Genomic DNA, 115,343 nt, shown 5'->3' on the forward strand with positions numbered 1-115,343 from the left:
GGGGCCGCGGGAGCGTTCGGCTAGGTGCGGGAACGGCCTATTTGCTCAATGTGTTCGGCTGAGATCGGAAATCAACCAACGCTTGGCTTCGTGACGGGATCTAGGAGGCCAAAAACGGGCTCTGACCAGCATGGCAGCATGCAGCAAATTGTTCAAAATAGGTATTTATAAACGACGTGGCAGCAATTTTAAAAATCTTTGAACGGTGTTGTGAGCCACTGGTATGCATTTTGCGACCACAGCCTTGCAATTGCTGACCTGCAGTTTGATTTGGTTTGTCCCCGTGGCGCCGTATCTTGTCCACAGATCCGTCAAGCATTTGGTCAGCATTTGGTTGGAAGACGCATGAAGTGCCGTGTAAGCATGGACATATGTGGAGGTCATGAGGTTGTAGCTGCATATTCTTGCAGCCTGGGAGGTTGAAAGATATTATTACCAAGTCTTTTCCTGCTTCAGGCGCACCTTCACGACCTGAAGCCACATTTGCCCAGAGGAGGTGACAATATGAAGGCTTATGAACTGCTGTTCTTTGTTGACCCGTCGCTCGACCCCGAGACTCGTCTCGCTGTTATGAAGCGTATCGATACCACGATCGCTGAGGGCGCTGGCAAGGTCGACTCCGTTGACGAGTGGGGCAAGCGCAAGCTCGCCTACGAGATCAACGACCTCACCGATGGTGACTACACCCTCATCAACTTCCACGCAGATCCTACCCAGATCGCCGAGCTTGATCGCGTCCTGCGCATCACCGACGCTGTGGTCCGCCACATGATCGTCCGTCGCGACGACCAGGAGTAAGACTGTCGTTTTGGACTGGGCTTGTGCCCCAAGAGGAAGTAGTGAGTTATGAGCATCAATCGAGTGAACATCACCGGTAACCTCACCCGCGATCCCGAGCTGCGCGCCACCGCCGGCGGAACCCAGGTTCTGTCCTTTGGCGTCGCTGTGAACGATCGTCGCCGCAATGCGCAGACTGGCGAGTGGGAGGACTATCCCAACTTTGTCGACTGCACTATGTTCGGCACCCGCGCCGAGGCCGTGAGCCGTTTCCTGGCAAAGGGAAACAAGGTCGCGATCGAGGGCAAGCTGCGCTACAGCTCTTGGGAGCGCGACGGTCAGCGCAGGAGCAAGCTTGAGGTCATCGTTGATGAGATCGAGTTTATGAGCTCCCGTGGTGGCCAGGGTGGCTACGATCAGGGCGGTTACGCCCCCGCAGCTCCCGCGCCCGCAGCACGTCCTGCCGCACCGGTGGCTACGCCGCCCGCGGTCGACGTCTACGATGAGGACATCCCGTTCTAAGGGTTGTTCACCTATTTTTGAGTGAGAGGCGGCTTCGGCTCGCCGAAGTTGCCAAATGAAAGGTATTTTGACATGGCTAATGATTATTCTGCACGTCAGCCGCGTCGTAAGTACTGCCAGTTCTGCAAGGAGAACACTGAGTTCATCGACTATAAGGACACTCAGCTTCTCCGTAAGTACATGACCGACCGTGGCAAGATTAAGCCCCGTCGCGTCACTGGCGCTTGCACGCAGCATCAGCATGACATCGCCAACGCCATCAAGCGCGCCCGCGAGATGGCTCTCCTGCCGTACACCGTCCCCGTGGTTTCCTCTCGTGGCAACCGCGACCGCGGCTAAGAAGGGAGACGCATCATGAAGGTTATTCTTCTCGATGAGATCAAGGGCAAGGGCGGCGAGGGTGACGTCGTAGAGGTCGCTCAGGGTTACGCTGAGAACTTCCTGTTCCCCAAGAAGCTCGCTGTTGCCGCCACCAAGGGCAACCTCAAGCAGCTCGACGAGCGTCGCAACAACATCGCCAAGCGCGAGGCCGTCCGTCTGGCTACCGCCAACGAGACCAAGGCTGCCTTCGAGGGCAAGCAGGTCACCGTTGACGTCAAGGTTGGCGACGAGGGCATCCTCTTTGGCTCCGTTACCGCCGCTATGATCGCTGACGCCATCAAGGATCAGCTCGGTATGGACATCGACCGCAAGCGCGTCGAGCTCGGTAAGCCCATCAAGGTTGCCGGTGCCCACACCGTTGCTATCTCGCTGTACCGCGAGATCAAGGCCGAGGTTGTCGTTCTCGTCGGCGTTACCGCCGAGGAGCTCGCTGCCGAGGCTGAGGTTGAGGAGACCGCTGAGGTCGCCGAGGCCGAGACCGCCGAGGTCGAGACCGAGGCTGCTGCCGAGTAGCATTTGCTGCAACGCAACAATCTTGTTCTAAGAAGGGCGCTCTGGGAGACCAGGGTGCCCTTTTATTTTTTTTGCGCTGGGTGAGTGTCGTAGCAGTCATTGAGATGCAGTCTCGTGTATGGGACCGTTCATCCGTTTGGTTCGGTGGTGATTGCCGAGGCACGGCTCGATTTATAGCCGTGGCTGATACTATGGATGCTCGCAAGCGATATGAATGAGGATGCTCATGGCATATGACGACAGGGAGACGGGACTGACGGTCGAGGACCGTGGCTCCAAGTTGGGTCTCCCCCAAAACCAAGATGCAGAGGCCAACGTACTGGCCGCTATGCTGCTATCCCCCGAGGTGGTCGAAGAGGCCCAGGTCGAGCTGCAGCCCGATGACTTCTACCGCCCCATTCATAAGACCATCTATACCGCGATGGTCGATATGTATAACAGTCGCATCCCCATCGACTCTATCTCGCTGATCGATTACCTGCGAAGCATCAACAAGCTCGATGCCGTGGGCGGCGAGGCATACATTTTGGAGCTGATGGGTCAGACCCTGTCGCTCGTCAATTGGCAGCACCATGCCGCCATCGTTCGTCGCGACTCGATGCTGCGCGAGCTGATTGGCGCCACCAACGAGATCAACGCGCTGGCATACAACGCTCCCACAGACACCAAGGAGGTCGTGGAGCTGGCCGAGAGCAAACTGCTCAAGGTCACGGCGCGTGAGGTTAAGTCGAGCTACAAGACGCTGACCGAGTTTATGGTCGAGGCCTATAACGAGGCCGAGGAAGTGTGCAAGGCCGGCGGTCAGGCTGCAGGCGTGCCCACGGGCTTCCCGTCGCTCGACCGTATGCTCATGGGCTTCCGCGAGGGCCAGCTCATCATTATCGGCGCCCGTCCCGCCGTGGGTAAGACGTCGTTCGCTCTGAACTTGGCGCTCAATGCCGCCGCAGCGGGCTATACCGTCGGCTTCTTCTCGCTGGAGATGTCGGGCAAGGAAATTGCCCAGCGTCTGATTTGCGCCTATGCCATGATCTCGATCAGCGATTTCCGTACGGGCCGCATTAGTCCCGAGCAGTGGGCCAACATCAATGAGGCCACGCAGACGCTGTCCAAGCTCGATATTCTGATTGACGATACGCCCGGCACCACGGTGACCGAGATTCGCGCCAAGAGCCGCCGCATGCTCCATAACAAGGAGAAGGCCATCATCATCCTGGACTACTTGCAGCTGGTGAGTCCCCCGCCGGGACGTCGTTCCGAGAGCCGCACCGTCGAGGTCTCCGAGATGTCGCGTGGTCTGAAGATTATGGCCAAGGAGCTCAAGATCCCACTGATTGCGCTGTCGCAGCTGTCGCGTCAGGTCGAGTCGCGTACCGGCAAGCGCCCGCAGCTGTCCGACCTGCGTGAATCGGGCTCCATCGAGCAGGACGCCGATATCGTCATGTTCTTGGATCGATCCGCCGACGAGGCTGAGGCCTCGCGCGACGACCGACCCGACGAGGGTGTTACACGTATCGTCGTTGCTAAGAACCGTTCGGGCCCGATCGGCGACGTCGACCTGATGTTCCTGCCGGCATCTACCAAGTTCTATGAGCTTGATGGGGCGCATACCGAGGAGTAGGACAGGCACCCGTTGTACGGGTATACTGGGAATGTTTTGTGCTTCTGCCCGCCGCGTGGCGCGCAGACAGTCCATGTATGTAAGGAGTAAACATGCCGTCAACCGTTTTGGTCGGTGCCCAGTGGGGCGATGAGGGCAAGGGTAAGATCTGCGATCTGGTCGCCGGCGACTTCGATGCCGTCGTGCGCTATTCGGGCGGCAACAACGCCGGCCACACCATCGTCGTCAACGGCAAGAAGTACGGCCTGCACCAGGTGCCCTCCGGCATCATGTATTCCGACCACGTGTCGGTGATCGGTAACGGCTGCATCGTCAACCCCAAGGTTGTCCTTGAGGAGATCGACATGTTCGAGGCCGACGGCATCACCACCAAGAATCTCAAGATCAGTGGCAACGCGCACATCATCATGCCGTACCACATTGATCTGGATGGCGCCTTTGAGCAGAAGCTCGGTAAGAAGAACATCGGTACCACCAAGCGCGGCATCGGTCCGTGCTACCAGGACAAGATGGCCCGCATCGGCCTGCGCATGCAAGACATGCTGGACGAGGCACTGTTCCGCGATAAGCTGGAGACCGCTCTTGCCCGCGTGAACCCCGAGCTGGAGCTCATCTACAACCTGCCCACCTACACCGTGGATCAGATTTGCGATGAGTACCTGCCCATGGCCGAGCGTCTGCGCCCCTACATCACCGAGACGAGCCTGCTGCTCAACAACATGATCGATGAGGGCAAGGATTTGCTGTTTGAGGGCGCCCAGGCGACGTTGCTCGACATCGATCACGGCACCTATCCGTACGTGACGTCTTCTAATTGCACCGCTGGTGGCGCCATTACCGGTTCCGGCGTCGGCATGAAGAACGTCGACCGCGTGCTGGGCGTCATGAAGGCCTATATCACCCGCGTCGGTTCGGGCCCCATGCCCACCGAGCTTTCCTATGAGTCCGAGGCCGGCCACACGCTGACCGAGGAAGGCTATGAGTACGGCGTGACCACCGGCCGTCGCCGTCGCTGCGGTTGGTTCGATGGCCCCATCGCCAACTACGCCTCGCGTGTCAACGGTCTCACCGATATCGCCCTGACCAAGCTCGACGTGCTTTCGGCCTTCGACACCATCAAGGTGTGCGTGGCCTACGACGTCGACGGCGAACGTTACACGAGCGTGCCCGAGCATCAGGTGCGCTTTGAGCAGGCCAAGCCCATCTACGAGGAGCTCCCTGGCTGGAAGTGCGATATCACCGGTTGCCGCAGCTTTGACGAGCTGCCGCAGGAGGCTCAGGACTACGTGGCGTTTATCGAGGATCTGGCACACACCCGCGTGACGTTCATTGGCGTCGGCGCCGATCGCGAACAGATCATCAACCGATTCTGGAAGTAATCGGCACTATTCGGTTATTGCGATATACCCCTTTGCAGCCCAAGCGGGCGGCCGAGGGGTATATTTGCTTGCAAAGGGCTCGCGCGGAGCGAGCCATTCATCCATAGAGGAGGCACCCTTGAAGGCGGACACTCAAACCATCGACATCCTGTTGTTGGGCAGCGGCGGCCGCGAGCACGCTTTGGCAGCTAAGCTCGCAGCATCACCGCGCGCCGGCAAGCTCTACATTGCGCCGGGTAACGGCGGCACCGCGAGCTGCGGCGAGAACGTGGTTCTCGACGATTGCGATCCTGCGGCCGTGGCGGCGTTTGCCCAGAGCCATGGATGCGGACTCGTGGTGATTGGCCCCGAGGCTCCGCTCGTGGCGGGCGTGGCCGACGCCGTGCGCGCGGCGGGTATTCCCTGCTTTGGTCCGGGTGCCGAGGGTGCTCAGATGGAGGGCTCCAAGCTATTCTCCAAGCAGCTCATGGAGCGCGCCGGCATTCCGACGGCCGCCTACGGCTCGTTTACTGACGAGGCTTCGGCTCTTGCCTATGTGCGCGAGCAGGGTGCCCCGCTGGTCGTGAAGGCTGACGGCCTGGCCGCAGGCAAGGGCGTTATCGTGGCGACTGAGCTCGAGCAGGCCGAAGAGGCCGTGCGCGAGTGCTTTGGCGGTACCTTTGGTGATGCCGGCAACACCGTTGTCATTGAGGAGATGCTGGTTGGTCCCGAGTGTTCGCTGCTGGCCTTTACCGACGGCAAGACCGTGCGCCCCATGGCCACCTCGCAGGACCACAAGCGCGCCCTCGAGGGCGACAAGGGCCCCAACACCGGCGGCATGGGCGTCTACAGCCCGGTGCCCATCGTGACCGACGAGGAGCACGCCACCATGGTGAAGGTCATGGAGCAGACCGTTGCCGAGCTCGCTGCCGAGGGCATCGACTACCGCGGCTGCCTGTATGGCGGCTTTATGCTCACGCCTGCCGGCCCCAAGGTGCTGGAGTTCAATGCCCGCTTTGGCGACCCCGAGACGCAGGTCGTGCTGCCGCGCCTTAAGAACGACCTGGTTGAGGTCATGCTCGCCTGCGCCAACTGCGAGCTCGATCAGATTGAGCTCGACTGGCGTGACGAGTGGGCTGTGGCAGTTGTCCTGACGAGCGCGGGCTATCCCGGCAGCTACGAGAAGGGCAAGGTCATCACCGGTATCGCCGATGCCGAGGTCATGGAGAACGTGACCGTGTACCACGCGGGCACTGCCGTGGTGGACGGCCAGCTCGTGACCAATGGTGGCCGCGTGCTTGCCGTGACCGCTCTGGGTGACACGTTCGAGAACGCTCGCAACCTTGCCTACGAGGCCTGCGAGAAGATTGATTTTGAAGGCAAGACCCTGCGCCACGACATCGGCCTGCGCGCGCTGCGCGGCCGCGACGCCTGGGATGCCTAAAATCCGAGAGGAATGAGACGGATGGACGAGAAGAACGAAGAGCTCGTGGATGCGCAGATCGTTGAAGAGGACAGCCGCATGTATGGGCACGCCGAGGGCGAGCCTGGCGGCGAGGTCGCTGACGAGCCGGCGCTGGTGCTGGGCGACGACGACCCGCACGATGCCGAGCTGCACGAGAAGATTCTTTCGGAGGAGTGCGCCTGGAAGGGCAAGATCCTCGACGTCCACCGTCTTGAGGTTGAGCTGCCCAACGGTCGCCGCAGCGCCCGCGATATCGTTCGCCATCCGGGTGCGGCGGCCGTTGTGGCGCTGACCGAGAGCGGCAAGATCGTACTGGTGCGTCAGTACCGCACCGCTATCGACCGCGTGACGGTCGAGATTCCCGCCGGCAAGCTCGATCCAGGCGAGGACCCGCTCGATTGCGCCAAACGCGAGCTGCATGAGGAGACGGGCTTTAGGGCTGGTCGCATTCGCTTTTTGACGTCGATTGTCACGTCCTGCGGTTTTTGCGATGAGATCATCCACATCTACTTGGCTACCAAGCTCGAGTTTGATGCGCCCAACCCCGATGATGACGAGTTTGTCAACGTGGACCTGGTGCCGCTGCACGAGCTGATCGACGCCGTGCTCGACGGCAAGATCGAAGACGCCAAGACCGTCGTGGGCGCCTTGGCCTGCGATAGCATCGCGCATCGCCTTGGGGGTGCGGAGCTCTAGGTTACGCGGTTTTACCAAACCGCGTAACGAGTCGACGCTGCAAACGCCCCTAAGCGGCAATCTGCCTTTCAATCGTCGCTCGCGTACCGAAGTACGCGTCGCTCCTCTTTCAAGGCACCTTGCTCGCTTAGGGACGTTTTCGCTGACGCTGCCAGAACATCGGCGTTATGCTTGTTGGGACGCTTTGTTTTCAGCCTGACCGGTTCAACCGGATTTCTCACGCTATTTATTTCTCTTCGAGGATTGCATGTTTAAAAGGTTTCTCTCGTATTACGAGCCCCAGATGGGGCTTTTTGTTGCCGATACTGTTTGTGCTCTGGTGCTTGCCGCCATTGACCTGGCGTTCCCCATTATCCTGCGCAATTTGACCGGTGGGCTCTTTACTCAGGGTCAGGCTGTCATTATGCAGGCGCTCGGCATGATTGCGGTGGGCTTGGTGCTGATGTATGCCGTCCGCTGCGCCTGCCGCTATTTTGTGAGCTATTGGGGTCACGTGATGGGCGCGCGTATGGAGTCCAAAATGCGCGAGGACCTGTTTGACCAGTATGAGCGCTTTAGCTTTGCGTACTTTGACCGCAACAGCTCGGGCGATATGATGAGCCGCGTGGTCAACGACCTGTTCGATATCTGCGAGGCGGCACACCACGTGCCCGAGTGGATCATCATCTGCGGCATCGAGATTATCGGCTCGTTTGTGATCCTCTTTACCATCGCCCCGGTGCTGGCGCTCGCTATGGCCGTGGTGACGGCGGCGTTTGCGGTCATCATGTTTTGGCAGAACATGCGCATGCGCGAGGTCTTTAGCGACAACCGCAAAAAGATCAGCGGCATCAATGCGCAGCTGCAGGATTCGCTGGCGGGTATGCGCGTGGTCAAGAGCTTTGCCAATGAGGAGACCGAACGCTTCAAGTTCCGCGCCTCCAACAATCGCTATCTTTCGTCCAAGGAGAACATGTATCACGCCATGGGCGTCTATACTGCGACGTATGGCCTGCTCTCGGGTGTGCTCTATGTGATCGTGGTACTGCTGGGCGGCTGGCTGGTCGCCCAGGGACAGCTGCAGGCGGTCGATATGGCGACCTTTGCACTCTATATTTCGCTGTTCTGCACGCCGCTCGAGACACTCGTCAATTCGGCCGAAACGTATCAGAAGGCTATCGCCGGCTTTAAGCGTATGGACGAGGTGCTCTCGACCGCGCCGGATATCCAGGACAAGCCGGGCGCCACGGATCTGCAGGTGACTGCCGGCGCCGTGGATTATCACGACGTGTGCTTTAACTACGAGGACGTTGAGCTGGGCGAGGGTGATGCCGAAGAGCGTCCCGTTATCGACCATATGAATCTGTCCATCAAGCCCGGGCAGACCATCGCTTTGGTTGGCCCTTCGGGCGGCGGCAAGTCCACGACCTGTTCGCTGCTGCCGCGCTTTTATGACGTGGCTGCCGGATCCATTAGCATCGACGGCCAGGACGTGCGCGATGTGACGCAGCAGAGCCTGCGCCGCGCCATCGGCCTGGTGCAGCAGGATGTCTACCTGTTTGACGGAACAATCGGCGAGAACATCGCCTACGGCAAGCCGGGCGCTACGGCAGAAGAGATCGCCGAGGCCGCCCGTCGCGCCAACATCGATGCCTTTATCGAGTCGCTTCCACAGGGCTATGACACGGTCGTGGGCGAGCGCGGCAGCCGTCTTTCGGGCGGCCAAAAGCAGCGCGTTGCCATTGCGCGTGTGTTTCTCAAGAACCCCAAGATCCTGATTTTGGACGAGGCGACGAGTGCTTTGGATAACGAGAGCGAGGAAGCGGTGCAGGAGTCACTCGAAGAGCTGGCACGCGGCCGCACCACGATTATCATCGCCCATCGTCTTTCGACCATTAAGCATGCCGATGAGATTGCGACCGTTGAGCATGGTCGCGTTGTGGAGCGTGGCACGCACGAGGAGCTTCTCGCCCGTGGCGGCACCTATGCCCGTTACTATCGAATGCAGTTCGAAGGTGCGCGTGCGCACGAGCTCGACTGATTGATATGACAGGAAGTTTATGGCTGACAAGAACCCTTTGACTCCGGAAGAAGTGACGGAGTTATTCTCCGAAATCGATGCATCCGGTGTCTTGGATCCCACGCTTGCCAAAAAGCGAACCGAGCGCATGCGTGAGAAGGAGGCTGCGGCCAAGCGCGGTGACAAAGCGGCGCTAGCGCAGCTGCGCAGCGAGGACCGCGCGAGCCAGGCAAAACATATCGACCCGCTGTCCGAGGACGATCCTTCGGGCTCGCAGGTGAGCCATACCATTACGAAGACCGCGATGGCCGTGGTCATCGGTATTCTGGTGCTGATCGTGGGCATGCAGATTGGCTACGGCGTGATGCGTCGCCTGAACACCGCCAACCTGTCCGAGAGCGTTTCGGTCGATACCGTTTCGACGGCGCTCAAGGGTGGACTCGAATGGGGCAACGGCTTTACGCAGTTCCCGCTCGATTTTTCTGTCGACGAGGCCGATGAGCGCACGGGTACGGTTGAGGTGACGGTGCTGGACACGTCGTCTGCCAATGAGCTCGAGCTGCTGTCCAACGGGCAGGTCCAGGCCGCGGCGCTTGCGACCAACGCCCTGCTCAACGACAAAATTGACCGCGTGGTGTATAACGTTCACGCCTATATCGACGAGGACAGCAACATTCAGCACGATTCCTTTTTTGGCATGTTTCCCGCGCGGGGTCATCAGAGCGCCATTTTGACGTTCGTGTGGACCAAGAGCTCATCCAACGCCACGAGTATCGACTGGAAGATGCGTATCGTAAGCATGGACGACACCATTGCCGAGCGCATTCAAAAACAGGTGAACTCGGTTTCGTCGCTGATCGAGGACCCGGTGGTGAGCCAGACCAAGATTGACGAGGAAAAGGCCGAACGTGACCTGGAACATCGTCTGCATGGTCGCGAGATTTTCCGCGGCGGCAAGCCCGACCGAACGCCGTCCGATCTGCTGGAACAGGACAAGAAAAAGTAAGACGCCATCATCCCGCGTGAGCCACAAGCCCCGCGGGATGATTTTTTAATCCTCGTCCCAGAAAAATTATTATGCATAGAAAGTCATAATTATCATTTCGTAAACAATTTGATGAAATTAACGCCATGAGGCATGCTTGCGGTTACAATACCGCGAGGCCTAACTACACACCTTTAAGCCGGTCCTGTGAGACCGGGAAGGAGAATTATGGCGAACAACCATACCGCGGGCGCTGCCGCCCGCACCTTCGCGCCCAGCGAGCTTTGCCAGCGTATGCTGGCCAAAACCAGCAAGGGCACCTGCGGTCCCTGTATCCTGTATCTTGAGGATGGGACCATTTTTTATGGACGTGCATGCGGCGCCGAGGGCACCGCGACCGGCGAAGTCTGCTTCAACACCTCGCTTGAGGGCTACTTTGAGGTCATGACCGACCCGAGTTATGCCGGCCAAATTGCAACCATGACCTATCCGCAGATCGGCAATTACGGTATCGACGAGACCGATGTCCAGTCGGCCTTCCCCGGCGACGCCGTGCGCCCTGCGAGCGCTCCGGCTATGCGCGGCATGATCGTTCGCGACATGTGCGCCACGCCTTCTAACTGGCGCTCGGCCGTCAGCGTGCCGGAGTACCTGCGCGCTCACGGCATCGTCGCTATCGAGGGTGTCGACACCCGCGCTCTGGTGCGCCATCTGCGCGACAATGGTTCCAAGATGGGCATTATCTCGACAGAGATCTTCGACGTCGACGAGCTCGCCGAGCGTCTGGATGCAGCGCCCACGCTGGTGGGCGAGAACCTGGTCAAGACCGTGAGCTGTCCCGCGCCTCACGAGTTTGTGGCCGCCGACCTGCCTGCCACGCATGGCTTTGCGCTTGTGGCTGCCGCTCCTGCCCGTCACAAAGTGGTCGCCTACGACTGCGGTGTGAAGCGCGGTATTCTGGAGGGCCTGGTCCGTGCCGGCTGCGACCTCACCGTCGTGCCGTGGGATACGCTCGCCCAGCAGGTGCTCGACATGAATCCTGATGGCGTCTTTTTGTCCAACGGCCCCGGCGACCCCGATGCCGTGGTGGAGACCTACGAGCAGGTGCAGCAGCTGATCGGCAAGGTGCCGGTCTTTGGTATTTGCCTGGGTCACCAGATGATCAGCTTGGCCTGCGGCGCCCAAATGGAAAAGCTTAAATTCGGCCACCGTGGCGGTAACCAGCCGGTTATGAATCTGGTGAGCCGTCGCGTGGAGATCACCGCGCAAAACCACGGCTTTGGCCTGCTGTTCCCCAGTCTGGGCAAACTGATTCCGGAGCTTTCCGGCGGCGAAACCGAGCATGCGGCCGATGGCGACCTGCGCGCCTGGGTGCGTCGCGGCGTCGCGCCGGTCGTGATGAACGAGCGCTTTGGTCGCATTCGCCTGACACATGTGAACCTCAACGACGGCACCGCCGAGGGCATCCAGCTGCTCGACGCCCCGTGTTTCTCGGTCCAGTACCACCCCGAGGCTTCGCCCGGCCCCACCGATGCCCACTATCTCTTTACCGCCTTTACGCGACTCATGGACGGCGAGGAGAACTACCTGGACATCGACACCGCGAAGGACCGCCTCGCCGGCTGGAATTTCGCCGAGTCCGAGAACGCTGCGACCGAGGAGAACTAACATGCCTAAACGTACTGACATCAAGCGCATCCTCGTTATTGGTTCGGGCCCCATCGTTATTGGCCAGGCCTGCGAGTTCGACTACTCCGGCGCCCAGGCCTGCAAGGTGCTCAAGGAGGATGGCTTTGAGGTCATCCTGGTCAACTCCAATCCGGCGACCATCATGACCGACCCGGGCTTGGCCGACCGCACCTATGTTGAGCCTATCACCGCCGAGTTTATCGAGCGCGTGATCAAGAAAGAGCGCCCGGACGCGCTGCTGCCCACGCTGGGCGGCCAAACCGGTCTGAACGCCGCCGTCGAGCTGGCAAAGGACGGCACGCTCGACAAGTACGGCGTCGAGATGATCGGCTGCGACCTGGCCGCTATCGAGCGCGGCGAGGACCGCAAACTCTTTAACGAGGCCATGGCCGAGATCGGCCTGGAGGTCGCGCGCTCGGGCTATGCCTACAGCGTGGCCGACGCCGAGGCTATCGCCGAGCGCGTGGGATATCCCTGCGTACTGCGCCCGAGCTTTACCCTCGGTGGCGCCGGCGGCGGCATCGCGCATACCCACGAGGAGCTCGTCTCCATCGTGAGCCAGGGCCTTGAGCTCTCGCCTGCCCATGAGGTGCTGGTCGAGGAGTCCATCGAGGGTTGGAAAGAGTATGAGATGGAGGTCATGCGCGACCACGCCGGCAACGGCATCATCGTGTGCTCCATCGAGAACCTCGACCCCATGGGCGTGCACACCGGCGACTCCATCACCGTGGCGCCAGCGCAGACCCTCTCCGACCTTGAGTATCAGCGCATGCGTGTCGCGTCGCTCGCCATTCTGGAGAAGATCGGCGTCGAGACCGGCGGCTCCAACGTGCAGTTTGCCGTGAACCCCCAGACCGGCCGCCTGATCGTCATCGAGATGAACCCGCGCGTGAGCCGTTCGTCCGCACTGGCCTCCAAGGCCACGGGCTTCCCCATCGCCAAGGCCGCCGCTCGCCTGGCCGTGGGCTACACGCTCGACGAGATCGTCAACGACATCACCAAGGCAACGCCCGCCTGCTTTGAGCCCACGATCGACTACTGCGTGGTCAAGGTGCCGCGCTTTGCCTTCGAGAAGTTTAAGGGTACCGACCCCACGCTCACCACGCGCATGAAGGCCGTGGGCGAGATTATGGCGATCGGCCGCACCTTTGAGGAGGCCTTCGGCAAGGCCATGCGCTCACTGGAGGACGTTCACCAGGGCATCTGCGCCGGTGGCAAGGAGGGTGCCGACAAGCTGAGCGACGATGAGCTCGCTCAGGCCGTGGCAACCCCGACCGAGCACCGCATCTTCTTTGTGGTCGAGGCCCTGCGCCGTGGCTGGGACATCGCCCACATCCATGCCATCTGCGGTATCGATCCGTGGTACCTCAACCGTATCAACGACATGGTGCAGGTCCAGGAGAGCATCCGCGGCCTGCGCGTGGAGGATATCGACGCCGACGCGATGCGCCTGCTCAAGCAGTACGGCACGAGCGACGCCGAGATTGCCGCGCTGACCGGCTCGGACGAGCGCTTTGTGCGCGCCTATCGCAAGGGTCTGGGCGTGGTTCCCAGCATGAAGACGGTCGATACCTGCGCGGCCGAGTTCTCGAGCGCCACGGAGTACCACTACAAGACGTACGAGAACATCTACCGCACGAGCCCGGATGCCAAGAAGTGCGTGGCTCCCGACGAGACCACGCCGGCGGACAAGCCCAAGGCGATGATTCTGGGCGCCGGACCCAACCGTATCGGCCAGGGCATCGAGTTTGACTACTGCTGCGTGCATGCGAGCTATGCGCTGGCGGCCCGCGGCTTTGAGACCATCATGGTCAACTGCAACCCCGAGACCGTCTCGACCGACTACGACACGTCCGACCGCCTGTACTTTGAGCCGCTCACCTACGAGGACGTCATGGACGTCATTGACGTTGAGCGTCCCGACGGCGTCGTGGTGACGCTCGGCGGCCAGACCCCGCTTAAGCTGGCGCGCATGCTCGAGGAGAGCGGCGTGAACATTATGGGCACCAAGCCCGACGCCATCGATTTTGCCGAGGACCGCGAGCGCTTCGCCGCTCTGCTCGACAAGCTGGGCATCATGTACCCGCCGGCGGGCCAGGCAACCTCGTTTGAGGAGGCCGAGGCCGTGGCCGCGCATATTGGCTACCCGCTGCTGGTGCGTCCGAGCTACGTGCTGGGCGGCCGTGGCATGATGATCGCCTACGATGCCGAGCATCTGCGCGATTACATGGCCGAGGCTGCGCGCATTAGCCCCGACTACCCGGTGTATCTGGACCGCTTCCTGGAGGGTGCGATCGAGTCCGATGTCGATGCCCTGTGCGATGGCGAGGAGGTCTACATCGGCGGTATCCTGGAGCATATCGAGGAGGCCGGTATTCACTCCGGTGACTCCGCGACCTGCATCCCGCCGTTTAGCTTTAGCGAGAGCCTGCAGGCGAAGCTCCGTGAGACCACGCGCCGCATCGCGATGGCGCTGGGCGTGCGCGGCCTGGTCAACGTGCAGTACGCCATTAAGGGCGAGACCGTTTACGTGATCGAGGCCAACCCGCGCGCAAGCCGTACCGTGCCGTTTATCTCCAAGGCCACCGGTGTGCCGCTGGCCAAGTGCGCGGCGCGCATCATGGCGGGCGATTCTATCGCGAGCCTGGGCCTGCCGAGCGACGAGCGTCAGCTGGACTGGTTCTGCATGAAGGAAGCCGTTATGCCCTGGGGCCGTTTCCCGGGCGCCGACGTTATCCTGGGGCCCGAGATGAAGTCGACGGGCGAGGTCATGGGTATCGCCAAGAGCTATCCCGAGGCATACGCCAAGACGCAGCTGGCGATTGACTACAAGCTGCCCGACCCGAGCGCCGGCAAGGTATTCATCAGCGTGTGCGACCGCGACAAGCGTCACATCCTTTCGGTCGCGCGCATCCTGCGCTACCTGGGCTTTGATATCTGCTCTACCGAGGGCACGGCGCGCGTGCTGCGCGGCGGCAACGTGACGTGCGAGATCGTGGAGAAGATCAGCGGCCCGCACGACGGCGAGCGCCCCAACATCGGCGACCTCATCGCCGATGGTAAGATCGCGGTGATCATCAACACGCCGTACGGTCCGGGCTCGCGCGGCGACGGCTATCTGCTGCGCACCGAGGCAGTGCGCCGCGGTGTGACCTGCGTGACCGCGATGTCTGCCGCTAACACGTATGTGAGTGCCATCGAGGCGGTGCGCGAGGACCAGCAGGGTCACGGCAGCGCCAACGACATGGGCATGGACGTCATCGCCCTGCAGGACCTGCCACAGCACACGGTGTAATGTGACTTGGTCGGCCGGGGCGGCAGCCGGACACTTTCTCTCGGAAACTGGGCTTCGCGAAGTTTTCCGAGAGAAAGGTCCGCCTCCCGCCCCGGCCTGCGGTGACTTGGCCGCACCGTGTGCTGCCGAAGGGGCTTTGCGCGATGACTAGGGCTGAATAAAAAGTGAGCGTGGGCGCCGTCGTTCGTTTGAGCGACGGCGCCCACGTTTTGGATTTATTGGGCTGTGGCGGTGAAGGTTGTTTTGTCGGCGGCGATGTGCACGTGCAGCTTTGCCTGACCGTCGCAGCTGATGAGCACGCCTACCTCGAACGGGGTTCCCGTCTTGTCGTAGGTCGAACGCACGATGCGCATCGCCGCCTTACCGGTGTTCTGTCCCAAAAGGCGCGCCTCATGCTTGTCGAGGTTGACCGCCTCGTAGACGGCATCGACGCTTGCGGGCAGGATGCCGGTCTTTTCCGCGATGTAGGCGTAGAGCGAGCCATCCACGTCTTTGCGTGTGAGCTCGGGGCAAAGTGACACGGGGATATAGACGTAGTTGAGCTCCATGGGTTTGTCGTTGGCGAGACGCAGGCGGCGAATCTCCCAGACGGGTGTCCCTTCGGGCACTTTGAGCCCAGAGGCGATGCCGCGGACGGCCAGTATGCTTGAAAAGGCGAGAATCTGCGAGCTCGGAACCCGTCCCGCTTCGCGCATCCGCGCGCTGAAATTCAGGGCCAAGTCGATGCCGGGTGCTGAGGTTTGGGGCTTGATGAACGTGCCCTGGCCGCGCTTGCGCACCACGCGCCCCTCGATGACGAGATCCTGAAAGCAACGGCGCACGGTCGCGCGCGATAACTCCAGCCGCTCACAGATTTCGAGCTCACGTGGCAGCGGCGTCTTGGTGTCGAACGCCTGGCTGGCGATAAGCAGGGCGATTCGATGTTTAAGTTGGACATAGAGCGGCGTATCACCGCTGCGATCGAAGGGTTCGGCGGCGAGAAACGAGATCATGTCCATAGGGTACCTCCATGTCGTGAGCATACGTGACATGGTCTGACACTGCGGGACAAACCGGTGATGTCAAGCACGATTCTTGTTGGTATGTATGGTACATAAGGAACATAAAACATTTACCAGGCAATCTACCTGCGATTTTAAAAATAATTAGAAGAAAAAATAATTTAGGCACAAAAATAGTTGCTACCGTTAACCGATGAATAGTTGCCGTTCGCAATTATTTTCTTGTACCGAACATGCCCCAGCGCAACAATAATCTCGGCAAAAAGCAAAGCCGTGCGATACACGGCAGGTCGAGAGGAGACCGCATGCGGTATCTGGTAATGGTCAGTCACGGAACGCTCGCTCCCGGACTGCACAGTGTCCTCAAGATGCTCGGCAATGACGCCCCGAACATCTTGTCGACGAGTCTCGTGGACGGCATGGGCGCTGACGAGTATGTCGAGAACGTCAAGGCGATGCTCGCTCCTGTTACCGCCGATGACGAGGTTGTCCTGCTTGGTGACATCCTGGGCGGATCGCCGCTCACCAATGCCATGAACACGCTGTCCGAGAAGGGCCTGCTCGCTCACACCATTGCCTTCGGCGGCATGAACCTACCCATGGTTATGACCGCCATGATGGGACTTGCCACCATGGACCTGGATTTCCTCAAGCAGATGATGCTGCAGGAGGGCAAGAACGGTATGTCCGAGCTCGTGGTCCCGACCGATGACGCCGACGACGAGGACGACGACATCTAGGCGGCGCATCCGCCCCAATTTTTGTGATGGAACGGGGGTTAAGAGGAAAGACCCCCGGTGATAAGGAAAGGGAAGACGCATGATTTCGTTCATCCGCATTGACGACCGCATGATCCATGGACAGACCGTTACCCGTTGGGCCCTCGAGTATCCCTGCGACGGTCTTATCGCCGTCAACGACGCCGCGGCATCGAACCCCGTGCTCAAGGAGGCCTACAAGAGCGCCTCGGGCAAGAAGACGTTCGTGTGGACCAAGGAGCACTTTAAGGAGGTCTCCGAGAAGGTTCTCAAGTCCGACACCAAGTACTTCCTGATTACCAAGAACCCGCTCGACATGAAGGAACTTCTCGTCGATTTTGGCTTTAAGCCCGGCATGGACCGCATCATCGTCGGTCCCTGCAACGATCGTCCCGGCACCACCAAGCTCGGCAACAACCAGTCGATCACGCAGGAAGAGGCCCAGGCACTCGAGGACCTCACCAATGCGGGCTATACTGTCGAGTTCGCTCTCATCAAGGAGAAGTCCATCGGTGAGTGGCCCAAGTTCCGCGGTCAGTTTGGCTTCTAGTTAGGCGCCAGCCGCATTTTGGTACCTACAGCCCTTGGGGAAAGGGGCTGAGGAATAAAGAAAGGGGAAAGCATGGCAATCAATGCATTCCAAGCCGCGCTGTTCGGCCTGTTCGCCTGCCTGGCATCACTGCCTGGCATGGGCGGCACGACGATTGGCAACTACACTCTGGGTCGTCCTCTGGTCGCCGGCCTCGTCGTCGGCATCATCATGGGCGATATACAGACGGGCATCCTCGTCGGTGCTGCCATCCAGGTTGTCTACATCGCTCTCGTGACCCCTGGCGGAACCGTCTCCGCCGACGTCCGCGCCGTGTCCTATATCGGTATCCCGCTGGCGATCCTCGCCATCAAGAACTCGGGCATCGATCCCGCCTCCGCTGAGGCTGCCGGCATGGCCGCATCCCTCGGCGCCGCCGTCGGCACGCTCGGCACTGTGCTCTTCTATGGCACCGCCACCATCAACCTGGTGTGGCAGGGCATGGGCTGGAAGTGGCTCGAGAAGGGCGATCTCCACAAGCTCTACCTGGTCAACAACGTTCTGCCTTGGATCGGTCACATCATCTGCTCGTTCCTCCCGACGTTCATCATCACCATGGGCGGCACCGCCATGGTCGACCTCATGAAGACCTACATGCCCATGGACGGCATCGCGATGAAGACGCTGTTCACCGTCGGCTCGCTGCTGCCTACCGTCGGTATCGCCATCCTGCTCAAGCAGGTCATCTCTAAGCCCACGGACTTCCTGACGTTCTTCTTCGGCTTCACCCTGTCCGCTGTTATGGGCTGCAACCTGATCGCCGCTGCCGGCATCGGCTGCTTCTTCGCCCTGATCAACTATGAGATCGCTTCGCTCAAGATCGACCTCGCAAACGCTCCCAAGGCAGCTATCGCCTCGGGCTCCGATGATGAGGAAGAGGAGGACATCTAATGGCAGAGAAGAAAAAGCTCTCTAAGAAAACGCTTGCCAAGTCGTTCCGTAACTGGTCCTATGGCAACCTGACCTGCTTCTCGCAGGAGCACATGCAGACCTTCGGTTACCTGTGCGCTATGCTTCCGATTGTCGAGGAGCTCTACGACACGCCCGAGGAGCAGAAGCAGGCCCTTCAGACCTACTCCGCGTTCTTCAACACCGAGCCGCAGATCGGAACCATGATTGTCGGCGTCACCGCCGGCCTCGAGGAGGCTCGCGCGAACGGCGAGGCCATCGATGACGACGCCATCAACGGCATCCGCGCCGGCCTCATGGGCCCGCTCGCCGGCCTTGGCGACTCGCTGATCGTCGGTACCCTGATCCCGATCCTGCTCGGTATCGCCCTCGGTCTCTCGACCGGCGGCTCCCCGCTCGGCGCTATCTTCTATATCGTCGTGTGGAACCTGCTCATGTTCCTCGGCATGCGCTTTGCCTACAACCAGGGCTATGAACTCGGCGGCAAGGCAGTCGAGGCCCTCGTCGGCCCCAAGGCCAAGGCTCTGCGTGATTCCATCGTGATGGTCGGTACCATGGTCATCGGTGCCGTGGGCGCAACTTGGGTCTCAATCAGCTGCAACCCCAACCTGCTGCTGCCCGGCGGCGGTAAGTTCCAGGACACGCTCGACGGAATCTATCCGCACCTGCTGCCCATGATCTTCATCGTCTTCTGCTGGTACATGATGACCAAGAAGAAGGTCAACCCCATCGTCATGATGCTGATCCTCGTTGTGATCGCATTCGTGGGCGTTGTTATTGGCTTCTTCGATCCGGCGCTGACGTACTAATCGACAGCTCTTTGCCAATTGCGAAAGGCCGTGCCGGCTTGCGCCGCGCGGCCTTTCGCTCATCGTTCGTTTGCTGCTTGGGCGGCACAGGAGACTGGCTCGTTGCCTGCCGTCCTTCAAGAGCGATATAGCCCATGGCCTCCATCGCCTTACACGACATACGCTATATTGCTCTTGAAAGATGACATGGCGGCTCGTTTCTAAAGGAGAACCGAATGCACGAGAAACACGGGCACGATCTTTCGAAAGAGGACCTCATTCGAGAGGCTAAGCTTCAGACCGATGCCATTCAGCGCCTCAATGTTTGGCTGCGCTTGGGGTATTCGTTGGTAGCGATTGGATTTTTGCTCGGCATGTGGGGCTATCAAGGAGGGCCCGGCTGGGGCGTTCCCGTTGGCATTGCGTGCCTGGCGGTGGGTGCTCCCGTCTCCATCATCCTCAAGATCGGCACGAGCAATGCAAAGAAGAACGTCGAGCGCATCCTCGAGGCGGCGGGTGTTAACGTTGAGGAGCTTATGGCGCGAAAGAAGAATGAGTAGAAATATTCATGAGTTGTGGGTTACTATAAAAATTGTTGCGCATAGCAACTAATCTAAAGATCTGTTTGGTAAGTAAAGGACTTAATACTCGGTGGACTACGATGACGTTGCCAGAAAATTAATTGTGTACTCGCGCTCCTTGGCCAAAGGATCGTTAAGTGCTGCTGGTGGCGCCAGCGTGGGTGAGACCCCGGTCCTGCAGTATTTGTCTGGCGTGGACGACGATGTCATTCCCTCCGAGATCGCCAAGAAGCTTAAATTCTCCCGTGCGCGTATGTCGCACATCTTGGAGTCACTCGAGAGCAAGGGCTATATTCAGCGCAGGACTGATCAAAACGATCGTCGGCGTGTGTTGGTGAGCATCACCGAGGAAGGCCGCGATTTTGCGGCGAAAAAAAATGCCGAGAGTGTGGCATCGCTCTCGAAGCAACTCTCAGCGCTCGGCGAGCACGATGCTCAGGAGCTCGTGCGCATCCTGAATAAAGCCTACAGCCTTACCTATGATGCCGACGACTACCTGGACAATCTATAAGGATGAAGGCAGACATTTAGGTGCATCATAAAATGCATCCGGGGCAATTGTGCCCATTGACTGCCGTCAACATCTCATTCCAAACCAAATCAGCCAACGTACGTCATAGCAATCCCCGGTAGGTCCCCGGGTGCCCCGCGGCGGGTTGGGTTTATTATCTGAGCGACTTTGCGAAGCAACCGGAACTCATTTATTTCAGCCAGCGTACGTCATAACAATCCTCGGTAGGTCGCAGGGTGGCGGCTGAGCCTTTCCCTCGGGAAACTTCGCGAAGCCCAGTTCCCGAGGGAAAGGCTCAGCCGCCACCACAAAGACCGCAGGGACGGGAGCAGCTATACTACTCTCAGTAGTTAAGGGTCGCGGATTCGCCGCGTCACCGCTCTCAACAGGAGGTCTTTGTTTATGGCAGATCAGAAGCCGGTTGTCGGGATCATCATGGGTTCCAAGTCCGATCTGGGCGTTATGGAAGGTTGCACCGCCGAGTTCGAGGCGCTGGGCGTGCCCTATGAGCTCGTGATTGCAAGCGCACACCGCACGCCGGCGAAGGTCCATGAGTGGGCCTCGACTGCTGCCGATCGCGGCATCAAGGTGATTATCGCCGCCGCCGGCAAGGCCGCTCACCTTGGTGGTGTCGTGGCGGCCTTTACGCCGCTGCCGGTTATCGGCGTGCCTATGAAGACGAGTGACCTGGGCGGTATGGACTCTTTGCTGTCGATGGTGCAGATGCCTTCGGGCGTGCCCGTGGCCTGCGTTGCCATTAACGGTGCCAAGAACGCTGCCATCTACGCCACGCAGATTCTGGGCGCTTGCGACCCCGAGTACCGCAAGATTATCGAGAAGATGAAGCAGGAGATGGCTGACGCCTAAGCGCTCTGCCAGTCCATTTGCAGCATAAGGAGAGCCATGTCCGACTATCAGGGAAAACGATTCAAGGCTTCTCAGATTCCCGATCCAGCCAAGTCGGGAGCAGCCCGCGCGCCGCAGGGTCGGGCATCCTCTCCTCAGCAGCCGCGTGCGCCGCGCCCCGTGACACCGGCGACGCATCGTCGACAGGACGCTCCGGCCGCATATCGTCCTTCGTCTTATAGCTCCGCTAAGAAGCCGCCCCGGTCTTCATCGCATGCTGTGCCGTCGGATTACACCGAGCCGCCGCGCAAAAAGCGCCGATCCGTGATTCCCATCTTGCTTATCATCGTGGGCATCGGTCTGATTGTCGCCGCCGCCGCTATCTTTATTAATGCCCAGATTGGCTATAAGCAGGCGAGCGATTCGTATCAGAAAATCGAGAAGCAATATGTAAGCGATAAGGACGCCAGCGGCGTGCCGATTATCGACTTTGATGCGCTTGCTCAGACGAACCCCGAGATTGTGGGTTGGATTTACGTGCCGGGAACCAATATCAACTATCCCGTGGTGCAGACCAACAACAACTCCAAATACCTCAACACGCTGTTTGACGGTACGGCTAACGCGTCCGGTGCCATTTTCCTGGATAGCGATGACACCGCGCCGGGAATGGTCGACCAGCAGACTACGATCTACGGCCACCATATGAACGATGGGTCGATGTTCAACGTGATTTCGGATACGACTGACCAGGCAGCGTTCGATAGCATCGAGTTTGTGTATTACATCACACGGGATGCTACGTATAAGCTGCGACCACTGGCGACCAAAGTTGTCGAGGACACGTATGCCAAGGCGCGCACGCCCAATTTTGAGGGCGACGACGGACTCAAGAACTACCTGTCCGAGATGCTTGACGGCGCTTCTGCCGTGGCGAGTGATGCCACCGATCGTGCCGCTTCGGCAACTAAGGTTGTAACGCTCGTGACCTGCCGTTCGCTGTCGCTGAGCAACACGCGCGCCGTCATGGTGCTCACGCCGGTCGAGGAATAAGTTGTTCGAGAGTAGCTAAAAGCCCCGTCCCAAATTGGCTACTCGACGACGGTAAGGGAGAAACGATGCTTGAGAGTGGCAAATTGATGCCTTCGATTGATGCTTGGCTGTGCGAGGCCAAGGCCGATGCTTCGGCGGCAGGCTGCGGGATGTATCTGACGCATAACGGTGTGGTGCGTGCGACGCCCAAGGCCGAGGTGCGCGGAGTCGAGACCGATGGCGTGGCACCAGGCCACAGGGTGGGCGGCATGGTCTTTGACTACGACGCTCAAAAGGTGCGGTCTGCCATCGAAGCGACGCGCGCGATGCCGGGTATCGGCTATGTGCGCGTGTGGCTGGCAAGCGGCGAGCTTTCCGTGGGCGATGACATTATGCTCGTGCTTATTGGCGGAGACATTCGCCCACACGTGGTCGATGCGCTGCAGGCGCTCGTTGGCACCATTAAGAACGAATGCGTGAGCGAGGTCGAGTGCGAGGCGTAGAGGATTGCGTCGATAGAAGGATCGCTTATAAAAATGCCCGCCGGTACGTGTGATACCGGCGGGCATTTTGCGTTTTGGGCGCGGTGAGCGCTACACGCGCGTCGCATCCTTGGGGCTCATGGTCATGCTCTGGAAGCGGTTTTCCATGTATTCGTTATCGAAGTGCTCTCCGTAGAACTGTGCGACGGGAATGTCCGGCTCCGTGCCGTTAACGCGCTGGTACCAGTAGTCGAGCGACTGCAGCGTCATGACGCCGTCGACCAGCATGATAACGGTAAAGATGACGGTGGCCGAGTAGCGGCTCTTCCAGGGGATCTTGTTGATAAGCTTAAGCAACCTCGGCAGCAGCAGCTTGATCCAGATGAGGCCGCCCAGGCCCCACAGGCAGGCGAAGCCCGTGCAGGTGCGTCCGCCCGTGAGGACCACGAGCGGATCGGGCAAACCGAACAGCGTTATGTGCGAGTAGCTCCACGAGACCACGCCAAACGCGGTCTGCATAAACCAGCCCACGAACACCTCAAAGCTGGCGCCGAGCAGGGCGCTCACCAAAAAGATAATGATGGGGTTCTTTTTGTAGAAGCGGTTAAGCACCATGGTCATGAGCACGGCGCCAAATCCGTAGATGGGGCTGAAGGGGCCAAACAGCATGCCGGCGCGGTTCTGGTAGACGCCCGGGTCGTCGACCGTCATGTGCCAGATGTCCTCCAAGATAAGTCCCAGTACGCAGCAGACGAAGAATACCCAGAACAGGTTGAAGTAGTTGAGCTTGATGTAGCCTTCGCCGGTCTCATCGCGGCCGAGCATACCCTCGGCGGCGGCATCGCGGTCGAGCATCTCCTGCAGGCGGCGCTGCAGCTCGCGCTCCTGACGAAGCGTGGGGTCGACGGTAGCCGAAAGCGCGATGAGGATACCGAGCTGAATAGCGGGACGCAGCAAGAACGGTCCGATACCCTGGAGCATCACGTCGACCAAAAGCTCGACGACGGTGAATGCAATAAGGATGTAGGATAGGCGGGCGGCGTTGCGGCGCTGGTTTTTGATAAGGTCCAGGCCAAAGATGATCAGGATGACGGCACTTGCCGCAGAGAGCATGATGCCGGCGACGATAAGGCCGACTGCGACGAGCGTGTTGTCGCCGAGCTTTTCGGTGGCGTTGCCGTTAACAAGTGCCGTGATGACCTGCCACATAAAGGCAGCGACCGACGGGAGCGTGCCCACGCCGGAAAGGATGCACAGGACGGCGTACACCTTAATGATGAGGGGGATCTTCTTGACCTCTGTGGCGCTGGGGACGCTGGGGTCGAGTTCATTTCGATCCATACATAACCTTTCTCGCTTTGTTGCAGGTTATAAGGATACGCCGCCGACCTGCCAAAAGACAGGACAAACGACCCAATTGCAACAATGTAAGCCCTAACGGCGGGCGAGACGCGTCGCAACGGAAGCGTGCGGGATCGTCGGACCCGAGGCGATTGCCCAATAAAATGTTTGGCCGCAAAACGGATTATAAGCTCGGTGGGCTTTTAAAAAGCGCTGCTCATGCGCTGGGGAGCGCGTCGCGCCGTGCGTATAATAAGGCGGGTAACGCCAAAATACGAGGCTCTGAGGGGATGCCATGTCTCAAGAAACCATCCGCGCGGCCGAGCGTGCCGCGGGACAGGTGAACGCCATGTCGACGTATGATCCGGACTCCGACCAGCTGCATGAGGAATGCGGCGTTTTTGGTGTTTGGGCGCCCGATCGCGACGTGGCTCGACTGACGTACTTTGGCCTGCGTGCACTGCAGCACCGTGGCCAAGAATCGGCGGGAATCGCCGTGGGTGACGGCGGTACGGTTATGGTTCGCAAGGATCTGGGCCTGCTCGACCGCGTGTTCTCCAATGCCGACTTGTCGACGCTCTCCGGTCAGCTGGCCGTGGGTCATGTGCGCTACGGCACCGCCGGCGCCAAGAGCTGGGAAGCCTCTCAGCCGCACCTCTCTACCATCAATAGCGTCATTATCGCGCTCGCGCACAACGGCACCCTCGTTAACACCGACGAGCTGCGCCGCCAGCTGATCGAGCTGGGCGTGCCGTTCCTCTCCAATTCGGATTCCGAGGTCGCGACCAAGCTTATCGGCTACTTTACCCAGCGTACGGGCCACCTGCGCGAGGGTATTCGCAAGACCATGGAGCTCGTGCGCGGCGGCTACGCCATGACGCTCATCAACGAGCAGGCGCTCTACGCATTCCGCGATCCGCATGGCATTCGCCCGCTTGTGCTGGGCAAGCTGGTGGACGAGGGCCTGGACCAGGCCGATGCCGCATCCGTTTCGCAGCTGCCGTCGCAGGACGGCGCCGCGACGGTTGACGCCACCACCCATGTCACCCGCGCCGGCGGCTGGGTCGTCGCCTCTGAGACCTGCGCGCTCGATATTGTGGGTGCCGAGTACGTCCGCGACGTCCGTCCCGGCGAGATCTTGCGCATCAGCTCCGAGGGCCTTGTGTCCGAGCAGGGCGTGCCTGCCGCCGAAGAGCCTGCTAACTGCATCTTTGAGCAGGTCTACTTCGCTCGCCCCGATTCCATCATGAACGGCAAGAGCGTCTACGCCTGCCGTTATGACATGGGTCGTCAGCTGGCACATGAGGAGCCCGTCGAGGCCGACCTGGTCATCGGCGTGCCCGACTCCGGCCTGCCGCCCGCGGAGGGCTATTCGCACGAGAGTGGCATTCCCTTTGGTGAGGGCCTTATCAAGAACCGCTACGTGGGTCGTACGTTTATTGAGCCTACGCAGGAGCTGCGTGCCATGGGCGTGCGTATGAAACTCAACCCGCTGCGTGACAACATCGAGGGCAAGCGCCTGGTCGTCATCGACGACTCGATTGTGCGCGGCACCACCATGGTGCAGCTCGTCAAGATGCTGCGCAACGCCGGCGCCAAGGAGATTCATATCCGCATCAACTCGCCCGAGGTCATCTGGCCGTGCTTCTACGGTATCGATACCGACGTGCAGTCGCAGCTTATCAGCGCCAACAAGACGGTCGACGAGATTTGCGAGTATATCGGCGCCGATTCGCTGGCTTTTCTTTCGGTCGAGGGCCTGCTGAAGGTCATGCCCAAGGGCGGTTACTGCGATGCGTGCTTTACCGGCCGCTACCCCGTGGCGATTCCCGAGAGCTTTGGCCGCGACAAGTTTATGGAGGGCTTTAAGCCCCGCAACCTGGACAAGCCGCTGCACTTTGACGACGACGCCGTGATCGAGAAATACGACGACCGCAGCTGGGAAGAGGAGCACGGCGAGGCATAAAACCTGCCATATGGGGACAGGTTTATTTTGGTAGGTTTTACCTGCTGTTTTGTTGATATGACGGCGCATGCTGTTATGGCACACGCCGAAATGAACGCAACTATGAGCACCGTTTGGCGCCCGCGCGGCGCCACGGTAGTGGGAGAGGAAGGCTCAGATGAGCGACAGCAAGCATGTGACGTACGAGGACGCCGGCGTCGATACCGCCGAGGGCGGCCGCGCCGTCGACGCGATTAAGCAGATGGTCAAGGACACTAACCGTTCCGAGGTTATCGGTGGCATCGGCGGCTTTGGCGGCCTGTTCTCGGCTGCCGCGCTCAAGGATATGGAAGACCCGATCCTGATCAGCGGTACCGACGGCGTGGGCACCAAGCTCGTGCTCGCCCAGATCATGGACCGTCACGAGACGGTTGGCCAGGACCTGGTCGCTATGTGCGTCAACGATATTCTGGCTTCGGGCGCCGAGCCGCTGTTCTTCCTGGACTACGTTGCCATCGGTCACATCGAGGCCGAGCACATGGCAAAGATTATCAAGGGTGTGGCCGACGGCTGCAAGCTCGCGGGCTGCGCGCTCGTGGGCGGTGAGATGGCCGAGCACCCGGGCGTCATGGCTCCTGCCGACTACGACCTTGCCGGATTTACCGTGGGCGTCGTCGACCGTCCCAAGATGCTCGACCCCGCAAACGTCCGCCCGGGCGATGTGATCCTGGGCCTGCCTTCCACCGGCGTGCACTCCAACGGCTACTCGCTCGTGCGTAAGGTCATCGGTGTCGACGGCATCAAGCCGGGTACGCCCGAGGCCGCCGCTAAGGCCGAGGAGCTGAGCCGTCCGCTCGAGGAGCTCGGCGGTGCATCGCTTGCCGACGCCCTGCTGGCCCCCACGCGCATCTACGTCAAGCCGATTCTGGAGCTGCTCGGCGGCGGCGCCAACGTGCACGCCATCGCCCACATCACTGGCGGCGGTATTACCGAGAACCTCAACCGCGCGCTCGCCGACGACGTCGACGCCGTGGTCACCCGCAACGGCGCCGAGATGGGTTGGGACGTTCCGCCCGTCATCACCTACGTGTCGCGCCAGGCCGAGCTCGCGCCCGACGAGGCATGCAAGACCTTCAACATGGGCGTCGGCCTGTGCCTGATCGTCGCCCCCGAGGACGAGGCCGCGGTTACCGAGGCCCTGGTCGCGCTGGGCGAGAAGCCGTTCCGCGTGGGCGAGTGCGTCGAGGGTTCCGGTAAGGTCGTGTACTCCGATGAGCGCTAACGAGCAGATGGCTGCTAGTGAGGGCCTGGGCTTTGTGCCCTACACCCGTCCGACCGGCACCGATACGGCAGAGCCGCTCAAGATCGGTGTGCTCATCAGCGGTTCGGGTACCAACCTGCAGGCGCTGATCGATCTGATCGCCGCCGGCAAGCTCAATGCTTCGATTGAGCTTGTGGTGTCGAGCCGTCCTTCGGCTAAGGGTTTGCAGCGCGCCGAGCGCGCGGGCATCCAGACGCTCACGCTGTCCAAGGATGTCTATGCCGACCCCATTGCCGCCGACGAGATTATCGCGCACGAGCTTCTCGAGCGCGGCTGCGAGTATGTGGTCATGGCCGGCTACATGCGCATGGTGCACACGCCGCTGCTGGCGGCGTTTCCCAACCGCGTGGTCAACTTGCATCCGGCGCTGCTGCCGAGCTTTACCGGTGCGCATGCGATCGACGATGCCTTTGCGCGCGGCGTCAAGGTAACTGGTGTGACCGTGCATTTTGCCAACGAGATCTACGACAACGGCCCCATCATCGCTCAGCGTGCGCTGGCTGTTGAGGAGGGCTGGGATGTCGATATGCTCGAGGAGCACATCCATGCGATTGAGCACGTGCTGTATCCCGAGGTTGTTCAGATGCTCGCCGACGGCCGCGTCCACGTGCTGGAGAGCGGCAAGGTGGCAATTGACCCGGCACGTTAGTCGTGTGTAAGAGCGTTCATTGAGCGTTCTTTGGGACGTAAACGATCTGGAAAATCTGACAGGGCCTCGTCCGCGAGCGGGCGGGGCCCTTTTGTGCGGTCTGCTCTGTTTGCTATACTGCTAGCAAGTAGAGAGGAGCCGCTATGGGAACGGCAATGGTGCAGCTCAACACACGGATCGATCCTATGCTCAAGGCCGGTGGCGATGCGGTCCTGACTCGTAATGGGTTGGGGCCGAGTGACGCCATTCGTGCGCTTTGGACCTATCTTGCCGAACATCAAACGTTGCCGGGATTTATGGTGACGGATGGGTGCGAGACGTCTCGTGCGAAGAGTCTTGCCGAGCAGGGGTGTGGCCTGGCTTTTTCCTCGTTGGGATTGAGCGCGTCGGATTTTGCGCCAGGCGAATCATCGGCGGAAGACTGGGATGCCGTACGCGATGATATGTATGACGCGATGATTGCCGACATAGAGGTGAATTGCCGATGATTGCGGCGAAACGACTCTTGGTAGACACGAACGTTTGGCTCGATTATTACCTGCAAGAGGGAGCGTTTGGCGAAGCGACGAGATTGGTTGAGCTGGCCGAAGCGGGAAAGATCGACCTTCTGTACGCGCCAACGACGGCAAAGGACGCGTTCTATATCTTGCCTCGGCGTCTCGCTCGGCGGAACGTGAATGGGGATAACGCGTCGTTCATTCCGGCTGCATGGGCCTGTATCGAGCATATGATGCAGGTGGCAACGGCCTCTCCGCTTTCGTTGGCGGAGTGCGAGATGGCGCGCATGCTCAGCAAGCGTATGCCTGATCTCGAGGACAATCTCATCATTGCATCGGGCGATACGGCGGATGTCGACTATGTTGTCACGAGCGACCGACGCATGTTGGAGGTGATGCCCGAGGTATGTCTGACGCCCGCGCGCGCACTCGAGCTCATCGGGATCCTCGGCTAACCTTGCATACTCCGTTTCGCTATCATATTGAGCATTGTGGCCCTCATGCAACTTTGGAGGACGATATGGCGGATAACGAGGCGCTGTTTACGCCTGAGCTGGTGTTTTTTGATTGGGAGTGTGCGACGCCGGATGAGGTGTTTGCTCGACTCGAAGGCGAACTTGCTCCACGCGGCTACATTGGCACCGGCTGGTTCGACGCCGTCTGTACGCGCGAGAATGCCTATCCTACGGGTCTTGCTATGCCGGCGGCCAACATCGCCATCCCGCATACCGATCCGGGGTTTGTGGCCAAGCCCTATATCGCGGTGGTGAAGCCCGCCGCGCCCGTGACGTTCAATGCCATGGCGGGCATGGGTGCTCCGGTGCCGGCGCGGATCATCATCAATCTGGGCATTGCCGAGCCGGGCGGTCAGGTCGAGGCCCTGCAGGCGCTCATGAATATCTTTATGGACGCGGATGCCGCAGCCGACGTGCTCGGCCAGACCACACCTCAAGGCATGGTCGATGCCATCCGCCGCCACTTTTAAGGCCGGCACTGGGGGACCGTCCCTAACCGCCGGCAGAAAGGGAACGTCCCTAACTGCCAGGGTTGCCCCCTTTGTCGCGGGGGCTGCGTTGTGACACAATGGCGTTTGTTCGATTCGTGATGCGAAAGGCCAAACATGGCAAATAAGAAAAAGAACTCCGAGGCCGCGCCGACGCCCGAGCAGCAGGCTCGCGCTGCCTCCAGCTCTCGCAAGAAGCAGCGCAAGACCCGCGTGTCCAAGACCGTCAAGATCGTCCTGGTGGTTATTGGCGTGCTAGCAATGCTGCTTTCCGTCTCGGCGATGGCGTGCTCCGGCCTTATGTCGCAGGCAGAGGATACCTCGGGCTACAAGCTGACCGGCGGTGTTGCTGCCACTATCAACGGCACCAATCTCACCGAGGACACCGTGACCAAGCAGATCATGAGCATGCGCACGTCCTACGGCTACACCAAGGACAAGGACTGGGCGCAGTATCTGGTCGACAACGACCTCACGCCCAAGAAGTACCGCAAGCAGCTCATCGATTCCTACACGCAACAGATTCTGCTTCAGCAGGCGCAGAAGGAAAACGGCGTGACGGTGTCGGACGAGGAGGTCGAGAAGGCTTGGAAGGACGCGTGCAAGAGCGCGGGCGGTGCCAAGGCCTTTAAGAAGACCCTCAAGACCTACGGCTATACCGAAGACACCTACAAGGACTCGCTCAAGGAGAGCCTGGCACAGCAAAAGCTCAAGGATGCCGTGGCACCCACCAGCAAGCCCAAGGACAGCGAGATCGTTGATTACATCAACGAGAACCTGTCGAACTACAATGACGCCCGTCGTTCGTCGAACATCCTGATCAAGGTCGATTCCGACGCCTCCGACGAGGACAAGGCTGCCGCCAAGGCCAAGGCGCAGGAGTGCCTGGACAAGATTAACTCCGGCGAGCTGAGCTTTGAGGACGCCGTAAAGCAGTACTCTGACGATACCGGCTCCAAGGATAAGAAGGGCGATGTGGGCTGGGATAAGCTCACCACCTTCGTCGACAGCTACCAGACGGCGCTCGAGGGGCTTAACAAGGGCGATGTGAGCGACGTCGTCGAGTCGACCTATGGTTACCACATCATCAAGTGCACCGACTACTTCTATGTCGATAATCAGGTCGAGGACATTAAGCAGGTGCCCAAGGACATCAAGAAGTACGTCTCCAACGTTGTGAAGACGCAGGCGGCAAGCACCGCGTACAGCGAGTGGCTGGAGCAGTACAAGAAGGATGCCGACATCACCGTCAACCCCATGCCCAAGGACGTGCCGTACAACGTCAGCCTGAAGGGCGTCACCAAGAGTTCGACCAACAATTCGTCGACGACCGAGTAATCATGGGACGGCGCTCGCGTGAGTGCCGCCCACACTATTGAGGAGGATTTGCAGATGACCAACGAAGAGCTGCAGAAGGAAATGATCGCGGCCATGAAGGCCAAGGACAAGGTTCGTCTGTCCATCATTCGCCAGGTTAAGACCGAGGTGAAGAATATCGAGGTCAATGAGCGCCGCGATGTGACCGAGGAAGACGTCAACAGCATGATCAAGCGTCTGATCAAGCAGACGAGCGAGACGCTGGAGATGTCCATCAAGGCTGGCACCGACCAAGAGCGTACCGACAATTTGACCGAGCAGGTCAAGATTCTGGAGAGCCTGCTGCCCGCGCAGGTTTCGGGCGAGGAGCTCGAGGCCCTGATCGAGCAGGTCATCGCCGAGTTGGGCGCCACGTCCAAGAAGCAGATGGGCCAGGTTATGGGTGCACTCGGCAAGGCCACCGGCGGCAACTTCGATAAGCCGGCCGCGGCAAAGATCGTCGGAGCCAAGCTCGCGTAATTTGTTACGCGGTTTTGCCAAACCGCGTAACGGCTCGACGCTGCAAACCCGTACACGCGGCAATCTGACGTTCAATTTCAAGGGCGCGACCATAAGGTCTGCGCCCTTTCATTTCACGTCACCTTGCTCGCGCGTACGGGTTTTCGCTGACTTATGCTCAACAAGGGCGGTTGTATTATTTTCGGGTCTTGAGGGGCGCGGCCGTCATGGTCGCGCTCCTTTTTGGTGGGGCACCCACATTGGGGGACAGACTTAAATGAGTGCCCAATGAGCAGGTACTCATTTAAGTATGTCCCCAATGAGTGGGTGGAAGGTTGCGGGTTCTTTACGGGAATGTAGTGTGGGCTGCGGAAACGTGGTTCTTTCCGTACAATAGTTCAACTCGTGTAAACGCAGGGAAGGGACATTCATGGCAGACATGATCGAGATCAAGCATCTCAACAAGTACTTTGGCGACCTGCATGTGCTCAAAGATATCAACCTCACCGTCAAGCGCGGCGAGAAGCTCGTAATGATCGGGCCTTCTGGTTCGGGTAAGTCGACGCTCATCCGTTGCGTCGATTATCTGGAGGAGCCTACGTCGGGCGAGGTCCTCATCGACGGTACGCCGCTCACCAAAAAGAACCACCTGGAGATGGCTCGCAAGTATAGTTCCATGGTGTTCCAGCAGTTCAACCTGTATCCCAACATGACGGTGCTCGGCAACCTGACGCTCGCGCCCATCAAGCTGCAAAAGAAGAGCAAGGAGGAGGCGACCGAGATCGCCATCGCCGCGCTCAAGCGTGTCGGCATGGCGCATAAGGCCGGCGAGTATCCGCAGAATCTCTCGGGCGGTCAGCAGCAGCGCATCGCCATCGCCCGTGCCCTGTGCACCAAGCAGCCCATCATCCTGTTTGACGAGCCGACCTCGGCGCTCGACCCCGAGATGGTGCAGGAAGTCCTGGACGTTATGATTGAGCTCGCGCAGGAGGATATCACCATGATCTGCGTGACGCACGAGATGGGCTTTGCGCGCCAGGTGGCCGACCGCGTCATCTTTATGGAGGACGGCCGTATCCTGGAGGAGGGCACGCCCGAGCACTTCTTCGATAACCCCGAGAACCCGCGCTGCCGCGAGTTCCTGTCCAAGATTCTGCACTAGGCGCGGTGATGGACATGACGGATATGACGAGGGCGGCCGTATCGCGCCGTCACTTTTTGCAGCTGGCGGGCGCCGGCATGCTCGCGCTGACGGGGACCGCGCTTACCGGTTGCGGCAACTCCACCAGCGGCGAGGGCTCCGACAAGGGGTCTAAGCTTGCGGCCATCAAGTCGCGTGGCCATCTGAATGCCGGCGTTAAGAAGGACGTCCCCGGCTACGGTTATTACGACACCGCCAAGGGTCGCTTTGAAGGCATGGAAGTCGATTTGTGCTACCAGATCGCCGCTGCCGTCTTTGGCGTGAGCTACAAGGATGCTCGCGCCCAGGAGCTTGTCGAGTTTACCGACGTAACGCCCAAGACACGCGGCCCGCTGATCGATAACGGCCAGCTTGACGTGGTCGCGGCAACCTACACCATCACCGACGAGCGCAAGAAGAGCTGGGATTTCTCGACGCCGTACCGCACCGACTACGTAGGACTCATGGTCAAGAAGCGTTCGGGTTTTACCTCGATTGAGGACCTGGACGGCAAGGTCATTGGCGTGAGCCAGGGTGCTACCACGCAGGGCCTGATCGAGCAGATGATCAAGGACAACGGCTTTAGCTGCAAGCCCGAGTTTAGGGCCTTTAGCGGCTACCCCATCATCAAGAGTTCACTCGACGCCGGCAATATCGACGTCTTTGCCATGGACCGCTCCACGCTGGCCGGTTACATGAACGAGACCGTTGAGCTGCTGCAGCCCGAGGTCAAGTTTGGCGAGCAGGGCTACGGCGTGGCGACCAAGAAGGACTGCGACCTTTCGACCGTGGTCGATCAGGTGATTTGCGATCGCCTGGCCGATGGCTGGCTCGACCAAGAGGTCAAGACCTGGGGTCTTGTATAGGCGCATCGTCCAGGGAAGGAATCAAATGCTCGAAGGATTATTTGACGCCGACCGTTGGTCGACGACATTTCAAAACATGGGGCCCTTCTGGGAGGGCTTTGGCGTGACGCTGCAGGTGGTCGTTGCCGGTCTGCTGCTGTCGTTGGTGCTGGGCACGCTGCTGGGCGTGTTCTCTACCACTCGCTCGCGCGTGCTGCGCGCCATAAGCCGCGTGTACGTGGAGTTTTACCAGAACACCCCGTTGCCCGTGCAGGTGCTCTTTATGTACATGGCCGGTCCGCAGTTTTTGCAGGCCATAACCGGTGCCGACCAGCCGGTGCGCATCGCGCCGTTCGTGCTGGGCTTCTTGGGTGTGGGCCTGTATCACGCGGCCTACATTTCGGAGGTCATCCGCACCGGTATCGAGGCGGTTCCGCGCGGTCAGATGGAGGCGGCCCAGAGCCAGGGCTTCACCCGAGCGCAGGCGTACTGGTACATCGTGCTGCCCCAGACGTTCAAGATCATTCTGCCGCCGCTGTGTAACCAGGCGCTCAACCTGGTCAAGAACACGTCGGTGCTGGCGCTTGTGGCCGGCGGCGACCTTATGTACCGTTCCGACAACTTTGTGAGTCTGTACGGTTACCTGCAGGGATACATCGTCTGCTGCCTTATGTACTTCATCATCTGCTTTCCGCTCGCCATGCTGGTGCAGTGGCTCGAGCGCCGCTCCAAGGAGCGTCCGCGCGGCGTGAGCCTGGCCGAGCTGGGGCTCGACAACGTAGAGGAGGCCTAGCGCATGGAAATCTTCAACGCGACCAACCTGCTCTACATTTGGGGCGGCTTTGTTAAGACCATCGAGATCTCGGCGCTGTCGATCTTTTTCTCGCTCATCTTTGGCACGGTGCTGGCGCTCGTTAAGAGCTATGCGCCCCGCCCGTTCCGTATTTTGGTGAGCGCCTATATCGAGTTGTTCCGTTGCACGCCGAACCTGCTGTGGATTCTGTTTATCTACTTTACGGTGCAGGGTTTGGACATTGTGATTTCGACCATCGCCTTTACGCTGTTTACCAGCGCTGTTATGGCCGAGATTGTGCGCGGCGGCCTCAACTCGATTCCGCGCGGCCAGTTTGAGGCAGCGCAGAGCCAGGGCTTCGGCTTTTTTGCTACCATGCGCTACATCATTCTGCCGCAGACGTTTAAGACGATCATTCCGGCGCTGTTTAGCCAATGCACGACCGTCATCAAGGACAGTTCGTATCTTTCGGGCATTAACGTGGCCGAGCTCATGTACACGGCAAACGTCGTGATGGCCCATGCGATCGACCTGTCGCAGGTGCTTATGCTCTACGGCCTGGTGTTTGCGATGTACTTTGTGCTCAACTTTGGTATCTCGCTGCTGGTCCGAGCCTATCAGCGCCGTATTGTAGCCGCATAGTCCTGCTTCCCCAAGCACGGCACCTTGCCCCTCAATCGTCGCTTGCGTACATTTAGTACGCGGCGCTCCTCTTTCGGGGCAATCTGCCGCACTTGGGAAACCAGGACGGTCGTAAGTGGCAAAATGGGAATCAGGAATCGCCTTTTTCTCATTTGTTAGAAAGGAATCGCGATGAGCGATCTGGAGAATAAGAAGAATCCTGTGGTCATTACCATCGCGCGCGACTTTGGCGCCGAGGGCCACGAGATCGGCCGCATCCTCGCCAACGAGTTGGGGATTCCACTGTACGATAACGAGCTGCTGGTGCGTGCGTCGCTGCGCGCGGGCGAGTCACTCGATAAGATGGCCGCCTACGACGAGCGTCTGGCCGTGGAGAACATGGCGTTTCTGCCCGACCGCTACGATGCGCGTTCGTACTCGGATAAGTTGTTCCAAAAGATGAGCCAGGTGATTTTGGACCTGGGCGAGACCGAGAGCTGCATTATCGAAGGCCGTCTGTCCGATTACCTGCTGCGTAACAACCCCAACCACATTGCCGTATTGGTGACCGCTCCTTTTGAGGACCGCGTCGAGATTGTGCGCAAGAAGCGTGGCCTTAACAAAAAGAAGGGCGCCAAGCTGGTCAAACAGCAGCAGAAGGCGCGCGAGGCGTTCTATAAGCGCTACAGCGCCGGCAAGTGGAAGATGACGAGTGGCAAGGACATCGTCGTCAACCGCGCCAAGCTGGGACGCGAGGGCTGTAAAGACGTCATCGCCGCAGCCTACCGTTACAAGGTGGCGCAACTCGAAGGCTAACCGACCAAAACCACCACAAAGGGGACAGGCACCTTTGTGGTGGTTTTTGTTTTAGGCCGAGGGGAAGGCCTTGGTGAGACCGGCGCGCGTCTGCGTGTCGGTCTTTTGGTAGATGGAGCTCAGGTGGCGCTGCACCATGCGCATCGAGATGCCGAGTTCCTCGGCGACCTGCTTGAGTGGGCGTTCATCCTGGGTCACGGCTATGAGCACGTCGACTTCGCGTGGGGTGAGAGCGTGGTCGGCGATGAAGGCCTGGCGTTGCTCTTCGATACTCGGCGCTGCCAGTGCTTCTTCGGCAAGCTGTTGATGTTCGCGCTCCTGCTTGGTCTGGGGTAGACGGAACAGGCCGGCGGCAACGAATGCCACGCAAGCCGCGACGAGCAAAACGAGCGCACCGATCATGATGAGGGCAACGTTGCCCGAGGTCACGAGGGCAAGCGAGATGCCCGATGTAGTGAATGCGCATGCATTGTTGGCGGCGCGGCCCATGCCGGCCCAAAGGGCGGGCGCATGCATGCGCGGTGCCAGCTGTGTAAAGGTGGCGGTAAAGAACGTGACGAAAAAGCCCGAGCTCAGGTAAAAGACGACAAGGCCCAGGTTGGGATCGGCGCCGGCCTCCACGGCCAGGATGGAAATGGTCGAGAGCGCGGCGATGCCGAGCATGACAAGTCCCATGTAGCGGCGCTCGGCAAGGTCAAAGATAAGACCGGCGGCAAGGCCGCTCGCCGCCAAAAAGAGGCGCGGCCATGTTTGCACGGCAATGGTGCCGTGGGCGTTGGAGAGCGTGACCACGTTGTCGAGGGTCGAGAACAAGCAGGCAAGAATCATGACAAGCGCGATGCTCCAGCATGCCTGCTTGGCGAGGGCGTGAGAGGGCTCAACAAAGGGATTGATGGCGGGGTTCGCGGCTGTGTCTGTGTTTTGAGGAACAGCGCTGAGGGCAGAGATGGCGATCGTCGCTGTGCCGAGAACGATAAGCTCTGCGATACCGCCGCAATTGAGCAGGTTGACGGCGAACTGCATCAGGATGCCCGCGGCATAGGCCGCTCCCGCGCCGGTGGCGAGCTTGGGATCGTCTTGGAATGTCGTTGCGAAGGCATGGTGTGCCGCGCCACCCAGTAGGCCGAGTCCGAGGAATGCGAGACATCCCAGAATCTCGAGCGCAAGCGGGCTCGTGGGGGACTGAATCTGAGTCAACCCCAAGATGGCGATGGGGACGGCGGCGCTGACAACTGCCCGAGGCCGGCCTTTGCGCTGTGCGAGCCCGAGCAGCGGCGCATATCCGATAAAGCCGAGCACGCTCGCACCTAGAATAAAGCCCTGTGCGAGCACAACACGTTCGGCGCCGGCGAGTAGCCCGACGTTGACGTCGAAGCGAAACTCGGCGGCAAGGAAGGCGAAGGTGAAGAGCGCGAGTGCCAGAAGCGCGTTGATTTTAGGCTTACTCAGGTTCAAGAACGGTCCTTTGGGTGGACGAATAATCGTGTCCTCGATTGTAGCGTTCCCGGGACGAGTGTGGCGATGGCGAAATCATATTGAATTAAACCGCAGGTAGAGGTCTAGGTTCACATCTACGAACCTAGGCATATGGAGTCATTTGGCACATCTTGGTGGTATGTCCCTACGACCAAGGAGGCCGTTATGAACGGAAGCCACTTTGACAAGCAAGCTCAACGTGAGTTCACCTGCTCGCTGGCTCACGGTACCTGGCGTTGTGTGGGTGCCAAAATCGCTTGCGCCGGCGCGTGTGCGCTTATGGTCGGTCAGCTGCTGCTGCCGAGCGTAGCGCTGGCGACGGAATGTGCCGATCCCGTCGGTGCGATGGACGAGGTTGCCGCGGCTCCGGTGACGCCGACGGTTGCGGAGGATACGGCTGCAACGACCGCACCAGCCGCTTCGACCGCGCCTGCAACCGATGCTGCTCCGGCGGCGCAAGCCACCGCTGAGCCTCAGCAGACGGCCCCGACTGGCGCCACCGATGAATCCAACGATGCGGCACCCGCTGAACAAAATACTCCCAGCGACAACGCCGCCACGCCGGCGAATGACGCCATCATGCCCTGCGGTGTGACCGATGTGACAGGCGGGAGCGGCGTTAGGGTCAATATTACGGTGCGGAACAATTACACCGACATCAAGAAAGAAGAAACGATTGAGTATGTGGAGGGGATTGCCCTTGTAGATGGAGACCAGTCTGCTCTCGATGGCAGCGCTTTGACTTTTATCGGCCTGGGGGACTTGATCGTCCATGCGGCGTATGACAGTGCGAGCAATAAAACAACGCTTACCCTGGATATCAGCAAGATTCAGAGACAGAAGGAGGAGCAGAAGTGCTTTACGGAGTACAAGGAGAATAAGTCCAAGATGACGACCACCTATGATGGATCCAAGCTTACGTATACGGGTACAGAGCCCGGGAATATCATCATCGGTGATCCGGACGACGCCTTTAAAGGAGACACCGAGGCGACCGGGAAACCCACTATTAACGAGATCCGGGATGACTACTACACCCGCACCCATGTCTACGAGAGGGCGTGCCTTGTTATCCCGGCAGCGGAATCAGAATCGGAATCCATCTCCTTTGCCAATGTTCAGAATACGAACTTCAATTGGCAGCTGGATACTGGTCCGCAGGCGACGGCAGGTGTCCCTAACTACGATGCAGATAAATACGAAATCGCTTATGAATGCTGGCAGGAATTTGAAAACAACGAACCCGTTGCTGCCTGGTATTCCGATAACGGCTCACATGGTTCCCTGCCGACTATTACAAAGTTTAAAAGCGGGAAAGAGTACGTGTATTCTCTTATGCTGAAGCCAAAAGACGGATATTCCTTCAGCGATGAAACCGTTGTTACCGTAAACGGGGAAACCGTAAAGTCGAGTCTAAGCGGAGAATTCCTGTATGTCCCTGCTATTAAAACAATTACGATGCCTGCTTCGTCGGAAAACGAAGCTCTTGAGAATCTAAACGTCAACGATGTGAAAATCGACTACGCGCCCGGCGAGGCGCCGCGCGCGACTGCGACGATTCCTGCCGCCGATGCCGATAAGTATGAGATCGCGTATGAGTGCTGGGAGGAGATGGATGGCAGCGACCCTGCGGAGCTCACGCCCGTTGCCTTCTGGTATTCCGACCCTGCCAAGTATCCGACGGGCGCGAGGAGGATCGAACACTTCGAAGAGGGCAAGTTCTACATGTACTCCGTTGAGCTGAGGCTCAAGGGCGACAATACCGTGGCCGATGACTGCATGATGTACGTCAACGGTCATTGGGCGCACCACATCAAGACCGTCAACGGCGTCTTCGCGCCAAACGCTGACAATATGCTGTGCGAGCAGCCGATCGACGAATGGCGGGCCATCGACGTTATCGAGATCAACGGCGCCACGACCACCTTCAAGGCAGGCGATAAGCCGATCTTTACGGCGAATGTTCCGACGGGTTCCAACTCCCTTCCTCAGTGTGAGTTCTGGACGGGCAGCGATGGCAGCGAAGTGAACTCTCAGAAGTTCTGGGATCAGAACATCACGAATCACATCGACGTCTTTAAGCCCGGCGTGACCTATCGCTACGGTATCTACCTCAAGTCCGCGCGCGGCTTCTACTTTACGCCCGACACCAAGCTGGTGATCAACGGCCAGGAGTGCGGCTACCAGGTCGCGGATAGCGTATCCGATGAGGACAGCGGCTGGATCTACACCCTGTGGCTCAACACCGATCTGACCTTTACGCCCGAAGCCACGCCCGCTCCCGATCCGCAGCCTACGCCGGATCCCAAGCCGACGCCGCAGCCTGGGGTGAAGCCCGCGGCCAAGCCCGAGGTGAAGCCCGCGGCCAAGCCGGCCACGACAACCGCCACGATCAAGACGGTTGAGAAAACCACGCAGGCCAAGAAGGGCGATGCTGTCCTGGCTACCACGGGGGATACCACCGCGATGACGGTCGCCGCCCTAGGCATCGCCGGCGCAACCGTAGCCGCCGTCGGCATCGCCGCGACCAAGCGCCGCAAGCGTTAGGTTTTGGCGTTCCGCCACGACGGACGAATAACCCCAACCACCACAAAGGTGCCTGTCCCTTTTGTGGCGGTTTGCGCAGGTAGAACGGTAGGTTCGTATATATGAACCTACCGTTCGCTTTGTTTTTGGACAACGATTACGCTGGATGACTTTTGGTTTGCAGGAAAGGAACGACCATGAGGTGGACTACTGTTCGAGCGCTTTGCCGCCGCCTGACCATTGCCGCGGTGACCCTCACTATGGTGACGGGCTCGTTGCCTGTGGGCGCGTTTGCTGAGGTGCTCACCACCGATGGCACTTTTGTGCAGACGGATGTCGACCAAGTAGACGCCGCCGACCCCGCCGACACCGCGCCCGATGCCGATGCCGCCAACGCTGCCGACCCCACAGCGCTCGAGGCCGGTGACACCCCTACGCCCCCGGCCTCCGAGATTGCATCGGCGGCGGGCCTGACGGGCGCCGGGCAGACCGAGAGCACACCTGCGGGTACGCTTGCCACCGATCTTGTCGAGGGCAAGGAGCTCGCCGAGCAGCAAAAGCAAGAGGAGGCTTCCGGCACCGAGGCGACCTGGAACGAGGAACTTGAACTCTGGGCAACCTCGAAGGGCGCCACGGGCGTAAAGGACGAATACGACGATGGCTACGTGGCCGGCGAGCAGGCCCCCGCGCAGTACTACTTCTCGATTGATAGCCTCACCAACGAAATTTCTATCGAGTATGGCGACGCGGGCATTACCACGTTGGAGGTACCCTCGACCATCGACGGCAAGCATGTCGTAAGCCTTAGGGGCATGGGAAAGCCCGCTCTCACATCGGTCACCTTCGCCCCCGATTCGCATATCCGCTCTGTGGGCGGTTTGGGCGGCAGCAGCATCAAGGAAATCGCACTGCCCGATTCGGTTGAGGAACTGGGCTAGAATGCGTTTACCGGAAGCAAGACACTTCACACGGTGACCTGGCCCAACAACGCGGCCTTTACCACGATTCCCGAGCAGGCCTTTGAGGGCTGCGAACAACTTGACGACAATGTGGTGGCAACGCTGCCGCCTTCGATTAAGACTATCGACTATCGCGCCTTCGCCAATTGCGGCGTACCGCAGTTCTATGTCTCGGACACAACGGTACTCACCTTTACGCAGATCAACGTGCCGGGCACGGTGGAGCGGATTGAGCGCTATGCCTTTGACGGGTGCTCGCATGTGTCGTCGGTGACGATTGGCGATGGTGTCAAATCTATCGGGGCGCTCGCGTTCGCCTCTCTTGATCCTGCGATTGCCGGCAAAGAGATTGTGCTACCCAAAAGCGTGGAAATGATAGAGTGGGGAGCTTTTGAGAACACGAGATACGGAAACGAGACGAACCATAATGCCGTTGCCCTGCGCGTGATGAACCCCGATCTTCAGTTTGGTGAGGCGGGCTATCCGGGCGACTATAATGAGCGCGTGACAATCGATGGCGTAACGTATGCGATTCCCTTCAGTGAAGGCCAGACCATCTATGCCTATGCGACCGATTCGGCTGGCAACCCCTCGATGGTCAAAAAGCTTGCCGATGCCGTGGCCGATCGCAAGGACTCCGTCGATTCCTCGAAGCCTGCCTACACGTTTGAGTGGATGGGCGAGGCGGCCCAGATCACGGGCAAACTTCCCCAGGGCGCGGCGGCCGTGCTCGTGCAGGCGGGGCAGTCCACGCCGCTGGCGGTTGGCGATGACGGCAGCTTTACAGCGGACGCTCTCTCCAAGACGGCAGCCACCCTGCGCATTTCGCTCAGCGGTTACTATGACATGGTGCTGGCGCGCCCGGGCGACCAGATGACGGGCACATGGAATATCGGAGAGATTAAGGCGGAGGACTTTACCAAGATTCCGGCTTCGCGCGCGATTGAGCTCAACGTGGGCTATCTTGAACCGATTGTGGGCCAGGATAAGACCGAACGCATTGAGCTCGATAGTCTCGATAACATCGATCTGACGGTGAAGAGCGGCGGCAAGACGCTTAAGCTTGCCAAGGGTGACAAGGAAAACGACTTCCGTATCCAGGGCACAGCGCTCGTGGTGTCGCAGGCCATTGCCGACGCGGACCAGGATCTGGAGATAACGCTCGAGCCCAAAGACAGCCTCAAGCTGGGTGGGGCGACGGCGACGGTGAAGCCCTCGGCCGGCAAGGTCGATATCGACTTGAAGCCCTGGGGCACGGCGACGGTCGCGACCAAGGGCGACTACCAGGGCGCTAACCGCGTGCTGGTGTTCCGTACGTCCGACGGCAAGCTGGTCGCCGACGGCGTCACCTATCTGATGGGTTACGAAGACGATGGCACCACGCCTATCATGAAGGACGAGACGCCGCGCCTTAAGGCCGGTTCGTACACCATCGTCGCCTTTAACAAGACGAGCTACGACATCCAAGCGACGAGCTATTCCACGTTTAGCCGCCTAGGGCTGACCGTGGGTAAGCATATCGCGCAAAAGCAGGTGAAGATTGAGGACGGCAAGCAGTTCGACGTGACGCTCGACGTCCCCACGTTTGACGTGGAGACGTATCGTGCCGAGCGCGGGCTGACGGCGGGCTCGGTTATCGCTGATTCGTCCGCGGTCGTTGGCGCGGAGACCGAGCTGCGCATTCATTACGAGCTCAAGGACAGCCAGGCTGCCAAGATTGAGATTCCGCTGGCCAAGGATGCCGTCGAGGATGTGTCCGCAGGCGCTCGCGAAGCCGGCGCCTGCTCCGATGCCATGTGGGCTAACACAACTTGGGAGGGCGACAACCTCGTTCTCAATATGAAGAAGGGCATGGGCGCCGATGTGTTTGTGCGCTTTAAGCCTAAGGCCGCGGGCATCTATGCCGTCTCGCCGCTCATTACGCTGGGCGAGGTGACATTGCCGCTGGGAAGCACCACACTCGAGGTTAGTGGATCGCGCATCGAGGTCGACAACACCGACGTTCACAGCCTGCTGGGCAATGTGGCCTACGTTTATGCAGTGCCGGGCAAGAGCGTGCAGCTCACCGTGGGGACGGGCTCGTCGGCTGCAAAGTACACCGGCAAGACCAATAAACTCGGTCGTGCCAAGATTGAATACGACCTGCCGCAGGATACGCTTGCCGCCGAGCGTGTGACGCTCGAGGCGCGCGTGGGCTCGACCGATGTCGCCGCCGCTGCCGCAGAGGTGACGGCTCGCAACTATGTGCGCTATGTTCCGGGCGCTTCGGTCTGGAACTTTGATGTGACGTATCGTGGCGGTACGCAAAACCTGGTCAAGGATGGCAAGGACACCGGCAAGAGTCTGTGGACCTTCCATCATCTGCCGCAAAAGAAGAACGCCTACTGGACGTTCGATATCACGCTCGAGGTGGGAAACGAAGAGGCCGCCGACACGCTCGACCTGTACGTGGACTGCGTGGATGGCAAGACGGTGACGATTCCTCTGACTCAAAAGTCGCGCGAGGGCACCCGTGTGCGCTATGTCGCGGAGTATGTGGACGAGGGTTACCTTAAGCTGCTCGACGAGTTTAACAAGGCGAATGACTCGACCTATGTGAACTGCGGCAACTTTGAGCAAATCTTTATGCCGCAGACCTACCGCATCTCCAATGCCCAGCTTATGACCATGCTGAGTTTTGACGCCAAAGCTTCGGCCAAAAAGCATTCCGCCGCGGCCGAGGAGCGCCAGCAGGAGTTCTCGAATGCCGTGCAGCAGTGGCACGAGTATATGATGGATAACTCGTTTAATGATGTCGACGAGGCCTTTAACGACGCGATTGACCAGATGGTCGCCGATGCGTTTGCCGAAGAGGACAAGGACGGTAAAGAGGACGAAGCCCAAGGTGGAGCTGCGCGTAAGGCTCGTCGCGCCCCTGCCGCCAGCGACGGCGAGGGTGATGGTGCTGGCAACGACGAGGCCGCGCAGTTTGCGGCTGAGCTCAAAGCCGCGGTCGGCGGGTCGTCGGCGCTGCTGACCCAGCAGGGCGACAGCTATGGCGTCAATGTGGACAAGATGATCTTTGAGGATGCTTACGGCACCAGCGAGGATTGGTATCAGGAACTCGCGGCGGCCCAGGGCGCGAACGCTGCGGATGCGGCCGCCATCAAGGAGCTCGTCGACCATGCATCGCGAGCGGAGTTTATTGCCCAGCAGGCCGAGGATCTGGTGGGCCAGTCGATGGGTATCGGCCAGCTCAACCAATACGGAAGCTGGAATGACGCAACCGCTGCGGCGCTCAACAAGTGTGCGGGCATTAAGGCCAGCGAGTACAACGGCCAGTCGACGAGCGGGTTTAACGATTTGGGCCAGGTGCTCGGCAGCTCGCTGAGCTACAAGGCGGCTGATGACGATACCGTCAAGGGCTTTAAGGTCGCCGCGCCCGATGGCGAGCAGACGGCCTATATCGAGTCGGAATTTATCGAGAACTCCAATAACAACAAGAACCAGGCGCTTCTGTTTAACTCGATCGCCATGCAGTGCGACATTCTGGACAACCTGTACGACAACTGGAATGTGGTCCATAGCCTCAACAACTCCAAGGTGCGCGGATGGCTCATGGCCTGGAAGCGCAACGGCGACGTGAGCGCCCATATGAAGCTCATCCGCACGATCCGTTCGCTCAAGAGCTATAAGATTGAATGCGAGATGTTCGGACAGGTCTTTAAGACCGATGCGTGGAAGGCGGCCGGCCAGGCGTTTCCCGCGGCGACCCAGGGCATCGGCATCTTTACCGGCATTTACGGCGTGAACGATGCCAGCAAGAACTGGGAGAACGTGAACGTCCGTATGCAGAAGGTGAAGGGCGAGCGCGAGGGCTATGAGCTTCAGCACACGCGCTTGCTTGCCAAGCCCGAGAAGACCGAGGACGACTGGAAGTGCATTTACGCGCTGCGTGACGTCATGGAGAAGGCGCGTGCGTTTGAGGATCTGCTGTATCGCCAGCTCTGCCACGACAGCACCGATGTGGCAGTGGGCTCCATTATGACAATCGCCGGCGTGCTGACGGCCGGTTCGGCGGGTACCGTGGTGGGCGCTGCCTATGACGCGGCTTCGACCAGCGTAGGTTCGGAGCGCGCGATTAAGCTGACCAACGCCGAATGCGCCTATGATGTTGCCTGCGAGCAGGTGGAGCGCGCGTGCCAGAATCGTATTACGGTCAACTGGGGCGAGCTGACCGATGCCGAGGTCTACAAGGCCAACAAGGACGGCTTGATCTCGGACGAGAAGATGCAGTCGATTTTTGAGGCGCGTTATCGCAATGTGGCCGCCAAGGCTGCACCCGACCCTGCGGGCGTGGTGTACGAGGGCCTACTGTCCAATACGGTTGAAGGCGCGACGGTTGAGCTGTGGAGCGCCGACGATGCGGCCGGTACCAATGCAGTGCGTTGGGATGCCGAGGAGTATGAGCAGGACAATCCGCTTGCAACGGGTGCGGACGGTGCGTACAACTGGAATACGCCGACCGGCTGGTATCAGGTGCGCGTGACCAAGGACGGGTATGAGGAGGCGCGTTCGGCTTGGCTGCGCGTGCCGCCGATTCAGACTGAGGTGAACATTGGCTTGGTGTCGACGGCGGCGCCCGAGGTGGTTTCGGCCCATGCCTATACCGATTGCGTCGAGGTTGAGTTTGCGCAGTATATGGATGCGAGTGACGATACCCTGGCCGCATTGTGTGTGCAGGGCTTGGGCGACGTGACGTATGCGTGGCTCGACAAGCAGGACGATTCCAATGGCAAGCCGCTGTCGCGCGTGCTGCGTATTCGCTATGCCGATGCGTGTGAGGCGGGCTCAACGGTGGCGTTTGAGCTCGACGGTGCTCGCAACTACGCCGGCACGGCCATGGCGCGCTGGGCAAGTGGCGAGCTTGTCGTGGGCGTTCGTGCCGACAAGCTCAAGCTCAACGTGGAGCAGGCCGTGACCATGCTTGATGGCGGTGACTTTGAGCTGGTGGCACACGTGACCGATAAGGCGGGCAAGCCGTTTGCGGGTGCCAAGGTTAGTGTTGGGCTGGAGTCCTCGGCTATCTGCTCTGTCGATGCCACCCAGGCCGTGACGGGCGAGGACGGTGCGGCGACGTTTGTGCTGCATGGTGCTCTGCCCGGTTTGACGACGTTGACGGCGACGGTGGATGACACGCCGCTGTCCAAGCAGGTCGACGTTCGCGTGTCTGCCGAGGCAGTGCGACCGGCGCGACCGGTGGCGACGATTGGTGCGACGACGTTTGGTGCATGGTCGCCCAAGGAGAACTACATTACGGTGCCCAAGGGCACGAAGCTGGAGCTTTCGGCCGAGGATGGCACGACGATTTGGTACACCACCAACGACACCTGCCCCTGCCGTGACGAAGGCCGCGTAAAGTACACCGAGCCTATTGCGCTCGATAGCAACATGTATGTGCGCATTGCGGCACAGCGCCCTGGCATGTCGTACAGCGAGTATTCCGAGCGTCTGAACATTACGATTACTGTGACCGATGAGGCGGTGCCTGAGCCGACGCCCGATCCGGACCCGACGCCCGAGCCGACGCCTGACGGCGGCGAGCAGGGTGGCGGTACGGATGGCTCTGGTGGCGCCGGGGTCCCTGCGGGCAGTTCGACTTCGACGACGACCACGGTGACGATGGACAAGTCCAAGGGTAAGGGCGAGAACGGCAAGAAGTCCGGCGGCACGGAGCTTGCCAGCACGGGTGACTCCGCCGCGATGACGGTCGCTGCTCTGAGCATCGCCGGCGCAACCGTTGCCGCGGCCGGCATCGCTGCGACCAAGCGCCGCAAGCGCTAAGTTTTGGCGACAGCGCCCATCCTCGGCTTTAGCAAAATCTCAATCTGTAACACCAAGCCAGATATTTGGGTTCCAGGTGTTACAGATTGAGATGAACTGTTCAGCCGCCAACCTAACGTCTCGATCTGTAACACATAGCGAGGAATTTGGCCTCTAACTGTTACAGATTGAGATAAAGAGGCGGATGTTCGCGCAATGTCTCAATCTGTAACAACTACGGGACTCAACGTGGCCCACCTGTTACAGATCGAGACAAACCGACCAGCCAGGCTCCAAACCACCACAAAGGTGCCTGTCCCCTTTGCGGTGGTAGGGCGGCCGGTATAGAAAAAGTCCCCGCCGGGCGTGTGCTCGACGGGGACTTTGCCGTTTGGTGGCTAGTGCTGTAGGTGATTACTCGCCCAGCAGGCTCTTGGTGATGGAAGCGGCGGCCTTCTTGCCGGCGCCCATCGCCAGAATGACCGTAGCGGCACCGGTGACGATGTCGCCGCCGGCCCAGATACGGGGATCGGTGGTCTGGCCGGTCTCCTCGTCGGCAACGATGTAGCCCCACTTGTTGAGCTCCATCTTGCCGCCGATCTTCTTTGCGAAGGGGTTGGCGTTGGTGCCGATAGCCGAGATCGCGACGTCGCAGGGGATCTCCTCGATGGCGCCCTCGATGGGCACCGGACGACGGCGGCCGGACTCGTCGGGCTCGCCGAGCTCCATCTTCTGGACCTTGACGGCGCACACGGAGCCGTCCTCGCCAGCGACAAACTCGAGCGGGGAGACGAGCGGCAGAACCTCGACGCCCTCGGCCTTGGCATGGTGCAGCTCGGCGCGACGGCAGGGCATCTCGTCCTCGGTACGACGGTAGGCGATGATGGCGTGCTCGGCGCCCAGGCGCTTGGCGGTACGGACGGCGTCCATAGCCACGTTGCCGCCACCAAAGACGACGACGTTCTTGCCATGCTTGGTGGGGGTGTCGTACTCGGGGAACTTGTTGGCCTTCATCAGGTTCACGCGGGTGAGGTACTCGTTAGCGAAGAAGACGTTGGGCAGGTTCTCGCCGGGGACGTTGAGGAACTTGGGCAGGCCGGCGCCGGTCGCCACGTAGATGGCGTCGAAGCCCTGCTCGAACAGCTCCTCGGCCGTGGCCATGTTGCCCACGACGGAGTTGTACTCAAACTTGACGCCCATGTCCTCCAGGCCGTCAATCTCGCGCTTGACGACTGCCTTGGGCAGACGGAACTCGGGGATGCCGTAGACCAGCACGCCGCCGCCGGTAAAGAAGGCCTCAAAGACGGTGACGTCAAAGCCGTTGCGGGCGAGCTCGCCGGCGCAGGTGATGCCGGACGGGCCAGAGCCGACGACGGCGACCTTCTTGCCGTTCTTGGGGGCCATCTTGGGCGTGGAGGCGAGCTCGGGGCGGTCACCCAGGAAGCGCTCGAGCTGGCCGATGGCCACGGGCTCGGACTTCTTACCACGGATGCACTTGCCCTCGCACTGGTTCTCCTGCGGGCAGACGCGACCGCAGATGGCGGGAAGCATGGAGTCCTCGCGGATGGTATCGAGGGCGCCGCCGAAGTCCTTCGCGCGGATTTGCTCGATAAAGCGGGGGATGTTGATGTTGACGGGGCAGCCCTCAACACAGAACGGCTTCTTGCAGTTGAGGCAGCGCTCGGCCTCGGCCAGCGCCATCTCCTCGGTGAAGCCCTTGTCGACGGGGCGGAAGTCGCAGGCGCGCTCGGCAGCCGGCTCCTCGTTATCGGGGGTGCGGGGCGACTTCATATCGGCAACGAAACGACCATTAACTAGTGGCATGCGCAGCTCTTTTCCTCATAGGCCTTGAGGGACTCGCCCTCTTCGGAACGGTAAGCGGCCTGGCGGGCACGAAGGTCATCCCAGTCGACCAGGGTGGCATCGAAGTCGGGGCCGTCGACGCAAGCGAACTTGGTCACGCCGCCCACCTCGACGCGGCAGCAGCCGCACATACCGGTGCCGTCAACCATGATGGGGTTGAGCGACGCGGTAATGGGGGTGTCGTACTTCTGGGCGGTGAGGGTCGAGAACTTCATCATCGGAACGGGGCCGACGCAGAAGACCTGGCTCACGGCCTTGTCCTGCAGCAGACGCTCCAGCGGAGCGGTGACAACGCCTTGCTCGCCGTAGGAACCGTCGTCAGTGGTGATGTGGATGTGGTCCTCATCGAGGAGCTCGCGGAACTGATCCTCCATGAGCAGGAGGTCCTTGGTGCGGGCGCCCATGATGGCGTGCACCTCGTGACCGGTCTCGACCAGGTGCTTGGCGACCGGGAAGGCAATTGCCAGGCCGACGCCGCCGCCAATGACGGCGCAGGGGCCCTCAGCCATCTCGGTGGGAACGCCCAGCGGGCCCACGACGTCGCGCAGCGACTCGCCGGCCTCGTAGGTGGAAAGCATCTCGGTGGTCTTGCCGATCACCATGAAGATGAACTCGACCCAGCCCTCGTCACCGTTCCAGCCGGCCAGGGTAAACGGGACACGCTCGCCCGTCTCATTGGCGCGAACCATGAGGAACTGTCCAGCGTGCGCATGCTTGGCGATTGCGGGCGCCTCGATGCGGAACTTGAACACCTTCTCCGAGAACTGCGTCTTCTCCAGGATCTTATACATAGAACCCCTCTCTTGTTAGGGCGACCGAACCGTGCCTCCACGGAAATGGACGGTAGCCCGAATAAAACCGTACGCGCACAGGCGTTGTGCAGACATACGGTGCAAATTATACCCTCATGGACATGTCGCTTACGTGTATCTTCGGCGGTTGGGAGCAGGGTCTATCCACTTTGGTCTACCAAATAGGGGCAGGTTTATTTTGGTCAGTTTTATCGGGTAAAACGGCAAAGGGGGCCGGCCTCGGGTTGTGATGAGGCCGGCCCCCTTTGGGGCGCTATGTGTGTATGTCGGCGCGCGGTTGATTGCGATGCCGCAACTGAGGTGTTTCCGCAGATAAAACCTGCCAAAAAACCTGTCCCTAAATGGTAGGCTTTAGTGCTTGCCGTTGGTGGAAGCGGCGCCGTTGACGTGATCGCGGGCGTAGATTACGCCGTGCACGATCGCCAGGCCGGCGGCGTCTGCGGCGCGGGCGCAGGTATCCTGGAAGTCCTCGGCCTCGCGGGCGCGCAGCTGCTTGAGCACGTAGTCGGCGACAGCCATCTTGCCGGGAGGGTTGCCGATGCCGGTGCGGATGCGGCTGAAGTCGCGGCTGCCCATCTTGTCGATGATGGAACGCAGCCCGTTGTGGCCAGCATGGCCGCCGCCCACCTTAACGCGTACGTCGCCGGCGGGAATATCGAGCTCATCGTGGATCACGAGCAGCTCCTCGGCCTTGATTTTGTACTCGCGGCAAAGCTTGGAGATGGGACCGCCCGAGGTATTCATGTACGACTGTGGCTTGACCAGCACAATCTGACGCTTGCCGCCCTCTTCCTCGGGGTCGTTGATGTTGATGAGCGCGACCTCGGCGCCGGCCTGGTTTTTCCAGTACGTGACACCGGCCTGACGGGCCAACTCGTCGATTGCTTTGAAGCCAGCGTTGTGGCGGGTCTCGGCATACTCATCGCCCGGGTTGCCAAGTCCGGCAACCATGCGAATCTTAAGCGGCTGTGCAGCTGCCATATTTGTCCCTTCGTTACACAAATAGTTCAATCAACGACAAAGGCTACCACGCCCGCCGAAGGCGAGACTTCGTTTCAGCGAAATCCCACCAGACAAAAGCACGGCCGCAGCAGAGCAAGCCGTCGGAACAGAAGAAACCCCCGCGCGACCTTTGCGAAGCAAGGGGGAGCGCGGGGGTTTCTTCTGTTCCGACGGCGATGCGCCGGGTTGCAAGGACGATGCGATTACAGCGCGAAGTCGCCGCCGACGAGCGTGGAGACGGGCTCCTCGTGGTAAACGGCGGAGATAGCCTGAGCGAACTCCTCGGCGACCGAGATGGTCTTGATCTTGCCGCCGACCTCGACGGGGATGGCATCGGTGACGAGGCACTCGACGATCGGGGCGTCGTTCAGGCGCTCGATGGCCGGACCGGAGAAGATGCCGTGGGTGGCGCACACGTAGATGTCGCCGGCGCCCATGGCCTTGAGCTCCTTGACGTTGGCGCACAGGGTGCCAGCGGTGTCGATCATGTCGTCGTTGATGATGCAGGTCTTGCCCTTGATGTCACCGATGATGCCCATGACCTCGGCGGCGTTGTGGCGCGGACGGCCCTTGTGGGCGATGGCCAGGTCGCAGCCGAGCATGTCGGACAGCTTCTTGGCGGCCTTGGCACGACCCACGTCGGGGGAGACGACAACCAGGTTGTCGGTGTCGAAGTGCATGTCGTTGTAGTACTGGCCAAACAGCGGCAGTGCGGACAGGTGGTTAACCGGGATATCGAAGAAGCCCTGGATCTGACCCTGGTGCAGGTCGAGGGTGATGATGCGGTCGACGCCGGCGCGCTCGAGCAGGTTGGCGACGAGGCGGGCGGTGATGGGCTCGCGCGGGCCGGCCTTGCGGTCCTGGCGGGCATAGCCGTAGTGGGTGATAACGGCGGTGATGGAGCGGGCGGATGCGCGCTTGGCAGCGTCGGTGGCGATGAGCAGCTCCATGAGCATGTCGTTGACGTTGCCGCCGGCCACGGACTGAATCAGGAAGACGTCGGCGCCGCGGACGGTCTCGTCGTAGCGGGCGTAAATCTCACCATTGGCGAACTGCTTTAGCGTAAGGCCCGAAAGCTCGACCCCAAGGTACTCAGCGATCTTCTGAGCGAGGGGACGGTTGGAGGAACCGGAATACACGCGGATGGACTTGCGCATATTCTCCGACTTCTCGGGATCATTAATCGGCATTACCCTTCTCCTTTATACATCGAATGCCATATAGATGCCTTTTTGCATTGTAACCGTGCGGCGGGGTTATTCGAGTCTTGATAACGTCTTTACCGTCAACGGACACGAACCGACCACTCATCCGGTCGCGCAGGTCACGATAGAAAAAGGAGCCGTCCCCGTGAGAACAGCTCCTTTTGTGCTTGGTAAAACGTTATACCTCGTCGTTCTCGTGCAGACGGCGGCGGTAATCGGCGGCCCAGCCCTCAATATTTACCTGACGGGCGCGGCCCAAGCCGAGCGCGTCGGCCGGAACCGGCTCGGTGATGACGGAGCCGGCGGCCACAAGCGCGCCGTCGCCGATCTGAGCGGGCGCGACCATCATGGTGTCGGAACCGATGAAGGCATCCTTGCCGATGACGGTCTTGTGCTTGTGCACGCCGTCGTAGTTGCAGGTGATGGAGCCCGCGCCCACGTTGACGCCGGAGCCCATGGTGGTGTCGCCGATGTAGGACAGGTGCGGAACCTTGGAGCCCTCGCCGATCGTGGACTTCTTGATCTCCACGTGCGTGCCGGCCTTGGAGCCGTCGAGCATGTGGGTGCCCGGGCGCAGGTAGGCGCGCGGGCCGCAGTCGACGCCGTTCTCGATGACGGCCTCGATGGCGATGGTCTCATCGATGGTGCAGCCGCTGCCGACGGTGGTGTCGGTGAGGCGGCTGTTGGGGCCGAGCTGGCACTCCTCGCCTACGGTGACGTGGCCGATCAGATGTGTCTGCGGCCACACGACGGTGTCGCGGCCGATAACGGCATCGGGGCCGATCCAGGCCTGCGTGGGATCGATGAAGGTAACGCCCTCGGCCATCCAGTGCTCGTTGATGCGGTCGCGCGCGATGGCGGTGAGCTGCGCGAGCTGGATACGGCTGTTGACGCCCAGGCCGTCGCGGTAGTCATCGCAGTGGAAGATGGAGACTGCCTGGCCGTGGCCTTTGAGGATCTCGAGCATGTCGGGCAGATAGTACTCGGACTGCGCGTTATCGTTGCCGATCTCGTCGATGTGCGCGGCGAGCTGCGCGCCGTCGAAGGCGTAGCAGCCGGCGTTGCACTCGAGCAGCGTGGCGGCCTGTTCGGGCGTGCAGTCCTTCTGCTCGATGATGCGCTCAATCTGGCCGTCGGCACCCAGCTTGATGCGGCCGTAGCCGAAGGGGTCGGGCGGGGTCATGGTCATGACGGTGCAGGCGAGCTCGCCGGTGGCGACGGTCTGCGCGAACTTGGCGACGGTGTCGGCGGTAATGAGCGGCAGGTCGCCGTTGAGCACGACGACGGGGCCTTGCGTGATGCCGCAGGCCTCGAGCGCGACCTTGACGGCGTGGCCGGTGCCCAGGCGCTCGGTCTGCTCGACGCACTCGACCTTGGTGGCGCTGTTGGCGTAGGCGCCGTCGATAAGGGCGCGCATCTCGTCGGCGTGGCTGCCGATGACGACCACGACGCGGCTGCAGCCGGCCTTGATGGTGGCGTCGACGATCCACTGGACCATGGGCTTGCCCAGGATCTTGTGCGAAACCTTGCAGTGGTTCGACTTCATGCGGGTGCCCTCGCCGGCGGCGAGGATAATTGCGGTTGCGTCCATGTGATCTCCTGTTACGTTATAGAGACGTGTGTTTGGAAACGATACACGGCACAATATGATACCGCAGGCATATGATGAGCGCGTAACGATTGACGCGTGACGGCCGGTGTCGCTGCCGCCGGCGTGGTGTTTGCGCTGGTTGTGCATGGCGGCGCCGCTGCGGCGTTGGCGTTTGAGCGAGGGAATGGGGGTGCCCGTGGATATCATGCGAGAGGAATCGGGCAACGAGCCCGTCGCGGCATTTTCGATGTCGCATCCGGCGGTGCCGGCCCTCTACATGGTGCTGACGTTGGGGCTCACCATGTTCTCGATGCAGCCGGTGCTGATTGCGCTGTCGCTTGCGGGCGGGTTGGCGTACGGGTTTGCGACGCGCGGCGCCGCACGTACGTTGGGGGCGCTTCGCTGGCAGCTGCCGGTGATTTTGATCATTGCGGTGCTCAATCCGCTGTTTAGTGCCTCGGGCTCGACGGAGCTGTTCCGTATTGGCATGCGCGCGGTGTATCTGGAGAGCATGGTTTACGGCCTGTGCATGGGTGGGCTGTTTGTGGCGAGCGTGCTGTGGTTTGAGGCGGCGGCATCGATGCTTGGCTACGACAAGGTGCTTGCGCTTTTGGGTAACGCCGCGCCGGTGATCGCGCTTATGATTTCGATGTGTATGCGGCTTATCCCGCAGTTTTTGCGCCGCGGTCGTACGGTACTGGCGGTGCAGGATGCGATTGATGTGCCGGGGCGCGCGCCGGCCGGCCCCGTGCGTTCGCGTTTGCGCGCATCGAGTGTGTTGATGGGCTGGGGCATGGAGGATTCGCTGGAGCGCGCCGACGCCATGCGCTCCCGTGGGTGGGGCGCCGCGACGCGTCGCACGACGTACGCGCGGTATCGGCTGGGGCGCGGCGATGTTGCCGCGCTGGTGGGGCTTGCGCTGTTTGGTGCCGCCGCGGTGGCGGTGGCATGGACCGCGACAACGCAGTATTCGTTTTACCCGCAGCTATCGGCGCCGGCGCCGTGGCTGGGCTATGTCGTATATGCGGCCTGGATGGCGCTGCCCTGTGTGCTGCACGCGATTGACGAGAAGAGGTTTGGCTGATGGCTCGGTTGGACGGAAGCATGATGGCGGGCATGGCGTGCGGCTCGGATACGCCGGCGATTGAAGTGCGGGGTCTGCGCTTTGCCTACCCCGGGGCCGAGGCGCCGGTGCTCGACGGGCTCGACTGGTCTGTTCCCCAAGGGGCGTTTGCGTTGCTTGTTGGTGGTACTGGGTCGGGTAAGTCGACGTTGCTCTCGTTGCTCAAGCCCGAGATTTCGCCGACGGGTGAATGCGCTGGCGAGCTGCGCGTGCTGGGCGAGAGCGTTGCCGACATGGATGTTCGGGCGTCCGCGGAGCGCGTGGGCTATGTGTTTCAGGACCCCGAGAACCAGATCGTGTGCGAAACCGTGTGGCACGAGATGGCGTTTGGTCTGGAAAACTTAGGCATGTCGCGCGACGAGATGCGCCGTCGCGTGGCCGAGACCAGCTATTTCTTTGGGTTGGAGGATTGGCTCCACCGCGATACCGATACGCTTTCGGGTGGACGCAAACAGCTGCTGTCGCTGGCAGCTGTGCTGGCGTTGCGCCCGCGCGTGCTGCTGCTCGACGAGCCCACGTCTCAGCTTGATCCGGTTGCGGAGAAGAATTTCCTGCACGCGCTGTTTCGTGTGAATCGCGAGTTGGGCTGCACGGTTGTTGTGGCGACGCATCAGCCGCGCCCAATGCTCGAATACGCGACGTGCGCGTACCGGATTGAGGGCGGACGCGTGTGCGAGGTGGTTGACCTAGCGAGTTTGGGTAGTCGCGAGGGACTTTTGGCTTTGGACTCTTGCTGGCCCGCGCAGGTGGCGGCGACGAGTGCGGCGGCAGCTATTCGCGAGGGCTGGTTTCGCTACGATCGCGCGGGCGGCTGGGTGCTGCGTGGACTCGATGCGGCGTTTTCGGCTGGCGCGGTGCATGCGGTTGTGGGCGGTAACGGCTGCGGCAAGTCGACAATGCTTTCGGTGCTGGCCAAGACGGTCAAGTTGCAGCGTGGGCATATGGAGCGCGGGGCGGCCTCGGCGGCGCTGCTGCCTCAGAACCCCAAGGCGTTGCTGGTTGCCGAGACGGTGTGCGGCGAGCTGATGGAATGGGCTTCGACCTGCGGATATGACGAGGCTGTCGCGCGGGAGCGCGCGGCGAGCCTGGGGCTGTCGGGCTTGGATGGACGCCACCCGTACGATCTTTCGGGCGGACAGCGTCAACTGCTCGCATTGGCAAAACTGCTGCTGATTGGCCCCGAACTGCTATTGCTCGATGAGCCCACCAAGGGCTTGGACCTGGCCAGCCGCCGCATCATCGCCCGCGCCCTGCGTGACCATGCAAAGGCTGGCGGTACCGTCATCATGGCCACGCACGATCTGGATTTTGCCGAGCAGGTTGCCGATGACATTGCCATGATGTTCGACGGTGAGATTGCCTGCATGGAGCCGCCGGCCGACTTCTTTGCCGACAACGTGTTTTATAGGGCGTGATGGGATGGCGGATCATCGCGCTTCGCGCCTACTAGCAAAACTGGAGATCCTGCTGCTGGCGGCGGTGCCGGCGGTAATGGCCGCGGCGTTGCTGGCGGGCATTGAGCAGGCGGCGCTTGCCATGCTTGTCGTGGTGGCGCTGGTGCTCGCGCTGTTCTTTGCGGGCTACGAGGCGTCGCGCCCGGGCCTGCGACAGATTATGCCAACGCTGGTGTTGGCGGCGTTGGCCGCGGCGGGGCGCATCTTGTTTGGCCCCATTCCCGACTTTAAACCCGTGAGCGCCATCGCCATTATCGCCGGGGCGACGCTCGGTCGTCGTAACGGCTTTATGGTTGGTGCGCTGGCGGCGCTGACCAGCAACTTCTTTTTTGGACAGGGCATGTGGACGCCATGGCAGATGTATGCCTGGGGCCTGGTTGGCTATGTTGGCGGCGCGCTGGCGCATGCGGGCGCGTTCGACCGTGCGGATGGAACCGTGCGCATGCCGGCGCTGATGGCGTACGGCTTTGCATCGGGCCTGCTCTACGGCGTGGTAATCAACGCCTACGACATCATCGGTTTTGTGCAGCCGCTCACGTGGGCGGGCGCCGTGGCGCGTCTTGCCACGGCAGTGCCGTTCGATATCACACACGGCCTCGCGACCTGCGTGTTCTCAGCCGCCCTGTACAGGCCCTGGTGTCGACGGATCAACCGCGTCGTCGTGAAATACGGACTGTAGGGCTGGTTGCGTTCCCTTACGAACTTGCGGTGGAATAGTTCTCTTTTTTGGCTGTTTGGGGCCGAAGCAGGAACTATTCCACCGCAACTTATAGGGGGACGAGGTCAGATGATCCCTTTTCCTCCGTCCCCAGGGGGTCAGTTGGGGCTAGAACTCTAGGGTGAGGGTGACGGGACAGTGGTCGCTGCCAAAGATGTCGCCACGGATACCGGTGTCGCGAACGTCGGCGGCGATTGAATCACTTACCAGGAAGTAATCGATGCGCCAGCCGGCGTTGTTCTTACGGGCATTAAAGCGGTAGCTCCACCAGCTGTAGACGCCCTCGACGTCGGGGTTTGCCGCGCGCCAGGTATCGGTAAACCCGGCGTTGAGCAGCTCGGTAAACTTGCCGCGCTCCTCGTCCGAAAAACCGGCGTTGCCGCGGTTGGACTTGGGGTTCTTAAGGTCGATCTCCTCGTGCGCCACGTTAAAGTCGCCGCAGGTCACAACGGGCTTGCCGGTCTCGCGCTCAAGCGCGCTCAAAAAGCCGCGATAGGCATCGTCCCAGGCCATGCGTACATCGATGCGCGCGAGCTCATTTTGGGCGTTAGGCGTGTAGACATCCACAAACCAAAACCTGTCGAACTCGAGCGCGCAGACGCGGCCCTCGGTTGTGGCTTGGGCGACGAGCTCGGCCGCCTCGCCCTCGCTGGCGTAGGGTAGCAGTGCGTCGGCGCGTAGCACGCGCAGCGGTTCCTGGCGGCTAAAGACTGCGGTGCCCGAATAGCCTTTACGCTCGGCGTAGCTCCAGGTTTGGTGATAGCCGGCCAGGTCAATATCGACCTGGCCCTCCTGCAGCTTGGTCTCCTGCAGCGCCAAGATATCGACATCGAGTTCTTGCGCGATTTGGATAAAGCTCGGGTCCTTTTTGAGCACGGCGCGCAGGCCGTTGACGTTCCACGAGGCGAAAGTGTAAGTCTGAGGCATGGTGTCCTTTCGACGGGGTTGGCAGGCTTAAGATTAGCGCAACAGGGGCGGTGGTGGGCTCCGCGCGTGTCGATCCAAAGGCTGCGCGCCGGGCAAGCGCCCGCCGCCATCCGACCAACAAGGACGGAGGACTCATATGACGCAGGCAATAACGGATCCCAAGCAGGCCTCCGCCGCGCTGGAAGAGCTGTTCGGCACCCACAAGCGCGTGGTCTTCTTTGGCGGCGCGGGTGTTTCCACGGCGAGTGGCATCCCCGATTTCCGCAGCGTGGACGGCCTGTATCACCAGCAGTTTGCCTATCCGCCCGAGACCATGCTCTCGCATAGCTTTTATGAGGCGCATCCGGCCGAGTTCTTCGACTTCTACCGCACCAAGATGATCGCGCTTGGCGCCAAGCCCAACCGCTGCCACACCAAGCTGGCCGAGCTGGAGCGCGCCGGAAAGCTAAATGCCGTGGTGACGCAAAATATCGACGGCCTGCATCAGATGGCCGGCTCGCAGCGTGTGTTTGAGCTGCACGGATCGGTCCATCGAAACATTTGCCAGTCGTGCGGCGCGGTCTATAGCGCCGAGTGGATTTGCTCGCGCGAGCACGAGGACGCCGCGGGTGTGCCCGTGTGCCCTGCGTGCGGCGGGCGCATTAAGCCCGATGTGGTGCTCTACGAGGAGCCGCTCGATGAGCGTGTGCTGACCGGCGCCGTCGCCGCCATTGCCGCGGCCGATGCCCTCATTGTGGGCGGGACCTCGCTCGTGGTGTATCCGGCGGCGGGCCTTACGCGCTACTTTACCGGCGATACGCTGGCCATTTGCAATCTTGCTCCCACCGATCAGGATGCAAATGCTGACCTGCTGATTTCTTGCGACATCGCGGCCGCGTTTGCGTTCTAGCCCGTGTGCGCGGATACAATAGAAAGACTGATTGCAAAGCAACCCCGCCGCCTGCGCCCGAGCGCGGCGGCGCGGGCATTTTAGGAGGATGTTCATGGCGAACGATAGCAAGACATGGCGGTGCGGAAAGTACGAGCTCAGCTTTGACCGCCCGCGCATCATGGGCGTCCTCAACGTGACGCCCGATTCGTTTAGTGACGGCGGGGAGCACTTCGACCCGGATGCCGCCATCGAGTACGGCCTGGCGATGCTCGACGCCGGCGCCGACATCATCGACGTGGGCGGCGAGTCCACGCGTCCTGGCTTTACCCCGGTCAACCCCGACGAGGAGGCTCGCCGCGTGCTGCCCGTGGTACGCGCGCTGGCCAAAGAGGGTGCCATCGTCTCGATCGACACGCGCCACGTGGCGGTTGCCAAGGCGGCCGTGCGCTGCGGCGCCTCGATCGTCAACGACGTGACGGGCTTCACCGACCCCAAGATGGTCGAATTTGTCGCGACGAGCACCTGCGGTGTCATCGTGATGCACGCCGGCGAGGTCGCGGCGCCCACGCGCACGCATGCAACGGTGCAGCTCGATACCTCTGCTGCGGCGTTTGTTGCCGAGAAGGCACGCGAGGCGGCCGCGGAGGCTGCGCGCGAGGCCGAGAAGCCTGCCCGCCGTCGCCGTGGCAAGTTGCTGGGCGAGCCCAAGACGGAGGCCAAGCTGCCGGGCGGCGTGGTGCAGCCCTCGTTGCCGTTTGGCGATCCGGAGCCCGCGCCCGAGCCCGCGGACGAGCAGAAGCAGGAGGCACCGGCCGCCGAAGAGGCCGCCCCTGTCTCCGAGGCCGCCGCGACCCCTGAGCCCGCGCCGGAGCCCAATGACCGCCTGGCAGCCATGATGCGCCGCAGCGCCCGCCGCGAGGAGGCCTACGTGCCCACCTCTCAGCTCCGCCGCTTTACCCTGCCCGATTCGGCGCCCATCATGCGCCGTGTCATGGGCTTTCTGTCCGACCAGGCCCGCACGCTCATCCATGCCGGCGTGTCGCGCGACCGCATCTGCATCGATCCCGGTCCGGGCTTTGGCAAGACGGCCAACGAGGATATCGTCATCCAGCGCGAGACCGCCAAGATGGCGTCGCTGGGCTACCCGCTCATGTGCGCCGTGTCGCGCAAGCGTTTTGTGGGCGCCGTTTCGGGCGTGACCGAGGCCGCTGCGCGCGATGCCGCCACGTTTGGCGTGTGCCTGGGCGCTATCCAGGCCGGTGCCAACATCGTGCGCGTGCACGACGTCACCGGCTTTGCGCAGTTCCTGAACGGTTACTGGGCTGTCGCCAAGCCGCAGCCGCGCCGTGCGTTTGTGGCCGTGGGCTCCAACCTGGGGCATCGTTGCGATAACATCCGCGCCGCACGCGACATGATCGCCGAGATTCCGCTCACCTGCGTGTCCAACTGCTCGCGCATCTACGAGAGCGAGCCGGCCTACGAGACGCGCCAGGACGCATTCGCCAACGCCGTCATCGAGATCAAGACCGAGCTGGCGCCGCTGGTGCTGCTCGACGAGCTTATGAAGATCGAGGCCGAGCTGGGGCGCGACCGCTCCAAGAAGACCAAGGCCAACGGCCCGCGCACCATCGACCTGGACCTGCTGTGGATGGATGGCGAGACCCACGGCGGCAAAAAGCTGCGCCTGCCGCATCCGCTGATCGGCGAGCGCGACTTTGTGCTGGTGCCGCTCGAGGACCTGATGCACGACCCGGCGCGGTTCTTCCGCTACAACGGTGTCGAGGTCAAGGAGCCCGAGGAACGTGTGGGCCATATCGTGGGCGAATTGGGGCGTATGTAGATGATTGAGATGAATGCTGTAGCCGTCGGTACCGAGCTTGACGCCGCGCGCGACGCGGGTCGCGAGGGTGCGTCCGCGGGCTGGTGCGCTTGGAGCGCGGGCGAGGCGTCGTTGACGTTTTCGCTGGTCATGCGCCCGGATGTGAATATGCATGCCTTCCATGGCCTGCCGTTTGTGACGGCGATGGGCATGATGGACGCGCTTGTGGGCACGGCGTCGACGCCGGGTCTGGGCCTTGCCGGCAAGGTGGGCATTGAGTGGCCGAGCAATATCGTGTGCGGCGCGCCCGCGTTCGAGACGTCGTTCGCGCGCGTCGCCGTCAACGGCGGCGCCGGTGCTGCGGGCATGTTCGGTGCCGTGACGGTGGATATTGAACGTTCGGCGCTGAGCGAGCTCGGTGTGGATGCGGCCGACGAAGCGCTGGTCGAGGAGTTGGCTGCCGCCGTGCTGACCCGCGTGGACGCCTGGGCGGCTGTTGCCAACACGCCGCAGGGCGCCGCAGGTCCGCTGGCCCCCGTGCTGGGCGAGTATTTCGATATGGTGCCGCTGCTGGGCCGCCAAGTTGCGGCGGTGTCGCCCAACGGCCTGCCGCTTGCGGTCGGCGTGTTTGCGGGCCTGGACATCTGGGGCCGCGCGACTATCAAGACCGATGCCGGCGAGCAGGAGTTTCCTCCCGAGGCCGTACGGATTCGCGGGCTGTAACGCGGGGCGCCAGCGCTCAAAGATAACGATGACAACGAAGCCCTCTTCGGCCTGCACCGGGGAGGGCTTCTGTGTGACCCGAGAGAATGGCCGCGTCGGTCCTATTCCTCAAAATTGAAAAATTTTCGTTTTTGAGGAATAGGAAATATGCACGATATCGCTGTGCTGGGCGTATTCGAGGAGCCTCTATTCCTCAAAATTGAAAATTTTTCAATTTTGAGGAATAGGCTTGGCGAACGTTTGCGGGGGCTGGGGCATTGGACGTGCTCGACTTATGCCCCTGTCTTACCCCAGCTCCTGCATGCGGCGGTAGATTTCGCAGATGCCCTTGATGGTGAGCTGCCCGTCGACCACGTCGAAGGCATCGGTCGAATCGGCGACGATGCCGGCGAGACCGCCCGTGGCGATAACGGTGGCATCCTCGCGGCCCAGCTCGCGCTTCATGCGCGCGACCAGGCCCTCGGCCATGGCGGCGGCGCCCATCACGGCGCCGACCTTGATGCACTCCTCGGTATCGCGGCCGATGGCGTGCTCCGGCGCCTCGAGCGGAACGCTGGCGAGCTTGGCGGCACGGGCGGCAAGCGCGTCCATGGAGATGCGGATGCCCGGCGCGATCGCTCCGCCAATGTAATAACCGTCCTCATCGATGACGTCGATATTGGTCGCGGTGCCAAAGTCCACCACGATTGCCGGCGCGCCGTAGAAAGTTTCGGCCGCAACGGCGTTGGCGACGCGGTCGGCGCCCACAGCCTGGGGGCGCGCCGCACGCAGCTTGGTCACGGCGGCCGTCTGCGGCCCAATGACGATGGCGTCCGCGGCAATGCGGTCGGCTACGGCGTGCCATTCGCGCGAGAGCTGCGGCACCACGCCGGCAAAGGCGATCGCGTCGACCGCGTCGAGCGAAAGGCCGTACATCTTAAAGAAACCCATCAGGCGCACATGGATCTCGTCGGCGGTATAGGAGCGGTCGGTGGGCATGCGCCACGACTGCACCAGCTCGTCTCCGTCAAACAGGCCCATGGCCGTCTGCGTGTTTCCCATATCGATAGCGAGCAGCATGTCTACTCCCAGTGTCGGTGTAAAAGGACGCGCACCATTGTATACGCGCCGTCGACGGCGCTCGGCTGCGATTCGGTTACAGTGATATGGGCTGAGGGGTTTAAATATGAAGGAATTATGCTCTACGAGATTTTCCTTGCCGTTTACCGAACTCCCGCGTAATATTCTTTCTTGCGCACATGAGGCGCCCAGACATTGCGGGGTGGAGCAGTCTGGTAGCTCGCCGGGCTCATAACCCGGAGGTCGTAGGTTCAAATCCTGCCCCCGCGACCAAGAACTTGCAGCTCGTCGGCCTAGCCGGCGAGTTTTTTTGTTATTGCGGATCAATGTTATCGACCCAGTTCTCAACTTCCCAAACAAAATCTCGATCTGTAACATCTGGACCCGATTTGGGCGGCTAGGTGTTACAGATCGAGATGTTTCGGCAGGACGATCTTTGTTTGTCTAAATCTGTAACACGAGGGACGGATTTTGCCGAGTTGTTGTTACAGATTGAGATTTTCTAGCAGGCGGGTTTGGTTTGTCTTGATCTGTAACACCTGGGGTCGTTTTTGGCCGATGGATGTTACAGATCGAGACATTTTGTTGGGACGGTTCCCGTTGTCCCGATCTGTAACGGGTAGGGGCCAAAAGTGGGCCTAGATGTTACAGATTGAGATGTTTGGTCGGACCGAATTTGTTCGTCTCGATTTGTAATATCTAGGGTCGTTTTTGGTCTGTAAGTGTTACAGATCGAGATTTTCCGACGGACCGCTCCCGTTTGTCTTGATCTGTAACAGTAAGACCCGGTTTTTGCCGAGTAACTGTTACAGATTGAGACAAACCGACGGGCCGTCCCGCCCCATCCACCTGCCGTCACCTGATATTCGCCGATTTTCGTTGTGCCGCCGTACCCCCATGCCATATCCTCTAGACAACTACGCGGCACCATCGCCGCCGCGCCTACAAGAGAGGAATGTCCATGACCGCACCTGCATCCAAACTGCTCCAGCCCATTACGGTTGGCCCCCTTGAGCTCAAGAACCGCATTATGTTCCCGCCGCTGACCACCGGCTACGAGGAGCGCGACGGCTCCATTGGCGAGCGCAGCCTGGCTTTTTACGAGCGCCTGGCCCGTGGCGGCGTGAGCTACATCGTCATCGGCGACGTCGCTCCCGTTATGACCGCAAGCCCCACGCCCAAGCTGGCGACCGACGCCCAGATCCCCACGTTTAAGGCGCTGGCCGACGCCGTCCACAAGCACGGTGCCAAGGTCGCGCTGCAGCTGTTCCACCCCGAGTACGACGTGCCCGGCGTCGGCCGCATGGTCATGGGATCCATGGCCGCCGCCAAGGCCGCGCAGGAAGCCAAGGCCGCCGGTGACGAGGAGACCTTTGCCGCCAAGATGGCCGAGTCCAACGAGATCCGCAAGCAGGCATACGCCAAGCTGCACCACGACATGCAGCACTTTGTGAACGAGGCGAGTGTAGAGCAGCTCACCCAGATTAAGGAGGCTATCGCCGCCTCGGCCGCTCGCGCGCAGCAGGCCGGGATCGATGCCATCGAGGTCCACGGCGACCGCCTGGTGGGTTCGCTGTGCTCGGCCATCCTCAACCAGCGCACCGACGAGTACGGCGGCTCGTTCGAGAACCGCGTCCGCTATGCGCTGGAGGTCGTCGCTGCCATTAAGGAGGCCGCGCCGCAGCTGATGGTGGAGTACAAGCTCCCCGTGATCATGGAGAACCCCGACGGCACGCCGCGCGGCAAGGGCGGCCTGCAGCCCGACGAGGCCTGCGAATTTGCCAAGCTGCTCGAGGGTGCGGGCATCGACATGATTCAGGTGGCACAGGCAAATCACACCGGCAACATGGGCGACACCATTCCGCCCATGGGCGCCATGCCCTACAACTGGACGCTACCCGTGGCCGAGCGCGTCAAGGCCCTGGTCTCCGTGCCGGTGGCAACCGTCGGCCGCGTGGTCTCGGTCGAGGCCGGCGAGAAGATTCTGGAAGACGGCGCGGCCGACATCGTCGCCTATGGCCGCTCGCTCATGTGCGACCCCGACATTGCGCTGAAGGCCGCCACGGGCGAGCCCATTCGCGAGTGCCTCAACTGCAATAAGGGCTGTGTCGACGCGATTCAAAACCGCAAGTACATCTCGTGCGTGCTTAATGCCGAGAACGGCGACGAGGCGACCATCGCCATCAAGCCGGGCGAGGGCGACAAGAAGATCGCCGTGGTGGGCGGCGGTATTGCCGGCCTGGAGGCCGCGCGCGTGGCGGCCAAGCGCGGCTACGACGTGACCGTCTACGAGGCGAGCGATCATCTGGGCGGCCAGATTGTGCTGGCGGCCGCGCCTCCGCGCAAGGACGAGATCATGCGCTCGGTCGAGTATTACGAGAAGATTCTGCCCGGCCTGGGCGTGAAGGTTGAGCTCAACCATGCCGCTACCGCTGAGGACCTCAACGCCGCCGACGCCGCGATTGTGGCCGTGGGCGCGCACGACGTGGTCATCCCCGTTCCGGGTGCCGACTCGGAGAAGGTCGTCTCGAGCTGGGACGTGCTGGCCGGCAAGGTGGAGCTCAGCGACCGCGTCGCCGTCATTGGCGGTGGCCTGGTGGGCACCGAGACTGCCGAGTACCTGCTGCAGCACGGCTGCGAGGTGGCGATCGTGGAGATGCTCGACAAGATTGCCGCGGGCGAGTCCGAGACCATTCTGCCGCTGATCATGAGCGACTTTGCAGAGCACAACGTGGAGCAGCACGTGAAGACCCGCCTGACCGCCATTACCGACGAGGGCGTGGAGGCCATTCGCACCACCGAGGACGGCGCCGAGGAGCCGGTGAAGATCGCCTGCGATTACGTGGTGATGGCCGTGGGCTCCAAGGCCAACGCGTTTGACCTGGACGGCGTGACGGTACCCGTGACCTACGTGGGTGACTGCTCGGGCGAGCGCACCGCCGACATCGCGAGCGCCATTCGCACGGCGTATCACGCGGCCAACGAGCTCTAAGCAAGAAAACTATCGCGTATTGAGTGGGCGGGGAGTGACGTATCGGTGCTCCCCGCCTTTTTGTCGATAAGAGTGCCTCTGACCAGCGGGTTCAGAAAATCCGAATCTCATGCACCAGAAAATCCGAATTATATGAACACGAAAATCCGAATCGCAACCACCCGAAAATCCGAATTTGCTACAGTGGTATAGAAGAATCAGAAAGCAGGAACTGGAAATCTGCGGAGGTGGCTCATGGCAGGTGAGAGGCCACATCGGGACGGATACATCCCACGTATCGTGGATGCGAAAATCGAGCGCTACCTTCGTGTCTTTGGCGCGGTCGAGATTGCGGGCACCAAGTGGTGCGGCAAGACGTGGGCCGCGCTCGAGCACGGGGCGTCCGCCTCGTATGTCGACGAGAATCTCGACCTCGCGCGTGCCGACCCAGCGATGATGTTGCTGGGAGACCGTCCGCATATTATCGATGAGTGGCAGCGCGTTCCCCAGATTTGGGACTACGTTAGACACGAGGTTGACCGCACCCGGGGTACGCGCGGCGCCTATATCCTCACGGGTTCCGCCACGCCCGCGTTTGGCTCAAAGGCGGAGGCGCCCGCGCATAGTGGAGCTGGCCGCATCGGCCGCGTCCGCATGCACCCCATGACGCTTGCCGAGACAGGTGAGTCCAACGGCAAGGTGAGCCTGGCGGGCTTGTTTGAGCATCGTTTTGAGCCCTGCCGGTGCGATGGCGATACACCGGGGCTTGTCGAAGCCGCTTGCCGCGGCGGCTGGCCCGAGGCGATCGATATGGTTTCGGCTGACGCCCAGCTCATCGCCCGCGAATATCTCAACACCACGTTTTCGAGCAGCTTCCCGGCGGTCGGTCTCGACCTCGATATTGCTCGTCGAGTCTCCGCATCGATCGCGCGCAATCTGGGACAGGCAACCACGTATAAAACGATTCTTATGGATATGTTCGGTGCCGAGGAGGAACCCGCAGCGTTTGCCGATGAGACCAAGGTGCGCAGGTACCTGGATGCCCTCAAAGGCATGTTCATTCTCGAGGAGGTCCCCGGTTGGGTTCCCGCCGCGCGCGACAAACGGCGCTTTACCGTCAAGCCCAAGCGCTATCTGGCAGATCCGAGCCTTGCTTGCGCCTTGCTAGGTATGTCCTCGCAGGCGCTGCTTGCCGACTGGCAGACATTTGGTCTGGTGTTTGAGAATTTGGTCATACGCGACCTTTCGGTCTACGCACGTTCGCTCGACCTGCTGGATAGCACGCCCGTGCGCTATTATCGCGACGATTCGGGCCTTGAGTGCGATGCTATCGTGCAGCTAGCCGACGGACGGTGGGCCGCCTTTGAGATTAAGGTAAGTGAAGATAAAGTGAGCGCCGGCGTTGAGAGCCTCAGGCGCGTTCGCAAGAAGGTCTGTGGAAATCCTCGTTCACGCACACGCGAACCGGAGTTTATGGCCGTGATTGTGGGGGTGGGTGAGTACGCCCGCGAGGTCGAGGACGGTATCTACGTGATACCCGTGCGCGCGTTGGGGTGTTAAGGGGCGGCACGCCGTGTGTCCGCTGCCCGGTGCTGCGGATTGGTGCAAGGGGGTCAGGTTTGTTTGCACCATGTTGGCGCGAAGTAACCTGACCGCTTGCACCAAGGGTTTGACTTTTAAGACATCATTAAGGCTTGCGTTGTGGAGCGAACCGCAGGTCAATGCTATTCTTTTACCTTATCGTACGGTGTTGTATTCTGCCTGAATTCTCTACCTGCGAACAACGGATAAACGCGACCGAGCGGAAAAGGATGGCAAGCCCGCAAGCAGGGCAAACGTAAGCGATGAGTGGCATGGACCGACATAGCGAGCTCCAGCAGCACAAGACGGCGGCCGAGTACCGTCAAGCTGCCGACGAGCACGTGCGGACCCTCAAGGATTTCTGGAAGGATTTCCTGGTGAGCGGTCTGTTTGTGCTGGCCGCCATCGTTGCCATCTTTGCGTGCCTGGCCTGGTTTGCCGCGAATAACCGAGTGAGCGCCACCGGGAGCACGATCGCGGCGAAGGCGGATCGGTACACGCTGACCGCCGCGGGCGAGGGTGAGTCCGGCGCACACGTGGGCTATTACGAGCGCACGGACGCCGAAAAGCAAAACATTGCGAAGCTCGATACGACCGACGCCATGACGGTAACGCTCGGCTCCAACCTGAACAACGAGACCGCGGGCTCTCTGTACCCGGGTGCTCGCGGCAAGATTACATTTACGGTGAAGCCGCTGGTGGATGACCTGGACGGGGTCACGATCAACTTGTCGCGCGTGCTTAAGGTCACGAACATTGTTGGCGTTGTTGGGGACGGAGGAACGCTGGCGCCCGAGGCGGAGGCGCTCCTTGGCTTGATCAAAGGCCACTTGCTGTTCTTTACGAGCTGCGACCAGAACGGGTATTGCTCGGGCTGCGTGGTTGATAGCAAGATCGAGATTCGCAAGAGCGAATTTTGCGAAAACGGCGATATGACCAAGCCAACGAACCAGCCCGTCACCATCAATCTGTACTGGGTGTGGCCGGAGTACTTCCAGAACTTCATCCTTACCGGCAATACGAATTACTACAAGAATCTGTTTGCGGCGGCGGGCGACGCAAAGTCTGACTACGGCGCTCTGCAGGCAGATATGAACGCGCATAAAGCGAACTACTTTTACGGCACGGCAAGTAGTGTGGAAGCCTCCAACGCTCCTGCGGTTTCGGCTGACATGTCCTTCAGCGACACCGCCATCTGCTCGGCGCTGTACAACAATGCCGACGAGCAGATCGGCAATAAGGTCAAATACATCCAACTTAGAATTAGCGCTCAGGAGGGCGTGAGCTCATGAGCACCATGCAAACGCGCCTCGGCGATGCCCGCAATTGGATAGAAAGCCACCGCGCACAGGCCCTTGCGGTCCTGATATTGCTGGCGGCAATCGCTCTTATCATCGGCTTATCGCTCTCGTGGTTTGTGGGCAGCAAAAGTCTGTCTACGGTGGGCAAGATTCAAACGCCCGCGCAGCTCAAGATCATGGGTCCCAACCAGACAAGCATTGAGCCCATCGAGATTTCGTATGACGAGTCGCGCGGTGATGTGAAAAACTCCAACGGTACCGTGACCGTTCGTCGCGCGTTTTGTGTGCAGAGCGACAATGGCGATCCCGCTGCCGGCGGTCAAGCGTTTGAGCTGCAGGTTGCCAACACAACGAATATCACGGGGCTGACGATCAACGTCTACCGAGTAACGGTCAACGATCCGAGTAATACGAGCGGCACTGTGGTCGGCCTCGACGGGCTCAATCAGCCGTATTCGTGGAGCAAGAAGGGCGCCCCGATTGAGTTCCATTTTATCAACTCCGCGGACAGGACAAGTGCGTTGGCTAAAGAGCTTGAGGCAAACGACCCGACGTACGGCTCGTACGCGAAAGTCCAGAAAAACGCCCGTCCGCTGTATCGGTATCAAAAGTTCGCGGGGAGTGGGCTCGATGGCTGGAATGGCAACACGGCCAACGCCGCCACGAACTTCATCATCGAGTGCACGTGGAATCCGGGTGTTGTGACCGTAAACGGAAAGACGGTCTCCAACGTCAAAGAGACCGACATGGTCTACCTAATTGCTCGCGGCATGAGCGGCACTAATAACTAATAAGTAGGAAGGGAGGGGTGCCAGATGCGAAAAGACAAGAAAGAGCAAAATGAAATCGCAAGGCCTGCTGGCAAGCACTTTGCACAGGTTGATGATTCTAAGGCAGAGTCTTGCTGCGCGGAGTCGGCGACCCCTACTTCTAAAGTGCGCAAGCGTCTATGGGCGGTTGCGGTGCTGCTATGCGCCGTCGCGATTGTGGCGGGTACCTACCTTACCTACACGGCCTTTTTGGCGGGTGACTTTCTTAAGTCGGTCGCTGTCTCGGGCACGTCGCAGGCGCTGTTTGCCTCGGACATGCTTACGGGCTACACGAATGAGACGCTGAATGACGAGGGTATTGCCGTCCGAAGCGTCATCGCCGACACGAGTGGGGAAAACTGCTCTTTTACCTTTCGCATTTACAACCATCTGCTGGGCGACAAGAACAAGGTCAACGACAAGGACGTTAACGCGACGCTGAGCGTGGAGGCGACGGGAACGACGGGCACTTGGAGTGTTAACGGTAAGCCCACGCTGGCGGCGGGCGGCACGGTCGACCTTTCCTTCCCTGCCAACAAGGCAACCATGTATACCTATAAGGTTACGTTTTCCAAGGCGGACCTCAACAAAGCATCCTTCACCGTTAAAGCCCGGGTCGGCTCCAATAGCCCTGGCACCAACCTTAAATGGCTCGCCGCCAAGATTGCGCCTTCCGAACGTGCAGAGGTGACGGCTTCGGGCGTTTCGGGCGAGTGGGTCGACAAGAACTCGGATACCGATAAGAACTTGGGCATCAACGCTTTTGATGCCTACAACTATCGCGTGACGGTTACGGGCGTTACGACTAAGGTAAAGCTCACGTGGGGGGACGGGGTCGAGCTCGATCCGTTCTTTGAGGCGAATCACAAGAACGGTAATGGGCAAGCAGCCGTCAGCGGCAACTCGATCACATACGATGCATCTCCTGGCTCGGAAATCATCACCTTTTACCGGAAGGGCGATTCGAAGCCGACCAGCTGGGAAGCCATTGGCGTTACGTGTTCGGCCGCACAGAACTAGCCGAAGCGATCCGCAAGCATAGATTTTGAGACCCCATGCGGGGCATGAGATAGAACGAGGTAGGACCAGATGAGAACGGCAAAGCGCATAACAACCGCATGCCTGACTGCGATCATGATTTTCCAGGCGCTCGCGCCTTCCACAGAGGTGTTCGCGCAAGAGCTCGACGCCGTTATGGAGGCGTCCGTCTCCGCCGCGCGCGCCGCGGGCAACACGGCGCGCTCCGTACAGGATGCTGTGGCTACCGCGCTGCAAGATACTGACCAGGCTGCATCTGATGATGCCGCGACGACTCCGGGCGCCGACGCGGGCGCCACCGAGGGCGGCGACGGTTCTACCAACGCTGGCGAATCGCAGGACTCCACGACCGATGGAACCACTAACGGCGATACCCCAACGGAGGGCGACGCATCCCAAGACGATGCGGCTGCCGATGAGGGCGCCGCCGACGAAGATCAGGCGGATGACGCGGACACAGATGCGGCTGCGCAGGCTAGCACCGACCCCGCCATCAAGACCGCTGGTGAGCTTGATGACGCGCTGGTCGACGGCAAGGTCACCGTGAACGACGCTGGCGAGGTCACGGCCATCACCTTCGGATCCAACGCCGACCTTATCGCCATCTCCAACACCGACCCCGCCATCTACCAGAACGCGAGCATCTCCAAGACCGGCTTGAGCGGCGTCGATTTCGACGTGTGCAGCGCGCAGGCCGTGGGCGACCTGGGCAATCTCGCGTTCCAGGGGTTCGGCAGCGATGCCTACCCCTTCAAGGGTACGCTCGACCTGGGCGGCAGGTCCCTTACCGCCAGCAAGACGCTCTTCAACAACATCGAGCTCAACGATAACAACGGCACCGTAAAGCTCACCTGGAAGGGCACCGATGCTCAGCCCATCGTGGCCGCAAAGGTCACGGGCGCGGGCAAGACGCTCAGCGCTGCCATTACCGTAGACAAGCCCGAGAGCGGCGATACGAGCGTCGTCAAGCTCACTTCGCCGCTCGTGGGTGAGGTTACGGGCGAGCTCACGCTTGACGCCACGTATTCGACAAGCGCGAATAGCCCCCTGGCGATTGGCATGCAATCGTCCACGGGCAATCTGGGCCTACTCGCGAACACCCTTACTGCAGGCGCATCTCTTACGATCGCGGGGCTGAATGGCCTGCCGAAGAGCTTCAACGGCACCCCCACCATCGATGCTACGGGCGCTGGTGCCAATGCCGGCGGCCTTATTGGCGAGGCAGGCGAGGGGGCTGCCGTCACCCTTGCTTCGAATGTCGATGTTTCGGCACTGAGCGTCGCGGGTAATAATGCGGCGGGCGGCCTTATCGGTAAGGCGACCAGGCTTACGCTTGCCGTAGATACGGACAACAGCGGAAAAGATGCCTCGGGCAAGGATATCAGTATCAAGCCAGCGCACTCGGTTGGGTCGTCATCAGCCGGTACGTATGCCGGCGGCCTTATCGGTGACGCCTCGTTTGCCAGCGATTTCACTATCGAGAATGGCACCTTCGATTTTGGCGAGGGCGTGGCGCTCAGTGTGGCCAACACGACCGCCGCCCCCTCTGTCGGTGGCCTGTTCGGCGTGCTCGACATCTCGAACGGCGATGTGACCGTAAACGGCGGATTGTATAAAAGCACGCTGCAAAACGGCGCGGACAACAGCAACAACAACGGCGTGCGCGGGAACTACGGCGGCTTGGTGGGCAAGCTGTGGGGCCAGAAATACGGTGACGCACTGCACGCGTTCACGGTGAAGGGTGGCGCTGAGGTGTCGTTTGGCGTGGGCTCTAACGGCAAGCTCGCGTATGCGGGCGGCCTGGTAGGCTACCTTGGTGAAGGCGGCGGGAGCGACAACGTGTCCGCCGTGGTCATCGGCGATGTAACGGTGACGTGTGCAACCTCGGGCTACGCCAGTAATAATGGCAAGTACGGCGGCGCCGTGGGTGTCGTGGGCACAAACAACGTTCTAGAAGTGCGTGGCCTGAAGGTCAAAACCGCCAGCGGCGCTACCATCGGCGGCACAAACGGCGGCTTTGCCGGAGTCGTTGGGTCGTCGTGGCTCGGCGTCGTCAAGTTCAGCGGTATCACCGACCTGTCGGACGCCAGATTCGCGGAAAACGACCACACCGCGCAGCTGGTCTACGAGAACTTTAACTCGCTGATTTTTGCCGCCGGCAGCGGAAGCGATGCGGGCGTCAAAATGGGCGAAACGACGAAATGGCAGTATAAGCGTCCCGGCAACCCGGTCAATATCGATGACGTGTACAGCTATGGCCAGGTCATTCGCCTGGGCGGCGGACTGAGCGAAAACCTCATCACTATCGACGAATCGCACCAGTGGCACTTTGCCTCGAACCTCACAAAAACCGACGGTGCGTTTACGCTGGCAGACGCCGACGATTTTGCGAAGCTGGCGATCACTTGGCAAACGAGTGGATACTTCCCTGTCGTGAACGGTGTCGCAAACGACAACTTCACCAGCCAGATTCCTTCGGCAAGCATCAATCTTTCCAGCGACATCAACCTTTCGGGAACGGGCCTCACCGGACTCACTAAAGACCGAGCCCCCATTGACTTCGGTGGCGTTAATGAGAGCGGGCACGGATTTACCGGCTCACTCGATGGCGGTGGCCACATCATAAGCTTGTCCGTGGGCGAGCCCTACGGCATGCGCGGGGACATTGCTCTCGACGGTAATGACGCGAGTGCGGGCAACGGCAAGATCTATCGCCATGGTCGCCAGGGCCTGTTTGCCATGCTGGGCACCGGCGCCTCCATCAGCAACGTGACCGTTAAAGGAAGCCTGCGCTTTGACAATGGTGTCGAGGTCCACGCAGGATCGTTTGCCGCGAACATAACGGGCAATGCGACGTTTAAGGGTGCTACCGCCCAAGCTGCGATTACCTGTGACCAGACATTTGCTAACGCTGCCAACGTGGGTGGCATTGCCGGCTCCGTGATGGGCACTGCAACGGTGGCGTTCGAGGCCAACGGCAACACCGCCTCCGCCGCCAAGGCGACCATCACGTTCCCGAAAGAGCTCAAGCGCGGCGAAACCAGCGAGCTCAAGAGCGGCGCAACCATCGGCGGCGCGATCGGCTGGGTCAACGACAGCGCCACCACCATTAACGTTACCAAGCTCACCGTCGGCGGCACGCTCAACGTCGGCAACGCGGCGAAAGACAAGGTCGTGCAGGCCGGCGGCCTTATCGGCTCCATTGCGCAGGGATCGAATAAGAAGTCCGTTACTATTACTGGTCTTAGCTTAAATGGATTCAAAATGACCGTGGGCAAGAATGGCGACAAGTTGAATGGCGCTGGTGGCCTTTTGGGCTACAGCTGGGGCAACACTATCGTTACCATTGGCAAAGACAAGGTAAACACCAGCGCCGACACCTATGCCCTCAAAACTTCCGACAACACGACCGTGACTGCGGATGGCTCTACTGAGCTCGGCGGTCTTGTATACGCTGCTAGCGGCCACTGGATCATCAATGACTACGCCATCGACCTTTCGGGCGTAACCATTAACGCGGACGTTGCCAAGACGCTCGGCGTTCTAGTTTGTCGTGGCTGCAAGGTGGATAATAAGACGGCATATGGCGTCGAAAACTATATAGGCCTGTACCTGGAAGACAGGGCTTATTGGGGTACCGCCTACAGGGTGCCCAGCGGCAGCGAAGCCATTAACGCGTCGAGCGTAGAGTCCTTTGACGAATGGGTTGGCAGCGGTGTACAACCAAACAAAGGCAGCAAGCTCATGGACGCCGACTGGAACACGGTCGTTTCGCTACACACACAGAAAAACAAGCTGGACATGGACGGCGATTCCACAAAAGACAACAGCTACCATAATCGCTCGTCTTTCGGTCGAAGCCAGAATACGAACGGCAATACCCGCTACTTCTACAACCTCGACATAGCCTCTAAGAATTGTGAAGGCGGCTTTAGCGGTGGCCAAATCAATACGGCGGACAAGCTGCTCTTATGGTCTGCTTTCTGCTATGCTCCCGCCGGTATTCGTTCGACAATCGTTCCCGATGGTACGACAGGGCTTGATGGTTCCATAACCATAACCGGCACAATCGATTTGGCCGGCTACAGCTACTATCCCACTCAACCGATCGGAGAGGTGACGGTTAATAATGCGGCCATCACCTTCTACTACTCCAAGATCAAGGCCGAGCAGAATGGCAACAAACTAAACTCCGATGCCACCCAGCACGAGAACATGCACTGCGGTCTTTTTCAAACGGTGGCAGACGGCGATCTCACAGTAAGCAACGTCACTTTGGGTGGTACCGTTGGGCCCGTTATCAATGACGGAAAGAGCTCTACTGACGCTATTGGCGCGGGCGGAAGCTCATCGGGCGCGCTCGTGTGCCGCTACGTATGTGGGTCCAGCGACGGCAATGGCACCAAGATTAGAAAGATCTCAATTGATGGTCTTACGCTCAACAATCTGATTGTCGACGGCGCCAACAGCGCCACGGACGCTAACGCCTATATGCCTCTGCTCATCAACGAGATGCAGAAGTACGTGAGCCTGAACGCGAAGAATATCAAGACTACTGGGTACACGAGTGGCACCAAGGCGGCTACGTCGCTGTTCGGAAAGCTTGGTGTAGGCAGTGAGGCCGATCAGGTGACGGCGAAGTTTGAGCAAATCAGCTTGCCCAGCCAAAAGAACAATACGATCTTCACCCATGCGAGCCTGCTGGAGAGTTTTGGCTACGGAAGCACGAGCACGGGTTCTGCGGACTACACCTTTACTAAGGCTGATGCCGATGCAGGCAAGGTGACCTACGGATCCGAGATTGATGGGAGTACGGAGTACCCGGGCAAGCAGCTTTGGTATTACGACGAAGCGACGTATGGCGCCGTTATCGGCTATGTGACGGTTGATGGTAAGAAGGACGGTGACGTCAGGCCTTGGTTTGGTGGCTATCTTCCTTATGTTTATAAGGGAAAGGCCACCGAGAGCGGCGTCCAATATCATGAAATTAAAGTCAACCAGCGCATTCCAAAGCTGGTAGAGGGATGCGGCACATATGGCGATCCGTATGCCGTTAAAGACGCGACGGAGATGAACGCCATCGCCAACTACATCAACAACCAAACTGCGCTCGACGGTTGGGAGGTCACCATTGCCGCCAACCAGAGTGCGCTCTGTACTCGCCGCGGCGACAATAAAACCGACAATGAGGTTACGTACGTCTATAAGCAGGCGAAAGACACTGGGAAGAAGTGGGAAAAGAAGACCGGCGACACCACTGATCCTTCGGCCACGCTTTCCGACGAGATGATGCACCGCTATATCCAAAGCGCGTACTACAGTATTGAACCTACCGGGGGTAATACGATCACCCTCGACGGTGCATCGTTTGGCGGTTTTGGCAACAAAGCCAACCCGTTCCGTGGCGTCATCGTTGGCAACCCTAAAGGTGATAAAAAGGCAACCATCAAGATAGAGAATAACGAGGGTTCGCTTCGCGGCCTCATTCCCTATAGTTATGGCAGCGTGGTGCGCAATCTCAACATCAACTATGTGAATGCGCACGCGACTATTACTTATTCTGAGAAGGATGCGGACGGCGTCCCGACGGCGTTTTTCGGCGGCGTTATCGGCTGCATTCTTGGCGGCGATAACATTATTGATGGCGTGGTCGTAAACAATCCAAATAACGGTTCGACAGCGTACGGCTTTACCGTTGTCAGCAACCCCGATGTCAGCAACCCCGATGTCAGCAGATCGCATCTTGTTCCCATTGGCGGCTACGTTGGCGCTATTGCGGGTGGCGGCGTGATTTTCCGCAACACGGGCACCTCGTGGCGTGGTGGTACAAAGAACAAAAAGTACAAGCCCATTGAGGAAGATGCCGCAAAGTATGACCAGTACGATAACCCTTACGTTGGCCGCGTGATCGACGGCTATGCCTTTAGCGAGGGCTGCAACGTCGATAACGGTGACGCCAACTACAAAATCAACGAGCTCATAAACAAGGAAACCCCCTGTGTCACCACCACGGGCACCGACAATAAGTACATCGGCACTAACGCCGAGGCGCCCGTGACCACGGTCGAAAACGCCCAGGGCCTTTTGGTGCTCTCGGCCATCATCAGCTCGGGTGCGGGTGCTGGCGCGGCACATACCAACTACTCCAATAATGGCGTGTTTCGCGGTTCCAAGGCTTACTGGGGCAGCGATTCGCAAGACCCGGCGATATGCGGCTACCTGTTTGGCAATAAGGAATATGGCAAGGTACGGAATGCTAGCTACGCAAATGTGGGCAAGCCTGAGAGTGCTGCCGGCGATTTCGAAATCGCCAAAAACGACGATCAGAAGGCCCCCGGCAAGCAGGGGTGGCACGGTCCGCTCGACCATGACGACGATGTGAATTCGCCCTACCTGGTGGCGTCCTACGCTGCCAGCTACGAAACGGGCTACGTGTGTGCATCAAAATCGATCGGCATGAGCCTGGAGTTCAAAGAAAATAGCACCTACGATATGACCGACTACGGCACGGGGTACGTGGGCCTAAACGGCCGCTACTATTCCAATGCTTGCAATTCGAACCAGCCGGGCACCGACCGCGACCGTATTACGCCGCACGTAGCCACGATCGACGGTAACGGCGCCACCATCACGGTGGGTACCGAAGGCACCGCCTACGGCGTCGTCGAATACGTCGACGACGACTATAAGGTCTCGGGCGTGGGTGGTCTATTCAGCACCGTGATGTTCACCTCCACCAATGTGGGGCAGAGCGTCACCGCGAACGACGGCGCGCAGGTCAAAGACCTCACCTTTAGCAACTGCAACGTAGCGCTCACCTATATCGACACCAACGGCGAAGCCAAACCAGGAGAGGCGCCGAACGACCTTACCGGTGCCGGCCTTTTGGCGGGTGCAACGGCCAACTACGACGACGGCACGTGCGGCATCTACCGCAACGTGCAGATGAAGAACTGCACCGTGTCGGGCGCAAAGAGCGTAGGAGGGCTTCTTGGCAGCTCGGGCCGCGCCAGACGAACTACGAGTGAAGACAGAACCTATATGGTCGAGTTCGGGGACGGGTGGGGCCCCGCGTATCTCTATGACTGCTCATACACTGGCCTTAACGTCACGGGCGAGAAGAATGTCGGTGGCTATGTGGGTACGGTCGCCTCGGCGTGCGGCGTGTGGACAACCGCAGACACAGGGGTGAGTGAAAGGACCGTTGGCAAAAACTCGACCATAACTGCCACAGGGACAGTGCCCTACGTGGGCGGCGTGCTCGGCTATGTCGAAAGAAGCGATATCTCGGTCAACACCAACATCGGCACCACCACAGCGGCCCAGTCGTCGTGCACGGCAGTCATCTCTGGGGTAAACGTGCTAGCCACCGGGTCGAACTCCGATGACCATATGGGCGCCGGCGGCGTGGTCGGACGCGCCCGTGGCGGCGTTATTTCTATGAGCAACGTGCGCATTGATGGCAGAGTCGGCACCGAGAACGCCGTCATCGGCGATGAGACCGGAACGAACAATAGCATCTACAATGCGGGCGGCCTGATTGGTGAGGTTACGAGTAGCGGTAGCCTCAACAAGTACTGGTTCGACGACTGCAATGTCAAGAATGTCAGCATTGCCGGCACCGGCAAATGCTCGGGAGGGCTTATCGGCTTCTTCTACAGCAATGTGAATATAGACTGCAACAACATTGAGATCGAGGGTGCTGCGATTAAGGGCAGCTGGAGTGGCGGTTTGTTGGGCGCGAATAACGCGAAGAACAGCGGATCCGTCGTCATCGACGTCACCAACACAAAGGTATCCAACACTACGTTTAGCGAAAGGTCCAACGGCGGCATTATGGGCGACGGGCGCGGCCAGTTCCATCTGGTAAACGTGCTCATGGACAGCAATAGCTACAATGCGGGCAAAACCCAGGGCGTACTCTTGGGCGAGGTTGACACGGGGGATGGTAAGTACAGCCTCTCCGCAGCGGGCGTGGAAGTAAAGCCCGGTAGTGGCAAGACCACGAGCGACCTGCCGCCGATGGTTTACACGACCAATACGAATACGGCTGCTGTTAACGAGAAAACTAATATTGCCTTCGGCGACTACAACGGCACGGCTGCCGCGCCCAACGAGAACAAAACGCTTTACGGCGCAGGCGATACTGCTACCACGGCAACGAGTCCGTACGTGACCACGAGGCCCGTGAGCACGCTGGCGGTGCGTGCCTCTGACGGCGACACCACCGACCGCTACCTGTTTGGCGACGGCGCCGCCATTGACACCGCGACGACCATCCAAAGCCAAGCGGGTGCCCGCGTTCCCGGCCGCTACACCTACACCAACATCGCCGGCATCAATGATGCCGGCGCGTACCAAAACACGAGCACCTATAGCGCGGACAGCTCAAAGAGCACTTTCAACACCAACAATGTTACTTCGGGCAAGAAGGCCGCAACCGACTTCCCTGTACTCATGATTTCCGGCAACGACACGACGACGGTCGAGAAGTATCTGAACATCGTGACTAACGGCGGCTTTTCCGATGCCCGCCGCCTCAACGGCAGCGCCAAGCACGTGACCGCCACCGCTGAGGTCTTCAATCTTGCCGATAACGGCGCCTTCGTCAAGGACGCAACCGCCTCGCAAGCGCCCACGCTCAAGGTGCTCAACAACGGCACGAGCTCCATGGCTTTCCGCGCGAGTACCGACTGGGACAACGAGCGGGGCCGCTTCACGCTGCTCACGGTCACTTTTAGCGAGGCCGGCCAGATCTACCGCGTGCAGGTGCCCATCATCGTTAAGCGCATGCTCGAGATCGACTTTACCGCCACCTACTCCGAAGGTGCGAACTTCAAGGCTGCCGACTATGCGACAAAATACGACAATCACGTGCTTGTGAGCAGCGGCGACACCATGACCGGTTACCTTACCTGGACCTATGGCAGCGCCCGGGGCGAGCCAGTCGCTTACGGCTGGAACACGCTGCTCGAAGCCGGCGGCTCCATGGGCCCGCTCAACAAAAGCATCACCTTTGGCGCCACGCTGCCCGAGGGCACGCAGCTCACACTCGTGGACACTGCTCATAACAACCGTGAATACCACTGCACGGTGGGCGCGGGCGGAGCGGTGTCGGTCAAACTCACCGAGTTTGTGGACGCTAGCAAGAAGGCCTACGTCGAGCCGTGGCTGAGTGAAACCGTGGGCGTGAAGGCCAAGGAGGACAAAGACGGTGCCTGGGTCAAGCTCACCGATGCCGAGGTCGAAGGCAAGAGCCAGGTCGAGCTCGAGAAGGCGGCCGGCGCCAAGGTCGGCGGTGCGTACTACCGCGCGCGCACTTCTTCCGACGCGACGGGCACGTTCTATACCCTCTCCGTTGATAAGGAAGAGCCCAAGAGTGAGAACTTCTACTTGGTGGTGCGCACGCCGGCGGGGTCCGCGGGCGTCAACGGCTACACCGCCACCGCGGTGGACACGAGCCTCAACGAGCACATCAACTACCTGCTGCGAGGCAAGAAAGCAGCCGACGACAAGGCTGCCGAGGATGGGCACCAGAATACGGCCTCGACTTACAGCGTGACATCCAACTACACGCACGGCCTCATCGATGACAACGAGGGCGGCATCAAACAGATGCAGCTTCACGATGTCACCTATCCGCTTACCATGAAGGTAAGCGACACCGTGAAGTTCGACCCGAACCAGCAATACACAAGCTCCGACGCGCTGTACTACCAGCTGGATTCTTCGCTCGTGAACTGCGGGAAGAACGGCAGTGCTGCGGGCGCGCATGGCTACCCGACTGGAACCCAGGGCACGTATTCGTTCTACGTGACAGTGGGGGGCAAGTACTACGCCCCGCATGCCTCAACCGTGAACGGCAAGACGAAGTGGACATGGGGGGAGGCCACCGCTGAAGATCATTGCGCCGCTACGGGTGTATGGACCGCGGACGGTACGGACATGAAATTGACGCTGGCCGACGCGGGTCTTGGGGCAATTGATCTTTCCGGCATTCGCGAAATCGCTAAGAACCATGGCAGCGAGTTCACCATCACCATGAAGGCGAGTCTCACCATGACGGAGCCCGCGTGCCAGGCCGGTATTATCGCTTCGCAGAATGGCGGCACAGATAGGTACACAAAGCCCAACTATCGTGCGTACCTCTCTACGAATGACGAAACGCTCAGCACCAGTAGCAACTCGGCATACATCGACGGCAAAGCTGGATACTACCGCATGGACGTGGGCTCCTCGACTATTGCGCTCGAGGCTTCAAAGAAGTCGCAGCTGGGTATCAACATCGATGACCTCAAGTCCGCCGACGGCGAAATCGCTCTGGTGGGAACGTATGATTTGTCCAAGCTCACGGGTGCCGAGGCAATGATTTCCAGTGCCGATACGGTAACGTATACGTTGAGCTTGCAGCAGCGCCAGGATGATGGCTCGTATGCTCAGGTCAGCGGTATCAAAAATTACATTACGGTGCTCGGTAGCGACAAGTTGGCTAACGGCTCTTTGAGCGCCGATGGCAAGAATTACGTATTTACTGATGGCAAGGGGACTGGCGGCGCGTTCGCCACGCGCGACGGCAACAGCCTTGCCTTTGAGCATGCTTTCCGCGTTAAGGTGAACACGGATGTTGAGGGCAAGCGCCAAACTTATGCCAACTACCGCTTGGTGCTTACGGCCAATATTATGACCGGCAACGTTGTCAACGACACACCGGTCAACGCTAGCAACCTTGATGGCTATTCGCACTCCGACTACGTGACGTACACGCTGGCGCGCATCAACACCAAGGGCATTCCCCATGAGACGAAAACCAACTAGCCACGCGAGGGGCGGCAACCACCCGGTTGCCGCCCTTTTTTCTTGTTCGCCTGGCCTGCTGCTGCCCCAGCTACCCACCAACTTTCCAACTTTCCACTCAGCTTTCCACCTAAGGTGGAAAGCTGGAAAGTAAGTGGAAAGTTGACATGTTAGATGCGGGCTGAAGAGGGGTTAATAATTACACAAAGCATACCAGCCAAACAAAAAGATACCAATCTGGTTGGTAAAACACCGTCAATGGGCCGCGAGCCAACTAGCTGCGTAAATAAAACCTAAAGAACTGTTGCAAATGAATGGCAAATGCCCAGATGCCACCGCTGCAATTTTCAATTAACTGTTACGCGCAAACAGCAAAATGCTACTATCTAACAAGCACGTAAGAAAGCAGATTAACGGTTAAGGCTAAGAAGTGGCAGGTATGTCGGAAGCAACTAGGACTCGCACGCATGCGCCCGAGGTTAGGCAGCGCGCCGTCGAGACCCTCCAAGAGGGGGTCGGTCATCGCGCCCTCGCCGCAAAGCTTGGCATTCCCCAGGCCACGGCTCGTCAGTGGGCCCGCGCATATGCCGTGGGCGGTGCCGACGCCGTGCTCAATGCAGGTGCTCGTCATCACACCTATTCGTTCGACGTAAAGCTCGCCGTGGTTAAGGACCGTTTGGAAAACGGTCTGACGGTTCGCGAGGCCATGATCAAGCACGGGATTCCCAGCGAGTCTTCGGTTAAGGCCTGGTGCCGCCAGTATCGCGAGAGCGGTGAATCTGCGCTGGTCGATAAGCCGCGCGGTCGCAAGCCGCGCGTTAAAAAGGCGGAATAGCAAACGGGATGGTGCGCCCACAGGGGCGCATTTTTCTTGCCGCCCCTCTACTCCAATGCGGACAGACTCCTTACCCCGTACGTCTAAAACTCCCCAGTTGGCCGAAAACCTGCCGCCGCTACTCCTCAACTGAGCTATAACGTTAAACAATTGCAGCGTTTTTGCATGGGGGAGTGATGGTATGACGCTACTGTATTTCCTTACCCTGTTTCCGCTGGTACCGGCGCTGGGCATGCTGCTCGCGCGAGGTGACCGCGCCCGCGATGCAGTGGGGCTCATAGGCTCCGGCATCATTATGGTGGTGACAGTTGTAGTCGCCGTCATGTTTTTTGGAACGGGTCCGCAGAGCTTTGAGGTTGCCCCCGGCACCTCGCACGTGCTCTCCGTCATCAGCTCCGTCATCGACGTCATCCTGTGTGCCGTCATCCTGTACAACGCGTACAAATATAGGAACGCGCTCACCACGGTGCTCGGCATAGTCCAGCTGGTGGGCTCGCTCGTCTTTGCAGCCATGACGCTGCCCGCGGCCGAAGCCGTCACGGCGACGCCGCTCTACCTGGATTACATGAGCGTGATCATGGTCCTCGCCGTTGGCATTGTCGGCAGCCTTATCTGCGTGTATGCCCTGGGCTACATGAAGGACTTCCAGGCCCACGACGAGCACGAGGCCGCGCTGCGTGGGCAAACCGCGCCCGACCGTCGCCCGCAGTTCTTGGCGCTCATGTTCCTGTTCCTCTCGGCCATGTTCGTCATCGTGATAAGCGACAACCTTGAGTGGCTGTTCTGCGGCTGGGAAATCACCACCGTGTGCTCGTTCCTTATGATTGGCTACACGCGCACGCCCGAGGCCATCAAGAACGCCTTTACCCAAATCATCCTCAACATGCTGGGCGGCATCGCGTTTTTGGTCGGACTCATGTACCTGCACGTTAACGGCATGCCACTGACCATCTCGGGCATGATCGAGCTTTCCGGCACCGGAACCGCGCAGTCCGCGCTGCTGGTGATGCCGGTCATTCTGCTGTCGCTCGCCGCACTCACCAAGGCCGCACAGATGCCGTTCCACACTTGGCTGTTGGGTGCCATGGTTGCACCCACTCCCACGAGCGCCCTGCTGCACTCGTCAACCATGGTCAAAGCCGGCGTGTTTCTGATGGTCAAGCTGAGCCCACTCTATGCCATCTATCCCGTGACCGGCTTTATGGTCACGAGTGTGGGCGCCATCACGTTTTTGCTCGCTGCCCTCATGGCCATCTCGCAGAGCAATGCCAAACGCGTGCTCGCGTACTCCACCATTTCCAACTTGGGCCTCATCAGCGCCTGCTTGGGTGTCGGCGCGCCCGAGGCCGTGTGGGCCGCCATCTTCCTGATCCTGTTCCACACGGTGGCAAAGTCGCTGCTGTTCCTGTGCGTGGGCACGGCCGAGCATCATATCGGCAGCCGCGATATCGAGGACATGGATGGCATGTTCAGCCGCATGCCGCACCTGACGCGCCTGATGATGCTGGGCATCATGGGCATGTTTGTGGCGCCGTTTGGCATGCTCGTGTCCAAGTGGGGCGCCCTGGTGGCATTTGCGCAGACCGGCAACGTGCTCATGATCATGGTGCTTGCCTTTGGCTCGGCCGCGACGTTTTACTTCTGGGGCAAGTGGCTTGCTAAGCTTTCGGGCGTCGATCCCACGGCTCAAAACGTTGAGGTCAATGTCCATAAGACCGAATGGATGGCGCTCAACACCATCGCCGCGCTGCTGATTCTGTGCTGCGTGGCGTTCCCGGTTATCTCGAGCGGTCTGGTGTCGCCCTACCTCGCCATGGTGTTTGGCCGCGTGCCGTACGTTATTGGCAAGGACGCCATGTATCTGATGGTGGTCATCGTGGCGTTTATCGCCGTGGTGCTGCTGACTTCATTCCGCGTGAGCAACAAACCGCACGTCAACGTATATCTTTCGGGTGTGGGAACCGACAATTACCGTCATTTCCGCGGCTCGATGGGACGCGAGGTGAAGGCCGAAAAGCGCAATTGGTACTCGGAGGACGCCCTTGGCGAGAAGCGTATTGGCCCCGCGGGTAGTGTTGTTTGCTGTGCCATCATCCTGTTTGCGCTGCTGTGCTGCGCGTGGATTGGGCCCGAGAGACTCGCCATGAGTGCGCCCTCGGTGCTGCGCGGCAAGTATTTTGAAGGCTCGGGCGTCGTGGGCATTTTTATTGGCACCGTGGCGTTTGCCTTGATTGCGCCGCTTGTGGGCGGCCTGATCGACGGCGTTGACCGCAAACTTTCGGCTCGCATGCAGGGCCGCGTGGGCCCGCGCTTGCTGCAGCCCTTCTACGACGTTGCCAAGCTGCTGCGCAAGGCTCCCGCCAGCGTAAACACCATGGACGATACTTATATGGCATGCGCGCTCATCTTTACCGTGGTGGGCGGCGGCATCTTTGTGTCGGGCTCCAACACGCTGTTATGCGCCTTTATGGTGACGCTTGCCGCGATCTTTGTGGTGCTGGCGTCCGCCTCGACGCAAAGCCCGTTTGCCCAGGTCGGTGCCGACCGCGAGCTGCTGCAGGTTATGAGTTACGAGCCCGCCGTTCTGCTGATGAGTGTGGGCCTGTACCTTGCCACCGACAGCTTCGACTCCATCGCCGTGACGGGGCAGTCGGCCCCCATCATCGTGTACAGCGCGCCCATTTTCCTCGCGCTGCTCGCGGTGCTTACCATCAAGCTGCGCAAGTCGCCGTTCGATCTTTCGTATTCGCATCACGCGCATCAGGAGATCGTCCAGGGCGTCGCCACCGAGATGAGCGGCGGCACGCTGGCCAAGATGACCCTTATGCACTGGTGCGAGACCGTGCTGTTTTTGATGTGGGTGGGCATGTTCTTTGTTTGGGACAACCCCGGGAGCTGGGTCGTAGCCCTGGTCGTGATGGTCGCGACGTACTTTGTCGAGGTGCTGATCGACAACACCTTCGCCCGTAGCACCTGGCGCAGCTGCTTTAAGCTCGGCTGGGGCGTGGCGCTGGTGTTTGGCCTGCTCAACCTTATGCCCATCCTCGTCGACGTGTTTATTTAGGAGGCGGCATCTATGGATCATAAAATGTCGCGCTCGCCGTGGGTTATTCATTACGACGGCTCGAGCTGCAACGGATGCGATATCGAGGTGCTGGCCTCGCTCACGCCGCTGTTCGATGCGGAGCGCTTTGGCGTGGTCAATACCGGCAACCCCAAGCATGCGGACATCTTTTTGGTGACGGGCTCGGTCAACGCTCAGAACTTGCCTGTCGTGCGCCAGATTTACAACCAGATGCTCGAGCCCAAGTGCGTGGTGGCCTGCGGCATCTGCGCGTGCTCGGGCGGCGTGTTCCGCGATGCCTACAACGTGATCGGCGGCGTGGACCGCGCGATTCCTGTGGACGTGTACGCGCCCGGATGCGCCATTCGCCCCGAGACCGTAATCGATGCCATCGTGGAGGCGTGCGGCATCCTGGACCAGAAGGAGGCCGTGATGCGCGCCGGCGGCGATCCACTTACCGTGGGCGGTGCCGCTGCCTGGGACGGTGGCGTTGAGCTGGGCGAGGACGGGTTTGTGGCCGCGGGGGCCGGGGCTGATGGTGCCGGTGACGGCGTCGAGGCCAACGTGTCCACCAGGTCAGCCGCGCCCGCCGCTGCAAAGGAGACCGAGTAATGCAAAAGGCTATCTATACCACCGTTGGGATCGACGAGCTCCTGTCGCATGTCCAGGCGCTTAAGGGTGCCGGCGCGCGCTTTGTGCAGATGCATGTCGAGCGCTGTGTGGACGACGGATCGTATCGCCTGGTCTATACGTTTATCAACGTCCGCGCTGCGCAAGAGCAGATCGCGCGGAACGGAAACTATGCGATTGAGAATCTGGTGGTCGAGGGTATCGACCGGTACCAGGAGATTCCGTCCATCAGCTCGTATTATCCGGCGGTATTCCCGTTTGAAAATGAGGCCCACGACCTATTTGGGCTTGCCATCACCGACATGCAGATTGACTTTAAGGGCTTTTTCTACCAGGTCTCAACGGCCGAGCCCATGAGCGTTATCACGCCCGAGGTGAAAGCTGCCCGCGAGAAGGCCATGAAGGTCCGCGCCGCCGCCGAGGCCAAGGCGCGCAAGGCCGCGGCCGAGAAGGCCGCCGCTGCCACGGCCACTGCGGGGGAGGCTGCCGCGGGCGCTGTCGTCGCTCAGCCCGCTGCGGCTGCCGGCTCCGATGCTCAGCACGATGAGGCTGCTGCGAAGGCCGCGCTTAAGGCTGCTGAGATGGAGGCAAAGCTCGCCGCCATGGATCCCGAGAAAGCGGCCAAGGTCCGCGCGGCGCTTGCCGCCAAGGCTGCCCGCGACAAGCAGAAAAAGGAGGCGTAAGGTCCATGGCTCATCGCTCCGTTATTCCGTTTGGCCCGCAGCACCCGGTGCTGCCCGAGCCGCTTCACCTGGACCTGGTGATCGAGGACGACCGCGTCATCGAGGCAATTCCGCAGATTGGCTTTGTACACCGCGGACTCGAGAAGCTCACGGAAAAGCGCGATATGCACCAGTTTGGCTACATCGCCGAGCGCATCTGCGGCATCTGCGCCGTGGGCCATAGCTATGGCTATGCCAGCGCTTGCGAGCGCATGCTCGACATCGAGGTACCCGGCCGCGTGCAGTATATCCGCACCATTCTGCATGAGCTTTCGCGCATCCACTCGCACCTGCTGTGGCTGGGCCTGCTCGCCGATGCCTTTGGCTTCGAGGCGCTGTTCTATCGTTCGTGGACGCTGCGCGAGCAGATTCTCAAGATCTTCGAGAGCACCTGCGGTGGTCGCGTGATCCTGTCGATTAACGAGATCGGCGGCCTTAAGCACGACATTGAGGACTCCGAGCTGGCGGGTATTGTCCAGACGCTCGAAGCCATGCGCCCCGACTACGAGGCCCTGGTGCATACGTTTTTGGATGACGACAGCTGCGGCGAGCGCCTGCATAGCGTGGGCGTGATCAGCAAGAAGGACGCGCTGGATCTGTCGATGGTCGGCCCGTTTGGGCGCGCCTCGGGCGTGGACTACGACGTGCGCATGTTTGGCGACGGTGCCTATGCGGATCTGGTCGCGTTTGAGCCCATCGTGGCGACCGACGGCGACTGCTATGCCCGCTGCCAGGTGCGTTGTGCCGAGGTCACCCAGGCCATGGACATCATCAAGGAGCTTGTGGACAAGATTCCACACGACGGTATCGGCGGGCGCACCAAGCTCACGCCGGCCGACGGCGCGCGCGGTGAGGTTGTGATTGAGCAGCCGCGCGGCGAGGCGTATTACTATGTGCGCGGCAACGGCACCAAGAATCTGGACCGTTTCCGCGTGCGCACGCCGACGTCGCAAAATCTGGCGGGCCTGACGCATGCGCTGCAGGGCGTGCTCATTGCCAACGTGCCTATGATTATCCTGACCATCGACCCCTGTATTAGCTGTACGGAAAGGTAGGCGCGGCATGAGTTTGCTGACATTTGCCAAGACGGCCTTGGGTTCTATGGTCAAGCAGCCGGTCACGGTGTGCTATCCGCAGGAGAAGCTCGCGGCACCCGAGCGCCTGCGCGGGCATATCGTCAACGACATGGACGTGTGCATCTGCTGCGGCATGTGCGCGCGTCGCTGCCCGGCGGGCGCGCTCGCGGTCGATCGCAAGGGCGGAACGTGGTCGATCGACCCGTATGCCTGCGTGGTGTGCGGCGAGTGCATCGAGAGCTGCCCCAAGCACTGCCTGACTATGGATACCGCCCGTACTCCGGTTGCGGCGGATAAGACTCCCACGGTAGAAACTAAGCCGGAGTAGCGCTGGAATGGGGCTGGTATAGCGCTGGAATGGGGCTGGTATAGCGCTGGAATGGGGGCCGGCGGGGCAAAATGCCCCGCCGGCCCCGCGCGTGAACGCGTGTGCGGGCCGCCACGCGACCCGTCCAGCCCGAAAATGACCCGTCTGCCACGAAATGGGCCCATCTACTACGTTTAAGCCGCTACCCTCAACCATGGCGAAAAATGCAAAAGCAAAACTGCAGGTAGAACGTCTGCGATTTTGCATGAAAAGCGGGTATGGTCGGGGGTATCGAGTCAAACGTAGTAGATGGACCGATTTCGTGGCGGGCGCTGTCAGCCGATCTCCGCGGGCGGAAGAAAACGGATCATTTTTGTCCCGCGAGGCCTGGGATGGTATCCGTGCGGGACTATCCGAACAAAACTATGTCGGTTTACTACGACGAATTCGACATTCCCGACCATGACTGCATTTTTCTAAATATTGCAAGCGTTTTACCTGCGGTTTTGTGAGCGCGCAATTTGCCGTGGTCGAAGGTGGGCGATTCATCGTAGTAAACCGGCATAGTTTTGAAATGGCACCATATCGGTAACAGCCATTTTGCTATGCCGAAGTGGTCGGTTGTTGGGTAATTACCCTCGCAGGTAGGCGATGGCGATCTGCGTGCGGTTGCGCAGGCCCATCTTTGCCAGGATCGAGCTGATGTGGTTGCGTACGGTGCCTTCGCCCATATAGGCGGTGGCGGCGATTTCCTTGTTGTCGAGGCCGCGGGCGATGAGCTCGGCGACTTCGAACTCGCGGTCGGTCAGGCTGACAAAGGCCGCGGGCCGGCGGGTCACGCCGGCCTCGACGTCCGCCCCATCAAAGTTGATATCCTCGATCGCCTTACCTTCGAGCACGCGTTTGCCGTCCATGACCTGGGCCAACGCCGGCGGGATGGCGGCGACATCGGTCTTGATCAGGTAACCGCGGGCGCCCAGCTTGAGCGCCGACACAATGTACTCGTCATCCGAGAATGTCGTCAGAAACACCACGCGTGCCGCGGGGTCGCGCTCAAGGATTTCGCGCGCCGCCGAAAGGCCGTCGCGCTCTGGCATCTGAATGTCGAGCAGCGCGATATCGGGTGCGAGTTCGGCGTAGAGTGCCACCGCGTCGTTGCCGTTGGCGCCGGTGCCCACCACCTCGATCTGCGGCTGAGCGCCCAGGATTATCTTGAGCGAATCGACCACTAGACGGTCGTCGTCGACAACGATGAGCCTCATCGGCCCTCATCTCCTTGCTGTTTAGGAACGGTGGCAAACACACGCCAGCCGCCGGCGCCGGCGCGCGGACCGGCGGTGAAGGTGCCGCTAAGCGCCTCGACGCGCTCGCGCATGGAGACGAGCCCCATGCCCTCCGCGGCGCCACGGCCGATTGCTTGGACCCCGCCCACGCTATCGTCGGTAACGATGAGCTGGTAAAACGACGGATGTTCCATGCATCGTACGGAGACGGTCTGGGCGCAAGCGTGGCGCATGGTGTTGGAGAGCGCCTCGCGCAGGACCGCCGCAAAGCAGTTCGCGACGTTTGCGGGCGCATGTTCGGCCATAACTTCAAGCTCAATCTGGGGGCCGCCGTCCGAGCGCGCGCCTTCAACAATGCGTTCGAGCTGCACGGAAAGGTCGACGGCGTTGTCGTTGAGCGCGTGGACGCTGGTGCGCACAAGCTGGAGCGCTTCGTCAACCGTGCGTTTGACGTCGGCGAAATCGGCGGCGACGTCGGGCTCGTCGGCGTGCACGACGCGCAGGGCCTCGGTCTGCAGCGAGGCACGCGTGAGCTGGTGCCCGACGTTATCGTGGATTTCGCGCGCGATGCGGGCGCGTTCGGTGAGTGTCGCGAGCTCGACTTCGTAGTCCTGGCGGTCGGCAAGGTCGCGGTTGCGTGCCTCCAGCGCCAGAGCTCGTTCCTGCAGCTCGTCGCGGGTACGGCGCATGCGCTGCTGCTCGCGCTCCAACTGGGCGGTACGTAGCGATAGCAAGGTGGCGGCAACCGAAAGGATGGCGGTCAGCAGGAGCGTTCGGGCGGTGAGCGCGTCGGTGCGAAGGTTCGCGACGAGCGCAAAGACAAAGGCGCCGCCAATGCCCAGCGCGACCCAAACGCGTTCACGGCGCACCCGCCGCGCAATGTCATAGAGGGCGAGGGGCGCAAACGGCACAAACGGCGGCACGAAGACAGCCGCAATGATGTAAGCGCAGCTCGCGGTCTCGCTCGCGCGCCGGGCGCTTTTCCCCTGCGCGAGCTCAGCCAGCGAGGTGGCAATAACGCCAAGGCAAAACGCCGCGACCAGGCGAGCGTCCACAGCAAGGCCCAGAGCGGCTGCGATACAGCACGCCAGCACAATCGATTTGTCGAAAAGCCTGTTCATACGGGTATTGTACGCGATGCTGCGCGCGGGGGAGGCGCCGCCCGGGGCAACCGTGACATTCCTCCCGCGCGGCAAATCGGCGTCGATCGCTCGAGCGAGCGGGGGTTTCGCCTCCGCCCCCTCGCACTCGTGACAAAGCTCACTGGTGCGCGCCGCCCGCTCCTGCGATGATGCAATCGTACCGGGCCACGACCAACAGAAGGGCTTCCTCATGACAGGCATCGTCCATGTCGAAAACCTCGTCAAGCGCTATGACGATCTTATTGCGCTCGACCACTTTAACCTGAACATCGCCCCCGGCGAGATCTTTGGCCTGCTGGGCCCCAACGGCTCGGGCAAAACCACGTCCATCAACTGTATTCTGCAGCTGCTTGCCTACGACAAAGGCACCATCGAGCTGTTCGGTGAACCCATGACGCCCACGCGCTACGACCTCAAGCGCCGCATCGGCGTGGTGCCACAGCAGGTGGCGGTGTTCGACGAGCTCACGGTGCGCGAGAACATCGACTATTTCTGCAGTCTTTACGTCAACGACCGCAAACGCCGCCGCGCGCTGGTGGACGAGGCGATCGACTTTGTCGGCCTGGGCGACTTTACCAAGTTCCGCCCCGGCAAGCTCTCGGGCGGCCTGGCACGCCGCCTCAACATTGCCTGCGGCATCGCGCACAAGCCCGAGCTCATCTTTTTTGACGAGCCCACGGTGGCAGTCGATCCACAGAGCCGCAACGCCATCCTGGAGGGCATCTGCCGCCTGCGCGACGAGGGCGCCACGGTGGTGTATACCAGCCATTACATGGAGGAAGTCGAGCAGATCTGCAGCCGCATCATGATTATGGACGGCGGGCGTGTGCTGGCGCAGGGCACCAACGACGAGCTCAAGCGCATGATTCAGATGGGCGAGCGCGTGACCGTCGAGGTCGGCGCCGTCGAGCCCGCCACGGTCGAGCGGCTGCGTGCCCTCGAGCATGTGCTTTCGGTTGAACTGTCCGGCGGCGAACTCGTCTGCACCTGCGAGGCGAGCCCGCACAATTTGGTCGACATCCTCGACACGCTGCGTGCTGCCGACGTTGCGCTCGGCCGCGTGTGGAGCGAGCCGCCGACCCTCAACGATGTGTTCCTCGAAATCACCGGCCGCGAGCTGCGCGACTAGGGGACGGCCATGTTCAACACCATCATCACCACGGTCAAGACGCTGCTGCGCCGGCCGAGCACGTGGGTCTGGGGCGCTCTCTTTCCTATCGCGCTTTCCACGATGTTCATGTTTATGTTTGCGAACCTCAGCTCCGACGGCACGGTCGACCCGGTGCCGGTTGCCGTCGTGGCGGACGAGGCCTGGGATGCCTCGACCTTTAAGGATGTGGCGGCTTCGCTTGCCAAGGCAGGCGACGATCAGCTGCTCGATGTGAACGAGTACGAAGACTTGGCTGCCGCGCGCAAAGCGCTCAAGGCCGGCGAGGTCGCGGGCATCTATACGGTCGACGACGCGGGCACGCCCAGGCTCACGCTGCTATCGAGTTACGACAGCTCGCGTGCCTCGTCGGTGCTTACCGATCGCAGCATCCTTGAAACGGTGGCAAGCTCGTATACGCAAAATGCCGAGCTCATGGCCCAGATTGCTCAAGATGACCCGGCGGCGCTCGCCGACCCGGAGGCGGTTGCGCGCGCTCTGTCGCTCGAGGGCGGAACCCGCCGCGTGAGCCTGACTCGTGCCACGCCCGATGGCACGGTCATCTACTATTACGCGCTTTTTGGCCTGGTCGCGATGATGTCTGCCGAGTTTGCCGCCTTGAGCGTCGTCGATTTGCAGCCTAATCTGTCGGGCCTTGGCGCGCGCCGCTGCGTGGGCGGTCTCTCCAAGACGGCGTCACTGGCCGGCATTTTTGTCGGCTCGTGGCTGGTTTCCTTTGCATCGATGGCGGTTGCGATCGGCTACGTGCGCCTGGTCGTGGGCGTCGACTTTGGCGGGCGCGAGGGGTTGTGCCTGCTGGGCGGGGCTGCATCCGCGCTTGCCGCCACGGGCCTGGGGCTCTTTGTGGGCACGCTTCCCGTTAAGGGCGGCAAGGCATCCAAGTCGGGCATCCTCACGGGCTTTGCCACCACGTGCGCTTTGTTCGCCGGCCTCTACGGCGAGCCGGCGATGGCGCTTGCCGACGACGTCGCCCGCGCTTGTCCGGTCGAGTGCTGGCTCAACCCCGTCAAGCTCATCTGCGACATGTTCAATCGCCTGTATTTCTTTGAGGACCTGGGGCCCTTCGCTGTTCGCGCCGGCGCGCTCGTCCTGATGGCCCTGGTGTTTGTCGCCGCCGCTACGCTGATCTTTGGAAGGAGCCGCTATGAGCACCTTTAAGACCGCGCTTCGCATGGCGCTCGCGCATCCGCTCTATCTGCTCATCTACACGGTGTTCATTTCGCTGTTGAGTGTGTTTATCGCGGCCTCCGTCAGCTGGAATTCGTCTCAGCTTACCGAGTACAAGCCTTACGACACCAACGTGATCGTGGTCGACCGCGACAATAGCGAACTTTCGCGGGCGCTTACCAAGCACCTGGGCTCACGCTTTGACCTGGTCACGGGCATCGGCGACGACGCGTACGACCTTGCGGACGCGCTCGCCAAGAGCAACAGCGCCAAGGGTAGTGCTGATTGCGTGTTCTTTATCCCGGAGGGGTTCGAGGACGACCTCGTTGCAGCCTCCCGCGCGGGGGAATCCCTGCCCAAGCTCGACGTGACCTATGGCTCCGGCACCATGGCGGCGGCGCTTTCGTCCGCCGAGGCCTCGCGCTGGATCTCGCTCGCGGGCGCCGCGGCGGCGCTTGAACCCGCTGCCTCCAACGGTGACGTCGCAAGGGCCGCCGAGCACGCGGCCGCAAAGCGCGCGGAGGTCCAGATCGAGCAGGTCAAGGTCGACTCGACTGCTGCTGCCACGCTCGAGTCGTACTTCAACTTTGGCGCGTACGCAATTATCTCGTCTGTCATCGTGTCGGTGGGACTGGTGTTCTCTGGCATGAACGAGCCCGAGCGCGTGCGCCGCATGGATGCCAGCCCGGTCTCTGAGCGCCAGCGTTCGCTCGCTGTGTTCGCGGCCGCCGCCGTGCTCACCGTCTGTATTTGGCTTGTGTCGAGCATGATGGGCGTCGTGGGCTTTGCCGGCGCGGTTGCCGAGGTCGGCGTGGGTCGTGTGTGCCTGGCGCTGGCGGCGACGTTTGCCCTGGCGTGCACGCCGCTGGCCGTTGGCTTTGCCCTTTCGAGCCTGGGTGCGCGCGAAGAGCTGCTCAACGGTGTGGGCAACTTACTCGGCATGCTCATGACGTTTTTGGGCGGCGCCTGGATGCCGCTGTCGCTGATGGGCTCGGCCGTGCAGACCGTGGCGCATTTTGTGCCGACGTTTTGGGTGAACGACGCGATCAGCAAGGCTCTCGCCGCGGACCTGACGTCCACCGTGCTGGGCGACATCGCCTGCGATCTGGGCGTCACCGTGCTCTTTGCCGCGGCCATCACCGCCGTAGGCCTGGCCCTCACGCGCGCCAAATCCCATGCCTAGCCACAATCCGTCACTTGGGGACGTTTCTTTTCTGTCGGCACCCTGGGACACTCCTGCCCCCGGGCAGTCATTGGGGACGTTCTTAAACGACTAGTCATCGGGGACAGTCTTTGCCGATTCGCCGGCTCGCCGGTCGGGTTGGCAAGGACTGCCCCTGGCGGCACTCATTTAAGTCTGTCCCCAATGAGTGGTTTGAAAAAATCAGCGACCGTCGCCTACATCTAGTTCACCTGGGTTTACTATTAGCTTAGAAAAGTAGCAGACGGTTAACAACGGGGGATAGCATGTCGACAAAGCAAGCCTACGTCCAGGTCAACGGGCTCAAGAAGCACTACGGCGACGGCGATGCGCGCCTGACGGTGCTCGACGGTATCGATACGTCCATCAACCGCGGTGAGATCTGCGTCATGCTGGGGCCCTCGGGCTCGGGCAAGTCGACCTTTCTCAACCTGATCGGCGGCCTGGAAGATGCCGATGCCGGTTCCATCATGGTGGACGGCTGCGACCTCACGGTGCTCAAGCCCGCCGATCTGGGTGAGTACCGCCGCCGTGAGCTGGGTTTTGTCTTTCAGTTCTACAACCTGGTGCCCGACCTTACCATCAAGGAAAACATCGAGGTCACGGCGCACCTGTCCAAAAACCCGCTCAACGTCGACGACCTGCTGCGCTCGCTGGGCCTCTACGAGCACCGCAACAAGTTCCCGCGTCAGGTCTCGGGCGGCCAGCAGCAGCGCTGCGCCATCGGCCGCGCGCTCGTCAAAAATCCGGGCCTGCTGCTGTGCGACGAGCCCACGGGCGCACTCGATTACAAAACGTCCAAAGAAATCCTGCAGCTCATGGAGGACGTCAACCGCACCTACGGCTGCACCATCATCATCGTCACCCACAATGCCGCCATCGCGCGCATGGCAAATCGCGTGCTGCGCCTGCGCGACGGGCGCATCGTCGAGGATGAGCTCAACGAGTCACCCGTCGCGGCCGCCGAGCTCGATTGGTAGGCGGCGCCATGACACCTCTCGCAAAACGACTCCCGCGCGAGCTGCGCCGCAATATCGGCAAGTACCTGGGCATCTTTTTGCTTATGTGCGGAAGCATCGCCCTCACGTCGGGCTTTTTGCTCGCGGCGCATTCCATCGGCTGCCTTATCGACGACATGCGCGACGAGTACACGATTGAGGACGGCCGCGTGACCACCTCCTTCGAGGCCACCGACGAGCAGCTCAAGGCTGCCGAGGACGCGGCGGAGGACGTTGGCGGCGCCACGTTCTACAAGAACTTCTCTATCGACGCCATCATCAAAAAGGCGGCTGGCGACGACGGCACCAAGCGCACCCTGCGCACCTATGCGCACCGCACCAAGGTCGATATCGCGTCCTACTGTGAGGGCAAGGAGCCCAAGACGGACGACGAGGTGGCCATCGACCGCGTCTTTGCCGCCAACAACGACCTCGCCGTGGGCGATAAGGTCGAGCTCGAGGGTCGCACCTACACCATCTGCGGCATCATGACGCAGCCCGATAGCCAGGCGCTGTTCCTCAACAATTCGGACTTTACGGTGAACACCATTACCTATGGCGTTGCCGAGGTCAGCGACGCCGGTTTTGCCGCGCTCGAGGATGCCGGCGGCGCGCCTGCCTACACGTACTCCTTTACCTTTAACGACCGCGACCTCTCCACCGCCGAGCGCACCGATGCCGAGCAGGATATGGTCGAGGCGCTGTCGGATGCCGATGCGCGCGTCGACGATCTTATCGACGCCGATTCCAACCAGGGTATTGGCTATGCGCGCGATGACGTGGACGGCGATTCCATGATGTGGACGACGCTGCTCGACATCATCATCGTGATCATGGCGTTTGTCTTTGTGGTCCTAACCGACGCCACCATCGAGGAGGAGAGCGCCATCATCGGCACGCTGCTCGCCAGCGGCTATCGCCGTCGCGAGATCGTGCTGCACTACCTGGCGCTTCCCGCCATCGTGGGTGTGCTCGCGGCGCTTTTGGGCACCGCGCTCGGCGTTGCGTTCTTTACCGAGCCCATGCGCGGCCTCTATTACGGCTCGTATAGCCTGCCGCCGTTCCAGGTGTACTGGAGCTGGGAAATCTTTGTGAAGTGCGCCGTGGTTCCCGCCGCCGCACTCATCCTCATCACGCTGGTGGGTCTGCTGCGCAAGATGGGCAAGACTCCGCTGCAATTTCTCCGTCACGAGGCGAGCGGCAAGTCGGGCACCAAGCGCGGCCTACAGCTGCCGGAGCGCATGGGCTTTGTTTCCCGCTTCCGCCTGCGCGTCTTCCTGCGCAACCTGGGCAACTTCGCCACGCTCTTCGTAGGTATTGCGTTTGCATCGCTGCTGCTGCTCTTTGGTCTGGCGATTCTGCCCACGATGACGCATTATGCGGACAACCTCGAGACAAGCCTGGTCGCCGAGCACCAGTACACGCTCAAGGCTCCGCTGGAGCTCGAGGGCACCGCCGAGGAGCGCGAGCAGTGGTCGGCGCTCGAGCGCCTGCAGTCGGTTGACGGCGCGCTGCTCTCCGCCGCTCAGGATGCCGATGACGAGTTTGACGACGCGGCCGATGCGGCGCAGACGGCAGCCGATGCCGCGACCAGCGCTCCGTCTGCCGAGAGCCTGGCCGCGGCGCAGGACGCGCTCGCCAAGGTCCAGGACAAGAAGGATGCGCTTTATGCGCGCCTCGATGACCTTGCCGATGCCCTCGGCTGCAACCGCGACGAGGCCATCGATCTGATCGAGAAGGCCTCGAAGATCGACGCCGACAACGACGACATTCATCCGGTCAACACGACCGACAACGGTGCGGGCGCAATCGCGCAGGCCGAGAAATACGCTGTCTACCAGCTGCAGTACGACCGCGGCGACGGAAATGGGCAGGAGACGATTTCTATCTACGGCGTCTCGCCAAACTCGCGCTACTGGAAGGGCCTTAACGTCGGCAATGGCCGTGTCGTCTTTGGCGGCGGCCTACTCGACAAGTTTGGCTGGAGCGAGGGCCAGAAGGTCGAGCTTCGCGATAAGTACGAGGGCGAGAATTATTCCTTTGAATACGCGGGCAAGGACTGCGTTTGGGGCTCTAAGTCGGATATGAATGTCTATATGAGCATCGACGACTTTAACGAGCTGTTCGACAACGATGCCGCCTACTTCAACGGCTATGTGAGCGACGAGAAGCTCGACCTCGACGCGCGCTACTTTGCCGGCGACACCACGCCCGACGACATGCGCGCTGTGGGCGATCAGTTCATCGGCATGATGAGCGACATGATCGGCATGATGGTCGGGCTCGCGGTGTTTATCTTCCTGTTGTTTATGTACCTGCTAACCAAGGCCGTCATCGACCATAGCGCCCGTTCGATTAGCTACATGAAGGTCTTTGGCTATCGCGATAGCGAGATCTCGCATCTGTACATCCGCTCGATCACGCTGTGCGTGGCGGTGTCACTCGTGCTGAGCCTGCCGGTGATCATCGGCTCGCTCACGGCCATCTTCCGCTCCATGTTGCTCGCCTATAACGGCAATATCGAGATTTACGTGCCGATCTGGTCCATGGCGGCGTGCGCAGGTATCGGCTTTGCGACCTACCTGGTCGTGGCGCTGCTACACACGCGCTCGATCCGCCGCGTGCCGCTCGCCGAGGCCCTCAAAGTGCAAGAGTAGTCATCGGGGACGTTCTTAAACGACTAGTCATCGGGGACAGTCTTTGCCGATTGGCCGGCGCACTGGCCGGGCTGGTAAGGACTGTCCCTGGCGGCACTCATTTAAGTCCGTCCCCAATGAGTGGTTTCAGTCATTTAAGTCTGTCCCCAATGAGTGGCCAGGCGCGGCGCTTGACTTCAACCCCACTTCAATGGGTACCATCCTCTGTGTCTGTAACGCCATATAGACCGAGGGGATATATCTATGACCGCAACTGCACCCGCTGCATCCGCCAAGGTGTACTTTACCAACCTGCGCACGCACGGCCGCGAGAGCCAGCTCGACAAGCTCAAGCGCCTCATCCGTCGCGCCGGTATCGAGCAGATCGACTTTGAGAACAAGTTCGTCGCCATCAAGATCCACTTTGGCGAGTTGGGTAACCTGAGCTTTTTGCGCCCCAACTACGCCCGCGCCGTCGCGGATGTCGTGAAGGAGCTGGGCGGCAAGCCCTTCCTTACCGACTGCAACACGCTTTATGTGGGTAGCCGCAAAAATGCGCTCGAGCACATCGACACCGCCTACCAGAATGGCTTTACCCCGTATGCCACGGGTTGCCAGATCATCATCGCCGACGGCCTCAAGGGCACCGACGAGGCGCTCGTCCCGGTCGAGGGCGGCGAGTACGTGCGCAAGGCCAAGATCGGCCAGGCGCTCATGGATGCCGACATCGTGATCAGCCTCACTCACTTTAAGGGTCATGAGCAGGCTGGCTTTGGCGGCGCCATGAAGAACCTGGGTATGGGCGGCGGCAGCCGTGCCGGCAAGATGGAGCAGCACGCCGCCGGCAAGCCGAGCGTCGCGACCGAGCGCTGCGTTGGCTGCCGTGCCTGCGAAAAGATCTGCGCGCACAACGCCATCTCGTTCGACGGCACCCGCGAGCGCGAGCTGGCGGGCGGCAAGACCGTCGAGGTGCACGTGGCCGCCATCGACCACGACCGCTGCCTGGGCTGCGGCCGCTGCATTGGCGTGTGCAACCAGGACGCCATCAAGCCCGACTATGACGCCGCAGCCGACGTGCTCAACTGCAAGATTGCCGAGTACACCAAGGCCATCGTCGACGGCCGCCCGAGCTTCCACATCTCGCTCGCCATGGACATTAGCCCCAACTGCGACTGCCACGCCGAGAATGACACGCCCATCGTCAACGACATCGGCATGTTCGCGAGCTTTGACCCGGTCGCCATCGACCAGGCCTGCGCCGATGCCGTCCTGGCATCCGAGCCGCTGCCCAACACCGTGCTCACCGACAGCGCGGCCAAGATGGAGCACGACCACGAGCATCTGGAGGGCGAGCAGGCCAAGGACCCCTTCTGCATCACGCACCCCGACACCGACTGGCGCTCCTGCATCGCGCACGCCGAGAAGATTGGCTTGGGCACGAGCGAGTACGAGCTCATCGAGGTCAAGTAGCATCTAGCTTCTGGACATATCAAGCGCTTTTGTGGCGTAAGTCGAGCAAAAGCCGCCCGTGAGCACAGCGCTCGCAGGCGGTTTTTCGGAAGTATGCGGCAAATTCTGAGGCCGCCGAGCACACGACGTTTTTTGGCAACAAAACCCCTGATAAATTGTTGATAAAACTGCGGTCTGGTCGGCAGTTCCAGATTTTGCCGCATACTTCCGAAAATAGGGGGTTAGATAAAGCCCCGGACGTTGCTTTTTGCCTAAAAATTCTTTCCGAGGAAGTCGTCGATCGTATTCCAGTAGAGCTCGGGGTCAACTTGCGCACTCTTGGCGTGGGTGGCGCCATGGATGGTGAGCTTCTGTTTGGCCTTGCTGGCGCACGCGTCGTAGTTTTGGTCGAGCATGCTGTACGGCACAAAGGTGTCCTGGTCGCCGTGGATAAACAGCATGGGAACCGTCGCGTGTTTGAGTTGCTCCACACTGCTCGCCTTATGAAAGACATAGCCCGCGCGCACGTTGCACACCAAGTTTGCTACATCGAGTAAGGGAAAGCTGGGCAGGCCGAACACGTCCTTGAGCTGCAGAGAAAACTCGTCCCAAACGCTCGTATAACCGCAGTCCTCGATGATGCACCTAACATTAGAGGGTAACGATTCCCCCGCGACGTTCATGGCCGTCGCCGCGCCCATCGATTCGCCAAAGACCAGGATGCGCGCCTCGGGGTCGGACTGAACGATTCGCCCGATCCACGCGACAACATCGAGACGCTCGGGCCAGCCCATGCCGATATAGTCGCCGCCGGAGCGCTCATGGGCGCGGGCGGCGGGTGCGAGTACGTTCATGCCGCGGTCGTGGAAGCGCTTGACGTATCGGGCCATGCCGATGGGCTCGTCGGTGTATCCGTGCAGGCAGATAGCGTAATCGTGCGTACTCTCCGGAGCGGCAAAATACCAAGCGGCAAGCTCGGTCCCGTCGGCGGCGGTGAGGCTGCTGCTCTCACGATGCTCTTTGAACCACGCCCGCGCCTCGACATCCTCGGCATCAAGCTGCTCGCTCTTTTCGGCGTCCTTTCCGTCCTGCATCGTCTTCATGGTGTACGGCGCCTGGGGGTTCAGGGCAAAGTCGAACAAAAAGTTGCCAGCAAATCCGAGCAACGTGACAACGAGCACCAGCGCAACAACGCCGGCTATCTTGAGCCTTCGATGGGGGCGCGTGTTTTGAGCCATAAGGCGTTCTCCTTTAAGATGTTAATACGTCAACATTTAATGCAAGCGCATTATGGACGTTCACCGTTGATGCGTCAACAGGCAAAGAATGGGTAAACAAAGGGTCACGTATGGTGCAAATTTCGCACGTACCCAGACGCTTTGATATAGTGTTGAGAACTCTTTTATGTTGGAGGATGTAACCGGCATGTCCGATTCGAGCGACAGTTCCAAGCCGCGACCTAAGACCGCGGCCGTTCCACAGTACACGGTGGGCGAGGAGATCATGAACTCCGTCACCCATGGTGTCGGCTGCCTGCTGGGCATCGCGGGCCTGGTGCTCCTGATCGTATTCGCTGCCCTGCGCGGCGGCGGCCCGGCCCACATGGCCGCGGCGATTGTCTATGGCGCCAGCATTATCCTCGAATACCTAGCCTCCACGCTCTACCACGCGATTCAGCCCGCGCGCGCCAAGCGCGTGTTTCGCATCATCGACCACAGCTGCATCTACCTGCTCATAGCCGGCAGCTATACCCCGTTTTGCCTCATCACGCTCGCAAACGACGGCGGCCCTGCGCTGTTCTTTGCCGTATGGGCCATCGCCATTATCGGCATCGCCCTCGAGTGCTTTATGCGCGAGCGCCAGCCGCATTGGGTAAGCGGCCTGGTCTATCTGCTGATGGGCTGGCTCGTTGTCTTTAAACTGCCCGAGCTCGTGTCGCTGCTCAACCCCGTGGCGCTTGCCCTGCTCGCTGTCGGCGGCGTGTGCTATACCGTGGGCGTGCCGTTCTATATCGCCAAAAACGTGCGCTATCTGCACAGTGTTTTCCACTTGTGGGTGCTCGCCGGCAGCATCTTCCAGTTCATGGCGGTGATCCTCTTCGTAATCTAGCGACCACGCCTGCGCGCCCGCGTTCCCGTTTGGGCACCGGCGCCACTGCCGTATCCGCTTTCAACGTTTTAACCTGACGTCCCGAATCTTGGAGGTTCGAGAAACTCCCGATGGACATAACCATCTCCCTTATCACCACCCTCGTTTTGACCCTCATCAACGGCTACTTCTCTATGTCCGAGATGGCGCTCACCACGGCCAAGCGCGCCGTGCTGGAGCACGAGGCCGAGGAGGGCGACAAGCGCGCCGAGCGTGCCATTAAGCTGGCTGCCGACTCCGACCAGCTGCTCGCCACCATCCAGGTCGCCATCACGCTCGTGGGCTTCGCCTCGTCCGCCGTCGCCTCGACGAGTCTGTCCGACCCGCTCGCCACGTGGCTCATGAGCTTTGGCATCGCGCCGCTCTCCGCCATCGCGCGCGGCCTGGCGCCGGTCATCATCACCGTCGCGGTCGCCTTCGTGTCCATCGTGATTGGCGAGCTCGTGCCCAAGCGCATCGGCCTGGCCAACGCCGAGGGCGTATCCAAGCAGGTCGTGGGACCGCTTTCCGTGTTCCAAAAGATCGCCCGTCCGCTCGTGTGGCTGACCGGCGCTTGCTCTGATGGCCTAGCCCGCATCCTGCGCATCAAGAGTGCCGACGACCGTCAGAACGTCTCGGAGGAAGAGATCAAGTACATGGTCTCGGAGCAGGACGACCTGCTCGACGAGGAAAAGCGCATGATCCACGAGATCTTTGACCTGGGCGACACCGTTGCCCGCGAGGTCATGGTGCCGCGCGTTGACACCACCATGTGCGAGGACGACGAGACCGTCGCCGACGTGCTGTCCACCATGCGCCAGACCGGCTTTAGCCGCATTCCCGTCTATCACGAGGATCCCGACAACGTGGCGGGCATCGCGCATATCAAGGACCTGATTCAGCCCGCGCTCGACGGCAAGGGCGACCAGCCCATCGCCGATTACCTGCGCGACGCCACCTTTGTGCCCGACACCAAGGACATCCTGCCGTTGCTGTCCGAGATGCAGACTTCGCACGACCAGATCGTAGTGGTCGTGGACGAGTACGGCGGCACGGCCGGCATCATCACCATCGAGGATATCGTCGAGGAGATCGTCGGCGAGATCGAGGATGAATTCGACCCCGACAACAAGTACCTCACGCGCCTTTCGCGCCGCGAGTGGCTCGTCGATGGGCGTTTTTCGTGCGATGACGCGATTGAGCTTGGTTGGCCGCTCGAGGAAAGCGATGATTATGAGACCATCGCCGGCTGGATTTTGGAGCTTTGCGACTCGGTGCCCGACATCGGAGAGGTGTTTGAGGTCGCGGGGTACAAGTTTAAAGTGCAGTCGATGCGTGGCCAGCGCATCTCGCTCATTCGCGTGATCGCTCCGGCCGAAACCGATAAGAAGGATTCCGAGTCTTCGGCAGAGAAGCCGGCGGCGTCGGGTGCGGGCTCTGCGGACCCGCACGACGGCGACGAGTAGGCAAGGAAGAGTAGGGGAGAGTTATGGCAGGCCTGTTCAACATCCTTAAGGTCACCGTCAGCGAGGACAAGATCTGCGCGCATGTGCTGGTGAACCCCGGCATGCCGCTCATGACCTCGGAGGACATCGAGGCCACGGCGCGCGTGTACTACTTGGTGCCCGCGATTGCCAAGCATCTGTGCCTGGGCGATTCGGGTCGCGAGTTCCAAGACTGCATGGGCCAGACCGAGCTTTGCCATCTGCTGGAGCACGTGACGGTCGAGCTCATGAACGAGACCGGTCTTGCCGGTAGCATCTCGTGCGGCCGCACGCGCGTAAGCGAGCATGACGAGCGTGTCTTTGAGGTCGAGCTTTCGTGCCCCGACGACGCACTGGCCATCGGTGCGCTGTCGTCGGCCACCTTTATGATGGACTGGGCGTACCTGCACGCCGACCAGCCTGCCCCCGACGTGGAAGGTACGGTCGCGGGCCTGCGCAACCTGGTGCTGGGCATGCGCGCCGAGGCCGAGGGCAAGGATCCTCACGAGGCCGTCGCTGCTGCGAACGGCGAAGATGCTGCCGAGGACGAGGGCGATGACGAGGGCGATGTGCCGGTCGACGCCGAGCCTGTTGCCGATGCGACCGCCGAGCCCGTTCCCACCGAGCCCCAGGGCGCCCCCAACTTTGACGACGAGCCCCAGGTGGCGATTGATACCGAGGGCGCGGTTGCCGAGAGCCACGAGGCCTCCGCTGCCGTCTTTGGCGGTGCGGCGACGGTTCCGGCGGGACCTGCGCATGAGGGCGGCCTGCCGCTCGTGGACGGCGCCGGCGAGGACCCGGGTGCCACGGTGGCCATGCCGGCTATGCCTCAGGAGTAGGCTTACGCGTTTATCACCATCACGGACCTGCGCCTTTGCCGTACGCAGATGAGCGGAGCGGCAAGTGATGCGCTGCGGGTATAATGGACAGCATTCAAACGGTGGGCACCGACGTGCCCGCAGGAGAGGAATGATCATGGGTAAGACTTTCAGCTTTGTCTCCGGCGCACTTTTTGGTGCCGCTGCCGGCGCTATTGTCGGCGTTGCTCTGGCCCCGCGCTCGGGCGCCGAGACCCGCGCCATGGCTGCCGATATCGCCAACGACGCCTGGGACAATATGCGCGACACCTACGAGCACAGCGCCGAGGAGGCCCGTGCTGCGGTCAACGATTTTGGCCCGATGGTCGACGCCAAGACCGACGACCTGCGCGCCAAGGTCGACCTGGCCCGCGAGCGCATGGACCAGCTGCGTGAGCAGCTCAACGACGCCATTTCGGGCGGCAACGTGACGCCTGCCGCCGACGTCGTGGTCGAGAACGCCGTCGAGGCTGATGCCGAGGCTGCGGAGCCCTCGACCGAGGCATAATGCGCGCCGGGGATTTTGTCGGCGCCAAGATCTATCGCAAGCCTACCGAGGACAAGCGCACCAAAAAGGACGGCACGCCGCGCAGCCCTAAAAAGCTCGGAAAGATTCACTTTCCGGTCTTTACCCCGGGCGGTACGCGTGTGGTCGGCTTTATGGTCCGCCAGTCCGATATCGCGGGCATGATCGAGCGTCCCGACCGATTCGTAGCGCTCGACGCCATTGGTGTCTACGAGGGCGCCATTGCGGTCGATGACGTTAAGGACACGTACGATGCCGCCGCGGCCAAGCGCCTCGATATCAACCTGGACGATTGCATCATCTGGGTTGGCATGGACGTGCGCACGGAATCGGGCGATGTCGTGGGCTACTGCTCGGACGTTGAGTTCAAGCCACGCTCGGGCATCGTACAGGCATTCTATGTGACCGCCGGTGCCGCTTCGAGCGTGCTGGTGGGCGACACGCAGGTGCCGCCGACGATGCTGCGCGGCTACGAGAACGGCGCGATGGTCGTCTCGGACGAGGTCAAGTCGCTCGGGTATTCGGGCGGTGCGGCTGCCAAGGCCGCCGAGGCCAGCGTCGTGGTGGGCGATAAGGTCAAAAAGGGCGCCAAGGTGCTCGACGACAAGGGATCGGTTGCCGTGGACAAGGGCAGTCGCGCACTGGGCAAGCAGCTCGGCAAGACGCGCGGCATGTTCAAGGCCTTTAAGGACGAATACCAAAAGGCGAGCGGAGGCTCGTCAAAAGCTACAAAATAGCGACGTACCAAATGATGGGAGGCAAGCCGGAGACCTGTTGCTCCGGCTTGCTGTGTTTATGGGGGAGGGCACATGCGCCAAAACGGATCCAACTTAAACGGGCGTTCGGGTGCGCGTCCGACGGCGCGCCGCGACCTGGGGCAGCTGCCCAGCGGTCAGCGCCGCCGTCGCCGTAAGCCCGGCGCGATGTACCTCAACCATAGCCGCGGGTTTAGCGATCGCAGTGCGCGCATCGGCAACGGGCGCTCGCCGCGCCGACCGTCCCGTCTGCCCTATGCGCTTATCGCCGTGGGCTGTGCGCTCGTGCTGTTTATCGCTGCCGTCGTGGGCTACGTCAACCGCAGCGTGGACGTGGAACTCAACGGGCAGAAGACCGCGGTGCGCGTGGGCTCTACGCTGCAGAATCTCATCGACGACCAGGAGTTGACTGACACCTACGACGCAGGCGACCTGCTGGCCGTCGATGACAGCGTGCTCAAGCGCCATGGCGGCGAAAAGCTGTCGGTTAAGGTGGACGGCAAGCGCATAAAACAGGGTAAGTGGAAAAGCCGCGAACTTGAGGGCGGCGAGAAGGTGACGGTCAAGGATGGCCGTAACACCTACGAGAAGCACGAGGTTCAGGCTACGGTTATCGAGCCCAAGCTCAAGGTCGAGGGCACGGGCGCTATCGAGTATGTGCAGACGTGGGGTGTCCAGGGCCGCTCCGAGGTGTGGGTTGGTGAGCAGTCGGGCAAGACGCAGGACCGCGGCGAGGTCGTGCCCGCCACCGATTGCGTCGTTGCGTGCGCCAGCGTGGCGCCCAAGGGCAACAAAAAGTACGTGGCGCTGACGTTTGACGAGGGTCCGAGCGGCGCCACCAAGCAGATCTTGCAGGTGCTCAAGGAAAAGGGCGTCACCGCGACGTTCTTCCTTTCGGGCGATGCGGTCGAGGCCTCGTCCGCCACGGCCAAGGCGATTGTCGATGCCGGGTGCGAAATCGGATCCAACAGCTACAGCGACGATTCGCTCAAAGGTCAGGACCGTGAGGCGGTACGCGAGCAAATCACGAAAGGCACCGATGCGATTAAGTCGGCGACCGGCGTGAAGACGATGCTGCTGCGTGCCCCCTACGCTGCCTTTGACGAGCAAAACTGGATTGATGCGATGGACCTGGTTTCCGCCGTGGTCTCGTGGAATATTGACTCGGGCGACTGGCTGCTCAACGGTGCCGACGAGCAGGTCTCGACGGTGCTCGATTCGGTGACGCCGGGCAATATTGTGTTGCTCACCGATAGAGACGAATGCGCCGAGCAGACGCTCGAGGCGCTGCCGCAGATTATCGACGGCCTTGTCGCCGACGGCTACAAGATCGTGACGCTCAGCGACCTGGTCAAGACGGACACGTTGCTGAGCAAAAAGCTCACCTCGCTCACCAAGGTTTCCATGCCCAAAAACGCCGTGTTCCCCCAACTCCCCGAGGACGACGACACCACAGAGTAGTCATTGGGTAGTCGTTTAAGAACGTCCCCAATGGCTATGTCACGGATGCGTCAGCGTTTGGTATGCCTGCGATGTGCAGCGCATAAATTCGATGCCGCAAGGCGATGCTGATGCTATAGTTACTGCGGTTAATGAGGGTCAAGAGAAAGGTTACAGGTGAAATCCAAACCTCGACCATACAGTCGATGACCCCATGCAGGTGCTTTTTGCGCATGCGCGGGGTGTAAGCGTCGAGCGGCGTGCCGCCCGCGCATGCGTATACATATCCAGAAGCCCCCGGACGCCGCACGCGCGGCCGCGTCCGGAGGAATAATGATGGGGAGCACCATTGAATTATCTGAGTGAGATGCTCAAATTGCCGGTCTTGGACGTCGACGGCGAAAAGCTCGGCGTGGTCAACGATTTTGGTATTGCTACCGGCGAAGTTTTTCCGCACGTGACGTCGCTCGCGTTCCGCGGCCCCGGCAAGACGCCGTTTATGATCAGCTGGCGCAAATGGGTCGACCGTATCGACGAGACGGGTGTACACCTTAAGACGTCGGCCACCGAAATCCGTTTTTCGTACCTGCAGCCGACTGAACTCTTGCTTGCCCGCGACGTGCTCAACAAGCAGATTGTCGACACGCAGGGCATGAAGGTCGTGCGCGTCAACGACATCAAGTTTTCCATGTCGGGCGAAAACCAGCTGCGCCTGTTGGGTGCCGAGGTCGGTGCCCGCGGTCTGCTGCGCGCGATCAGCCCCGCACTCGAGCATATCGTCGAAGGCTTTATGAAGCACCTGGGCAAGCCGCTCAGCGAGGACATCATCGCTTGGTCCTACATGGACCTGCTCGACCGCTCGACCAAGAACATTCAACTCTCGGTGTCGCACAAGACGCTCGGCGAGCTGCACCCTGCCGACATCGCCGACATTATCGAGCAGCTCGACCCGCGTCTACGTGCGCAGGTGTTTGCGCAGCTCGATACCGCCCAGGCCGCCGAGGCCATCTCTGAGTTCGATGACGACGAGCTTATGACCGAGATGCTCGAGGGCCTGTCCGACACCGACGCATCGTCGATGCTGGCCATGATGGACCCGGACGACGCTGCCGACCTGATCGACGAGCTCGATTATGAGAAGGCCGAGAAGCTCCTGCGCCTGATGGGCGTCAAGGAGGAGAAGGCGATTCGTAATCTGCTGGGGTATGAGGACAACACCGCCGGCCGCATCATGACCTCGGAGTTTGTCTCCCTGCCCGCAACGGCAACGGTCGGTGATGCCATCGAGGCGATTCGCGAGCTCGACGAGGACTTCGAGAGCGTCTACTACGTCTATACCGAGGATCCGAGCGGCATGCTGACCGGTGTGCTTTCGTTGCGCACGCTGATCGTGGCCGACCGCGACGCCACGCTGGGTCAGCTGGCCTATCGCGACCTGGTCTATGTGTCGCCCGACGAGGACCAGGAAGACGTGACGGACGAGATGACCAAGTATGACCTGGTCGCCATCCCCGTCTGCGACGAGAACCGCCACATCCTGGGTATCGTGACCTTCGACGACGCCATGGACGTTATCGCCGAGGAGCATCAGGAGGACCTGCAGATCGCCGGTGTCGGCTCGGGCGATAGCGCGTCGGACGACTCGACGAACGTGCTCAGCTGGTTCGTGCATCGTCAGTACTGGGTTGTTGTATGGGGCATCGCATCGTGCATCATGGCGACCGTGCTGGGAACGGCGCTCGGCTCCGCGCATCTGGTGGTGTTCCCCATGTGCGCCATGCCGCTCGTGCTGCTGGCGGCCTCGCGCATGGTGTCGTTCGTCAAGAACTACTTCCTGGAGTATGACGGTCACGACGACGAGCCCAAGCCGTATCTGGGGTTCTTCTTCCAGAGCACGGGCATGGGCCTGATTCTGTCACTCGTGACCTACCTGTGCGCCCAGCTGGTGCGCACCGCTGCGTTCCCCGATGCGCCCATGTTTGAGGAGCAACTCTTTACCGGGTGTTTTAATATCGCTGCCATCATTTGCCTGGTTGGCAACATGAGTGCCGTGATTTACCTGATGGTGCTGTTCTGGCGTGACGAGCATGACCTCAACACGTCGGGCACCGCCATGAACGTCATTGCCGTCATGATCTCGTGTGTGGCGTATTGCATCGCCGCGGTGCTGCTCGCCATGTCAGTCATGGGTTAGGTGGTCGCGTGCAAAATACCAAGCAAAAGTCGGGCACCAAGCAAAAGCTGACCATCGCGGCCATCTTTGGCGCTATGGGCCCCGGTCTGCTGGCGGCGCTTTCGGGCAATGACGCCGGCGGCATTGCAACGTATTCCAGCGCGGGCGCCAGCTATGGCTACAAGATGCTCTGGATGCTTCCCGTCATGACCGTGCTGCTTATCGTGACGCAGGAGACCGCGGCGCGCTGCGGATGCGTCACGGGTAAGGGCCTGGCGTCGCTCATTCGCGAGCGCTTTGGCGTGCGCAAGAGCGTGTTGGCCATGGCGGCGCTGCTGATTGCCAACACAGCCGTGACCATTTCGGAGTTTGCGGGTATCGCGAGTGGCCTGGCCCTGTTTGGCGTTCCGGCGAGCATCTCGGTGCCGCTCGTGGCACTGCTGGTTTGGATGCTTACCATGTCGGGCAGTTTCCAGCGCATCGAGAAGATTTTGCTGCTGGTAAGCTGCGTGTTCGTGACCTACATCGTCGCCGCGTTTATGGCTGGCCCCAACTGGGGTGAGGTCGCGGTCGACTTGGTCGTCCCCAATATTCAAAACGACCCCAGCTACGTGTCGCTCGTGGTCGCAACAATCGGTACCACCATCGCACCGTGGATGATCTTCTTGGCTCAGAACAACGTGGTCGATAAGAATGCGGGCGAGGACGATATCGTGCTGCAGCGTATTGATACCGTGAGCGGCTCGATTGCTGCTGATATCATTGCGGGCTTCATTATCATCACGACCGGTACGGTGCTGTTCCCGGCGGGTATTCAGATTAGCGATGCTGCCGATGCTGCCCGCGCGCTGGAGCCTATTGCGGGTCAGTGGTCCACGGTACTGTTTGCCTCGGGCCTGGTCGCGGCGAGTTTCTTGGCTGCCTGCGTGCTGCCGGGCGTTACGTCGAGCGCTATCTGCGAAGCATTTGGCTGGGAGCGCGGTGCCGACCGCAGCTGGGACGAGGCCCCGGTCTATCGCGGCATCATTACGGCCATCATCGGTATCTCTGCCGTGCTGGTGCTTATGCCCGGTGTCGATCTGTTCCAGATTATGATGACCTCGCAGGTCATCAATGGCGTGCTACTGCCCGTGGTTCTGGTGTTCCAGGTGGTTATCGCTGCCGACCGTCACATTATGGGTGCCAACCGCAACGGCCGCGTGTGGAACGTGCTCACGTGGGCGACCATTGGTGTGATTACGGTGCTGACGGTTGTTATGTTTGTCCTGCAGGCGATGGGCTACAGCGCGTAGCGCCTCTTTTGGGTTTCGAGCGGGCCGCAGCCATGGGCTGCGGCCTCTTTTTTGCCCGCGACCTCTTGGGGCCGACTCTAAAAGAGTGATTTTGGGTTGTTTGCTGCGGGTTACTTGTCGGTGCCCAGCTTGTGCGGCTTGAGAGCGAGCGCATTGACGAGCGCGTCGGTGGCAGACTTGACGGCCGCCGGCTGCGGATCGTTGACGTGATCCTCGGGGTGTACGGGCAGGTCCTTCTTGACTGCATCGTGGATCAAGTTGAGGTACTCAGTCACGCCAGTGGTCGACAGGTGCGTGCCATCGCCATCGAACAGGTCGTTGCGATTGGCACTGTATCCGTACCAGTCGATAACGCGCACGTTCTTGTAGCGCGTAGCGGCGTTGGCGATGGCCTGGTTGGTAGTGCCAACCCACGGCTGCGGACTGCGCGTGTTCACAAACACCACAATACGCTTATCTCCTGCATCGGCCATGATGGCGTCGATCTGATCGTCGGTTACCAAGCCGTTGGTGCCCAGTGCAAAGACCACGATCTTGCCGGCAAGGTTTTGTTGGAGATAGCCCTCAAATGTCGCGCGGCCCGCATCAAACTGGCGGCCCTTTTCGGCATCGATATGGCTGTACGGGAACACGCCGTCAAAGGTGTCCACGGCACGCAGCGACACGGAGTCGCCGATCATAAGCAGATCGTAGGAGCCATCGGGGAAGCCGTCGTTGTCCTTGTCGGTGTCGTCGGCCGCCTGCTGGTCGGTGGGCGCGGTGTTCTTGGCTTCCTTGTTGAGGACTTCGGCGCCCTCGCCGCTCAGCGCAGACGTCTCGGGCACAAAGATCAGGCCGCCCAGTGCAACGACCAACACGACAGCGCAGGCTGCGCAGGCAGGGACGTGCGCGCGCACCCAGTTGGCGGGCGTGGCGGTGCCGTCGCGGAACTCGGATACGGTGCGCCCAAAGGCGCCCTTTCTAAACGGCGTCTCGATAAAGCGATATGAGCATTCGGCCACGGTGACCACCAACAGCACCTGCAAAATGTACTGCCACCACGGTGTATCGTTGATGTTGGCGACCGGGTTCATAAGCAACAGCAGCGGATAGTGCCACAGGTAGATGCTGTATGAGCGCTTGCCAACCCACACGAGCGGCTCGGCGGACAGCGCGCGGGCAACCATTCCCTGGGGCTGCACGCAGGCCGCGATGACCATGAGCGTGAGGATGGAGCATAACAGCGTGCCGCCGCGATACTGGAACGCGGTGTAGCCGTTGGTGAGCGCGACCATGGCGGCAAGGCCAACCAGACCCACGACGCCCAATACATCGATGGATGCGCGCGAGGACCAAAAACGCACGAGGGCGCTCGGCTGTGCCGGGACGGTCTCGGCTGCGCCGTCGGTCATAGCGTCATGCTTGCTCTCAGCGTTCTTGCCGTGCTTGGCGGCGTCAGCCAGGCGATTGAGCCCCAAACGATGAGCGAGACGCACCGGCGCCAGGTCGCGATCGGGGATAAAGGCCATCCAGGCGCCCAGCAGCAGCGAGAACACGCGGGTGTCGGTGCCGTAGTACACGCGGCTGGGGTCGGCGGCGGGGTTATAGAGCACCATCATGGCGATGGCGGAGACAGCAGCCAGGCCCAGAACCACGCGGCGCGTGTTGGGCTTGCTCATGTGCATGGATACCATAGCGAGCAGCAGCGGGGGCCAAACCAGGTAGAACTGTTCCTCGATGGCGAGCGACCAAAAGTGCGTAAGCGGCGAGGGATCGCCCAGAGCATTGAAGTACGAGACGTTTTGGGCAATCTGCCACCAGTTGTTGAAGAACAGCAGCGACGGCAGGATGTCGGGGCGCATCTTGGTGAGCATCACGTGGTTAAAGATGGTGCACAGCGCGCAGGTCACGAACACTACCGTTACCACGGCGGGGACCAGGCGACGGATGCGGCGAATCCAGAAGCTCTTAAGGTCGATGCGGCCGGTCTTAGCGACTTCGTTGAGTAGCAGGCGTGTGATCAGATAGCCCGAAAGCACAAAGAAGATCGTAACGCCGAGCAGACCGCCCTGCGCCCACGTGAGGTTGAGGTGATAGAGCACCACCGCGACGACGGCAAGCGTGCGCAGGCCGTCAAGGGCAGGGATGTAGCGGGACTTGGGGCGAGCAGGCGTCTGCTCCGCGGCGGGAGTGTTGGCGCGGCTCGCGTTGTTGGCAGAAGCGCGATGGGGGCTCGCGGTGCGTCGCGGCTCGTTGGCACGGCGCTCGCCCTTCACGCGTTCGTGCGGCACCGGCTCGTTGCCCGTGCGGCGTCGGCCGCGTGAGCTCGATTGCGGGAGTTGTTCCATAGAAAATCATCCAATGACGAGAATAATCAGCACGTATTCATTGTAGCCGCCTGCTCCTGTGAATGCTTGCTGCTGGCGCAACCTCAAGCGCGCGTCCACATCAAAGTGAACTAAAGTTATAGAGGTGCGAGAGCACACGATTGACGGCCGACAGCGGGTGTAGAGCCCACGGACGAGGAGGTTTCCATGGCGGATCACAGCATCGTTGCGGTGTTCGGCAGTATGAACATGGACCTTTCGGTGGCGTGCGAGCGCATGCCGCGTGCGGGCGAGACAGTCGGTGGCAGCGGTTTTATCACCAACGCCGGTGGCAAGGGCGCTAACCAGGCCGTCGCCGCTGCGCGCATGGGTGCGCGCACGTGCATGATTGGCGCTGTTGGGCGCGATACCTTTGGCGATGCGCTTGTGGCAGGGCTCCAGGATGCCGGCGTGGGCGTTGAGTTTGTGGCGCGTCGCGATGACGTGGAGACCGGTACCGCGACTATCATTCGCTGTGAGAGCGACAACCGCATCGTGCTGTCGCCGGGCGCCAACCATGCGCTTGCGGGCGAGGACGTTGCCCACGCGCTGAGGCGCTTGGTGGCCGACGAGCTCGACGGCGATGCCAACGAGATTGCCCCGGCTGCCGGAAGCGCCTTTATTGCCCAGGGCGAATGTGACCTTGCGGCGACGGCCGAGGCGCTTGCTTGCGCTCACGAGCTGGGGTTCTATACGATCTTTAACCCGGCGCCCGCCTGCGACCTGCCGGCAGGAGCGTGGCCTGCGGTCGACCTGGTCTGCCCCAACGAGACCGAGTGCCAGGTGCTGACGGGCATTCTGCCCACAGATGATGCGAGTTGCGTCGCCGCGCTCAATGCGCTGCTCGACAAGGGCGCCGGCGCCGCGGTCATCACGCTGGGCGGCGCCGGCTCGGTTACGCTCGGCGATGGCGGTGAGCCGCTGCGCATGCCGGCGCTTTCGAGCGCGGTGGTCGATACGACGGCCGCGGGCGATACGTTTATCGGCGCGTTGGCGGCGGCTCGCCTAGAGGGCTTGCCGCTCTTTGAGTGCATGGCCGCGGGTGCTCGCGCCTCGGCAGTGACGGTGTCGCGCCTGGGCGCTCAGCAATCGATTCCCACGCGCGCCGAAGTTGAACATTGGTTTGGTTAAACGATAAAGACGGAGAAGCGGAGTAGAACAATGGCAACCAAGAAGCTGATCCTTGATCTGGATATGGGTGTGGACGATGCGATGGCGCTCGCCTATGCCATCGCGAGCCCCGAGGTGGAGCTCGTCGGCATCACCACGTGCTTTGGCAACGTGCGCGTCGAGCAGTCGGCGCACAACTGCTTGGCGGTGCTCGACCTGTTGGGTCGTCCCGAGGTGCCGGTGTACCTGGGCGCCGATCGTCCCATGAAGGCGACCGAACCCTACACGCCGCCGGCGTCCACCACGCTTATCCACGGCAAGAACGGCATTGGCGGCGCAAGCGTGCCTGCCTCGCCGTACGAGCCGGTGGGCGCGACGTCGGCCGACGGCAATGCGGCGGTCGATTACCTGATTGATGCCGCGCGTACCTATGGTCCCGATCTGGTCTACGTTGCGACTGGCCCGCTCACCAATCTGGCGCTTGCCCTGGAGCGCGATGCGGCGGCGATGATGTCCATCGGCCGCGTGGTCGTGATGGGCGGCGCCCTTACCGTGCCCGGCAACGTGAGCGCGGGCGCCGAGGCCAACATGGCAAGCGACCCCGAGGCTGCCGACGCCGTGTTGCGCTCGGGCCGCAAGCTCACCATGGTGGGCCTGGATGTGACGCACCGCGTGGTGCTCACACGTCGCGACGTTGCCGGCTGGACGGGCTCGGGCACCATGGCGGGCTGCGCGTTTGCGAGCATGGTCGAGCACTATATCGGTTCGTACGAAATGAACGCGCCCTACCTGGGCGGCTGCGCGCTGCACGATCCGCTGGCGGTTGCCGTGGCGATTGATCCCACGCTCGTGGGTGCGCTCGGCTGTAACCTGCGTGTTGACTTGCTGGGCGAGTACCGCGGCCGCACCATCTGCGACGAGCACCGCCTGTCCGATCCGGACAAGAGCGCACTTGTGGCGCTGACCGTCGACGCCCCGCGCTTCCTGTCCGAGTTCAAGACACGTATGGCCCGTGTCCTTGGCTGATCCGCAAGATTGAGACGGCCTCCCAATCGTTTCAACGCTTCCAAAACCGTTCACGGACGATATGCTACCGTTGGTCGGCTGTGGACGGTGCTCCCCGCGAAGATATGGGCTATCATTCTTTGCTGCGCGGATTGTTACTTCTAGGGAGGCATGCCCGCGCCTCGATACAACGGATTGTTACTGGTAAGGCATGACCGCGATAGCTCGGCTATTTGCAGTCATGCCTTTTCTTTTTGATAATTCCGAAAGGAGGTTCAATAATGCTTGCGATTAAAAAGCTCAACAACAATGCCGTTCTTTGCCGCGACGGGCAGGGGCGCGACGTGATCGCCATGGGCAGGGGCGTCGGGTTTGGGGGAGAATTTCCCCGCGAGCTGCCGCTCTCTAAGATTGAGCATACGTTTTATGACATCGACCCCAAAGGGCAGGACGTCATGCGCGACCTTCCTTCTGAGATCGTGATGTTCACGGCCAAGGTGATGGACATCGTCGCCAACGAGCTGCCCTATGATCTGTCGACCAAGGCGACATTGTTCATGGCCGATCACCTGTCATTTGCGGTGGAGCGCGCGCAAAAGGGTTTTCGTATTGCGATGCCTCTCGCCTATGAAGTGCGCGAGACATATCCTAAGGAATACAAAGCGGCGCAGTTTATCGTTATGAGGCTCGAAAAGGAGCTTGGTGAACGACTTCCCAAAGAAGAGATTGCCAGCATTGCCATGAATCTCGTCAATGCGCGGGTTGTTCAGGCCATCGAGACCGCGAGCAAACCCACCAAGCAGTTTGACGATATGCTAGAAGATGTCACTGAGATCGTCGAGAGTGATTTTCGCATCATCGTTGACCGCGATTCCTACGATTTCACTCGCTATGCCACGCATCTGCGGTACCTGTTCAAGCGCATTCAAGCCGGCGAGTCGCTGAACAGCGCCAACATGCAGATGTACAAGAACTTTCGTGAGGAGTTTCCGCAGTTGGCAGAGTGCGTGAAGCATATCGGTTCCTATTGTCGTGAAACGTGGGACGCCACGCTCTCCGAGGAGGAGGAACTCTATCTGATGATCCATCTCAACCGGATCATCTCCAAAAAAGGATTGTAACCCGTAGCCATTCGGGGCATGACCTTTGCCGATTCGAACAGTAAGCCAAGATTGTGCAAAGGAGCCAATGATGGCAAATTACAAAAAGGTGGCAGAGCAGATTCTCTCCACTGTGGGCGGGGCGGAAAACGTGGCTTCGGTTACGCATTGCATGACGCGCCTGCGCTTCAACCTCAAGGATGAAAGCCTCTCGAATGATGAGAAGCTTGAGGACATCTCGTCTATCATCAGCGTCGTGCACGCCGGAGGGCAGGTGCAGCTGGTGGTCGGGCCCACGGTCGACAAGGTCTACGACGAGGTTTGTAAGCAGGGCGGATTCGAGGTCACGGTATCGATTGACGAGGAACTCGATGGCCCTCAGCTTAGCTGGAAGGAGCGCTTGGCGCCCAAGCACCTCCTCAATCAGCTGCTCGATGCCGTGAGCGGCGCTATCACCCCGATCCTTCCGATCTTTTGTGTCGCCGGTATCTTCAAGATGCTCGTTATTCTGTTTGGGCCCGAAGGCGCCGGTTTTATGTCCGAAACGAGCGACCTGTATCGGATCCTTTCCCTGGTGGGCGATGCGGCGTATTACTACTTCCCGGTGTTTGCCGCCTATAGCTCGGCTAAGAAGTTCAAAACGAGTCCTGTGCTGGCACTGCTCATCGCTGTTGTGATGATTTATCCCGACATGCTCGCTATTGTTGAGGACGGAAAGCCTTTCAGCGTCTTCGGCATCCCCATGCAGCTCGTCAACTACACCCAGGCTGTTCTTCCGGTCATCTTGATCACCTGGGTCCAGTCCTATGTTGAGCGCTTCTTTAAGAAGATCTCGCCTGATATGTTGCGCATTCTGATCGTACCCGTGGGTACGGTGCTCGTGATGTTGCCGGTCGCGCTGTGCCTCTGCGGCCCTGCCGTCCAATTTGTCATGGGCCTTGTGGCCGATTTCATCATTTGGCTCGCCTCTGTTGCCGGTCCCGCTGCGACCGCGGTTATCGGCGCATTCTGGAATCTGATCATCGCCACCGGCATGCACGTGCCGATCTATACCGCCATATTGCCCGCCGCGCTCCAGAACGGTTACGACGCCATCTTATACCCCGGCACCGCGGTTGTAGCCTACACCACGCTTGCCATCGCGCTCGCCTATGGCCTGCGCGCTAAGGACAAGGAGAGTCGAGCCACGGGCTGGAACTTGTTCATCACCTATGCCTTCGGTCGCGTGAGTGAGCCCATCATCTACGGCATCCTGTTTCGCGACAAGAAGGCTCTTGCCTGGAACATGATTGGTGGTGCTGTCGGTGGTCTGCTGGTAAGCCTTCTTCATGCCAACGTCTATATCTTCACTGGCGTTGGTTTCCCATGGATGAACGTGCTCATGTTTGCTCAGGATATCATCCCTG

General features: G+C 60.7%; 87 protein-coding genes and 1 tRNA gene (1 of these 88 running past the window's edge). 74 read left to right on the forward strand and 14 right to left on the reverse strand.

All coding sequences use genetic code 11. The annotated features are described in order from the left end of the window. The first annotated feature begins 504 nt into the window (after positions 1 to 504). From rpsF to carB, 12 genes are all read left to right on the forward strand, one after another. Positions 505 to 798, forward strand: a complete 294-nt coding sequence (gene rpsF / locus AAAV21_RS07020) for a 30S ribosomal protein S6 (protein WP_006235831.1) — start codon at positions 505 to 507, stop codon at positions 796 to 798. 48 nt (positions 799 to 846) lie between these two features. Continuing rightward, a complete protein-coding gene (gene ssb / locus AAAV21_RS07025; protein WP_006235830.1) occupies positions 847 to 1,299 on the forward strand; it encodes a single-stranded DNA-binding protein in 453 nt (150 codons plus the stop codon). Between the two features lie 72 nt (positions 1,300 to 1,371). Further along, the gene (gene rpsR, locus AAAV21_RS07030) at positions 1,372 to 1,638 is read left to right on the forward strand and encodes a 30S ribosomal protein S18 (RefSeq protein WP_117778657.1); all 267 of its coding nucleotides are present in this window, start codon (positions 1,372 to 1,374) and stop codon (positions 1,636 to 1,638) included. A 15-nt stretch (positions 1,639 to 1,653) separates the two neighbouring features. Continuing rightward, on the forward strand, positions 1,654 to 2,193 hold the full coding sequence (rplI, locus tag AAAV21_RS07035; RefSeq protein ID WP_161194402.1) for a 50S ribosomal protein L9: 540 nt from the start codon (positions 1,654 to 1,656) through the stop codon (positions 2,191 to 2,193). 220 nt (positions 2,194 to 2,413) lie between these two features. Then, on the forward strand, positions 2,414 to 3,811 hold the full coding sequence (gene dnaB, locus AAAV21_RS07040; RefSeq protein ID WP_117778659.1) for a replicative DNA helicase: 1,398 nt from the start codon (positions 2,414 to 2,416) through the stop codon (positions 3,809 to 3,811). A gap of 92 nt (positions 3,812 to 3,903) precedes the next feature. Beyond that, positions 3,904 to 5,190: an adenylosuccinate synthase gene (locus tag AAAV21_RS07045; RefSeq protein WP_349108377.1), complete on the forward strand. Its 1,287-nt coding sequence runs from the start codon at positions 3,904 to 3,906 to the stop codon at positions 5,188 to 5,190. A gap of 118 nt (positions 5,191 to 5,308) precedes the next feature. Further along, positions 5,309 to 6,613 carry a phosphoribosylamine--glycine ligase gene (gene purD, locus AAAV21_RS07050; protein WP_055251354.1) on the forward strand — a complete coding sequence of 435 codons (1,305 nt, stop codon included), beginning with the start codon at positions 5,309 to 5,311 and terminating at the stop codon, positions 6,611 to 6,613. 21 nt (positions 6,614 to 6,634) lie between these two features. After that, positions 6,635 to 7,330, forward strand: a complete 696-nt coding sequence (locus tag AAAV21_RS07055; RefSeq protein WP_172622467.1) for an NUDIX hydrolase — start codon at positions 6,635 to 6,637, stop codon at positions 7,328 to 7,330. A 247-nt stretch (positions 7,331 to 7,577) separates the two neighbouring features. Continuing rightward, the gene (locus AAAV21_RS07060; protein WP_349108381.1) at positions 7,578 to 9,350 is read left to right on the forward strand and encodes an ABC transporter ATP-binding protein; all 1,773 of its coding nucleotides are present in this window, start codon (positions 7,578 to 7,580) and stop codon (positions 9,348 to 9,350) included. Between the two features lie 19 nt (positions 9,351 to 9,369). Next, positions 9,370 to 10,335, forward strand: a complete 966-nt coding sequence (locus AAAV21_RS07065; RefSeq protein ID WP_349108384.1) for a hypothetical protein — start codon at positions 9,370 to 9,372, stop codon at positions 10,333 to 10,335. A 207-nt stretch (positions 10,336 to 10,542) separates the two neighbouring features. Continuing rightward, positions 10,543 to 11,982 carry a glutamine-hydrolyzing carbamoyl-phosphate synthase small subunit gene (gene carA / locus AAAV21_RS07070; RefSeq protein ID WP_349108386.1) on the forward strand — a complete coding sequence of 480 codons (1,440 nt, stop codon included), beginning with the start codon at positions 10,543 to 10,545 and terminating at the stop codon, positions 11,980 to 11,982. A gap of 1 nt (position 11,983) precedes the next feature. Then, the gene (gene carB / locus AAAV21_RS07075) at positions 11,984 to 15,298 is read left to right on the forward strand and encodes a carbamoyl-phosphate synthase large subunit (protein ID WP_349108388.1); all 3,315 of its coding nucleotides are present in this window, start codon (positions 11,984 to 11,986) and stop codon (positions 15,296 to 15,298) included. A 215-nt stretch (positions 15,299 to 15,513) separates the two neighbouring features. Here carB and AAAV21_RS07080 read toward each other — a convergent pair whose 3' ends face one another. Next, a complete protein-coding gene (locus AAAV21_RS07080) occupies positions 15,514 to 16,296 on the reverse strand; it encodes a GntR family transcriptional regulator (protein WP_349108391.1) in 783 nt (260 codons plus the stop codon). 308 nt (positions 16,297 to 16,604) lie between these two features. Between AAAV21_RS07080 and AAAV21_RS07085 the strand changes: the two genes are divergently transcribed. The 9 genes from AAAV21_RS07085 to AAAV21_RS07125 all read left to right on the forward strand — a co-directional run bounded on the left by AAAV21_RS07085 (position 16,605) and on the right by AAAV21_RS07125 (position 22,816). Then, positions 16,605 to 17,039: a PTS fructose transporter subunit IIA gene (locus AAAV21_RS07085; protein WP_349108393.1), complete on the forward strand. Its 435-nt coding sequence runs from the start codon at positions 16,605 to 16,607 to the stop codon at positions 17,037 to 17,039. Between the two features lie 79 nt (positions 17,040 to 17,118). Then, entirely contained in the window at positions 17,119 to 17,607 is a 489-nt protein-coding gene (locus AAAV21_RS07090; RefSeq protein ID WP_089572604.1) for a PTS sugar transporter subunit IIB, read from the forward strand. A gap of 72 nt (positions 17,608 to 17,679) precedes the next feature. Next, complete coding sequence (locus tag AAAV21_RS07095) at positions 17,680 to 18,537, forward strand: PTS sugar transporter subunit IIC (protein ID WP_349108395.1); 858 nt, start codon at positions 17,680 to 17,682, stop codon at positions 18,535 to 18,537. Continuing rightward, positions 18,537 to 19,364: a PTS system mannose/fructose/sorbose family transporter subunit IID gene (locus AAAV21_RS07100; protein ID WP_349108396.1), complete on the forward strand. Its 828-nt coding sequence runs from the start codon at positions 18,537 to 18,539 to the stop codon at positions 19,362 to 19,364. Before AAAV21_RS07095 ends, AAAV21_RS07100 begins: the two co-directional genes overlap by 1 nt. A 215-nt stretch (positions 19,365 to 19,579) precedes the next feature. After that, positions 19,580 to 19,903: a hypothetical protein gene (locus tag AAAV21_RS07105; RefSeq protein WP_349108397.1), complete on the forward strand. Its 324-nt coding sequence runs from the start codon at positions 19,580 to 19,582 to the stop codon at positions 19,901 to 19,903. A 178-nt stretch (positions 19,904 to 20,081) separates the two neighbouring features. Then, positions 20,082 to 20,435, forward strand: coding sequence for a MarR family transcriptional regulator (locus AAAV21_RS07110; protein ID WP_349108398.1), 354 nt, complete (start codon positions 20,082 to 20,084; stop codon positions 20,433 to 20,435). 402 nt (positions 20,436 to 20,837) lie between these two features. Beyond that, a complete protein-coding gene (gene purE, locus AAAV21_RS07115) occupies positions 20,838 to 21,302 on the forward strand; it encodes a 5-(carboxyamino)imidazole ribonucleotide mutase (protein WP_349108400.1) in 465 nt (154 codons plus the stop codon). 36 nt (positions 21,303 to 21,338) lie between these two features. Continuing rightward, on the forward strand, positions 21,339 to 22,334 hold the full coding sequence (locus tag AAAV21_RS07120) for a sortase (protein WP_349108401.1): 996 nt from the start codon (positions 21,339 to 21,341) through the stop codon (positions 22,332 to 22,334). A gap of 65 nt (positions 22,335 to 22,399) precedes the next feature. After that, the gene (locus AAAV21_RS07125) at positions 22,400 to 22,816 is read left to right on the forward strand and encodes a molybdenum cofactor biosynthesis protein MoaE (protein WP_349108404.1); all 417 of its coding nucleotides are present in this window, start codon (positions 22,400 to 22,402) and stop codon (positions 22,814 to 22,816) included. Positions 22,817 to 22,906: 90 nt separating this feature from the next. Here AAAV21_RS07125 and AAAV21_RS07130 read toward each other — a convergent pair whose 3' ends face one another. Continuing rightward, complete coding sequence (locus AAAV21_RS07130; protein ID WP_349108406.1) at positions 22,907 to 24,136, reverse strand: putative ABC transporter permease; 1,230 nt, start codon at positions 24,134 to 24,136, stop codon at positions 22,907 to 22,909. Between the two features lie 295 nt (positions 24,137 to 24,431). On the opposite strand from AAAV21_RS07130, the gene AAAV21_RS07135 reads away from it, so the two are divergent. The 13 genes from AAAV21_RS07135 to AAAV21_RS07195 all read left to right on the forward strand — a co-directional run bounded on the left by AAAV21_RS07135 (position 24,432) and on the right by AAAV21_RS07195 (position 35,621). Continuing rightward, positions 24,432 to 26,102: an amidophosphoribosyltransferase gene (locus tag AAAV21_RS07135; RefSeq protein WP_349108408.1), complete on the forward strand. Its 1,671-nt coding sequence runs from the start codon at positions 24,432 to 24,434 to the stop codon at positions 26,100 to 26,102. Between the two features lie 157 nt (positions 26,103 to 26,259). Further along, the gene (gene purM, locus AAAV21_RS07140) at positions 26,260 to 27,363 is read left to right on the forward strand and encodes a phosphoribosylformylglycinamidine cyclo-ligase (RefSeq protein ID WP_349108410.1); all 1,104 of its coding nucleotides are present in this window, start codon (positions 26,260 to 26,262) and stop codon (positions 27,361 to 27,363) included. Next, positions 27,353 to 28,051, forward strand: coding sequence for a phosphoribosylglycinamide formyltransferase (gene purN / locus AAAV21_RS07145; RefSeq protein WP_349108412.1), 699 nt, complete (start codon positions 27,353 to 27,355; stop codon positions 28,049 to 28,051). Before purM ends, purN begins: the two co-directional genes overlap by 11 nt. Positions 28,052 to 28,194: 143 nt before the next feature. Beyond that, a complete protein-coding gene (locus AAAV21_RS07150; protein ID WP_349108415.1) occupies positions 28,195 to 28,539 on the forward strand; it encodes a type II toxin-antitoxin system RelB/DinJ family antitoxin in 345 nt (114 codons plus the stop codon). After that, entirely contained in the window at positions 28,536 to 29,003 is a 468-nt protein-coding gene (locus AAAV21_RS07155; protein WP_349108418.1) for a PIN domain-containing protein, read from the forward strand. The genes AAAV21_RS07150 and AAAV21_RS07155 overlap by 4 nt, the downstream gene beginning before the upstream one ends. Before the next feature lie 65 nt (positions 29,004 to 29,068). Continuing rightward, positions 29,069 to 29,533 (forward strand): PTS sugar transporter subunit IIA, encoded by a 465-nt coding sequence (locus AAAV21_RS07160; RefSeq protein WP_349108421.1) that lies wholly within the window; start codon positions 29,069 to 29,071, stop codon positions 29,531 to 29,533. 135 nt (positions 29,534 to 29,668) lie between these two features. Beyond that, the gene (locus tag AAAV21_RS07165) at positions 29,669 to 30,889 is read left to right on the forward strand and encodes a peptidylprolyl isomerase (protein WP_349108424.1); all 1,221 of its coding nucleotides are present in this window, start codon (positions 29,669 to 29,671) and stop codon (positions 30,887 to 30,889) included. 54 nt (positions 30,890 to 30,943) lie between these two features. Then, positions 30,944 to 31,387 carry a GatB/YqeY domain-containing protein gene (locus AAAV21_RS07170; protein ID WP_349108427.1) on the forward strand — a complete coding sequence of 148 codons (444 nt, stop codon included), beginning with the start codon at positions 30,944 to 30,946 and terminating at the stop codon, positions 31,385 to 31,387. A 409-nt stretch (positions 31,388 to 31,796) separates the two neighbouring features. After that, positions 31,797 to 32,528: an amino acid ABC transporter ATP-binding protein gene (locus AAAV21_RS07175; RefSeq protein ID WP_117655979.1), complete on the forward strand. Its 732-nt coding sequence runs from the start codon at positions 31,797 to 31,799 to the stop codon at positions 32,526 to 32,528. 8 nt (positions 32,529 to 32,536) lie between these two features. Beyond that, entirely contained in the window at positions 32,537 to 33,412 is an 876-nt protein-coding gene (locus AAAV21_RS07180) for a transporter substrate-binding domain-containing protein (RefSeq protein ID WP_349108429.1), read from the forward strand. 25 nt (positions 33,413 to 33,437) lie between these two features. After that, complete coding sequence (locus AAAV21_RS07185; RefSeq protein WP_035136546.1) at positions 33,438 to 34,184, forward strand: amino acid ABC transporter permease; 747 nt, start codon at positions 33,438 to 33,440, stop codon at positions 34,182 to 34,184. Positions 34,185 to 34,187: 3 nt separating this feature from the next. Next, a complete protein-coding gene (locus AAAV21_RS07190; RefSeq protein WP_055285379.1) occupies positions 34,188 to 34,826 on the forward strand; it encodes an amino acid ABC transporter permease in 639 nt (212 codons plus the stop codon). A gap of 171 nt (positions 34,827 to 34,997) precedes the next feature. Beyond that, on the forward strand, positions 34,998 to 35,621 hold the full coding sequence (locus tag AAAV21_RS07195; protein ID WP_089572632.1) for a cytidylate kinase-like family protein: 624 nt from the start codon (positions 34,998 to 35,000) through the stop codon (positions 35,619 to 35,621). Positions 35,622 to 35,672: 51 nt separating this feature from the next. On the opposite strand, the gene AAAV21_RS07200 is transcribed toward AAAV21_RS07195, so the two are convergent. Next, a complete protein-coding gene (locus AAAV21_RS07200; RefSeq protein WP_349108431.1) occupies positions 35,673 to 37,076 on the reverse strand; it encodes a helix-turn-helix domain-containing protein in 1,404 nt (467 codons plus the stop codon). 186 nt (positions 37,077 to 37,262) lie between these two features. On the opposite strand from AAAV21_RS07200, the gene AAAV21_RS07205 reads away from it, so the two are divergent. The 3 genes from AAAV21_RS07205 (at position 37,263) to AAAV21_RS07215 (ending at position 46,405) form a co-directional block, all read left to right on the forward strand. Next, positions 37,263 to 39,644, forward strand: a complete 2,382-nt coding sequence (locus AAAV21_RS07205; protein ID WP_349108434.1) for a hypothetical protein — start codon at positions 37,263 to 37,265, stop codon at positions 39,642 to 39,644. Positions 39,645 to 39,820: 176 nt separating this feature from the next. After that, entirely contained in the window at positions 39,821 to 40,561 is a 741-nt protein-coding gene (locus AAAV21_RS07210) for a hypothetical protein (protein WP_349108436.1), read from the forward strand. A 33-nt stretch (positions 40,562 to 40,594) separates the two neighbouring features. Continuing rightward, positions 40,595 to 46,405, forward strand: coding sequence for a leucine-rich repeat protein (locus AAAV21_RS07215; protein WP_349108438.1), 5,811 nt, complete (start codon positions 40,595 to 40,597; stop codon positions 46,403 to 46,405). A 393-nt stretch (positions 46,406 to 46,798) separates the two neighbouring features. Here the strand turns inward: AAAV21_RS07215 and gltA are convergent, their stop codons facing one another. The 5 genes from gltA to glmU all read right to left on the reverse strand — a co-directional run bounded on the left by gltA (position 46,799) and on the right by glmU (position 52,857). After that, on the reverse strand, positions 46,799 to 48,208 hold the full coding sequence (gltA, locus tag AAAV21_RS07220) for an NADPH-dependent glutamate synthase (protein ID WP_022094914.1): 1,410 nt from the start codon (positions 48,206 to 48,208) through the stop codon (positions 46,799 to 46,801). Continuing rightward, positions 48,199 to 49,038, reverse strand: coding sequence for a sulfide/dihydroorotate dehydrogenase-like FAD/NAD-binding protein (locus tag AAAV21_RS07225; RefSeq protein ID WP_006235793.1), 840 nt, complete (start codon positions 49,036 to 49,038; stop codon positions 48,199 to 48,201). The genes gltA and AAAV21_RS07225 overlap by 10 nt, the downstream gene beginning before the upstream one ends. Before the next feature lie 372 nt (positions 49,039 to 49,410). Then, a complete protein-coding gene (gene pth / locus AAAV21_RS07230) occupies positions 49,411 to 50,040 on the reverse strand; it encodes an aminoacyl-tRNA hydrolase (RefSeq protein ID WP_349108441.1) in 630 nt (209 codons plus the stop codon). 224 nt (positions 50,041 to 50,264) lie between these two features. Continuing rightward, positions 50,265 to 51,251 carry a ribose-phosphate pyrophosphokinase gene (locus AAAV21_RS07235; RefSeq protein WP_349108443.1) on the reverse strand — a complete coding sequence of 329 codons (987 nt, stop codon included), beginning with the start codon at positions 51,249 to 51,251 and terminating at the stop codon, positions 50,265 to 50,267. Between the two features lie 193 nt (positions 51,252 to 51,444). Further along, entirely contained in the window at positions 51,445 to 52,857 is a 1,413-nt protein-coding gene (gene glmU / locus AAAV21_RS07240) for a bifunctional UDP-N-acetylglucosamine diphosphorylase/glucosamine-1-phosphate N-acetyltransferase GlmU (RefSeq protein WP_349108445.1), read from the reverse strand. A gap of 205 nt (positions 52,858 to 53,062) precedes the next feature. Here glmU and AAAV21_RS07245 point away from each other — a divergent pair, with 205 nt between their 5' ends. From AAAV21_RS07245 to AAAV21_RS07255, 3 genes are read left to right on the forward strand one after another with little or no spacing between them, the layout of a single operon-like run. Further along, entirely contained in the window at positions 53,063 to 53,941 is an 879-nt protein-coding gene (locus AAAV21_RS07245; protein WP_349108565.1) for an energy-coupling factor transporter transmembrane component T, read from the forward strand. Beyond that, a complete protein-coding gene (locus AAAV21_RS07250) occupies positions 53,941 to 55,395 on the forward strand; it encodes an ATP-binding cassette domain-containing protein (protein ID WP_349108447.1) in 1,455 nt (484 codons plus the stop codon). Before AAAV21_RS07245 ends, AAAV21_RS07250 begins: the two co-directional genes overlap by 1 nt. Before the next feature lie 4 nt (positions 55,396 to 55,399). Beyond that, positions 55,400 to 56,113: a DUF6580 family putative transport protein gene (locus AAAV21_RS07255; protein WP_349108450.1), complete on the forward strand. Its 714-nt coding sequence runs from the start codon at positions 55,400 to 55,402 to the stop codon at positions 56,111 to 56,113. A gap of 147 nt (positions 56,114 to 56,260) precedes the next feature. Here AAAV21_RS07255 and AAAV21_RS07260 read toward each other — a convergent pair whose 3' ends face one another. Beyond that, positions 56,261 to 57,079 carry an exodeoxyribonuclease III gene (locus AAAV21_RS07260; RefSeq protein WP_349108452.1) on the reverse strand — a complete coding sequence of 273 codons (819 nt, stop codon included), beginning with the start codon at positions 57,077 to 57,079 and terminating at the stop codon, positions 56,261 to 56,263. 136 nt (positions 57,080 to 57,215) lie between these two features. Between AAAV21_RS07260 and AAAV21_RS07265 the strand changes: the two genes are divergently transcribed. From AAAV21_RS07265 to AAAV21_RS07275, 3 genes are all read left to right on the forward strand, one after another. Then, positions 57,216 to 57,968, forward strand: a complete 753-nt coding sequence (locus tag AAAV21_RS07265) for an NAD-dependent protein deacylase (RefSeq protein ID WP_349108454.1) — start codon at positions 57,216 to 57,218, stop codon at positions 57,966 to 57,968. A gap of 94 nt (positions 57,969 to 58,062) precedes the next feature. Beyond that, complete coding sequence (gene folP / locus AAAV21_RS07270) at positions 58,063 to 59,790, forward strand: dihydropteroate synthase (protein WP_349108456.1); 1,728 nt, start codon at positions 58,063 to 58,065, stop codon at positions 59,788 to 59,790. After that, positions 59,791 to 60,492, forward strand: coding sequence for a hypothetical protein (locus tag AAAV21_RS07275; protein WP_349108457.1), 702 nt, complete (start codon positions 59,791 to 59,793; stop codon positions 60,490 to 60,492). It begins immediately after the preceding gene. Between the two features lie 285 nt (positions 60,493 to 60,777). Here the strand turns inward: AAAV21_RS07275 and AAAV21_RS07280 are convergent, their stop codons facing one another. Beyond that, positions 60,778 to 61,551, reverse strand: a complete 774-nt coding sequence (locus tag AAAV21_RS07280; protein ID WP_195919405.1) for a type III pantothenate kinase — start codon at positions 61,549 to 61,551, stop codon at positions 60,778 to 60,780. A gap of 196 nt (positions 61,552 to 61,747) precedes the next feature. On the opposite strand from AAAV21_RS07280, the gene AAAV21_RS07285 reads away from it, so the two are divergent. The 13 genes from AAAV21_RS07285 (at position 61,748) to AAAV21_RS07345 (ending at position 86,700) form a co-directional block, all read left to right on the forward strand. Then, a tRNA-Met gene (locus AAAV21_RS07285) sits at positions 61,748 to 61,824 on the forward strand. Between the two features lie 688 nt (positions 61,825 to 62,512). Then, complete coding sequence (bilR, locus tag AAAV21_RS07290) at positions 62,513 to 64,543, forward strand: bilirubin reductase, long form (RefSeq protein ID WP_349108459.1); 2,031 nt, start codon at positions 62,513 to 62,515, stop codon at positions 64,541 to 64,543. 234 nt (positions 64,544 to 64,777) lie between these two features. Next, positions 64,778 to 66,082, forward strand: a complete 1,305-nt coding sequence (locus AAAV21_RS07295) for a DUF4143 domain-containing protein (protein WP_349108462.1) — start codon at positions 64,778 to 64,780, stop codon at positions 66,080 to 66,082. A 293-nt stretch (positions 66,083 to 66,375) separates the two neighbouring features. Further along, positions 66,376 to 67,395 (forward strand): hypothetical protein, encoded by a 1,020-nt coding sequence (locus tag AAAV21_RS07300; RefSeq protein ID WP_349108465.1) that lies wholly within the window; start codon positions 66,376 to 66,378, stop codon positions 67,393 to 67,395. Continuing rightward, entirely contained in the window at positions 67,392 to 68,195 is an 804-nt protein-coding gene (locus AAAV21_RS07305) for a hypothetical protein (protein WP_349108468.1), read from the forward strand. Before AAAV21_RS07300 ends, AAAV21_RS07305 begins: the two co-directional genes overlap by 4 nt. Positions 68,196 to 68,219: 24 nt before the next feature. After that, positions 68,220 to 69,233 (forward strand): hypothetical protein, encoded by a 1,014-nt coding sequence (locus tag AAAV21_RS07310; RefSeq protein WP_349108471.1) that lies wholly within the window; start codon positions 68,220 to 68,222, stop codon positions 69,231 to 69,233. Positions 69,234 to 69,302: 69 nt separating this feature from the next. Continuing rightward, positions 69,303 to 80,066: a hypothetical protein gene (locus AAAV21_RS07315; protein WP_349108473.1), complete on the forward strand. Its 10,764-nt coding sequence runs from the start codon at positions 69,303 to 69,305 to the stop codon at positions 80,064 to 80,066. Between the two features lie 418 nt (positions 80,067 to 80,484). Next, on the forward strand, positions 80,485 to 80,880 hold the full coding sequence (locus AAAV21_RS07320; RefSeq protein WP_349108476.1) for a transposase: 396 nt from the start codon (positions 80,485 to 80,487) through the stop codon (positions 80,878 to 80,880). A 181-nt stretch (positions 80,881 to 81,061) separates the two neighbouring features. Continuing rightward, positions 81,062 to 83,944 carry a proton-conducting transporter membrane subunit gene (locus AAAV21_RS07325; protein WP_349108478.1) on the forward strand — a complete coding sequence of 961 codons (2,883 nt, stop codon included), beginning with the start codon at positions 81,062 to 81,064 and terminating at the stop codon, positions 83,942 to 83,944. A 12-nt stretch (positions 83,945 to 83,956) separates the two neighbouring features. Further along, the gene (gene nuoB, locus AAAV21_RS07330; RefSeq protein WP_349108481.1) at positions 83,957 to 84,556 is read left to right on the forward strand and encodes an NADH-quinone oxidoreductase subunit NuoB; all 600 of its coding nucleotides are present in this window, start codon (positions 83,957 to 83,959) and stop codon (positions 84,554 to 84,556) included. Further along, positions 84,556 to 85,257, forward strand: a complete 702-nt coding sequence (locus tag AAAV21_RS07335; RefSeq protein WP_349108484.1) for an NADH-quinone oxidoreductase subunit C — start codon at positions 84,556 to 84,558, stop codon at positions 85,255 to 85,257. Before nuoB ends, AAAV21_RS07335 begins: the two co-directional genes overlap by 1 nt. Positions 85,258 to 85,262: 5 nt before the next feature. After that, complete coding sequence (locus AAAV21_RS07340; RefSeq protein ID WP_349108486.1) at positions 85,263 to 86,351, forward strand: nickel-dependent hydrogenase large subunit; 1,089 nt, start codon at positions 85,263 to 85,265, stop codon at positions 86,349 to 86,351. A 7-nt stretch (positions 86,352 to 86,358) separates the two neighbouring features. Further along, a complete protein-coding gene (locus AAAV21_RS07345; RefSeq protein ID WP_055251494.1) occupies positions 86,359 to 86,700 on the forward strand; it encodes a 4Fe-4S dicluster domain-containing protein in 342 nt (113 codons plus the stop codon). A gap of 611 nt (positions 86,701 to 87,311) precedes the next feature. On the opposite strand, the gene AAAV21_RS07350 is transcribed toward AAAV21_RS07345, so the two are convergent. Both AAAV21_RS07350 and AAAV21_RS07355 read right to left on the reverse strand, forming a co-directional pair. Beyond that, a complete protein-coding gene (locus AAAV21_RS07350; RefSeq protein WP_349108489.1) occupies positions 87,312 to 87,941 on the reverse strand; it encodes a response regulator transcription factor in 630 nt (209 codons plus the stop codon). Beyond that, positions 87,938 to 89,296, reverse strand: a complete 1,359-nt coding sequence (locus AAAV21_RS07355) for a histidine kinase (RefSeq protein WP_349108491.1) — start codon at positions 89,294 to 89,296, stop codon at positions 87,938 to 87,940. Before AAAV21_RS07355 ends, AAAV21_RS07350 begins: the two co-directional genes overlap by 4 nt. Here AAAV21_RS07355 and AAAV21_RS07360 point away from each other — a divergent pair. The 6 genes from AAAV21_RS07360 (at position 89,295) to AAAV21_RS07385 (ending at position 97,744) form a co-directional block, all read left to right on the forward strand. Next, complete coding sequence (locus AAAV21_RS07360; protein WP_349108494.1) at positions 89,295 to 90,233, forward strand: ABC transporter ATP-binding protein; 939 nt, start codon at positions 89,295 to 89,297, stop codon at positions 90,231 to 90,233. The genes AAAV21_RS07355 and AAAV21_RS07360 overlap by 2 nt on opposite strands. A 9-nt stretch (positions 90,234 to 90,242) precedes the next feature. Then, positions 90,243 to 91,430, forward strand: coding sequence for an ABC transporter permease (locus AAAV21_RS07365; RefSeq protein WP_349108496.1), 1,188 nt, complete (start codon positions 90,243 to 90,245; stop codon positions 91,428 to 91,430). Then, on the forward strand, positions 91,417 to 92,622 hold the full coding sequence (locus AAAV21_RS07370) for an ABC transporter permease (RefSeq protein ID WP_349108499.1): 1,206 nt from the start codon (positions 91,417 to 91,419) through the stop codon (positions 92,620 to 92,622). The genes AAAV21_RS07365 and AAAV21_RS07370 overlap by 14 nt, the downstream gene beginning before the upstream one ends. Before the next feature lie 284 nt (positions 92,623 to 92,906). Next, positions 92,907 to 93,620: an ABC transporter ATP-binding protein gene (locus AAAV21_RS07375; RefSeq protein WP_349108501.1), complete on the forward strand. Its 714-nt coding sequence runs from the start codon at positions 92,907 to 92,909 to the stop codon at positions 93,618 to 93,620. 8 nt (positions 93,621 to 93,628) lie between these two features. Continuing rightward, a complete protein-coding gene (locus AAAV21_RS07380; RefSeq protein ID WP_349108503.1) occupies positions 93,629 to 96,295 on the forward strand; it encodes an FtsX-like permease family protein in 2,667 nt (888 codons plus the stop codon). Between the two features lie 243 nt (positions 96,296 to 96,538). Continuing rightward, positions 96,539 to 97,744, forward strand: coding sequence for a DUF362 domain-containing protein (locus tag AAAV21_RS07385; protein ID WP_349108506.1), 1,206 nt, complete (start codon positions 96,539 to 96,541; stop codon positions 97,742 to 97,744). A 251-nt stretch (positions 97,745 to 97,995) separates the two neighbouring features. Here AAAV21_RS07385 and AAAV21_RS07390 read toward each other — a convergent pair whose 3' ends face one another. Next, complete coding sequence (locus tag AAAV21_RS07390) at positions 97,996 to 98,961, reverse strand: alpha/beta hydrolase (RefSeq protein WP_349108507.1); 966 nt, start codon at positions 98,959 to 98,961, stop codon at positions 97,996 to 97,998. Positions 98,962 to 99,148: 187 nt separating this feature from the next. On the opposite strand from AAAV21_RS07390, the gene AAAV21_RS07395 reads away from it, so the two are divergent. The 8 genes from AAAV21_RS07395 to AAAV21_RS07430 all read left to right on the forward strand — a co-directional run bounded on the left by AAAV21_RS07395 (position 99,149) and on the right by AAAV21_RS07430 (position 108,377). Beyond that, complete coding sequence (locus AAAV21_RS07395) at positions 99,149 to 99,832, forward strand: hemolysin III family protein (RefSeq protein ID WP_349108509.1); 684 nt, start codon at positions 99,149 to 99,151, stop codon at positions 99,830 to 99,832. A 110-nt stretch (positions 99,833 to 99,942) separates the two neighbouring features. Further along, complete coding sequence (locus AAAV21_RS07400) at positions 99,943 to 101,316, forward strand: hemolysin family protein (RefSeq protein WP_349108511.1); 1,374 nt, start codon at positions 99,943 to 99,945, stop codon at positions 101,314 to 101,316. Between the two features lie 23 nt (positions 101,317 to 101,339). After that, positions 101,340 to 102,173: a hypothetical protein gene (locus AAAV21_RS07405; protein ID WP_349108514.1), complete on the forward strand. Its 834-nt coding sequence runs from the start codon at positions 101,340 to 101,342 to the stop codon at positions 102,171 to 102,173. 136 nt (positions 102,174 to 102,309) lie between these two features. Further along, on the forward strand, positions 102,310 to 102,699 hold the full coding sequence (locus AAAV21_RS07410; RefSeq protein ID WP_117655481.1) for a YtxH domain-containing protein: 390 nt from the start codon (positions 102,310 to 102,312) through the stop codon (positions 102,697 to 102,699). Continuing rightward, a complete protein-coding gene (locus AAAV21_RS07415; RefSeq protein WP_055252569.1) occupies positions 102,699 to 103,454 on the forward strand; it encodes a hypothetical protein in 756 nt (251 codons plus the stop codon). Before AAAV21_RS07410 ends, AAAV21_RS07415 begins: the two co-directional genes overlap by 1 nt. Before the next feature lie 72 nt (positions 103,455 to 103,526). Then, positions 103,527 to 104,933 carry a polysaccharide deacetylase family protein gene (locus tag AAAV21_RS07420; protein WP_349108518.1) on the forward strand — a complete coding sequence of 469 codons (1,407 nt, stop codon included), beginning with the start codon at positions 103,527 to 103,529 and terminating at the stop codon, positions 104,931 to 104,933. 328 nt (positions 104,934 to 105,261) lie between these two features. Beyond that, entirely contained in the window at positions 105,262 to 107,106 is a 1,845-nt protein-coding gene (locus tag AAAV21_RS07425) for a CBS domain-containing protein (protein ID WP_118289437.1), read from the forward strand. A gap of 74 nt (positions 107,107 to 107,180) precedes the next feature. Continuing rightward, positions 107,181 to 108,377: an Nramp family divalent metal transporter gene (locus AAAV21_RS07430; RefSeq protein ID WP_055252163.1), complete on the forward strand. Its 1,197-nt coding sequence runs from the start codon at positions 107,181 to 107,183 to the stop codon at positions 108,375 to 108,377. 110 nt (positions 108,378 to 108,487) lie between these two features. On the opposite strand, the gene AAAV21_RS07435 is transcribed toward AAAV21_RS07430, so the two are convergent. Beyond that, positions 108,488 to 110,704 (reverse strand): acyltransferase family protein, encoded by a 2,217-nt coding sequence (locus AAAV21_RS07435; protein WP_349108520.1) that lies wholly within the window; start codon positions 110,702 to 110,704, stop codon positions 108,488 to 108,490. Positions 110,705 to 110,890: 186 nt separating this feature from the next. Between AAAV21_RS07435 and AAAV21_RS07440 the strand changes: the two genes are divergently transcribed. The 4 genes from AAAV21_RS07440 to AAAV21_RS07455 form a co-directional block, all read left to right on the forward strand. Then, positions 110,891 to 111,853 (forward strand): ribokinase, encoded by a 963-nt coding sequence (locus tag AAAV21_RS07440; protein WP_349108523.1) that lies wholly within the window; start codon positions 110,891 to 110,893, stop codon positions 111,851 to 111,853. A 30-nt stretch (positions 111,854 to 111,883) separates the two neighbouring features. Next, on the forward strand, positions 111,884 to 112,858 hold the full coding sequence (locus AAAV21_RS07445) for a nucleoside hydrolase (protein WP_349108525.1): 975 nt from the start codon (positions 111,884 to 111,886) through the stop codon (positions 112,856 to 112,858). Between the two features lie 260 nt (positions 112,859 to 113,118). Then, the gene (locus AAAV21_RS07450) at positions 113,119 to 113,958 is read left to right on the forward strand and encodes a PRD domain-containing protein (RefSeq protein ID WP_117774381.1); all 840 of its coding nucleotides are present in this window, start codon (positions 113,119 to 113,121) and stop codon (positions 113,956 to 113,958) included. A 70-nt stretch (positions 113,959 to 114,028) separates the two neighbouring features. Continuing rightward, positions 114,029 to 115,343, forward strand: the 5' portion of a protein-coding gene (locus AAAV21_RS07455; RefSeq protein WP_349108528.1) for a PTS transporter subunit EIIC. 134 nt of this gene lie beyond the right edge of the window; the window shows 1,315 of its 1,449 coding nt (coding positions 1-1,315); it begins with the start codon at positions 114,029 to 114,031; the stop codon falls past the right edge of the window.

Origin of the sequence: Collinsella sp. CLA-AA-H302, assembly GCF_040093305.1 — a bacterium.
Classification (GTDB): domain Bacteria; phylum Actinomycetota; class Coriobacteriia; order Coriobacteriales; family Coriobacteriaceae; genus Collinsella.

Bases quoted from the DNA above. Each gene is read 5' to 3' on its own strand.
- rpsF (WP_006235831.1), top strand. From the start codon at position 505: ATGAAGGCTTATGAACTGCTGTTCTTTGTTGACCCGTCGCTCGACCCC.
- ssb (WP_006235830.1), top strand. From the start codon at position 847: ATGAGCATCAATCGAGTGAACATCACCGGTAACCTCACCCGCGATCCC.
- rpsR (WP_117778657.1), top strand. From the start codon at position 1,372: ATGGCTAATGATTATTCTGCACGTCAGCCGCGTCGTAAGTACTGCCAG.
- rplI (WP_161194402.1), top strand. From the start codon at position 1,654: ATGAAGGTTATTCTTCTCGATGAGATCAAGGGCAAGGGCGGCGAGGGT.
- dnaB (WP_117778659.1), top strand. From the start codon at position 2,414: ATGCTCATGGCATATGACGACAGGGAGACGGGACTGACGGTCGAGGAC.
- AAAV21_RS07045 (WP_349108377.1), top strand. From the start codon at position 3,904: ATGCCGTCAACCGTTTTGGTCGGTGCCCAGTGGGGCGATGAGGGCAAG.
- AAAV21_RS07055 (WP_172622467.1), top strand. From the start codon at position 6,635: ATGGACGAGAAGAACGAAGAGCTCGTGGATGCGCAGATCGTTGAAGAG.
- AAAV21_RS07060 (WP_349108381.1), top strand. From the start codon at position 7,578: ATGTTTAAAAGGTTTCTCTCGTATTACGAGCCCCAGATGGGGCTTTTT.
- AAAV21_RS07065 (WP_349108384.1), top strand. From the start codon at position 9,370: ATGGCTGACAAGAACCCTTTGACTCCGGAAGAAGTGACGGAGTTATTC.
- carA (WP_349108386.1), top strand. From the start codon at position 10,543: ATGGCGAACAACCATACCGCGGGCGCTGCCGCCCGCACCTTCGCGCCC.
- carB (WP_349108388.1), top strand. From the start codon at position 11,984: ATGCCTAAACGTACTGACATCAAGCGCATCCTCGTTATTGGTTCGGGC.
- AAAV21_RS07080 (WP_349108391.1), bottom strand. From the start codon at position 16,296: ATGGACATGATCTCGTTTCTCGCCGCCGAACCCTTCGATCGCAGCGGT.
- AAAV21_RS07085 (WP_349108393.1), top strand. From the start codon at position 16,605: ATGCGGTATCTGGTAATGGTCAGTCACGGAACGCTCGCTCCCGGACTG.
- AAAV21_RS07090 (WP_089572604.1), top strand. From the start codon at position 17,119: ATGATTTCGTTCATCCGCATTGACGACCGCATGATCCATGGACAGACC.
- AAAV21_RS07095 (WP_349108395.1), top strand. From the start codon at position 17,680: ATGGCAATCAATGCATTCCAAGCCGCGCTGTTCGGCCTGTTCGCCTGC.
- AAAV21_RS07100 (WP_349108396.1), top strand. From the start codon at position 18,537: ATGGCAGAGAAGAAAAAGCTCTCTAAGAAAACGCTTGCCAAGTCGTTC.
- AAAV21_RS07105 (WP_349108397.1), top strand. From the start codon at position 19,580: ATGCACGAGAAACACGGGCACGATCTTTCGAAAGAGGACCTCATTCGA.
- purE (WP_349108400.1), top strand. From the start codon at position 20,838: ATGGCAGATCAGAAGCCGGTTGTCGGGATCATCATGGGTTCCAAGTCC.
- AAAV21_RS07120 (WP_349108401.1), top strand. From the start codon at position 21,339: ATGTCCGACTATCAGGGAAAACGATTCAAGGCTTCTCAGATTCCCGAT.
- AAAV21_RS07125 (WP_349108404.1), top strand. From the start codon at position 22,400: ATGCTTGAGAGTGGCAAATTGATGCCTTCGATTGATGCTTGGCTGTGC.
- AAAV21_RS07130 (WP_349108406.1), bottom strand. From the start codon at position 24,136: ATGGATCGAAATGAACTCGACCCCAGCGTCCCCAGCGCCACAGAGGTC.
- AAAV21_RS07135 (WP_349108408.1), top strand. From the start codon at position 24,432: ATGTCTCAAGAAACCATCCGCGCGGCCGAGCGTGCCGCGGGACAGGTG.
- purM (WP_349108410.1), top strand. From the start codon at position 26,260: ATGAGCGACAGCAAGCATGTGACGTACGAGGACGCCGGCGTCGATACC.
- purN (WP_349108412.1), top strand. From the start codon at position 27,353: ATGAGCGCTAACGAGCAGATGGCTGCTAGTGAGGGCCTGGGCTTTGTG.
- AAAV21_RS07150 (WP_349108415.1), top strand. From the start codon at position 28,195: ATGGGAACGGCAATGGTGCAGCTCAACACACGGATCGATCCTATGCTC.
- AAAV21_RS07155 (WP_349108418.1), top strand. From the start codon at position 28,536: ATGATTGCGGCGAAACGACTCTTGGTAGACACGAACGTTTGGCTCGAT.
- AAAV21_RS07160 (WP_349108421.1), top strand. From the start codon at position 29,069: ATGGCGGATAACGAGGCGCTGTTTACGCCTGAGCTGGTGTTTTTTGAT.
- AAAV21_RS07165 (WP_349108424.1), top strand. From the start codon at position 29,669: ATGGCAAATAAGAAAAAGAACTCCGAGGCCGCGCCGACGCCCGAGCAG.
- AAAV21_RS07170 (WP_349108427.1), top strand. From the start codon at position 30,944: ATGACCAACGAAGAGCTGCAGAAGGAAATGATCGCGGCCATGAAGGCC.
- AAAV21_RS07175 (WP_117655979.1), top strand. From the start codon at position 31,797: ATGGCAGACATGATCGAGATCAAGCATCTCAACAAGTACTTTGGCGAC.
- AAAV21_RS07180 (WP_349108429.1), top strand. From the start codon at position 32,537: ATGGACATGACGGATATGACGAGGGCGGCCGTATCGCGCCGTCACTTT.
- AAAV21_RS07185 (WP_035136546.1), top strand. From the start codon at position 33,438: ATGCTCGAAGGATTATTTGACGCCGACCGTTGGTCGACGACATTTCAA.
- AAAV21_RS07190 (WP_055285379.1), top strand. From the start codon at position 34,188: ATGGAAATCTTCAACGCGACCAACCTGCTCTACATTTGGGGCGGCTTT.
- AAAV21_RS07195 (WP_089572632.1), top strand. From the start codon at position 34,998: ATGAGCGATCTGGAGAATAAGAAGAATCCTGTGGTCATTACCATCGCG.
- AAAV21_RS07205 (WP_349108434.1), top strand. From the start codon at position 37,263: ATGAACGGAAGCCACTTTGACAAGCAAGCTCAACGTGAGTTCACCTGC.
- AAAV21_RS07210 (WP_349108436.1), top strand. From the start codon at position 39,821: ATGAGGTGGACTACTGTTCGAGCGCTTTGCCGCCGCCTGACCATTGCC.
- gltA (WP_022094914.1), bottom strand. From the start codon at position 48,208: ATGCCACTAGTTAATGGTCGTTTCGTTGCCGATATGAAGTCGCCCCGC.
- AAAV21_RS07225 (WP_006235793.1), bottom strand. From the start codon at position 49,038: ATGTATAAGATCCTGGAGAAGACGCAGTTCTCGGAGAAGGTGTTCAAG.
- pth (WP_349108441.1), bottom strand. From the start codon at position 50,040: ATGGCAGCTGCACAGCCGCTTAAGATTCGCATGGTTGCCGGACTTGGC.
- AAAV21_RS07235 (WP_349108443.1), bottom strand. From the start codon at position 51,251: ATGCCGATTAATGATCCCGAGAAGTCGGAGAATATGCGCAAGTCCATC.
- glmU (WP_349108445.1), bottom strand. From the start codon at position 52,857: ATGGACGCAACCGCAATTATCCTCGCCGCCGGCGAGGGCACCCGCATG.
- AAAV21_RS07245 (WP_349108565.1), top strand. From the start codon at position 53,063: ATGCGAGAGGAATCGGGCAACGAGCCCGTCGCGGCATTTTCGATGTCG.
- AAAV21_RS07250 (WP_349108447.1), top strand. From the start codon at position 53,941: ATGGCTCGGTTGGACGGAAGCATGATGGCGGGCATGGCGTGCGGCTCG.
- AAAV21_RS07255 (WP_349108450.1), top strand. From the start codon at position 55,400: ATGGCGGATCATCGCGCTTCGCGCCTACTAGCAAAACTGGAGATCCTG.
- AAAV21_RS07260 (WP_349108452.1), bottom strand. From the start codon at position 57,079: ATGCCTCAGACTTACACTTTCGCCTCGTGGAACGTCAACGGCCTGCGC.
- AAAV21_RS07265 (WP_349108454.1), top strand. From the start codon at position 57,216: ATGACGCAGGCAATAACGGATCCCAAGCAGGCCTCCGCCGCGCTGGAA.
- folP (WP_349108456.1), top strand. From the start codon at position 58,063: ATGGCGAACGATAGCAAGACATGGCGGTGCGGAAAGTACGAGCTCAGC.
- AAAV21_RS07275 (WP_349108457.1), top strand. From the start codon at position 59,791: ATGATTGAGATGAATGCTGTAGCCGTCGGTACCGAGCTTGACGCCGCG.
- AAAV21_RS07280 (WP_195919405.1), bottom strand. From the start codon at position 61,551: ATGCTGCTCGCTATCGATATGGGAAACACGCAGACGGCCATGGGCCTG.
- bilR (WP_349108459.1), top strand. From the start codon at position 62,513: ATGACCGCACCTGCATCCAAACTGCTCCAGCCCATTACGGTTGGCCCC.
- AAAV21_RS07295 (WP_349108462.1), top strand. From the start codon at position 64,778: ATGGCAGGTGAGAGGCCACATCGGGACGGATACATCCCACGTATCGTG.
- AAAV21_RS07300 (WP_349108465.1), top strand. From the start codon at position 66,376: ATGGACCGACATAGCGAGCTCCAGCAGCACAAGACGGCGGCCGAGTAC.
- AAAV21_RS07305 (WP_349108468.1), top strand. From the start codon at position 67,392: ATGAGCACCATGCAAACGCGCCTCGGCGATGCCCGCAATTGGATAGAA.
- AAAV21_RS07310 (WP_349108471.1), top strand. From the start codon at position 68,220: ATGCGAAAAGACAAGAAAGAGCAAAATGAAATCGCAAGGCCTGCTGGC.
- AAAV21_RS07315 (WP_349108473.1), top strand. From the start codon at position 69,303: ATGAGAACGGCAAAGCGCATAACAACCGCATGCCTGACTGCGATCATG.
- AAAV21_RS07320 (WP_349108476.1), top strand. From the start codon at position 80,485: ATGTCGGAAGCAACTAGGACTCGCACGCATGCGCCCGAGGTTAGGCAG.
- AAAV21_RS07325 (WP_349108478.1), top strand. From the start codon at position 81,062: ATGACGCTACTGTATTTCCTTACCCTGTTTCCGCTGGTACCGGCGCTG.
- nuoB (WP_349108481.1), top strand. From the start codon at position 83,957: ATGGATCATAAAATGTCGCGCTCGCCGTGGGTTATTCATTACGACGGC.
- AAAV21_RS07335 (WP_349108484.1), top strand. From the start codon at position 84,556: ATGCAAAAGGCTATCTATACCACCGTTGGGATCGACGAGCTCCTGTCG.
- AAAV21_RS07340 (WP_349108486.1), top strand. From the start codon at position 85,263: ATGGCTCATCGCTCCGTTATTCCGTTTGGCCCGCAGCACCCGGTGCTG.
- AAAV21_RS07345 (WP_055251494.1), top strand. From the start codon at position 86,359: ATGAGTTTGCTGACATTTGCCAAGACGGCCTTGGGTTCTATGGTCAAG.
- AAAV21_RS07350 (WP_349108489.1), bottom strand. From the start codon at position 87,941: ATGAGGCTCATCGTTGTCGACGACGACCGTCTAGTGGTCGATTCGCTC.
- AAAV21_RS07360 (WP_349108494.1), top strand. From the start codon at position 89,295: ATGACAGGCATCGTCCATGTCGAAAACCTCGTCAAGCGCTATGACGAT.
- AAAV21_RS07355 (WP_349108491.1), bottom strand. From the start codon at position 89,296: ATGAGGAAGCCCTTCTGTTGGTCGTGGCCCGGTACGATTGCATCATCG.
- AAAV21_RS07365 (WP_349108496.1), top strand. From the start codon at position 90,243: ATGTTCAACACCATCATCACCACGGTCAAGACGCTGCTGCGCCGGCCG.
- AAAV21_RS07370 (WP_349108499.1), top strand. From the start codon at position 91,417: ATGAGCACCTTTAAGACCGCGCTTCGCATGGCGCTCGCGCATCCGCTC.
- AAAV21_RS07375 (WP_349108501.1), top strand. From the start codon at position 92,907: ATGTCGACAAAGCAAGCCTACGTCCAGGTCAACGGGCTCAAGAAGCAC.
- AAAV21_RS07380 (WP_349108503.1), top strand. From the start codon at position 93,629: ATGACACCTCTCGCAAAACGACTCCCGCGCGAGCTGCGCCGCAATATC.
- AAAV21_RS07385 (WP_349108506.1), top strand. From the start codon at position 96,539: ATGACCGCAACTGCACCCGCTGCATCCGCCAAGGTGTACTTTACCAAC.
- AAAV21_RS07390 (WP_349108507.1), bottom strand. From the start codon at position 98,961: ATGGCTCAAAACACGCGCCCCCATCGAAGGCTCAAGATAGCCGGCGTT.
- AAAV21_RS07395 (WP_349108509.1), top strand. From the start codon at position 99,149: ATGTCCGATTCGAGCGACAGTTCCAAGCCGCGACCTAAGACCGCGGCC.
- AAAV21_RS07400 (WP_349108511.1), top strand. From the start codon at position 99,943: ATGGACATAACCATCTCCCTTATCACCACCCTCGTTTTGACCCTCATC.
- AAAV21_RS07405 (WP_349108514.1), top strand. From the start codon at position 101,340: ATGGCAGGCCTGTTCAACATCCTTAAGGTCACCGTCAGCGAGGACAAG.
- AAAV21_RS07410 (WP_117655481.1), top strand. From the start codon at position 102,310: ATGGGTAAGACTTTCAGCTTTGTCTCCGGCGCACTTTTTGGTGCCGCT.
- AAAV21_RS07415 (WP_055252569.1), top strand. From the start codon at position 102,699: ATGCGCGCCGGGGATTTTGTCGGCGCCAAGATCTATCGCAAGCCTACC.
- AAAV21_RS07420 (WP_349108518.1), top strand. From the start codon at position 103,527: ATGCGCCAAAACGGATCCAACTTAAACGGGCGTTCGGGTGCGCGTCCG.
- AAAV21_RS07430 (WP_055252163.1), top strand. From the start codon at position 107,181: ATGGGCCCCGGTCTGCTGGCGGCGCTTTCGGGCAATGACGCCGGCGGC.
- AAAV21_RS07435 (WP_349108520.1), bottom strand. From the start codon at position 110,704: ATGGAACAACTCCCGCAATCGAGCTCACGCGGCCGACGCCGCACGGGC.
- AAAV21_RS07440 (WP_349108523.1), top strand. From the start codon at position 110,891: ATGGCGGATCACAGCATCGTTGCGGTGTTCGGCAGTATGAACATGGAC.
- AAAV21_RS07445 (WP_349108525.1), top strand. From the start codon at position 111,884: ATGGCAACCAAGAAGCTGATCCTTGATCTGGATATGGGTGTGGACGAT.
- AAAV21_RS07450 (WP_117774381.1), top strand. From the start codon at position 113,119: ATGCTTGCGATTAAAAAGCTCAACAACAATGCCGTTCTTTGCCGCGAC.